This is a genomic window from Hoyosella sp. YIM 151337 (assembly GCF_026041215.1).
GTDB lineage: Bacteria > Actinomycetota > Actinomycetes > Mycobacteriales > Mycobacteriaceae > Hoyosella.
The window spans coordinates 1-114,403 of record NZ_JAPEIQ010000033.1; the positions used below are offsets into that span (position 1 = coordinate 1).

A 114,403-nucleotide genomic window follows, 5' to 3' on the forward strand; every position below is an offset into this window, starting at 1 on the left:
GCAAGATCATCAAAAACCGCGGTCAGTTCCCCAACGACCACGCTGTGATTAAACTTCTCTGGCTGGCGATCTGCAACATCGAGGACAAACGAGCACGTGACCGCGCCAAAGAACGTGGCCTCGGCCGCGGAGCGAAACGCAAAGCCGAAGGACGCCTCGTCGAAGGACAAGTCGTCACCAACTGGAAACAAGCCCTCGAACAACTCGCTCTGGCGTACCCCGAGCGAATCAACCCCCACCTATAAACGACCGGTCCTTACACAGGAAACTTGACAGGCTCGCTCGCCGGGGTCGATGGCAACGTCTCCAACCTCGCCGTCGCCTCCATCAACGCAACCGGTGACGCACCGGTCCTGGTCACCTCACACGTCCGCGCAACACCCGAGCAGCTGGCTGCCACCGTACGAGAGGCGAAGAAGAACCGGGCGCCGATGCGGGCGCTGGACCGGTCCCGCCGGGCCACGAATACCCGCCAATACGCACTGTCGAAGAAGCAGCAGGTGCGTGCCATTCGCCGCTCCGCCGCAGGACTACCAGCCAAAACAGTCAGCGTTGCGGGTGGTGCGCGGGTGTCGAACGCTGCCGGTGTCCCGAAACAAGCGTACCGGCGTGACACCCTCTCGCACGCCTACCGCAACACGCGTGCAGATCACGCGGCAGCCGCGTCGTCGACCGCCCACCGTAAGGCGGCCTTCGCCCGCCACACCGCCCAGACCATCGTTGCGGTGCATGGCCCGAACATAGTTGTTGAGGACTGCGACATCCGCACCTGGCAACGCCGCTGGGGTGCCGGTATCGCCGCCTTCACCCCCGGCCGTATGCTCGCCGCGCTCGGTCACGAATGCACCGCGGCCGGAGGTGCACTGGTGAAGGCGTCCACGTTCACCACCGCGCTGTCGCAGCACTGCACCTGCGGCGCCCGCGCCAAAAAGAACCTGTCCCAACGGTGGCATGCCTGCGGATGCGGGATCGAAGGTGACCGTGATTTGATGAGCGCCGCGCTTGCCACCGCTGTCACGCTCACCGACACCGATGACCCGCGCGCCGCCACGATCGACCCCGTCCTACGGTCGCGCCTGCATGCGGCCGTGCTCGCCGGTCGCACCCAAAACTTCCCCGTCACCGGGAACAGTTCAACGGCCCAGCAAGAGGGGCCGATCCGGTCAACCATCCACCACAACCCGGAGTGTTCGGGCACTGGTGAGGATGGCAGCCAGAAGAATCTGGCCTCTGCCGGACACGGGGAACGCCCCGCCCAATCCCGCCACAGACCCCACGGCTACACCTGGGGACGTCGACGGAGCAGACGGAAAAGCAACACCCCAACGATTCAACATCGGCATAACCGACTTACGAATCAATCTTAGGCGAACAGGCCCATCGCGGTGCGTACGGTGAGTTCGATCGCTATCGCGGCGGCCACCACAAACACGAGATAGGCGAACCAGCGCTGCAGTTTGTCACCGCTCACGCGGGCGCTCAGGCGACCGGCGGCAAACGAGCCAATGATCGCGGCTGCGGCGAAGAGTGCCGTGAGTGTGAGGTCAAGGCTGACTGTGCCGATGTATCCGATGAGGCCCGCGCTCGCGTTCGCTGCGATAACCACGAGCGACGTGCCCACCGCGACCGGCATCGTGATGCCGAGAAGCAGTACGAGTGCGGGGATGACGACGAATCCGCCTCCCACTCCGAATAATCCCGTCACGAAACCGACACCGAGGCCGGCGGGAATGGAACGGCTCGTGCACCTGCGCCAATTCACTTTCGGGACGCCCGTGCCCGGATCGACGGTCGTGCACGCGGTGCCGACGTGGGCGGGTTTGCGCACCATCCGGATCCCGGCCGCAATCATGAGGATGGCGAATCCGGCAAGCAGGACGTCTTGCGGAACGTTGCGGCCTACCACCGTGCCAAGCGCAGCGGCCGGCATACCTGCGGCGGCGAATATCGCAGCCAGGCGCCAATTGATCAGTCGCTCGCGCACGCGGGTGTAGGCGCCGGAGAGAGCTGCGGCAGCGACGACAATGAGCGACATCGGGATCGCCTGGGTGACCGGCAATCCGATTAAGTACACCAGGGCTGGCACGGCAAGGATCGCCCCACCGCCACCGAGAAGTCCCAGAAGGACGCCGATGATCAGGCCGACCACAGTTATGGTGACGGCAGCTGCCATGTGTGCCTCCTCGCCGTCGTTACCGAACCAGTCCGACCGTGTTCAATATACCGGTTGGGGTATTTAGGTGTGCTTAGTTGCGCAGTCCGCTCTCATAGGCGATGACCACGAGCTGTGCCCGGTCGCGGGCGTGCAGCTTCGTCAGCAACCGGCTCACGTAGGTTCGCACCGTCGCGGGCGAAACAAACAGCCGGGCCGCGATTTCCTCGTTGCTCCGGCCCGCACCAACCTCCGCGAGAACATCCTTCTCACGCTCGGTCAGACTGGCGAGCGCGTCGCGGTTCAGTGGCCGCGACGGTGCCTGCGCGAGCTGTCGCAGCACAGTCGCGGTGACCGCGGGGGAGAGCAGCGCATTGCCAGCCGCGACTGTGCGCACCGCGCTGCGCAGTTCTTCGGGCGAAATGTCTTTGAGCAAGAAACCAGCTGCGCCAGCCCGGATCGCTTCCAGGATGAGGTCCTCGTCATCGAACGTGGTCAGCGCCACGACTCGGCACGAGGTCAGTGTGGGGTCTGCGGTGATAGCGCGTGTGGCGGCGACACCGTCGAGTTGCGGCATCCGAAGATCCATCAGCACCACATCCGGCCGGTGGGCTTTCACTGCCGCCACCCCCGAGTGCCCATTCGATGCCTCTTCGGTGATCGCGATGTCACCGTCCCGTTCAAGCAGCGCTCGTAAGCCGGTTCGCACGAGTTCCTGATCGTCAACAAGCACAACGCGAATCATGAGCCCCCCTGCACCGGAAATGTAGCCTCTACGACGAAACCTGAGCCGACGGATTCCGCGTTTCCGCTGCGGGCAGCGAACGATCCGCCGGCGCTTTCCGCCCGCTCCCGCATACCGGTCAAACCGTATCCGAACCGCACCTCGCCGCCACGACCATTGTCAGTGACGCGGAGAGTCAGTTTTCCGTCCCCATTGCGTATCGCGATGTCGACGTGGCTCGCAGAGGAGTGTCGTATCGCATTCGTCAGCGCCTCCTGCACAATGCGGTAGGCGGCGAGCTCAACTGCGCTGGTGGCCTCCGGCCCTTCGCGAGCCAGGGTCACGCTGATGCCGGAGCGCCGTACCGCATCGGCAAGTGCTTCCAGGGATAGCGCGGTTTTGCTGTCCTCACGTTCGCGGAGTACCTTGACGGCGGAGCGCAACTCTTTCATCGTGCGGCCCGCCGCAGCGCGGATGTGCTGCAATGACTCGGCGACCCGCTCGTCGTTACGCCCCAGGGCCTCACGCGCGACGTCGCTTTGCAAAGAAATGACCGCCACCGTGTGTCCGACGGCATCGTGGAGTTCGCGTGCGATCCGCAGCCGCTCCTGCTGAACGCGGAACGCCGCCTCCTGTTCGCGCTCGTGCTCAGCGAAAAGGTCGAGCTGCGTCTGGCGCTGTCTTAACAGCCGCCCGGTTCGCACGCTCCAGCCCAGCGCGACAGCCGCCGCCATGAGCCCGGCGGAGGAGGCGAGTTCGTATCCGAAGAGGTACGCGGGACTAGCGCCGTCGATGAGGCGAAAATAGGAGGATACCGCGAGGAGTGCGATACCAGTTCCGATAGCCCAGCGGAGCCTGCCTGCGTCTGCTGCCGCGTAAAGCGCGGCGGCCACGGGGACCGCCAAGCCGATTGGGGGAAACTCCAGCATGTAATACACGCAAATCCCCAGCGCGGTCGTCACAAGCACGACGATCGGATGACGGCGCCGAATCAGCATCAGCGCCCCGAAGCCTAGCGCGAAGATATATGCCAGCGCATTCGGGCCCCGTTCACCGCCGAGGTCCATTGAGATCGCAAGTACCACAACCAAGGTCACCGCGATACCAAGAAGCGCATCCGTTGTGAACGCCGCGCGCGGTGTCCTCAGCGCGGCAACCAGACCCGGAGACATGCCACCGATTGTGTCAGGGTAAGCAAGGGTGCGGCATACGTTCGATGTTGACAATCCGTACGTGCAGAGTTGACACAAAAAGGCCAACACGCAGCGGATTTTCTGTGATGCCACAGTTCGTAGCGTTGCTGGCATGACCTATTCAACCCCAGACGCGGTGCAGCGCCGCGCACACCCGCGCCTCGCCTGGCCGTTCATTGCCGGCCTTGGCGCACTTGCCCTTGTCGAGCCTGCGGTGCATGCCCTGGGACTCTTCGAATCCGTGCATCCAGCTGCCCGCCACTTCGCGGTTCTCGCGGCGGTATCGGGCGTCTGGCTTGCGCTCATCGCGTACGTTCGCCCGCCCCGTCCCTTCGTCACCGTCGTGCTTGCGGGGGTGTGCTACGTCGTGGTGCTCGCCACCGTGGGACTCGTGGTGGGGCCGGTACTCGGAATCAGTGACGGCTCGCCAGGACTCTGGGTCCTGCCCATTGCCATCGTGTCGATGGCCTCCACTCACATGCTGTGGTTTGTGCTCGTTGGCGCACTCGCACACGTGCTTGTCCCCGGGAGGGCCCGGTGAGCGCATCGGTCCTTAGGAAGGCGCTGATATGCTCAGCCGTCCTCGCATTGCTCGCCGTTCTCAGTAGCTGCGGAGTGTTCACGGGAATCGATTACACGGGGCGTGTGACGTTTGACCGCGCGCTCCCGATTCCGCCGGTGCAGGATGGCGTGATTGATGAAGAAGGCCGCCGAGTGTTCTCGCTGACCGCGCAGGAGGGCGCGGCGGAACTCCGGTCGGGCTTCCAGACACAAACGTGGGGATTCAACGGTGATCATCTCGGCCCTACCTTGCGTGCGCAACCGGGCGATCATGTCCGCGTGAACGTCACCAACCGACTCGGTGAAGCGACTTCCGTGCACTGGCATGGAATGCGTCTGCCTGCGGAAATGGACGGTGGTCCGCATCAGGAGGTGCAGCCGGGCGGTAGTTGGCACCCCGAATGGGTGATCGACCAGCCGGCAGCCACGCTCTGGTATCACCCACATCCGCACGGCGCCACCGAGAAGCACGTGTACCGCGGGCTTGCTGGGCTGTTTCTCGTCGACGAAGCCGTGCCAGGCCTGCCCAGCGAATACGGCGTCGATGACGTGCCCCTCATCGTGCAAGACAAACAGCTCGATGGCTCCGGCCAGCTAGCCACCAGTGGGTCGGCCCCCGTGGGAACGCTGGGCGAGACAATCCTGACGAACGGTGTGGAGGGAGCGTTTTTCGATGCAACAACCGAGAAGGTCCGGTTGCGGTTGCTCAACGGTTCGACCGCGCGGATACTGACTTTCGCTTTTGACGACGAGCGCGAGTTCGCCCACATAGCGACCGACGGTGGCCTGCTGGAAGCGCCCCGTGTGACCGGCCAATTGACGCTGTCGCCGGGGGAGCGTGCTGAGGTCGTCGTCCAGCTTGCTCCCGGGGAAGACGTGATGCTCCAATCGCACCCCACACCGGGCTTTTGGCTGGGTGCGCCATCGGGGCTTTCGGACCGTTTCGACATTATGCAGATCAGGGCTGCTCCAGAGTTGCAGCCCGCTGATGATCTGCCCGATGAGCTGGCCCGCATTGACTGGCTGCGTGCGGATGACGCCGTGACGACGCGGCCGATGCGGCTGTCGAACCGGTCAATTAACGGCAAAGAGATGGATATGAACCGGATCGACGACGTGATTCTGGCCGGGTCGACAGAGATATGGACGGTGTCTGCAGCCGACGGCTTCCCACATAACTTCCACATCCACGACGTCCAGTTCCAGGTGCTGGATGTCGACGGCGCGCCACCGGCGCCCCATCTGCGCGGATGGAAGGACACGATCCTTCTCGAACCGCAGAAGGAGCATCGCCTGATCATGCGGTTCGGCCGCCACACCAACCCCGATGTGCCGTACATGTACCACTGTCATCTGCTGCGGCACGAGGACGAGGGGATGATGGGCCAGTTTGTCGTCGTCGCGCCCGGACAAGGTGCGGGTCACATTGATGGCCACCACCATTGACGGTTAGCGGAACGCGTTCTCCCCGGTCAGTGCCTGCCCCACCACAAGCTGGTGGATTTCGGACGTGCCTTCATACGTGAGCACCGTTTCCAGGTTCGAGGCGTGCCGCATCACCGGGTATTCCAGAGTGATTCCGTTGGCACCCAAGATGGTTCGGCAGGTGCGCGCGATCTGCAGTGCCTCTCGCACATTGTTGAGCTTGCCTGTGCTGACCTGTTCGGAGGTGATCCGTCCGGCGTCTTTGAGCCGGCCGAGGTGAAGCGCCAGCAGCATGCCCTTGCCGTACTCCAGCGCACAATCCGCGAGTTTCGCTTGCGTGAGCTGATAGCCGGCTAGCGGTTTGTCGAAAACCTCACGGGACTGGGAATATGAGATCGCCGTATCGAGACACTCCCGGGCGGCCCCCATCGCGCCGAAAATGATGCCAAATCTCGCCTCGGTGAGACAGCCGAGCGGAGATTTGAGACCCTTCGATTCCGGCAGTAGCGCGTCGGCTGGCAGGCGGACGTCGTCAAACGAAAGTTCTGCTGTCACCGACGCACGCATCGACAGCTTGTGCTTCATTTCCCAGGCCATGAAACCCTTCGTGCCCTGTGGCACGAGAAAGCCGCGAATCCCCTCTTCGGTGCGCGCCCACACGACCGCGACGTCAGAGATGGTTCCGTTGGTGATCCACATCTTCGAGCCGCTGAGAATCCAGTCGTCACCATCACGGCGAGCCCGGGTGCGCATGCCCGCTGGGTTTGATCCGAAATCTGGCTCGGTGAGGCCGAAACACCCGAGTTTCTCGCCGCGTGCCATCGCGGGGAGCCACTGCTGTTTCTGCTCCTCGGAGCCGTAGGCGTAGATGGCGTACATGGCGAGAGAGCCCTGCACGGACATCAGGCTGCGCAAACCAGCGTCGGCGGCCTCGATCTCGTGACACACGAGCCCGTACGCCGTCGCTGTAGCACCCGCGCACCCGTAGCCCTGCAAGTGCATTCCGAGCATGCCCACTTTGCCGAACTCGCGCGCGATCTCCCGTGCTGGTATCGCACCGCTTTCGTACCACTCCGCGATGTGGGGACGCAGCTGCCGGTCCGCGAACTCGCGAGCGGCCTGGCGAAAGTCCCGCTCATCGTCGGTGATAAGGGTATCGAGGGCGAACAACTCAGGTAGCGACGTCATCTTCTATGTCTACACCGTCGCCGTCTCGCCCTCCTCCAAATTTAACTGCGCAGGTCAACCAAAACCCCGGATTTTCGGGGGTTTCAGATGACCTGCGCAGATGAATTCGGTAAAGGGAAGTGGTCAGGCTGGCCGGCGCAACGCCACCGCCACCGCCACGGCTGCGATACCGGCGATCTCTGCCGGGGCGAGGGACTGCTGCAAAACGAGCCAGCCGATAATCGCTGACGAGACGGGCAGCAGCGCAAGCAAAACCGCGAAGTACGCCTGCCCGGCCTTCCGCAGAATGACTTGATCAAGCCCGTACGGGATGACGTTCGCGAACAACCCGAGCACAAGTCCGAGAACCAGCACCGGCAGCAGGGGAGTGTCAGGCTGCCAGGACAGCGGAATTGTCAGCGCAAACGGCGCTGTCACCACCGCGGCGACGGTGAAACCGACCGCAAGGCTGTCCCGCGGCGAACCCGCAGCCGCAACCCGCTTGCCCAGGATGATGTAACCGGCCCAGCACAGCGCCGCCAGCAACGCGAACACGATACCGCCGGGTGATCCGGCAAGATGCACGTCCGCGATCAGGACGATGCCCGCACCAGCGACGATGAGCGCAGCGAAATCCCGGAGCGAACGCGAACCCCACGCCGCCACCAAGATTGGGCCGAGGAATTCGATCGCCACCGCCGTGCCCAGCGGTAAGCGCGCGATCGCTTCATAGAAGCTGATGTTCATCAGCGCCGTTATCGTGCCGAACGCGCCCGCAAGCACCAGCGCATGGCCTGACCAGGCCTGACGGGCCGGACGGACGACTGCGAGAAAGATCAGCGCCGCACCGAGAATCCGCAGCCATGCCACACCAGCCGGAGCGATGTAGCTGAACAAGAACACACCTGCAGCGGCGCCCGCGTACATAGAGGTTCCGCTCACCAGCATGAGTGCGGGTGGAAGCAGCCGCGTGTTCGCGTTTGCGCCGGACGGGGTCACGTGCACACTTTCGCCGACGGCGTGGGGGTAAGCAAATGGGTTAAATACCGCCCAACCCCTTATTCGCCCGAATAGCCCCGGCGCCGCCGGATCGGCACCACCGTGGGGCCGCCCGCATCGACTGTCACACGCACGGAGGCGCCGTAATAGCGGCGCAGATTCGCTTCGGTGAGGATGTCCGCCGGGCGTCCAGCGCCGTGGATACGTCCTTCGAACACGAGCACCATTCGATCGGCGTATTCGCCAGCGATGGACAGATCGTGCATGGTCGAAAGGACGGTCAGACCGCGCGCGGACCGAAGCTCATCAACGAGTTCGAGCACGTCTTGCTGGTGGCCGATGTCGAGCGCGGTGGTCGGCTCATCGAGCAGGAGCAGGGGCGCGTGCTGCGCGAGGGCACGAGCAAGGAACACGCGTTGACGCTCGCCGCCGGAGAGTGACATCAATTCGCGCCGCGCGAATGTTGCCAGTTCCAGCAAGCCAAGCACGTCGCCGACCGCCGCGATGTCGGCAGCGGATTCGCCGCGCAGCGCCGGGATGTAGGGGGTGCGGCCGAGCAGCACATAGTCCTGCACCGTCATGCCCGGCGGCACCGTTGGATTCTGGACGACTGACGCGAGTAAACGAGCGCGCTGTTTGCGGTTCAGCGCAGTGTTGTCGGTGCCCGCGATCCGGATGAGCCCGGTGTAGGGCAGCTGCCGAGTGATGGCCCGAAGCAGCGTGGATTTGCCCGCCCCGTTCGGGCCGATGATTGTCACCCATTCACCTTCTGCAACGAGGAGGTTGACGTCGTCGAGCAGCGCCTTGTGCCGGCGGCGCCCCACCGGCACAGTCACGCGGAGGTTTTCCACCTCGAGCGCGCTCACAGAGCGGCCCTCCGTGTCGCGCGCAGAACGATGACGAAGAATGGTGCACCAAGAAACGCTGTGATCACCCCAATGGGCACTTCGCGCGGGATATCGACGGTGCGTGCGGCAAGGTCGGCGAGGACCAAGAATGCTGCGCCGAGGACTACCGACAGGGGAAGGATCACACGGTAGGACGTCCCGAAGATGAGACGCACAATGTGCGGGACGATGATCCCCACGAAACCGATCAGGCCTGACACCGACACTGCTGCCGCCGTGCCGAGAGAAGCCGCGGCGAGCAGCACAATCCGGATCACCTGCGGGTTGATTCCCAGCCCGGATGCCTCGTGGTCGCCCACGGACATGACGTCGAGTTCACGGCCGAGCAGCACGATGACAACCGCCGACACGACAGCGTAGGGAAGCAGCATTCTCACGTCGCCCCATGTCGCGCCGCCGAGGCGCCCGAGCAGCCACGTGTAGACCTCGCGGATCACCTCGACGTGCCGCTGCAGCAGATATGTCTGCATCGCGGTGAGGAATGCCGCGACGGCCACGCCAGCGAGGATGAGTGTTTCCGGTGCTCGATCACGCCCGCCCGCTGCTCCGAGAAGGTAGGTGACGAGGACCGCTCCGAGCGCTCCGGTGAACGCGGCGACGGGTGTCGTCACCGGAAGCCCGGAGGCGGTGGCGGGCTGCAGTGCGATCACGACCGTCACGCCCAGTCCGGCGCCCGCGGCCACGCCCAGCAGGAATGGCTCCGCCAGCGGATTTCGGAAAACGCCCTGATAGGCACCACCGGCGAGAGCGAGCATCGCACCAACGAGCAGCGCCAGCACGACGCGCGGCAGCCGGATTTCGGTGACGATCGCGGACTGGCGTGCAGTGAGGCCAGACTCGAGCGTGATGCCAGGCACGAGGTTCAGGATTTCAGCAGCAACGCCCGCGAGCGGCAGCTCAGCTGCCCCCAGCGCGACTCCAGCGAGTGTGGCGGCGCCGAGCAGGACGAGACCAAGCGCGAGCCACCACCAGCGCAGTCGCGATGGGGCGGTCACGGGAGGTTCGCGGTCGCGGCGACGACGTGCGCGAGCAGGTCAGGCAAGCGCGGCCCCCAGCGTGATGCCATGTCGGGGTCAAGTTCGACGATGTTGCCCGCGCGGACCGCTGCGATTTCGGCCCATCCTGGCCGTTGCGCAACCGTTTGGGCGGTGACGCCGAAATCGGTATTGATCAGGAAGATGACGTCGGGGTTCGCCTCGATTATCGCTTCGGCCGATAGCTGGGTCGCCGCGGTGCTTTCGTCTTCGGCGATGTTCTCCAGTCCGGCCTGGCGGAACAGTGAGCCGATGATGCTATTGGGTGTGTAGGTCCAGTAGGTGTCGTCAATCTCAATGTAGTAGGTGAGCGGGGTTTCCCGTTCAGGTGCCTCCGCAGTGGTTTTCGCGATCTCGCTGGTCATGCGTTCGACGAGCGCGGGTGCTTCGTCCGTGCGGCCCGTCAGCTCGCCGAGGTCGAGTATCTGCTGGTACACATCGTCGAGGTCAGCGGGGTCATCCGCGGTGATGAACGCGGGAATGCTCAGCGCGTCGAGTTGCGGAACGAGCGAGTCACCGAATGACGAAAGGACGACGAGGTCGGGATCGTATCCGGCGACAGCTTCGATGTTGGGGTTAAAGCCGGAAAGCTCGCTGGTGGGCGCGGTTTCTGGGAAGTTCGAATATTCGTCGACCGCGACGACTTGGTTGCCGGCGCCGATGGCGAAGAGCATCTCAGTGGCGGTGGGTGCAAGAGAGATGATGCGAGCGGGTTCGTCATCGACCGTCACACCGTTGACAGTGACGGGGAAGTGACCGCCGGGAGAGTGCGTCGCAGTGCCGGGAGCAGCATCGTCGGCGGCGGTGCCGCACCCCGCAAGCGTGACGACGGCTGCGGCCGCGGCGGCCGCGACGTTCCTCAGGCGCATTGCTTCCTCACTCCTCATTTCGGCTGCAAGCAGCGTACTACCGTCGCGCTGGCGGTCATTCGGGGTCGGCGAGCGGATCTGGCAGCGCGGGCAGGTGTTGCGGTCCGGGATTGCGCGAGGGGGCCGGATAGGCGCCATCGTTGATCGCTCCGCCCGGATACTGCGGGAAGTTGCCTTGCGACGGTGGTATGGGGTGATAGCAGATCGGGCCGCGAGCGTCGAACAAGCGAGTTTCGTCCTGGTTGGGCAGGTACGCTCCCCTCGGGTTCGCAAGCTCGATCGTCAGATGCAGCCCGGCGCGACCGGTGCCTTCGCCCCAAAACTCATTTATGCGCGGCTCGAGATCGGCGAAGTATCCCAGCGCGCATCCGAAGGAGGGCGAGTAGCGGGCGAGGAGGCCCAGCGTGTCACGGGTGTCGGCGGCGATCCGCACGATACGACCACCGTTCTCATCAAGGAATGCGCGAGTGTCGCTGGCGGCGAAGGTCAGAGATTCGAGCATGCTGTCCACGATCGGCCGCGTCTCGATAAGTGTGCTGTTGGTTGTGCGGTAGGTGTCGAGTGCGTCGATGAGGTCAGGCAGTGCGTCGGTGTATGCCTCGGTGGTGACGCCGAGATCGCCGAGTTGCTGTTCGAGGTGGGGCAATTCCGTGTTGATGCCGTCGGCCATCGGTCCCAGATGGTCGATCATCGCGCCGATTCGGTCACCACGCCCGGCGAGGGCCTGGTTCAGTGCGCCCAGTGTGACCGCGAGATCTTGCGCTGGTACGGCGTCGAGCAGGTCGTAGAGCACGTCGTACATGCGAGTCGCGTCGACAGCGCTGCCATCGCTGTGTTCAAGTAACACGGCCCCCGCTGTGAGGACGCCGACAGGCTGATCGGGCGGGACGATTTCGACGAAACGCTCACCGAAAAGGGTTTTCGGCACGATACGGGCGGTGGCGTTCGCGGGGATATGGCTGACGCGATCTGACCGCAAGGCCAGCTCGATTTCGGCAGCCGTTCCATCGCGGTTAGACCGGACGGCGCGCACTTCTCCCACGAGAACACCGCTCATCGTGACGTCTGCTTCGCGCGCCAGGGCGTTGCCGGCTGTCTCCGCCACGAACGTGACGGTAGTGGTGGCTGTGAACGCTTTCCGGAACGTGAGGATTGAGGTTCCGATCAACGCAACGATGACAAAGATGAAGACGAGTCCAAGAAAGACGTTTTTCCACGAGTAATCGAACTCGTCATCCACGAGAGCCCCTAACTGGTCTGGCGCACCCCTATGTGCGTCAGTGTGTCTCAGGTTTTGGACCGTAACAGGGCGGCGTGTGCGCGTCCGCGCCAAAACGGACAGATCAGGCGTCTGGTGAGCAACGTCGTATATGCCGGTGAACTGTGCTCTGGATCATCTCGTAGTGTGAGGAGATGAATCCGGAACGGCTCGAGGGTGGAGTGGCTGTAATCACCGGCGGCGGCAAAGGAATCGGCGCGGCAATCGCACGGGCGCTGAGCCGGGAAGGATCAAAAGTCGTCATCGCCGACCTGGACGCGGAGGCGGCTGCGCAGGTCGCCGCCGAGTTGCCCCAGAACACGGCAATGGCGGTCGGCGGGGACGCGAGCGACTCCGCGTTTCTCCAGCATCTTCTTGACAGCGCGGAGCGCGAGTTCGGTGCCGTTACGACATTCGTCGCGAACGCCGGGGTGATCGGTGCGGGCGGGCTGGATGCCCCCGAACAGATGTGGGATCTCGCGTTTGACGTCAACGTTCGGGCCCACGTTCGCGCGGCACAGCTTCTCATGCCGCGCTGGGTTGAACGCGGTGAGGGCACTTTCGTGTCGGTCGCCTCCGCCGCGGGGTTGTTGACCCAGTTGGGATCAGCGCCGTATTCGGTGACCAAACATGCTGCGCTGGCGTTCGCCGAGTGGCTCGCGGTGACGTACGGAGCGCGCGGAATTGGCGTGCACTGCGTCTGCCCGATGGGCGTGAACACCGAGCTCCTGCATAATGCGCAATCCGGCGGTGCTGACGGCGAACTCGCATACCGGGCGGTGACCACGGCGGGCGCGGTGCTGGACCCGGCGGAGGTAGCCGATGCGGTGATTCACGGGATCCGCGATGGCCGTTTTCTGATACTGCCGCACCCCGAAGTGCTCGATATGTTCCAGGGCAAAGCGGCCGGTTACGAACGCTGGATCGGCGGCATGCGCTGGTATCAGCAGAAGCTGCAGGGCTGACGCATGGCGGCGCCACACGTACTGCTCGCTGATCTGCAGGCAGCTATCCCGCACGCTCCGGTGCTCACGGACCCGGACGTCACCGAACCGTACCGGCGCGATTGGGCGAAGGACCCGGACGCTGGTGTGCCACTTGCGGTGATTCGGGCGACAAGCACCGAGGACGTCCAGGAGGTCATGCGGTGGGCGTCCAAACACGGGATCGCTGTGGTGCCGCGCGGCGCGGGCTCCGGTTTGTCCGGTGGTTCAACTGCTGTCGAGGGCGGTGTCGTCCTGACGACGGAGCAGATGCGCAGCATCACGGTGGACCCGGTAACGCGGACCGCGGTGGTGCAGCCGGGTCTGCTCAACGCCGAGGTGAAACGCGCCGTCGCGGAACACGGCTTGTGGTACCCGCCGGATCCGTCGTCGTTCGAGATTTGCTCAATCGGTGGCAACGCGGCAACGAACGCTGGTGGCCTCTGTTGCGTCAAATACGGCGTCACCACGGATTATGTGCTGGGTCTGCAGGTCGTGCTCGCCGATGGAACCGCAGTACGACTGGGCGGCCCCCGGCTGAAAGACGTTGCTGGCCTCTCCCTGACGAAGCTGTTCGTGGGCAGCGAAGGAACGCTCGGCGTGATTACCGAAATCACGCTGCGCCTCGTCCCGCCGCAGCCGCCCGCGAGCACTGTCGTAGCGTCGTTTCCGGCGCTGGATGATGCGACGGCCGCGGTCCTCGCGATCACGCGGGTGATGCGCCCCGCGATGCTCGAGTTTATGGATCGCGCGTCGATCAACGCGGTCGAAGACGCACTGAAGATGGGACTCGATCGAGAAGCGCAAGCGATGCTGATCGCACAGTCAGACTCGCCAGGTGCGGATCGCACGCGTGAGTCGGAGTTCATGGCGGACATATTCGCCCAGCACAACGCCACGGAGGTTTTCGCCACCGACGACAAGGACGAGGGTGAGGCGTTCACGGCGGCACGGCGGTTTGCGATTCCAGCGGTCGAGCGGAAAGGTCCGTTGCTGCTCGAGGACGTCGGCGTACCGATTCCCGCGCTGCCGCAGCTGCTGAGCGGCATCGCGAACATCGCGGCGGAGCGTGACGTGCTCGTCGCCGTCATCGCGCATGCCGGCGATGGCAATACGCACCCGCTGATCGTGCACGACCCGGCTGATGCGGACATGACGGCCCGGGCACACCGCGCGTTCGGTGAGATCATGGAACTCGCGGTGTCCCTGGGCGGCACCATCACCGGCGAACACGGAGTTGGCCGCCTGAAGAAGGCGTGGCTTCCAGACCAGCTCGGCGACGATGTGATGGACCTGACGAGGCGCATCAAGAACGCGCTCGATCCGCAGGGGATTCTCAACCCGGGCGCGATCCTGTAGAGAGCGGACCCGCGACAATCGCAGACGCCCGGCGGCTCGCAATGAGAGACTGGATGCATGCAGAAACGGCTCGGCGTGTGCAACCTGTGCGAGGCGATCTGCGGCCTGGAGTTCACTCTCGATGAGGGCGCGATCACGGCTGTTCGCGGGAACCCGCAGGATCCGCTGTCACGCGGGCACATCTGCCCCAAGGCTGTCGCGCTGCAAGACATTCACAACGATGCGGACCGGCTCCGCGCACCCGTTCGCCGTACCGCGGAAGGCGCGTGGGAGCCCATCAGCTGGAATGAGGCGCTTGAGCTTGCAGTGAGCAAGATTGCGGCGATCCAGGACGAGCACGGTAACGACGCCGTCGCGGTATATCTCGGTAACCCGAACGTGCACAGTCTCGGCTCGATGACGCACGGCACGCAACTCGCGAGTACGCTCCGCAGCAAAAACACCTACAGCGCCACTTCGGTTGACCAGTTGCCGCACCAGCTCGTCAGTCACCTCATCTACGGCCACCAGCTGCTAATCCCCGTGCCCGACATCGACCGAACCGAGTATCTGATGGTGTTCGGGGCGAACCCAATGGCGTCGAACGGCAGCCTCATGACGGTGCCGGACTTCCCGAAACGCCTTCGGGAGCTCAAGGCTCGCGGCGGCAAGCTCATCGTCTTCGATCCGCGGCGCACCGAAACGGCGAAGGCAGCCACGGAGCACCACTTCGTTCGTCCAGGCACGGATGCTTACGTGCTGCTCGCGATGCTGAACGTCCTTTTTGCCGAGGACCTCACGGCACCAGCGGCGTACATCGAGGGGGCCGGCACGGTCCGCGATGCTGTCGCCGCCTTTACTCCCGAACGGGCAGAAGCTCACTCCGGTGTGTCAGCTGAGGTCGTACGGCGGATCGCGCGGGAATACGCCGCCTCGGGCGCCGCCGCCGCATACGGACGCATCGGTGTGTCGACCCAGGCTTTTGGCACGGTGTGCGCGTGGGCGGTGCAGTGCCTCAACGCACTCACCGGAAACCTCGACCGGCCGGGCGGCGCGATGCTGACAGAACCCGCGATCGATCTGGTGGGGCGCGGAATACTCTCGCGCGGTCATTTCGGCAAGTGGCGCAGCCGGGTGCGCGGCCTCCCTGAAGCCAATGGGGAGCTTCCGGTCGCGACGCTCGCAGACGAAATCGTGACGCCGGGTCAGGGACAGGTCCGGGCGCTCGTCACCATCGCGGGAAATCCGGTGCTTTCCACACCGGATGGAAAGCGACTTGGTGCGGCGCTCGGCGGGCTCGACTTCATGGTGGCAGTCGACTACTACATCAACGAAACCACTCAGCATGCGGATCTCATCTTGCCGCCGACCGCGGCACTGGAGCGGGACCATTACGACCTGGTCTTCCATATCCTCGCCGTCCGCAATACGGCGCGATTCACTCCCGCGCTGTTTCCGAAACCCGAAGGTGCTCGCCATGATTGGGAGATTTTTCGCGATCTCGCAACAGGCGTCATGGCTCGGCGGAAGCGTCAGCCACCGCTGAAGAAGCGGCTCATGGCGCAGGCACGATTGCGGCTTTCACCCACGCTCACCGTCGCTGCCTTGTTGCGGACGGATAAGCGCAAGCTGACGCTGAAGAAGCTGAAGGCGGCACCGCAGGGGCTCGATTTGGGACCGCTGCGGCCGACGTTGCCGGGCCGTCTGCAGACAAAAGACAAGCGGGTGCATCTGGCGCCGCGCGTCGTCCTTGACGACGTGCACCGGCTCGATGCTGTTCCGCTTCCCAGCGCAGACGCACTTGTTCTCATCGGCCGCCGGCATCAGCGCGACAACAACTCGTGGATGCACAACACGGAGCGGCTGACGAAAGGAAAACCACGCCACCAGCTGCTGATGAACCCGGACGATATGGCGGCGCGCGGGCTCACCGATGGGGAGCCGGTGACCGTCACATCCAGGGTGGGGACTGTGACGGTCGAAGCGCTCGCCACCGGTGACATGATGCCGGGCGTGGTGTCGCTGCCACACGGATACGGGCACGCCAGCAAAGGTGTTTCTCACTTGAACAACGCCGAGAAGCTGCCGGGGGTGTCGATCAACGATCTCACCGATCCGGAACTTCTCGACGTCAGCGGCAACGCTGCGTTCAGCGGTGTGCCAGTAGAGGTCGCATCCGCTATGCCGTGAGGTTCCGCTGCACCTCAGCGAGCAGGGCTGACCAAGACTGCTCGAACTTCTCGACAGCCTGCTCCTCGAGCAGCGTGAACACCTCTGCAAAATCGACGCCGGCAGCGGTGATCGCTTCGATATCCGCAGCGGCGCTGTCACAATTCGGCGTGACGGTGTCTCCGGTAACGACGCCTTGCTGCTGAACTACGTCGATCGTGGCCAGCGGCGCAGTGTTCACCGTGCCCGGTGCGACAAGTTCGGTCACATAGCGGGTGGGATCGTAGGCGGGGTTCTTGACGCCAGTCGACGCCCACAGCGGCCGCTGCTTGTGTGCGCCCGCCGCGGCCAGCGCAGCCCAGCGTTCACCCGCGAAGGTTCCCTCGTACAGCCGGTAGGCGAGCCGTGCGTTCGCGATGGCCGCACGGCCCAGCAGTGCCGCGGCGTCATCGGTGCCGATACGCTCCAGCCGCTGATCGACTTCGGTGTCGACGCGTGAAATGAAAAACGACGCCACCGAACGGATGGTGGATACGTCAATTCCCCGCGCCTGCGCCAGTTCGAGTCCCGCGAGGTAAGCATCGATGACTTGGGCGTAGCGCTCGGGCGAGAAAATCAGCGTGACGTTCACGCTGATTCCCGCCCCAATGACCGCGGTGATTGCGGGCAGACCCGCCAGTGTGGCAGGGATCTTGATCATCACATTGGGGCGGTCAACGAGTCGGGCGAGTTCGTGCGCTTGCGCGATCGTCGCGTCCGTGTCGTGGGCGAGCCGGGGGTCGACTTCTAGGGAGATCCGGCCATCCTCGCCCTTGGTCGATTCGTAGATCGGCGCGAGGATGTCGGCGGCAGCCCGGACGTCGTCGGTGGTGATGTCGCGGACGGCGTCGTCAGCACTGGCACCGGACGCGGCGAGCGCTGCGAGCTGGTCACGGTAGGCGGCGCCGTCTGCGAGTGCGCCCTGAAAGATTGTGGGGTTCGTCGTAACACCAACGATGTTCCGGCTCGCGATGAGGTCGGCAAGTCTGCCTGAGCGGATGAGATCGCGCGAGAGATCATCAAGCCACAGCGAGACGCCATGTGCGGAGAGCTGCGAGAGGGTGTCAGACGCGGGCAGGACTGAGGTCATGAGTCGGGGATTCCTTTTCAGTGTGCTTGTACGGTTGCGAGAGCGTCTTTGGCGGCGGCCACGGCCGCGCCGGCAGTGATGCCGAACTCGCGGTAGAGGGTGGTGAAGTCAGCGGAGGCGCCGTAGTGCTCGAGGGAGATGGCGCGGCCGCGGCGACCGATGAACCGCCACCAGGGCTGGGCGATACCAGCTTCAACTGAGACGCGAGCGTCGACGTGGGAGGGCAGTACAGACTCGATGTAGTCCGCGCTTTGCTCCTCGAACCACTCGACGCATGGCATCGACACAACACGCGCGCCGATCCCGTCTTGCCACAGTGCTTCCCGGGCGGCGAGCGCAATCTGAACCTCGCTGCCGGTGGCGATCAGAATGACGTCAGGCTTGCCGTCGGTGTCAGCGAGGACGTATCCGCCACGGCGAATGCCTTCGTAATGGGTGCCTTCGAGAATCGGCACCGCCTGTCGAGTCAGGCACAACCCCACCGGACCGGAGTGCCAATCCTGCTGGCGCTCAAGAATTGCCTGCCAGGCGAACGCGGTCTCGTTCGCGTCGGCCGGCCGCACTACGGAGAGATCCGGGATGGCCCGCAGCGCGGCGAGGTGTTCGACGGGCTGATGCGTGGGGCCGTCTTCCCCGAGACCGATCGAATCGTGCGTCCACACGTACGTAACCGGAGCCTTCATGACCGCGGCGAGTCGTACCGCGCCGCGCATGTAATCAGAGAATGTGAGGAACGTGCCACCATACGGCCTGGTCGGTCCATGCAGGGCGATGCCGCTGAGTATCGCGCCCATGGCGTGTTCACGCACACCGAAATGCAGTGTGCGGCCGTACGGCTGGGCGCGCCAATGGCGGGTGGCTGCGTCGGCGGGTCCGAACGAATCAGCGCCCGCGATCGTCGTGTTGTTCGATTCAGCGAGGTCCGCGGAGCCGCCCCACAGTTCCGGCAGCACCGGGCCCACCGCGTTGAGGACCTTTCCTGAGGCCGCCCGGGTAGCTATCCCTTTCGCGTCCGGTTCCCACACGGGCAGTTGATCCGCCCAGCCGGCGGGCAGTTCACGCGCCTGCAGACGATCGAACAGCGCCTTCTGTTCTGGATTCGCCGCAGCCCACGCGTCGAACTGGTGCTGCCACACGGCTTTCGCTTTCATGCCGCGCCCGACGGCTTCCCGAGTGTGGGTGATGACGTCGGTGTCGACCTGGAAGCTTTGCCCGGGATCAAATCCGAGAACCTCTTTGACAGCGGCTACCTCCCCGGCGCCAAGTGCGGCGCCATGCGCCTTGCCGGTGTTCATCAGTGTCGGTGCCGGGTAACCGATGATGGTGCGCAGCTGGATGAACGACGGGCGCGACGTTTGCGCTTGTGCGGCGGTGATGGCGTCGAGGATGCCGGTGACGTTTTCACCTCCGGTGACCTTCTGGACGTGCCAGCCGTACGCTTCGTAGCGCGCTGCTACGTCCTCGTTGAACGCGATGTTCGTGTCGTCCTCGATGGAAATCTGGTTGTCGTCGTGGAAGACGATGAGGTTGCCGAGCTGCTGCCGCCCCGCGAGTGAGGATGCTTCCGCGGTCACACCTTCTTCGATGTCCCCGTCTGACGCGATGACGTAAATGAAGTGGTCAAAGGGTGATTCTCCATGCGGCGCAGCGGGGTCGAACAAGCCGCGCTCGCGCCGGGCGGCCATGGCCATTCCGACAGCTGATGCGAGGCCCTGCCCGAGTGGCCCGGTGGTGATTTCCACACCGGGCGTGTGGTGAAACTCGGGGTGGCCTGGAGTGCGGGATCCCCAGGTGCGCAGCGCTTTCAGATCGTCGAGCTCGAGCCCGAAACCGGCGAGATACAGCTGGATGTACAGGGTGAGCGAGGAGTGGCCGCAGGACAGCACGAACCGATCACGCCCACTCCACTGCGGCTCTGTCGGATCGTGGCGCAGCACGCGCTGAAACAGCGCGTACGCAAGGGGTGCGAGCGACATGGCGGTGCCGGGGTGACCGTTGCCTGCGTTCTGCACTGCGTCCGCGGCGAGCACGCGAGCGGTGTCGACGGCGCGGGCGTCGAGGGCGGTCCAATCGGTGGGGACGGAGCGGTGAGTCAGCGCCGGGATGTCGGCGGAGGACGTCATTGAAGGGCCTTTCGCGGTGGCTAGGTTGCGCTCCCAGTGTGGACGGGTGGTAACAGATGTGCAATAGCTGTGCTCATATGAGCACAGCTACGATAGGCATCTGATCGTCATGGTGAGGAGCAGGGATGCCACCAGGGATGGGGCCGGACGAACAAGTCCGGCTCGCGCACATTGCCCGCGAGCACTTTGTGGTGGGGAAGACGCGAATCGAGATTGCTGACGAACTAGGCCTCAGCCGCTTCAAAGTGGGGCGTCTGCTTGACGACGCCATCAAGTCGGGGATCGTCAGATTCGAGATTTCCGTTCCTGGCCCCATCGATGATGAGAGGTCCGCGGCACTGCAGCGCAAGTTCGCTCTGAAACGAGCTGTGGTCGTCCGCACCCCAGCTGAACTGTCCGACGCTGTGCAGGAGCAACTCGGTCGCGTCGGCGCGGAACTGCTGCAAGAGATCGCCAGCCCGGACGACATCATCGGCATGACCGCGGGGCGCACCCTGAACCAGCTCGGGCAAGCGCTCGACACATTCGAGACCGGCGAGGTTGTCCAGCTTGCGGGGGTTGCGGGACCGGTGCAAGCAACCGGTGTCGAAGTGATCAGACGGGTCAGCAGCGTCGCGCACGCGCGTGCCTGGATGCTGTACGCCCCGCTGATCGCATCGGACGTTGCTGCTGCGGAAGCGATTCGGCGTCAGCACGATGTGGCACAGACGCTGCGTCAGTTCGCGCGAGTCACGTTGGCCTTCGTCGCGATAGGCAGCTGGGCGCCGCCGGACTCACAGTTCTATGACAATCTCGGAATCACGCCGGACCGCCGCCGCGCGCTCGAACGCAAAGGCGTGGTAGCCGATATTGGCGCGATCCTGATCGACAGTTCCGGCGTGGTCATCGACGACGTGCAACAGCAGTGCATTTCCATCGACCAGGCCGGGCTGCGGCGGATTCCCGAGGTTGTGGGCATCGCGGGCGGAGCGCGGAAGACCGATGCGGTCCGCGCCGCGCTCGCCTCTGGCCTGATCAATTCGCTCGTCACGGACTCCGCGCTCGCGGCCCGGCTACTCGGTGACCGTTAGCGCTTCCAGTCTCCGAACCGTTCGTCGCGTTCCCGCACCGCCTGCCGGAAGCCCTCCGTCATCGAGCGCATCTGGAACTCGTACCCCTCGCGGGTGTGGCGGGAAATACCGTCGAACACGGTGCTCACCATCGTGGAATTGGCGGCTCCCTGCGCGATCAGCGCGCTGTTGAGCGCGAGCTTCGCCATGATGAGCTGATTGATCGGCATCATCGCGATTCGCTGCAGCAGCTGGTCGGTGCGGTCGTCGAGTTCGTCTGCGGGACACGACTCCACCGCAAGGCCCCATTCCTCGGCTTGCTTGCCGGTGAGGCAATCGCCGGTGAGAAGGAGTCGCTTGGCGCGCTGGTCACCGAGACGATGGGCCCACATGCCTGCGGCGGGAATGCCCCACACGCGCGTCGGCGGGTAGCCGATCTTTGTGTCGTCAGCGCACACGATCTGGTCGGCATAGAGTGCGATGTCGGTGCCGCCCGCCACACAGAAGCCATGCAGCTTCGCCACGACCGGCTTGTTCGCGTGCAGGAGGCTCGAGAAGCCACGGTTGAAGCGGCTCATCATCGCGTAGTCCACCATCGGGTCCCACACGGTGCCTGGAGTATGGTTGCGCGCCTGTACGACGGGATCGAGAACGGTGCCGGCAGTGTCCGGCCGCCCGGATTCATCGTGGAAACCCGACTCAGCGAACACACCGAGGTCGTAGCCCCCACAGAAGCCTTTGCCGCGGCCTGACACGACCATCACGTGCACGCGAGGATCGAGGTCCGCTCGTTCGACGGCATGCGCAAGGTCCAGCGGAGTGTCCGGAGTGATCGCGTTGCCGCGTTCGGGCCGGTTAAAGGTAATCCTGGCGATCCGCTCGTCGCGCTCGTAGGTGAGGGTAGGGTACGTCGCGGTATCGGCGGGCTCTGGCTGACCTTCGTAGAGGTCGTTGTTCGGTTCACGCCATCCTGCTGCTCTGGTGCCGAACACGTGGCCGGTGGTGTCGTCACTGCTCACGCGCGCCATCCTTGCTGTCAGCGAACTCACCGTGGCGGCCGGCCCCGCCGGCGAAGCGGCTTGCTCCTGCGAAGGTGTCCGCTGCGAGTGAGATCATCCCGCGCTGCCACTCGTTCACCAGAGCCTGCTGCAGGTTCATGTCGTGCTGCTCGTAGCTCGACAGCCGGTCCTGACGCATGCATGTCTGCGGGAACGACGAAAGGTGTTCGGCGAGGCTGATCGCGGCGTCGCGTGCGCCCCCGGGTTCACTGATGCGATTCACGAGTCCCATGTGCCGGGCTTCTTCGGCGTCCACGGGCCGTCCCGTGAGGATCATGTCGAGCGCGTGTGAGTGTCCGATCAAGCGGGGCAAGCGAATCGTCCCGCCGTCTATCAGGGGCACACCCCACCGTCGGCAGAACACTCCGAACACCGCGGACGGGTCAGCGACGCGCAGATCAGCCCATACCGCTAGCTCCAGGCCACCCGCGACGGCGTAACCTTCCACCGCCGCGATGACGGGTTTGCTCAGCAACAACCTGGTGGGCCCCATGCCTGCGGCCCCCTGCTCGTGCGGCTGCGCGACCTGCACGTCGCCGCGGGCGACTGCTTTGAGATCTGCACCGGCACAGAAGTTTCCGCCCGCACCGTAGAGCACGGCAACCGAGGCGCTCTCATCCCGGTCGAACTGCTCGAACGCGTCTGTCAGCGCCCGCGCGTGGTGGTGATCGATGGCATTGCGCACCTCGGCGCGATCGATGGTGATGACCGTGACGGCCCCGCGGGCTTCGACAGTGATACTCACGAAGCCACCTTGGGGGTCGCGCGATCGATAATGGTGCCGGTATCGACACCTACCGGGAGCGTGCCGAACACGTCACCGTGCTCCGCGCCGATCCGGCTGCGCACATAGGCTTCCGCCACAGCGGGATTGCCGTACCGGACCAGCAGGGACGCCTGCAGCAACTGGGCCATCTGGCCGACGACGTAGCGCGCGCGGTACTGCAGCGAGTCGAAATCGGTGAACTGGTCTTTCAGGCTGGTGAGGCTCCCTGCGAGTGTCCGGTCGTGCGCCGCTGACTGCTCGATCTCGTCGAAGAAAACCCCGAGTGCCGCAGGTTGTTTCGCGAGCGCACGCAGCAAGTCGAGTGCGGCCACATTGCCGGATCCTTCCCAGATCGAGAGCAGCGGCGCCTCCCGATATAGGCGCGGCATCCGGGAATTCTCGACGTAACCATTGCCGCCGAGGCATTCGAGTGCTTCCGCCGCGTGCATGGGACCGCGTTTGCACACGTAATACTTACTGACGGCGAGTCCCACCCGCCGCAGTGCCTGCGCCTGGTCATCGCCCCGGTCGACGAGCGACGCTAGCCACAGGCCGACGAGGGTGGCGCCCTCTGCCTCGATCGCGAGATCCGCCAGCACGTTCTGCATCAGCGGCTGGTCCGTGAGGTACGCGCCGAACGCTTTGCGGTGCGCGGCGTGGTGGGCGGCCTGCTGAACACCAACGCGCATCAGCGTGCCGGTAGCCAAGGTGCAGTCAAGGCGGGTCATATTGACCATCTCGATGATGGTCGGCACACCACGGCCCTCTTCTCCGACGAGGTAACCCACCGTGTTGTCGTATTCCACTTCGCTGGACGCATTCGACCGGTTGCCCAGCTTGTCTTTCAGGCGCTGGAGGAAGAACGGGTTGCGCGTGCCATCCGGCAGAACCCGGGGGACCAGAAAACAGGTGACGCCCGCATCAGTGTTAGCCAGCGTGAGGAAAAGGTCGGACATCGGGGCTGACGTGAACCATTTGTGGCCCGTTATCGAGTACGTACCGTCGGGCTGCTGCACCGCGCGTGTCGTGTTGGCCCGGACGTCGGAGCCGCCCTGCTTCTCGGTCATCGACATGCCCGCGATGAGCGCTCTCTTGGTGTGCGGTGCACGCAGGCCGAAGTCGTACTCTCGCGCGGCGAGGCCGGGTTCGAACTGTTTCGCGAGTTCTGGATTGGCCCGCAACGCGGGCACCACGGCGTACGTCATCGAGATCGGGCAGAGGTGTCCTGGATCCGCCTGACCCCACAGATGCATTTTGACGGCGCGAACCAGGTGCGCGTGCGGCCGCTGATCTTCCCACGGAGTGCCGTGGAGGCCAAAGCTCGTTGCATGACGCATCAGTTCGTGATAACTGGGATCGTAAGCGACTTCGTCGATCCGATTTCCGTAGCGGTCATGCGTCGTGAGTACGGGGGGATGTGCCTCGGCCAGGTCGCCGAGTTCGATGACCTCTGCGCTGCCTGCCATCGCGCCCACTTCATGCACTTCAGGAAAGGCATCGGTTGCTCCGGCCTGCACCAGCGCGTCAGCAATAACCGGATAATCGGCGGGATTGTAGCCATCAAGCGGGGGGACCTGGTTGAAAACGGTGTGGGTTGCCATCGGTGGTGTCCTCCAATGCGGAGTGTTCAGGGGTGGGTGACGCCAAGCGCACGGCGGATAAACGCGAGTACGTCCGGTATCACGTCGGGTGCGGGGGAGCTGTGGCCGAGCGGGTAGACGAGGGCTTCACCGATCGCGCCGACGATCGCTGCTCCGGTCAGCCGTGGATTTTGCGGGGGAAGCTGACCGATCGCGACACCGGCGCGGACGACCGTAGCGAACAGGTCGGAATAGGACGAGCGGAAGCTGAGGCGTTCGGCCTCGACGAGTGGATCAACCGGTTCCGCGAGCAGTGCGTAAGCCATGCGGGGCGCACGAAGGGCGCGGGTGCAGAAGGTCTCGGCCGCAGTCAGGATCGCGACTTCGTAATTCTGTGACTCGGTGTGCTGGGCTGCGGCGTACGTTGCGGCTGCGACTTCTTTCGCGCAGGCCATCCGGAATACTTCAGCGAACAGTTCACCTTTGCTGGGGAAAAAGCGATACAGCGTGCCGGTGGCCACACCAGCGCGGTCAGCGACGGCAGTCATGGTGCATCCCGCGTAGCCAGCGTCGTGAACGAGAGTGCTCGCGGCGGCAATGATGTCCTGCCGTGTCTGCGCCAGCCGCGCTTTGACGGCGTCTGTCTGCCGGTAAGCCATACAAGGAGTGAACCCTAGTTCACAACTTGAGTCAAGATGCGAACGCAGATTCATTCTTTGCGTTGGATGTGGCGGAAACGGCATGAAAACGCGGCAAATGCCGCACCGTGCCCACTGTGGCCCGGCGCGGCATCGGCGAGGGTGTATCAGCCGGTGGCTGCCCATTACCCTGTAGGACATGAGTGTGCAGCGAGGTGGCGCCGAGCAAGGGCAGACAGCAGGTTTTTCGACGGTTGCGATCCATGCGGGGTTCGATCCTGACCCGCAGACCGGGGTTGTGAACGTCCCCATCTACGCGAGTTCGACGTTCGCACAAGACGGCGTCGGCGGGCTGCGCGGCGGTTTCGAGTACGCGCGCACCGGTAACCCGACGCGGAAGGCACTCGAAGACAATATCGCCGCGATCGAGGCGGGCACTTACGGCCGGGCATTCGCCTCGGGTATGTCCGCCACCGACGCACTCCTGCGCGCCACATTGCGTCCGGGTGATCACCTCGTCATCCCAAATGACGCGTACGGCGGCACCTTCCGCTTGATCGACAAAGTGTTCACGCTGTGGGGTATCAGCTACACTCCGGTGCCGATCACGGATCTCGATGCGGTGCGTGCGGCGATCCGGCCCGAAACGAAGCTCGTGTGGATCGAGACCCCCACCAACCCGCTGCTCAACGTGGGTGACATAGCGGCGATCGCGCAGGTCGCGCACGAGCACAACACCAAGCTTGTCGTCGACAACACTTTCGCGTCGCCGTATCTCCAGCAGCCGCTCACGCTGGGGGCAGACGTCGTACTCCATTCGACAACGAAATACCTCGGTGGCCACTCCGATGTGGTCGGCGGCGCGCTCGTGACTGACGATCAGGAACTCGATTTGGCGGTCGCGTTTCTCCAGAACGGTGCGGGCGCGGTGCCTGGTCCGTTCGATGTCTTCCTCACGATGCGCGGCATCAAGACGCTCGCAGTGCGCATGGATCGCCACAGCGACAACGCTGAAAAGATCGTCGACTTCCTGCAGGGCCACTCCGCCGTGACGTCGATCCTGTACCCGGGCCTGCCGGGCCACGCGGGGCACGAGGTCGCCGAGAAACAAATGCGGCGGTACGGCGGTATGGTGTCGATCCGCCTGCGCGGTGGCCGCGCCGCGGCGATGGACCTTTGCTCGCGTACCAAGGTCTTCACGCTGGCCGAGTCTCTCGGTGGCGTCGAATCGCTTATTGAGCATCCCGGCGCGATGACGCACGCGTCGACCGCGGGTTCATTGCTGGAGGTTCCGGACGACCTGGTGCGGCTCTCCGTCGGCATCGAAGACGCCGAGGACCTGATTGCTGACCTCGACCAGGCGCTCGCTTAACCGGCGACTAGGGTCGGGGAGTATGACAGGCGACGTACTCTTCGTAATCGGCAGTGTTCGGCCCGTTCGTGTTGGTGACCAGCTAGGCGCGGAAATCATCAGACTTTTCACTGAGGCGGGCGATACGCAGATCGACGTGGTCGATCTGCGTGAACTTGCCCTCCCGCTGCTCGATGAACCGAAGATGCCGGCGCTGGGCGAATACCAGCACGACCACACCAAACGCTGGTCGGCGCGGGTCGAGCAGGCCGCTGGCGTGGTGATTCTGACGCCCGAATACAACTGGGGCTATCCGTCGTCCGTCAAAAACGCGGTCGACTACCTGTACAAGGAGTGGAAGAACAAACCCGCACTGCTTATCAGCTACGGCGGTGGCGGTGGCAAACGCTCGTATGAGCAGCTGCATCAGGTCCTCGGCCGCGTCGGAATGACACTGGCCGAAACACGCGTCAATATCGCGCTGCGCGACGAGTATGGAGACGACGATCGGCTGCGCGATCCCGCTGCCATTATCGACCGCGAATCGGACGTGCTACTCAAGGCGTGGCAGGAACTGCAGGGCCTCATCGCAGACAGCGATGACTAACTGCTGATACGCGAACGGCCCCGGCCTAATTCGGCTGGGGCCGTCCGAAGCAGGACTCGGTGTGTCACCCGTTGTAGGGCTCTGCGCTCACGAGCGTGACGGTCATCTTGCCGCCGTTGGGAAGCTTGTACTCGCGCGTATCGCCTACCTTGGCGTCGAGAAGTGCAGAGCCAAGTGGGGAACTGGGGGAGTACGTTTCGAGGTCCTCGCTCGATGTGCTCTCTTCGCGAGTCGCGAGCAGGAATGTCTCGCTATCGGATTCGTCCCCGTCGTAGTACACCTTGACGACGGAGCCGGGAAGTGCGACACCTGACTCCTTGGGCGCCTCGCCGACCTTCGCGTTGTTCAGAAGCTCCTGCAGCTGGCGGATGCGCGCCTCCTGCTGCCCCTGCTCTTCACGCGCTGCGTGGTAACCACCGTTTTCCCGGAGGTCGCCTTCTTCGCGCCGCGCGTTGATCTCCGCTGCGATCTTAGGCCTGTTGGCGATGAGCGTCTGGAGTTCGCGATCGAGCCTGTCGTAAGACTCCTGGGTCAGCCAGGTCACCTTGGTGTCGGTCATTGGTCGGTCACTCCTTAAACTGCGGCTGATGCCTGAACGAACAGCCTGAGCCGGGCGGAACAGACATCTCTCTGCCCGCCATGCCGTATGAGCTAATGTGCCCACATATGCGCGTACACGGCCCCATGTGGAGCCGTGTATGAGCCAGGATACACGTCGCGGCGGTAGCGAGCGCGGTAATAGCCCGCTAACGCCCGGTTAACGCCTGCAAGCAGTGGGCCTAAGAAGGTTCAGTGCGCGTCAGGTAGTCGGGAACATCAGCGCTGCAACCGTAGACGTCTCCCATCCCCGGCGGCTGCGACGTCTTGATCGTTGTTGTCACTTCCACCGCAGCGCTAGCAGAAGGCGGCACGTAGATTTCCCGGCGGCCAGTCTCGGACCCGTCGCGCGAACGCGCGCGCACAACGCAGACGACCTCCTCGGACGGGTCGTCCCGCAAGACCTTGAATCGGATCTCGAGCGTCGACTCGTCGAGAATGTCGTAAGCCAGCCGCTCCGCCGTGATCGGTGACGTTGTCAGCGGCCGATACCCCAGATACACCACCACACCCAGCACTGTGACGAACACCGCACCAAGCGCTACAACAGCCCATCGCGGTACCCGCCGGCCCGTGCGGGCGGATGGGTAGCGGCCTGACGGCATGTGTCGCGAGGTTGTCATGACATCCGTTCTGGGTGTGTCGTGTAGCGGGCCGCGCGACGCGTGCGGTCACCGCATAGTCTGTAGTCACGATAGCGTTGCCGCTCGCTGCGACGCACAAGACGTGAGTATCGCCGCAATTGCGCGGAGGGCGCCGTCTGCGGTGTCGATCAACTGCCGTAACGTGGTAGAACGGCAGGGCGGTGTGTGATGCCGTGCGCGCCGGTGCGTGGCGACGGCCGGAGCTCGTAGTGACGGGGAAGGGTAAAGGAGAGAACGTGGGCGGATTTCGGCTCATGGCGGTTCATGCTCACCCCGATGACGAGTCGAGCAAGGGTGCGGCAACCATGGCCCGCTACGCCAAAGAGGGCCACGACGTGATGGTCGTTTCGCTCACTGGGGGTGAGCGGGGAGACATTCTCAACCCAGCCATGGATACGCCAGGTGTGCACGAACGCATCACGGATGTTCGCAAGGAAGAGATGGCCCGCGCCGCCGAGATCCTCGGCGTGCAGCACCGCTGGCTCGGATTTGTCGACTCAGGCTTGCCTGAAGGGGACCCGTTGCCGCCGCTGCCGGACGACGCATTTGCTCTGGTCCCGCTAGATGTCGCCACCGAGGCGCTCGTCAAGGTAGTGCGCGAGTTCCGGCCGCACGTCATGATCACGTACGACGAAAACGGCGGATATCCCCACCCCGATCACATCATGTGCCACAAGGTCTCGATGGAGGCATGGGAAGCGGCAGGCGATCCCGCGCAGTTCCCCGACGCTGGCACGCCGTGGGCCCCACAGAAGATCTATTACGTGCACGGCTTCCTGCGCGACCGCATCCTCCTCTTCAATGAGGACTTCGAATCACGCGGAGAGCTGAGCCCATTCGCAGAATGGCTGCAACACTGGAAGCCCCGCCAGGGTGACATTATGGGACGCGTGACGACGCAGATCACCTGCGGTGAGTTCTTCCCCGTCCGGGACGAGGCACTGCGCGCGCACGCCACTCAAGTCGACCCGAACGGTCCTTTCTTCCTCGCGCCGCTAGAGATGCAGCAACGCCTCTGGCCAACCGAAGAATTCGAACTCGCAGCCACGCGGGTAAAGACGGCCATCCCGGAAACAGACCTGTTTGCCGGGCTCGCGCTCGATGGCGAGCACACTGCTAAGGAGAACGAGCGACCGTGACCACGCAGCTTTCCGGTCTCCTCACCCTCAGCGCGACGGACTTGGTCCTCGCGCAAGACGCGGTGGTCCCGACAGGACCGGAGTTCGGTAAAGCCTCACCAGTGGCGGCCGTGATCGTCCTCGCGCTCATGATCGCGCTCTTCCTGCTCATTCGCTCAATGAACAAGCACCTGCGCAAACTCCCTGAAACGTTCGAGCCGGAGCACCCCGAACCCGATCAGGCCGCCGATGAAGGTACCGACCGCGGGGCGGTTCAGGCCGACCAGTCCGGGCAAAGTTCGTAGCTCAGGGGAGTGCCTTGCTCACGGTGCTGGCAGTGGGCAGTCGGCCGGGTCAGGGCCATCGACCGGCACAGTCAGGGGACCTTCTTCGGGTGCGCCGAGGAACGTGGCGATCACGACGGTCTCCGAATCACTGCTCGGGTTATAGGCAGAATGCACATTCTCGCCGCCAATGTCTACAAGCGCCTGGCCTGACGTGTACGTACGGTCGACACAGTCCTCGGCCAGCCGATAGACGAAGTCTCCCTCAGCGATAGTGATGAAAACGGGGCCGGGGTGGGTGTGCCAAGGGAACACAGCGCCCGGCTGAATAGTGATTTCCGCGACCGCGATGTGGGAGGCATCTGCCAAGTCGGCCTCGACCGTGTCTAAGCCCTCGAAGCCCAGGCGAATCTGCGCGGCCACCTCATCGGTGAACGCCGCGCGCGGAGTGAGCAACTCCATCGAGATCGGGTCGCCAGCGTTGTGCGCCTCGTGATCGTTCTCCTGCGGGGCGGCAGCCGCGTCGTTCGCGGCCGTTCCGCACGCCACGAGTGTTGCGCCTATCAAGGGCAGCGCCGCGACTGCGGCCAATGGCCGAAGGATGCTGCTGCCCGGGTGAATGCGGTGTGAGAACGGCATGGTACGACTCCTCGTCTTGTGAATGGTTGTGGCTGTCAGGGGGTTCAGTCGCGTGATTGCCACACAACATGTGGCCCGCCGACAGTAATGACAGTGTTCAGCCGAGGTCGTTCGCGCAGCGTTCGGCGGCTTGTCAGCCGCGATCAACGCGCGGGCGGAATGTTCGGGTTGATGTGAAAGAAGTTGTCGGGGTCGTACATCGCCTTCACATCGGCCAAACGTGCGAAATGAGCACCGTATGTGGCGCGCACCCGGTCGTGCCCTTCGTCCATCATGAAGTTCACATACGCGCCACCTGCCGATGTGGGATGCAGCGCTTCCCAGTAGCGAATTGCCCACTCACGGATAAGGTCGGCATTCGCAGGTGCGGGATCAACTCCGGCGATCACGCCATTCCAGTTTGCATGCCGGTAAGCGAAAGCGGTGTCGTCCGCGGCGACGTCGTGGACGGCGCCATCAACCGGGTAGAGGTGCATCGTGGAGTGCAGTGTGGGAACTTCCGCGTACTGTTCGTGCGCGGCAATCGCATCGTCGGTGATCTGTGTGAAGAAGTCGCCCCGCCAATACCATTGCAGGCCAGGAGGGTACAGGCCATCGAAGGCCGATTGCAGCGCTGGGAAAGGCAGTTCCCCGATACCGTCAAGAAGTGGTGCGCCGAGCTGTCGCACCGGTGCGAGTATGTCCTCCGCGCGACTGGTTTCACCGGTGTAGATCCACAGCGCACCGCAGACCCGGTGACCGTGCAACTGGGCGGGGAACTGCTCTGCTGGCGGCACTGCCCCCACGAGGAAGAACCCGTTCAGTTCACGCGGGGCGTACGGCAAGAACTCGCGGTACCAGCGCAGGACTTCGCCTGTCCGAGATACATCGTAGAAGACGGGGCCCGCGATCACATTGCGGACGGGATGGCAACGGAAGCGGAACGACGTGACGACTCCGAAGTTTCCGCAGCCGCCGCGCAATGCCCAGAAGAGGTCCGGGTGGGTTTCCGCGTCCGCGGTGACGAACGTGCCGTCCGCGAGCACCACGTCCGCAGCTTCGAGATTGTCGATGGTGAGGCCGTATGCACGACTCAGGTGACCGCTTCCGCCGCCGAGCGCCAGTCCGCCAACCCCGGTGGTCGAGACGATTCCCGAAGGAACCGCGAGTCCGAATTCGTGGGTGGCGTGGTCCACCGCGCCCCACGTGCAGCCACCTTCGACCTGGGCCGTGCCGGCCGAAGGGTCGACTCGCACGCCCCGCATCAGACTCAGATCGATGACGAGGCCGCCGTCGCAGGTACCGAGGCCAGCCCCGCTGTGGCCGCCGCATCGGATAGCGGTGCGAACATCGTGCTCGTGGGCAACGCGGACACACGTCACGACGTCAGCAATGTCCACACATTTCGCGATGGCGCCGGGGTATCGGTCTATTCCTCCGTTGTGAACCGCGCGTGCGACGTCATAACTCGAAGTACCTGGCGTGATCAACGCACCTCGCAGCGCCGAACCCAGCGCTTTGAGGGCATGGGCTGGCAGCACTGTTCCCGTCTGCATGTGTCCGCTCCTTCTCTGCTAGGGCCGCACTGTGAGCCTGCGGCGCCAGGCGTTCGGTGAGCGTTCGGGATGACCGCGCAGATATCGTGGCAGGCATGTCGGTCAGCCCAGCGTGGTGAGGACAGCATCCGCAGCAGTCAGGTCCTCGCGATTGCAGCCCGCAGCCGCGGGCGCGGACGGTCCTTAGCATTCCGCGAGCGTTGTCCTGTCGGCTCGTGCCGATCCACCGAACAGCGAGGTCTGTGGCCGCGCGCAGTTCGAGCGAGACAGCCCCCTGTTTGCGGGCAATGGCGCATGCACGTTCAAGCAGGCGCATGGCGGCATCGTGATCGCGGGTAGCGGCAGTCAGTCGGCACACCTCGGCAAGCCACCAAAGGTCCCCGTGCTCCACTGCTAGCTCGTACGCTTCGGTGAGCACTCGCGACGCTTCTTGAGCCCGCCCGCTTGCAACGAGTACCTCGCTCAACAGCGTCAGCCAGAAAGGCATGCGTGTTCCCGCGCGAGCCGAGTTGAGCCGGTCGAGGCCCTCCCGGATGAGGGATTCGCCTGCTGCGCCTCCAGCCGCGCGCCCCTCGAGAATCCGCCCCCACTCCCCGTAGTAGGCGAAGTCGTAGCGAGCGCACAGCTGCCGCACTGCCGCAGCGCCCCGGACGGCACCGGCGACGTCACCCAGCAGCTGACTCGTGATGGCAGCATATGCGTGCGCAATAGTGCGGCTGAAGGGGTGATCGAATGCCTCGGCTAAATCGAGAGCAACCATCGCGCTCGATTTCGCACGGGCGGCGTATCCAGCCAGCCACAGCGCATGCGCTTTGAACGCAGTGCCCATGACGCGAACGGGAAAGCCGAGCGGACTCAGTTCGGTGACGTCGGCCTGCTCCTCGATGTGCTCGAAATGCTCAAGCGCACGCGGGATCTCACCGAGACTGGTGAGTGCCCACGTCCTCGCCAGCGACACCTGACCCATGTGCTCGGGATGCCCGGCGACGCGCTCGGCGACTTCACTCGTGAGGGCAGCGCATTGATAAATGTTGCCACGTACAAACAAGTACGCGCCCAGGGCCGATTGACTGCGAACCATAGCGCCGTCATCGCCGAGGCCCCTGGATATCTCAACCATCCGCGCGAGCGAACCGCCAAGCTGGCGCGCTGCATATCCTTTCAGCGCAATCAAGGATGGCAACATGCCATCGCGAAGGTCCAGCTCGAGGCGATCGCGAGCAGCTCCAGGTGGAATGTCCACTAGCAGAGCCAGTGCACGCTCGTAGTGGGCCACGGCATCGTCGTGTGCGAAAACCGCGCTTGCGGCGCGCGCGGCGCGAGCGTGGTAGTCGACAGCACGCCCCGCTTGGCCGCCGCGTTCGTACTGATCAGCGATCCAAGCCGCCGTGCGATCGAGGTCATTGCGATAGAGCCTTTCCATCGCAGCAGCGATCCGCCGGTGAATGAGGCGCTTGTGCGGGGCGGTGAGCTGGCTGTAGGCGGCGTCCCGCAGCAGGTCATGCGAGAAGTCGTACGTGTTGGACGAGTGCTCCCGTAAGAGGCGTCGTCGCCACATTTGGTCGACGGCAGCGACAACGACGTTGTCGTCAACACCCGCCGCTGCACCAAGGAGTTCGAGTGAGAAGTTCCGGCCCACCGCGGCGGCGAGCCCCACAAGTTCGTCCGCCGGCGGCGTGAGTTGTGCAAGCCTCCCGGCGAGGATCGCGTCAATTCGCGACCAGCCAGTTGAGCCGCCACGCAACGACTCGACCACGAACAACGGGAATCCGCCCGTTTGGCTGTGCAAGCGGTGCCCCAAGCGTTCATCCTGTGCGCCTGCACCGAGCGCAACTGCGAGCTCGCGGACCTCCTCGGCAGTGAGCGGAGCCAGTTCGAGGTCGTGCAGCAAACCAGCTGCACGAAGACGCCTGCAGCACATCGCTGCTGCGACGTTGTGGTCGAGTTCCTCACTGCGCAACGTCGCGACCACCAGCAGTGGCGCCTGTGGGTCAAGGTGCAGCAGTAGCTCCAGCCAATCCAGCGTCTGCGCGTCGCACCAGTGCACATCGTCGAGGACCAGCAGCACAGGGCTGTGAGACGCGAGGACCGCCCGAGCGAGACCTTCGAGAAAATGGCCGCGCTGCCAAGGGTAAGCAGCGGGGAGGGCATGCGACCCTGCTTCGTCCGGAAGTAGTTCGGGGGCAAGGCGCGCCACCTCGTTGCGCCACACCAGGTCGAGCCCATTGATCGCAGGCCGAAGCGCCGGAGCGCGCAGCCACTCGGCAACGGGCGCCAGCGCCAGGCTCGCCCGTGACGCGAAGCAGCGCGCTTTTGCGACAATTGCACCGCCACGTTCGAGAGTGTCCGCGAACTCCGCTGCTACCCGGGTTTTGCCGACTCCCGCCTCACCCGCGACCACAACGATCCGCGGTCCGGAAGCTGCACGGCCCCATTGTGAGTGCAGGACTTTCAGTGCGTCGCCTCTGCCCACAAGAGGTGCGGGTTGCCGAAGCGCCGAGCCAGCGTCAGTCAGCTTCACCTGGTGCGGTCGTAGATCCTCATACATTCGCAGCGTCGCGTCGCTGGGCTCAACTCCAAGTTCACGCTCCAGCAAGGAAGTACACACGTGGAACGTGTGCAGAGCCGCAGCGCGATTTCCAAGACGTGCATGCAGCCGCATGAGGGTGCGGTACCCAGATTCTTCCAGCGGTTCGAGCTCGATTCGCCGCTGAGCATGATGCATCGCTGTGGGTACGTCATCCTGCTTTTCAGCTGAAACGATGAGCTGATCAACTAGCGTCACGCAGGACCGGCGCAGTCGCTCACGCTGCTCAAGCACCCAGTTGTCGTAGAAGCCGGGCAGCAGCTCGCCGCGGTAGGTGCGCACAGCTCGCTCCGCGGCCGTTGTGAACGCGCTGTCGTTTCCGCGACGGGCTGCCTCCTCTGCGGACAACATCGCGTGCTGAAAGTCCAGGACATCCGCCACACAGGGAGCGTCGTCGCGCCATGTGACCGTGTTGTCGTCAAGTTCGAGGCAACCGTCGGCGCCAGGAATGGCGGCTCGAAGCTGGTGGATTTCGCGGCGCAAGTTGGTGCGAGCCTGCGCTTCCGTGGAGTTCGGCCAAAACACGCCTGCCATGTGCCGCCGAAGTTGCGGCGCCCCGGCATGCAAGATCAAGTATGAGAGGATGCCGAGGGCGCGTGTAGAGCGACCCAGCTCGAGCGTCTTGCCGTCAGCCGTAACGCGCTGTTCGCCGAGGAGCTGAACAACCAGCATCATCGCCTCCGGAGCGCGACCAGATTGCCGAACGCGTGGGGCCGCCGGCACATCCTTCGCGTGCCAGTTTAGTCCCAATGGCAGGGGCTTTTGCGGGGCGCGAACGATCGGAAGCGTTTGCCCCGCGAGGCTGTTGTTACCCCGCACAGCTTCGCCGGCAACACGGCAACTGGGGCCCAAGAACATCGACCTGCCCGCCACCGCCGCGATCAACCTGCCAAGACAGGCGAGCAGGGGACCGAAACGCAAGCCGCTGAACACCCGCTGGACTCAAACACCTTGACAAGTTCCGGACCGGTACCGCGGACTCCAGGTCCGCCCGCTACCGCCGATGGGAGCGGCAGGCCCGCGCCGTTGACCCCCGGGTGGCGGACCCAGCGTCACGCTGCACGAGTACGAGCTTTCTCAGCGCAACACCGCAGGGGCGGCCGGGCTGGCGGCGACGCAGATTCTCATGTGGGTGCCGATGGTCTATCTCGGCGGTGCCTCGCTCGTTCTGCTCGACCCCGGCGCCGACCCTCACCACCTCGCCTTTGCGAGGTTCTCCCTGGTCGCGGCAGCAGTGCTGATCGGCAGCTCGATACCCCACATGTTCATCGCGTGGAGCCGCCCCGACCCCGACGGCTAGCAACCCGAGTTGACGAGTGTGTTGTACGCGCGTTCATAGTTGCTCGCGGCCTGCCGAGTGAGGACGTCATTAGGCCCGTACTTGTCGTAAGTCGTGACGAACGTTTTCGCCGTGTAGTCGTAGTCGCTCCACACCTTGGCGCAGTACCTGGCGTGGTCACGTTCCATGGGCGCCGCTTGCGCCGCCCCAGCGCCGAGGCCAGCGAGTGCGCCCGCCAGCGCGATGGCTGTAATGGTCTTGCTGATTGAGGACCGAACCTTCATCTGTGTTCCTTTCGGAGGAGTGAGCGTGATTGTTCCCACTTGCCTCATACAGACGACGGCGCGAAAAAAGGACGCACCCGTACGCGCGAAGGTGATTGTCGAATGAACCACGTGGGGCGAAGTGGAGATCGTCGACGCCGGAAAGGCCGAATTGGCCATCGACCATTTACGGCGCCCTTCGACCTACCCGCGCGGTCCGACGATTCGATCGAGGATCTATGGAGACACGTTGTGACGTCCGGTGACTGCTACCGAGTTCCCCTGTAAGCACGCTGTATCTCGGTAAGTCCATCGGGCTTTTCAGCTTCGAAGTGCGGTTTTCGATCTTTGACTGCGCGGCAGATGCAGCGGACCCTTGGGGTAAGGGTCTGCTGTCGAGAGGTGAAGACGATGCCTGACCTCTTCATCGAAGAATGGGGCGAGGGTGTACCGGTGGTGCTGGTCCACGGTTCGCTGGCGACGGGGAGGGATGAATGGCAGGCGCAGCAAACGCTCGCGGACGAGGGGTATCGCCTTCTGGTCCTCGATCGTCGTGGCTATGGAAACAGCCCGGCGGCCGTTGGCGAGGACTTTGTGCGTGACGCTGAGGATATCGCGGATGTGCTCGGTGACGGCGCACATGTGGTGGCCCATTCTTATGGTGGACTCGGTGCCATGTTCGCGGCGGCGCAGCGGCAAGAAGCCATCCTGTCACTCGCCCTCCTTGAGCCTCCTGCGTTCACGATGACCGCCGACAACGATGCCGCTCGTCTTGTGGAGCGTGTTCGCAGCATCTGGGAGGACGATGTCAGCGACATCGTGTGGCTAGAGCGGTTTCTGGAGTCGGTGGGTACTGAACCTGAGGACTTGCCCCCGCATGTCCTCACGGAGACAGCACGGATGGTGCCGCTAGCTCGTAACTGCCGCCCCCCGTGGGACCGCGAGCCGCCCGTTGCGGAACTGGCCGATGCACCCTTTCCCAGACTCGTGGTATCGGGTGGACACAGTCGGGGATTCGACGCGATTTGTGATGAGCTAGCCGACAAGATCAAGGCGAGAAGGGCGGTCGTCGCAGGCGCGGGGCACGAGATCCAGTTCGCAGGGGCGCCGATTAATGCTGAGCTGCTGAATCTCTGGGAAAGCGCGGAGCATTGAGGGTGGGGGTGCTGAAGACCAGCCTGTTAGTCGGCGGGTAGCCCCCGTGCCTGCAGGGGATGTCGACTGTCGCGGAACGGTTCGTGCCGACAAGATCAGCCGTCAGCGATCGCTTCTCACCCCGGATGGTCGTAGATGAGTGTGTACCGCCAGAACAGGCACCGCCGGATCGTTGCCGTGGGCAGTTCACGCCGGGCTACAGTTCGAATCGTGGCCAAAGTGTCGCGCGGCTCAACGGCGTGCGCGTTCATGTGGTCCGGGACGGATTTCGCTGGCCGGGGATGCTTGATGAGGCCGATTACCGGATTAGCCAGAGAGGAGAGGACGCTGACAAGGGCATCGACCGGTGTCGAGTCTTGGTAGCACCCGACGATGATGAGTCTCCCTCCCGGGGCGAGGCTCTCTCGCAATTCCCGCAATGCCCACTCCAGCGGCATGTGATGCAGGACTGCAACCGCCGTGATTGCGGGCCACTTATGGGACTGCCGTCCAGCGAAACGAGTATCAAGAATCGTCACCGAAGGGTCCGATTTGAAGCGGGCCTTCGCGATCTGCCCGGATCGCCGGTCCGGCTCCATCCCTACAGTGCGCTCAACGCAAAACCGGAGATGCGACAGCAAGTTTCCAGTCCAGCAGCCGATATCGAGAACCTCCCGTGCGCGGATCTCTGCGACTCTTGCACCTACCCACCGGATGTGACGGTCATTATGGCTCCAGGGGTGGCGTCTGTTGAATCGGTCGAGAGCCGCCGCGATCAAAACCTTGGTAGCGCGCCGGACCTCCGGTTTTAGCTGTGGGGGTGAGTGCATCATCTCGCTCTTGTCGGACCCTGATGGTAGGACTTGTGTCGTGTTTACTGGCCGCAAATGCCGCCTGGACCTGACCCCGGAGCAGCTCGCTCGGTGTGAGGAGTTCGGGCGTGGGTGCGCTGCGGTGTGGAACACCGGCCTGGAGCAGCGCCGCGCGTACCGGCACCGTGGTGCGTGGATTAACTACCACGAGCAGGCGGCGCAGCTGGCCGGGGCGAAGGCTGAGCATCTGTGGCTGAAGGCAGTGCCCGGTCACATTTTGCAGCAGACGTTGATGGATTTGGATAAGGCGTGCCGCACGCATGGGACGTGGCGGGTGAACTGGCGTGCGCAGCGTAGGTGGGTGCCGTCGTTCCGGTTTCCCGAGGGCGCGAAAATGAAGGTCGAGCAGTTGAATGGCCGCCATGCGCGGGTGAAGCTGCCGAAGCTGGGGTGGGTGCGGTTCCGGTTATCGCGTCCGCTTGGCGGTTCTATCCGGTCGGCCACTGTCTCGCGTGACGGGAACCGGTGGATGATCTCGTTCCTGATCAACGACGGCCAGACCACACCCGAACATCATGTGCGGCCAAACACTGCGGTGGGGCTTGACCGCGGGGTGGTAGCGGCGGTCGCATGCTCAGACGGGGTGGTGATCGACCGGGCCTGCACCACCAGAGGTGAGCGGCAGCGCTATCGCCGGTTGCAGCAGCAGCTGGCACGGCAACGCAGAGGCTCGAACAGCCGGCGCAAAACCATCACGTCTATGCGGGCGCTTATGCAGCGTGAGCGGGATCGCCGCCGGGACTTTTGCGCGCAAACCGCGAACTATCTCGCCACCGAGAATTCGGTCGTGGTGATGGAGGACCTTAAGACCCGCAACATGACCCGGTCCGCGAAGGGCACGGTCGAACAGCCCGGCCGGAACGTTCGGCAGAAGGCCGGGCTCAATAAGGCAATTCTCGCCAAAGGGTGGGGCCAGCTGCTGCTGGCGCTGGAAAGCAAGGCCCGCTACACCGGGTCGACGATTGTGAAGGTCCCGGCGGCGTACACGTCGCAAAAGTGTTCAGCGTGTGGGGAGGTGGACCCGGCATCGCGTGAGAGCCAAGCACGATTCCGGTGCCGCCACTGCCCTGCGCCAGCGTTGAACGCTGATGTGAACGCCGCACGAAAGATTCTGGCCGCCGGACTGGCGGTCACAGCCTGTGGAGACCTCGACATCAGTCGGTCTGTGAAGCAGGAACCAGCAGGAAACCGTGAGGAATTACTGCTCCAACCCGTCTAAGCCAGACCGGGCTGGAATCCCCTGCCTACAGGCACGGGGAGGACCGTCAATGGGTGTTCAACAGTTCGGTTTCGGTCAGCGAAACCGGATCACTCAAACTATCTTGAGGTTGCCGCCCACCTTGGAGTGGCACCAGCGCACTGCATCGTCGTGGACGACAGCACAGTGAACGTAGCGGCAGCCGACGCTTTGGGGATGCGGACGCACCAATACATCAGCCCAGCGGCACTGAGAACCTTTCTTGCCGCTTGACCTAGGAGAAACGCATTTGACGGGTTACAGTACGCCGCCGGCCGATGAACAGATCGTCGAGGCTTTCAAGGTGAACGCGAACGATCGTGACGCGTCCGCATGACCCGCCCACGAGCGTCCACCCAATGGTCCGACGGCGTCTGGACCCACCCACCCGTCGCGGCCAGGGAGCGAGGGACCGATCTCCAGGTCACTGCGGTCGAGGGCAGCGACGCCTGGCGCACCACGTCCTACGGTTTCGTCCATGAGAGCGAGCATGCACTGCTGGCCCCATTCGAGCAGGACAGTGCCGTCGAAGTCGAGTTCACAGCCGCGTTCTCCCAGCAGTTCGACCAGGCGGGTGTCTTCGTCCGTGTCGACGCGGCGCGCTGGGTGAAAGCCGGGGTCGAGTTCGCCGACGGACTCCCACAGCTCGGGGCAGTCGTCACCGACGGCGCGTCCGACTGGTCTGTTGCCCCGGTGCCCGACTGGCTCGGACGCAGGGTGCTGATCCGCGTCAGCCGCTCCGGCGACGCGCTCACTGTCCGCGCGTCCGTCGACGGCGGCGAGCTCCAGCTGGTCCGCCTCGTCCCCTTTGCACCCGGCCTCGTCGCTCACGCGGGGCCGTTCGTCTGCGCCCCTACCCGCTCTGGGCTGACGGTCGCTTTCCACGCCTGGAGGACCGGCCCGGCCGACGCCGCGCTGCACTGATGCGCGGACGCGCTGGCCGGGGGCGGTGCTCGCGTGCTGACTCATCAGGCTGTAGATCGCTTGGCGGGCATTCGCGTGCCGCGTTCGATGCGATCGATCCGCCGGTCCGGGCAACGGTCGCTGATGTCGCCGTTTTGATGGGGCTGGTGTGGCACTCGTCGTGACGGCCTTATGGGGCGTCGAGCATCGCGATGTCAGCCGCGTATCAGCTCGATGAGCATGCCGGTACTTTGTCTCGCAGAATCGCGGCGAACTGATGGGGAGCTGCGAACTCGACCAAGTGCCCCGCGCCGGGAACAGGCACAAGGTCGACGCTGGGGGCATCGAGCGCCGGAAGTAGCGCCTCGACAGCGCTTAAGGGATTGACGAGGTCGCTACGGCCATGAACGAGCAAGACCGGCAAATCGAACGGCCCCGACAGGTCCGGGTCGAGTAGCTCCGCGTACAGCGTCTCGCGGGCAGCAGCCATACTCGTCCCGATCGCGCGGATATCGCTCATCGTGTAGTCGGGGGTGTACATGAGCGCGGGCAGCATCAGGTCGTGCACCATGTCAGGCACATCGGGGGTGGCGGCGATGGCAAGCTTGCTGACCTGTTCCGCTTGTTTAGCGGTCCACTCGGCGGGGTCGGGGCCAAGCGCATCCAGCGCCGCGATCTGTCGACTCTTCCCTTGCTCTTCGAACGCAGCGCGGACCTGACGCCAGGATGCAGCCCTGCTGCCGAGTCCCACCTGATTCGCACCGACGTAGTGTTCGAACCGTCGCGGTGCCGAACGCGCCATCCGCATCGCTATCACTGTTCCCACCGAACTGCCCATCAGGATGATCGGGCGCTCGAACTGGCCTGCCAGCCAATCAGCTAGCTCGAGCCCGTCGTTCGCCAACCGGTCGACGGACAAGTAGGGGTCACCGCCGTTGCGAACGAAGGTCTGCCCGGCGCCGCGCTGGTCCCATTGCACGACGGTGACGATCTGTTCCCATTGCGACAGGATTGGATTGAACGGTACGTAGGGGGAGGCCGGGCCTCCGTGTATGACGAGAAGCAGTGGGTTACCGCGGTGGTGGCCACGGATCGTGACGAACTGCTCGACCCCGCCGAGTCGCACCCATTCACGCCTGTTCACACCGCCATCCGGGATCGATGCGAGCGCGTGTGCATTCCTGCGCCTTTGAGCGGGACGGCGCAGCATCGCGACCATTGGGCCGAACAACCGGGTCATGGTGGTACTCATCGTCGATCTCCATCCGTCGACCAGCAGGACAGGTGCTGCTGAAGCGGTGCTGCGGTGTGCTGTGCGTTCACCCGAGGTAGTGCTTTCCTGGGCGATGTGCGACTCGGGAACGCCTTCGCGATCGACCCTAGACTTGATCGTGGGATACCGGCATCACCCGTGAGGGTGAGAACGAAGACACCTGTGGGGGATGTTGATTGCCCAGGAAACGCTGACGATTGGTCTATGCCGAAATCGTTGCATCTGACCCTGCCCGTGTTGGCCGGTCTCGCCTTGGCTGTCTCAGCTATTGGTGCGGAGTTGTCCGGTAATCCAAATCCCCTGGCCAACGAGGCCGACACGTTCGGCCGTTCGATGCTGCCGATGCCCGGTGTTGTGGTGACGATTTGGTGCATCATCGCTGCACTGGGGCTTCTCGTGGGGGCATTCGCGATGGTCGGGCGGCCGCGCAGGAACGTGCGCGTTATTTGCGCCGCAGCGTTTGTCACTGCGGCGCTGCTGCTTGACCACAGCATTTTGATCGTTCTCGGGTACCTGCCGTACGCGGTGGTTCTCGCCGTAAGGGGAGAAGTCCACGAGCTTGAGATACTGCTGTCGTTCTCACTGTTGCTGCAGATCCTGATCGTGGCTGGATGCATCGGATTGCTCCTTGCATTGCGTACGTACGGGCTTCGTCGTCTCGAGGCGCCGCGCGACACCCAGCATGAGAGACAGCTAGCAGCGAGTCGCGCGCGTCGCTACGCGCTCATCGCGATTGCGGCGCCATTGGCGTATGCCGCTACTCGAGTTCTCATGGCCGTCGGGGCGCCCGGATTCCGGCATCCCGAGTTCACCGCAGAAGTCACCTCGGCTGGTGTCGGGCTGGCTGGCGCGTCGATTATTGGGGCGGTACTCACACTCGGTTTGTTTCAGCACTGGGGCGAGCGCTTTCCGCGCTGGGTTCCACGGATCGGCGGGAGGAGTGTCCCGATCAATTTGGCCGTCATCCCCGCGCTCGTCGTTGCTGGGCTGGTGATGGCCGCGTCTCGGACCATCCTCCTGCAGATTCTTTTCGATGAAAGCAACGCGATCGCCGATGTTTCCGCGGTCCCCCTTGTTGGGCTGCCGCATCTTTTGTGGCCGGTGTGGTCGATAGCCCTAGCGATCGCGGCGCTGGCTTACCGTCGCAGGCGTCTGGCCGGTGGTTTATGGTGCGGACACCGCGACGGGATAGCCGATCCAGAGCCGGTAGCAGCCGGACACGGCGATCAATCCCAATCTCGCGAGTGAAGTAGGGCAATGGACCAGGTGTCGCCTCCGTGGTTCCGCGTCTCCACCGCCGCCCAGAGACACCGCCCTCAACGGACTACCGTGGAGCCATGGTCAATCGTCTCGGGGAATCGCAATCACCGTACCTGCGCCAGCACGCCGACAATCCTGTGCACTGGCAGGAGTGGGGAGAAGAGGCGCTCAGCGAGGCTCGGGAGCGGGACGTTCCTATCCTGCTGTCTGTGGGTTATGCGGCGTGTCATTGGTGCCACGTGATGGCGCACGAGTCGTTTGAGGACGCCGAGACCGCGGAGATCATGAACCGCGAGTTTGTGTGTATCAAGGTCGATCGGGAGGAACGGCCCGACATCGATTCGGTGTACATGGCGGCGACGATGGCGATGACGGGGCATGGCGGCTGGCCGATGACGTGTTTCCTCGCACCTGATGGCCGCCCGTTTTACTGTGGCACCTACTACCCGAAGCGTGCGCGCGGTGGTATGCCGTCGTTTACGCAGGTTCTGCACGCTATCGCCGACACGTGGCGGACGCGGCGCGCGGAAGTGGACCAGGCCGCGGCGTCCGTGCAGGAGGCGTTGCAGCAGAACGCCGGGGCGCTTCCGTCAGCGGACGTCGAGCTCACGGCTGGGGTGCTCGACAAGGTTGCGGACGCGATCGTCAGCGATGAGGACACGGAGCACGGCGGCTTCGGCGGGGCGCCGAAGTTCCCGCCGTCCGCGTTACTGGAAGGGCTGCTGCGCCACTACGAGCGCAGCGGCCGTCACCTGTCGACGATCGAGCGCACCGCCTCCGCGATGGCGCGGGGCGGTATTTACGATCAGCTCGGTGGTGGGTTCGCGCGGTACTCGGTGGACGCTGAATGGGTGGTACCGCATTTCGAGAAGATGCTGTACGACAATGCCCTGCTGTTGCGGTTTTACGCGCATCTCGCGCGGCGCACCAATTCGCCGCTGGCTGTCCGTGTCGCGGAGGAAACCGCGGAGTTTCTGCTCAGCGATTTGCGCACTGCCGAGGGAGGATTCGCGTCGGCGTTTGACGCGGATACCGAGGGCGTCGAGGGGTTGACGTATGTGTGGACGTCGCAGGAAATTATCGATGTGCTCGGCCTCGAGGATGGGTTGTGGGCGGCTGCCGTATTCAACGTGGGGTCGACGGGCACGTTCGAAGGCGCGCAGTCGGTGCTGCAGTTGCTGCAAGACCCTGACGATCCGGACAGGTTCGCTCGGGTGCGGGCCACGCTGCGGGAGGCGCGCTCGCGGCGTCCGCAGCCGGAGCGGGACGACAAGGTCGTGACGGTATGGAACGGTTTCGCGATCTCAGCATTGGCGGAGGGCGGAGCGGCGCTGGGGCGCCGCGAATGGGTTGCGGCGGCGCAACAAGCCGCGCAGCATCTGCTGGATGTGCACATCGTTGACGGGCGGCTGCGCCGGGCGTCACTGGCGGGCCGGGTTGGCCAGCCGGCGGCCGCGCTTGACGATCACGCGGCGTTCGCTCTCGGGTTGCTGTCGCTGTTCCAGGTGACGGGGGAGGAGTCCTGGCGCTCTGCGGCGCTGTCCCTGATCGATACCGCGATTGCGCATTTCGCTGACGACGAGGCGACGGGCGCCTGGTTCGACACGGCTGACGACGCTGAAGAGCTGATCACCCGGCCGCGCGATCCGCTGGACGGCGCCACCCCGTCGGGGGCCTCGCTGCTTGCGGACGCGCTGTTCACGGCAGCCGCGGTGAGCGAGCCAGACGCGTCGGCGCGCTACGCCGAGCTGGCTTCTGCGACGCTGCAGCGTGCCGCGATCGCGCTGGCACGCGCGCCGCGTTCGGCGGGCAACTGGTTCGCGGTCGCGGAAGCTGTTGCGCGGGGGCCGCTGCAGGTTGCGATCGCGCTGCCCGAAGGGGGCGACGAGGGCCTGCTGCGCACTGCACGGTCGCACGCACCCGGCGGTGCGGTTGTCGTGGCGGGGGCTGCCGACTCGACACCGCTGCTCGCTGAGCGCGCCCCCATCGACAACAAACCCGCGGCGTACGTGTGCCGCGGGTTTGTGTGTGACCGTCCCGTTGTCGATGAAGCAGCGCTGGTTGCGGCGCTATCCGCTTAATCCAGCGCGTTGCGCCGCTGCTGAACCGCGGTCGCGAGGGTTTCGAGCACTGCTTCGGTGGTGCCGAAGTCCATGCACGCGTCGGTGACGGACTGACCGTAGACGAGCGGGCCGGGGCCCGGTTCTTGCCGGCCCGCGACGAGGAAGCTCTCGAGCATGACACCGGAGATTTCGCTCGCGCCCGCAGCGACCATGTCGCCGACCTCGCCCGCGACACCGGCCTGGCGGACGTGGTCCTTGCCGGAGTTCGCGTGGCTCGCGTCCACCATAAGCCGCTGCGGAAGACCAACTTTGCCCAGCATCTGCGCAGCTGCGGCGATGTTGTCGGCACCGTAGTTCGGGCCGCCGCGGCCACCGCGCAGGATGAGGTGCGTATCGGGGTTACCGGTTGTCGACACAAGGGCAGCGCGCCCGTCGAAGTCGGAGCCGAAGAAGACCTGGGCCGCGCCGGCCGCGCGGCAGCCGTCGATCGCGACCTGAATGTCGCCGTCGGTGGCGTTCTTGAAACCGATGGGCATCGACAGTCCGGACGCGAGCTGCCGGTGCACCTGGCTTTCAGTGGTCCGCGCGCCGATGGCACCCCACGTCACGGCGTCAGCGATGAACTGGGGGCTCGTGGGCTCCAGGAATTCACATCCCACCGGCAAGCCAGCGTCGAGTACGCCGAGCAGGACTTCCCGCGCTAACCGCAGACCTCGCGGAACGTCGTACGTCTCGTCCATGCCCGGATCATTGATGAGGCCCTTCCAGCCGACCGTGGTGCGCGGTTTCTCAAAGTACACCCGCATCACAACGCACAGTTCCTTCTCGAACTGTGCGGCGAGAGGCGCGAGCTTTGACGCGTAATCGAACGCCGCGGCGGGGTCATGCACCGAACAGGGACCGGTAACAACGAGCAGGCGGTCATCAGTACCGGACACGATTGCCCGGACATCCATCCGGCTGTTCTCGACCAGCTCGGCACGTGTGTCGCCGAGGGGCAGCTCGTCGAGGAGCTCACGGGGTGTGGGCAGTGGGGCGATCGAGCGCACATGCAGATTGCTCGTCGGATGCAGCGAAGGCTGATTGCGGGACGGCGCAGATTGCTGGCTGCGCGCATCGGTGGGGACTGTCACGAGTGGCCTTTCTGGTGATTACATGGCGGCCACGCGCGGAAGTTCATCCCGGTGCCCGCCGAACTAGCGGACTGAGCGAGCGGCTGCGGCCGCTTGCCTGGGCTCCGGATTGGATGGTGATTGTCAGCGCAGACGACCACCAGCTCCACCCGGAGCCGGTGTAAAGCGCCAATACAACCTGGTTGAACTCACGCTTGTGAGGATAACGCAGTGTCCCGGAAACGTCAGCCCCGCAACTGTCCCAAACAGGAGGCAGGCTAAGTGCCGCTGCAGGGCATGCCGCCCGCCCAGACGTTTCGTACGGGTTACGAAAACGCTGGTCGGGCGGTCGCTCACATCGTTAACTACGCATGTCTCGACGGGTGAACCCGACTGCGGCAGCGACAGCCAAAGCCGCGCCGATTGTGATCAGCGACACATTCCATGCGACCGCTGGATAGCTCGCAACGTGGTCGAATACCGACCAGAAGACAGCCCATTCGGGGAGCGACAATGCGGGCCCCAGCACTGTCAGTATCGCGGTAATCGCATACACACCCCAAGCGAGTGCGGCGCCGCGTGAGGTCAGCGCGGCGCCCACTGCCGCGACCCCGCCGAGCACCATCACTGCCGGGAAATGCGCCAGAGAACTGGCACAAATGGCGGTGAGCGCAGACCAATCACCTGTCCCGGCGGCATACGCTGCGCCGAGAGCCAGGCCGCCAGTGGCGAGTAGGAGAAAGCCTGCAGTGAAGCCGGTGAGCACGTAGCTCGCGGCGACTGTCGCGCGACGCTGTGGTGCCGTGACAAGGATGGCGAGCCGTCCGGCTTCTTCATCGGCGTGCAGTCGCAATATCAGAGAGGTCGTGCACCCTGCTGCGATAAGGCCAACGATGACGAGGGAAAAGACGATGAACGCATCGCTCAGCGAGGTGCCGCCAAAGGAGGCGATGAGGTCGGTGGTCGCTTCCGAGCTCGCGGCGAAGTCGTCGGCGGTGGTTGCCATCGCACCGAACGCGCCCGAGAGGATGACGACACCTGCCGTCCAGGCGAGGATGCCGCCGCGCGCCAGACGCACCTGCAGGCCCATCGGCGTCGTTGCCCAGCGCGCGGCCCGCACCCGCCCAGGCCGCCCCGCGATGACGCCCGCACCGAGGTCACGGGTCGCGTTGAGCTGCCACGCCGCACCTGACGTCACGGCCGTGGCGCCGAGTAACAGCGCAATCGGCAGCCAACGGTTCGCGCCGAACGGTTCCGTGGACTGCGCCCAGCCAAGCGGCGAGATCCACGTCAAGATCGCGGCGGATGGCGCGTCGCTGACGTCGCCTATCGCCCGCGCGAGAAAGCTCACGCCCAGAACCGCGAGCGCTAATCCCGAGGCGGTGCGGGCACGTTCACTCAGTTGAGCGGTGCATGCCGCGATCGCGCCAAAGAAGGTGCTCGCAGCGAACAGCGCCGCACCATACGTCACCGCACCGAGGACGGAGGTGCCCGCCAAGACGAGCACTGCCGCGGTCGACACGCCCAGTAGCGCATTGAGACTGACAATCAGGACCGCGACCGCGACCAGTGGCGCACCCGCGCTGACGCGGCCCGCGCGCAGCACCTCCAGAGCACCAGCTTCCTCCTGTCCGCGCGTCAGGCGGACCGTCAGCAGGATGTTCGCCACGCAGGCCGCAAGCATGAGGAGCCAGCCGGTCTCGAAAATGATGATCCCGCCGAGCGTCGTCAATGCTGTAGGGGGTCCGTTGAACGCGATCTGCGCGGGAACGAGGTCCGCGATCGCCGCGTAGGCATCCCAGTCGGTCTGCGTGGGATACAGGCTTTTGATGGACGCGGCGCCCAGGGCGAGCAGTACGGGAATCAGCGACGCCCATAGGACCAGGCGAATACGGGTGCTGTGCAGCAGCAGGGTAGTCAGTGTTCTGGTCCCGGTCATCGGCGTGCGCTCTCTTTCGCGGGGGCTGCGGCCTCGTCCTCGTTCGCGTAATACGTCAAGAAGAGATCCTCCAGCGTGGGTGGCGTGCACACGAGTTCACGCACGCCGGCGCGGCTCAGCGCGGCGGTAATGGCAGGGAGTGCCTCCGGCTCTGCGTCGCAGGTGAGGCGGTACCCGCCGCCTTCAGACACAACGGTGACGTTTGTGACGCCATCTGCGCTGGCCAGCGCGTCGGGCGAGTGGACGGTGCGGGCCGTGACGTGTGTGCGGGCGAGGTGGCGGAGTTCGGCGAGTGTGCCGCTCTGCACGGTTCGGCCTGCCCGGATGATGGTCGTTGCCTCGCAAAGCTGTTCGACCTCGCTCAGGATGTGACTCGACAGCAGGATCGTCGCCCCGCGTCCGGCGGCTGCCCGAACGCACTCCGCGAACACCGCGTACATGAGGGGGTCGAGGCCCGTCGTCGGTTCGTCGAGTATCAGCAAGTCAGCGTCGGCTGCGAACGCGCCGATTAGCGCAACCTTCTGCCGGTTTCCCTTCGAATACGCGGACGTCTTCTTGCTGGGGTCGAGGGCGAAGCGCTCAATAAGCTCGTCGCGCCGCTGCTCATCGAAGCCGCCCCGGATGCGCGCGATGACGTCTAGGGTTTCCCCACCCGTCAGGCCCGGCCAGAACGCGACATCGCCGGGCACGTACGCGGTGCGGCGGTGAATCTCGAGCGCATCGCTGATCGGGTCGCCGCCGAGCACGCGGACGGAGCCGCTGTCTCTGCGGATCAAGCCGAGCAGGATACGGATCGTAGTGGACTTTCCCGCCCCGTTGGGGCCCAGGAATCCGTGCACGGTGCCGGCGGGCACCGAGAGCTCAAGGCCGCGGAGTGCGTGGGTACGTCCCAGAGTCTTGTGCAGTTCGCTGACGCTGACGGCTGGAGGGGAGACGTTCATGTTTCTCCTGAAAGTAACTAGCAAATGACAGTGACTGTCTAAAGTGAGCGTAGACTCGTGAACGTCAAACTGCAAGTGACTTTCAGAATTCGCTAGGATGGCTGTCATGTCGGTAGAGAGCGGCAGGCGGATAGGCCTGCGGCAGCGCAAGAAGCTCGCCGCGATGCATACGATTCAGCGGGTAGCGCTCGACCTCTTTGATCGAGAGGGCTACGGCAACGTGACGATCGAGCGCATTGCGGCGGATGCGGATGTCTCTCCGAGTTCGGTGTACCGCTATTTCGGCACCAAGGAGCGCCTCGTCACCTGGGATGAGTACGATCCCGAGCTCTTTGCTCTCATGCAGTCGGCCGACGGTGATGTCGGCACGGTGTTCGAGGCTCTCCGCGGCGGGATTGCCGAATTAGTCCGGGCCTGGCCAGAGAGCGAAGTCGACAACGTAACGCGGAGGATGCGTTACATCCTTGATGAGCCTGACGTGCACGCCGCGATGTTGCGCGAGCAGCACGAATTCGAAGTCGGGATCCGGCACATGCTGGCGCCGTATATCGGCGCGAAGCCGGAGTCGCTCACTGTGTGTGTGGCTGCAGCGACGACGCTCGCGTGCCTCACCGCGGCGCTGTACCACTGGGCTGACGCTGGATACAAGGATCGCCTCGCCGATGTTCTCGACGAGGCGATGAAGCTGGCGGGGCGCGCGGTCGTGGCTCAGGTCAGCTGAAGGCGACCAGCCAGACGGCGATGTAGTGGCATATTGCTGCGATGACCGTCGCGGCGTGGAAAAACTCGTGGTGGCCAAACGTTGCCGGCCACGGGTTCGGCCACTTGGTGGCGTAAAGGATTGCGCCGGCGCTGTAGAGGACACCGCCGACTGCCAGCAGAATCAGGGGTGCGGCGCCCGTGTTCGCGACGAGGTCTGGGATGACGAAAGCGACCACCCAGCCGAGCAGAATGTACAGCGGAACCCCGAGCCATGACGGCGACGACGGCCACAGCATCTTGAGTGCGACCCCCGCGAAAGCGCCGGCCCAGACGATCGCAAGCACCGTCCGCCCTGTATCCGGGCTCAGTGCGAGCATGCCGAAGGGCGTATAACTCCCCGCGATGAAGAGGAAGATCATGGAGTGGTCGGCACGCTTCATCCACGTGCGGGCACGGGCCGACTTCCAGTGCACCCGGTGGTACAGCGCACTGACCCCAAACACGCCGCACACTGTGACGCTGTAGATTGCGGTCGCGAGTAGTGCGCGCGGACTCGCCAGGGTGCCCACGACAGCGACGAGTGCGGTGCCTGTGATGACGGAGATCGCGAATGCGTAGAGGTGGATCCAGCCGCGCATTCGCGGCTTGACCGGCAGCAGTGCCTCGGTGATCGAAGTCAACGGACACCTCGCTTTCTCGGGTTCTGACGGTTGCCGTCGGCTACCTACGGTAGCGTAAGTTACGCGCGGGTAACCGGCAATGTGCTTCGGCGCACAACCTGATTTTCTCGTAAACCTTCGTGTGACATGTACGCGACTCGCGCTCACTCGGCGTAGGCTCCCAAGGCGTGGTGATCGCATTGGTGATAGTGAAGTGAAGATTCCGCATAATCCCTTGTATCGGCTGTATGAGCAGCGGCTTCTCCATCGCGTCGAGCATATGCAGCGGCCCAAACACATTGCCGTTCTGTGCGACGGCAACCGCCGCTGGGCCCGTGCCGCCGGATTCACCGACGTCAGCCACGGCTATCGGATGGGTGCGCGCAAGATTGCTGAGATGCTCCAGTGGTGCGATGAGGCTGGGATTGAACTCGCCACTATCTATCTGCTCTCCACCGAGAACCTGAGACGGGACCCAGATGAACTCGATGCACTGCTTGAAATCATCACCGACGTCGTCGAGGAGATATCAGGCCCCGACAAAAACTGGAGCGTCAAGATCGTCGGCGCGATGGATCTTCTTCCTGAAGCCGCAGCCAGGCGCCTCACGGAGGCCGCTGACCGTACCCAGGGGCGCGACGGCACCCACGTCAATGTGGCGGTGGGTTACGGGGGCCGGCAAGAAATCAGCGACGCCGTGCGCGGGCTCATCGCGCAGCACATGGCTGAGGGAAAAGCTGGCAACGAGCTCGTTGAATCCATCACCGTAGAGGGCATCGCGGACCACCTCTACACATCGGGCCAGCCCGACCCCGACTTGGTAATCCGCACATCGGGGGAGCAGCGTCTCTCCGGCTTCCTGCTATGGCAGAGCGCCTACTCCGAAATATGGTTCACCGAGGCGTACTGGCCCGAATTCCGGCGCGTCGACTTCCTGCGGGCGCTGCGCGACTACGGGGCACGTCATCGGCGTTTCGGCATGTGACCATCACTCACTCGATAGAGTTCGGGCCGCTTCGGTATCCGAAGATCTCCGGAAGAGCGTCCCCTGGCGCGGCGAACAGCCCACGGCGCGAAGAAGGTCACTACCCAATTCAGCTCAGCCCACGCGGCGCGCAGTCCTGCCGGTGGTGGAAGCAGTGGGTGCAGCGGGAGCGTCCAGCTGTCATCGCTGCCCGGAATGCCCAGTGCATGCGCGACGGCGTCGGCGATGCGTTGATGGCCGAGTGGGCTCGCGTGCAGGCGGTCCGCACACCACAACCGCGGGTCTGTCACGATCTCGTGTTCTGATGTCTCCGCGACGATCACGCCATAGCGGCGGGCTGCCCCGCGGATGTGCTGATTGAGCGCGTGTACGCGGCCGCTCAGTGGCCGCGCCAGCGGCGTGATCCGCGCGACGTCCGGAAATGTCAGTGTCGCCACCACCGCGCCTTGCGCCGTGAGTGCCGCGAACATCGTTGCTAAATGCTCGGCCACCTCGTCGGCATCGAACCGCGGCCGCAAAATGTCATTGACACCGGCCACCACCGTCGCGAGATCTGGCCGCAGCGAGAGTGCGGGGTCGAGCTGCTCGTCACGCACTTGGCTCGCAAGCTTGCCGCGCACAGCGAGGTTCGCGTATTCCAGCTCAGGGTTCCGATTCGCGATCCGCGCCGCCAGCCGGTCGGCCCAGCCGCGCAAACCGGTGAGTTCGTCACCGTCCCCGATACCTTCGGTCTGACTATCACCAAGGGCGACGAAGCGGGAGAAACCCTTCACAGTTTCCGCAGCCGCACCCGGTTCACGCGATGGTTGCTGTCCTTGCGCAGTACCAGCGTCGCGCGCGGGCGCGTCGGAAGGATGTTCTCTACCAAGTTCGGTTTGTTGATCGTGTCCCATATTTCCTTCGCTTTCGCGCGTGCCTCAACGTCATTGAGACTCGCGTAGTGGTGGAAATGTGAGCGCGGATCCGCGAATGCGGTCTTTCGCAGGGTCAAGAAGCGCTGTACGTACCAGTTTTCGATGTCCTCGATCTTGGCGTCCACGTAGATCGAAAAATCGAACAGATCAGAGACCATCAGCGTCGGGCCGGTCTGCAAAACGTTCAGCCCTTCGATGATCAGGATGTCGGGCTGACGGACGACATGCCGTGCGCCAGCCACAATGTCGTACAAGTGGTGCGAATAGACAGGTGCTGACACTTCGGATGCCCCCGACTTGACGTCCGTGACAAAGCGCAGCAGCGCGCGCCGGTCGTAGCTTTCCGGGAAGCCTTTGCGCTGCATAATCCCAAGCCGGTTGAGTTCCTTTGACGGGTAAAGAAAGCCGTCCGTGGTGACCAGGTCGACACGCGGGTGCCGGGTCCATCGGGCCAGAAGCGCCTGCAGCACACGCGCTGTCGTCGATTTGCCGACGGCGACACTGCCCGCAACACCGATCACAAATGGCACCTGCTGCCCAGGGTGTGCCTCGCCGAGGAACGTTGCCGTTGCCGCGAACAAACGCTGGCGAGCGGCCACCTGCAGGTGGATGAGCCGCGACAGCGGCAAATAGACTTCCTCGACCTCAGCGAGATCGATCTGCTCACCGAGACCGCGCAGCCCACGCAGCTCATGCTCGGTGAGGACCATCGGCTGCGACTTGCGCAGCGCACGCCACTGGTCACGCTCGAGCGCGACGTATGGGCTGGGCTCACTCATAGCAGCACGCACGACGCGGAAACTGTGCGATCGTCACACACGGAACCACTGTTCGGACTGATGGCCAGACCCCCTGTGCCGCGGTAGGTATCCTTCGCAACGAATCCTAACCTCAGGGCAGTCGCCCGGTTACGACTAAGGTCGGTTGGCATGGAATCTCGACCGGGTAACCCCTCCGCCATGCATCCAGTGGTGCGTGAATATCTGCTGCTGGGTTTGCGATTTGACCGGATCGAAGAAGGTTTCGTCGACGCTTACACCGGCGATCCCGATCTGCGGCGCATCGTCGCGCAGGAACCCCCGCCACAGCCAGCGGACCTCGCGGCTCGCGCGGAGCAGCTCCGCGCGGATGTGCAGGGCAGCGGATTGAGCGCGGCGCGGCAGCGCTTCCTTGACGTGCACCTGCGCGCCCTAGCGTGCTCCGCCCGCAAGTTCGCGGGGGAGGACGTTCGATTCATCGACGAAGTCAACGAATACTTCGATGTGCCGATCAGCCTTGGCAACGAAGACGACTACCGCGGCGCACACCGCGCGCTCGACGACGTACTGCCCGGCTCCGGGGACTTGCGCGAGCGGATGCGCACGTACCGGTCCGGGGAGGAAATCCCGCCTGAGCGGCTCAGCGAATGCGTGGACGCTTTCGCCAGCGCGCTTCGCGACCGCGTCCGGACGCGATTCGGACTTCCGGACAGAGAACGGATCGACTTCGAGATCGTCACCGATAAGCCCTGGTCAGGATTCAATTACTACCTCGGTGATTTCCGGTCGAGGGTGGCGATCAATGCCGACCTCAAACAACACTTGTCAGGGCTGCCACATCTGATCGCGCATGAGGCATATCCAGGGCACCACACCGAGCATTGCCACAAGGAAGCCGGAATTGTGGCACAAGGTGAGCACGAGCAGACGATCTTCCTGGTGAACACGCCCCAGTGCCTGATGGCGGAAGGCCTCGCCGATCACGCGCTCTCCGCTGCGGTTGGCCCCGGGTGGGGCGCCTGGGCCCAGGAGATTTACGCAGATCTCGGACTCCGTTTCGACGGTGAACGCGCCGAACGTGTGTCAGGGGCAATCGCGGGGCTGCTCGGTGTCCGTCAAGATGCGGCGATCCTGCTGCACGATCAGCACCGCCCCCACGACGAGGTCGCCGCGTTCCTGCAGCGCTGGTCGCTCGTAAGCCCCGAACGTGCGCGGCAGACACTGCGGTTCCTGACATCACCGCTGTGGCGCGCCTACATCAGCACCTACGTTGAGGGTTACCGCCTGCTCAGCGCATGGCTGGATTCACGCGATGCCAGCGAGCCGCGGTCGGAACGCTTTCTGCGTTTGCTCGACGAACCGCTGGTCCCGTCTCAGTTGCGCTAAGCCCCAGAGCCGCGAGCCGCCACGTTTTCACCTGCTTGTTTCGCCCAAGTACACTGGTTCAGTCATTCCGGGGACGCCCCCAGACACGTGACCGCACCTTCGCCGGACCGACTATCGGGAGATTGGCTAATGACTGCTGCATCCGTTGCCGCTTCGAGTTTCACCGCACCGCTTGCGGAACTCGACCCTGATGTTGCGGCGGCAATGGCGGGAGAGCTTGCGCGACAGCGGGAGACGCTCGAGATGATCGCGTCGGAGAACTTCGTGCCGCGCGCAGTGCTGCAGGCCCAGGGGTCGGTACTGACGAACAAGTATGCCGAGGGATACCCAGGCCGGCGTTACTACGGTGGCTGCGAACACGTCGACGTGGTCGAAAATCTTGCTCGTGAACGCGCGAAAACCCTTTTCGGTGCGGATTTCGCCAACGTACAGCCGCACGCGGGCGCCCAGGCGAACGCTGCTGTGCTGCATGCGATGATGAAGCCCGAGGAACGTTTGCTCGGCCTCGATCTCGCGCACGGCGGTCACCTCACCCACGGCATGCGGCTGAACTTTTCTGGCCGCTTGTACGAGGTCGGTTTCTACGGTGTTGATCCTCAGACGTTCCGCATCGACATGGACGCCGTGCGTGAAAAGGCGCTGGAGTTCCGCCCGAAGGTGATCGTGGCGGGCTGGTCGGCGTATCCCCGTCAGCAGGACTTCGCTGCTTTCCGCGCGATCGCCGATGAGGTTGGCGCGTACCTCTGGGTTGATATGGCTCATTTCGCGGGTCTTGTCGCCGCCGGGCTGCACCCGTCACCCGTTCCGCACGCTGACGTGGTGTCAACGACTGTTCACAAGACGCTCGGCGGGCCTCGGTCGGGCATGATTCTCGGCAAGCAGGAATGGGCGAAGCCCATCAACTCCGCGGTGTTCCCGGGCCAGCAGGGCGGACCGCTGATGCACGCGATCGCCGCGAAGGCCGTTGCCCTCAAGATCGCCGGAACCGAAGAGTTCCGCGACCGTCAGCAGCGCACCCTCGCCGGAGCGCAGCTCATCGCGCAACGGCTGAGCGCGCAGGACGTCGCCGACAAGGGTGTCACGGTCCTCACTGGTGGCACGGATGTGCACCTTGTGCTCGTTGACCTGCGCAACTCCGAACTCGACGGCAAACAGGCTGAAGACGTCCTGCATGAGGCTGGGATCACTGTCAACCGCAACGCAGTGCCGTTCGACCCGCGCCCGCCGATGGTGACGTCCGGTCTCCGCATCGGCACCGCAGCGCTCGCGACACGCGGATTCGGCGATGCGGAGTTCGAGAAGGTAGCTGACATCATCGCCGCTGCGCTCACCGGCAGCCGGGAACTCTCCACACTGCGCAACGAAGTCTCCGAACTCGCACGCGACTTCCCGTTGTATGAGGGCCTCGAAGACTGGCGCTTGCTGGGCTAGAGCTGCTGTGGAAATCTGCCTCCGGAAAACGGAGGCAGATTTCCACAACCCGCGCTCCAGCGTGACCAGCTGCAAGACACGGTTCACGAAACGTTCACAAACGCCTACCGCAGAATCGTGAATTCCCCCTGTACCGTCGCAAGTGCAGGCAGCTCCCCTTGCTTGCCCGGGAGGTTCTAGTCGTGACTGTGACGATCAGCGCGAGAGGGCCGGCACCCGGTCCTCGCGGGTACACCGCGTAGGACGGACTGGCCGCTCGAGAGATGCTCGCTGGGGTGCCCGGTGGGCCGAGGAGCACACGTGACCGTGAGTGATTCCGCGCGTCCCGCCCGCACATACGTCCTGGACACCTCTGTCCTGCTGTCCGACCCTCGCGCGCTCCTTCGCTTCGATGAGCACAAGGTGGTTCTGCCACTCGTGGTCATCGGCGAACTCGAAGCGAAACGCCACCATCCCGAGTTGGGGTGGTTCGCACGCGAGTCTCTTCGGTTCCTCGAGGACCTGCGGACACACTATGGGCGTCTCGACAACCCAGTGCCAGTCGGCAACAGCGGCGGCACAGTGCGGGTGGAGCTCAACCACACTGACCCCGCCGTCCTTCCCGCCGGTTTCCGGACTGATTCGAACGATTCACGAATTCTGGCGTGTGCGCTGAACTTGGCCGCCGAAGGTGAAGACGTGGTCCTGGTCAGCAAGGATATTCCGCTCCGTGTCAAAGCGGGGGCGGTGGGCCTCAGCGCGGACGAATACCACGCGCATGATGTCGTGATCTCCGGCTGGACCGGAATGACGGAAATCGACGTCGACCGGACGCTGATCGATAACCTCTTCACTGATGGGGAGATTGACCTCGACGAGGCGCGCGACTTGCCCTGCCACACCGGCATACGGCTGCTGTCTCCCACGTCAAGCGCACTGGGCCGCGTGACGGCCGACAAGCGGGTACAGCTGGTGCGAGGTGACCGTGAAGCATTCGGGCTGCATGGCCGATCTGCTGAGCAGCGCGTCGCGCTCGACTTGCTGCTCGACGAGTCAGTGGGAATCGTCTCGCTCGGTGGGCGGGCGGGCACCGGAAAGTCGGCTCTCGCGTTGTGCGCCGGCCTCGAATCAGTGCTTGAGCGCGGCAATCACCGCAAGGTCGTCGTGTTCCGGCCCCTTTACGCGGTCGGCGGCCAGGACCTTGGGTATCTGCCCGGTTCAGAAAACGAAAAAATGGGGCCCTGGGCGCAGGCCGTCTTTGACACGCTCGAAGGACTCGCCAGCCAGAACGTGATCGACGAGGTGCTTTCGCGGGGAATGCTGGAAGTGCTGCCGCTCACGCACATCCGCGGCCGAAGCTTCCACGATTCCTTCGTGATCGTGGATGAGGCACAGTCACTGGAACGGAACGTGCTGCTCACTGTGCTGTCACGTCTCGGAACTGGCTCCCGCGTCGTGCTCACCCACGATGTCGCGCAGCGTGACAACCTGCGCGTCGGCCGTTTCGACGGCGTTGCCGCAGTCATCGAGAAGCTCAAAGGCCATCCACTGTTCGCGCACATCACCCTGACGCGCAGCGAACGGTCACCGGTCGCCGCGCTCGTCACGGAGATGCTTGAACAGTAGGGGGTAAAGCGACCGTGCCCCGGGATGAATACGCTCCCGGGGCACGGTACTAGATCACTCGTCTTCGAGGTCAGGCACTTCCACGTCCTCCGGCGGTTCACCGAAAGACAACGTGTCGAGCTGTTCAAGGCTGCCCGACTCAGAGAATGTGACGAGGAGTGATTCCAGCAAGCCGGTCGTCAACTGGCCGAAGATCTGGCCGAAGAACTCGCTGCCGCCGGGAATCAACTCCAGGAGATCACCGCCGCCGCCGAGGAATCCGCCGATAAGGTCGTCGAGGAAATTCACGCGTTACTCCGTTCCGTAGTCACGTGTGCCGCAGACGATCTGCCTACAGGCCTAGCTATTCGTAACACGGCTCTGCGCGCGGGTTTCGCTCCTCAACCAACCTGCAACGGAGGTGATATCTTCTCCTGCCCTTGCGGTGACGTGCTTGCTACTTGACTTTTGCCATTGCGAGCACGTCGAGGCGCTTGTCGAGTTCTTCCTCGGACAGCTTCTCGGGGACGAGTCCGCGGTCGAGCACCGCCTGACGGATCGTCTTCTTCTCCTTGAGAGCTTCCTTCGCGACCGCTGCCGCCTCTTCGTAGCCGATCGCACTGTTGAGCGGGGTGACGATGGATGGCGACGACTCCGCCAGTTCGCGCAACCGTTCCGCGTTCGCCACCAGCCCGATGATGCACTTGTCGGCGAAGAGGCGGGAAACGTTCGCAAGGAGAGTGAAGGACTCGAGAATGTTGCGCGCCATCATCGGGATGTACACGTTGAGCTCGAAAGCCCCGTTGCCGCCACCCCAGGTGATGGCAGCATCGTTCCCGATCACCTGAGCGGCGACCTGTGTCACGGCTTCCGGCAGCACAGGATTGACCTTGCCGGGCATGATGGACGAACCTGGCTGCAGGTCCGGGAGCTGAATCTCGCCGAGACCCGTGAGCGGTCCGGAGCCCATCCAGCGGATGTCGTTGGCAATCTTGGTGAGTGACACGGCGATCGTCTTGAGCGCACCGGACGCCTCAACAAGACCGTCACGTGCGGCCTGCGCCTCGAAATGGTCGACGGCCTCACTCAGGTCGTCGAGACCCGTCGAGGACCTAAGTTCTTCGACGACCTTGCCGCCGAAGCCATCCGGCGCGTTGAGACCACTCCCGACGGCGGTGCCGCCGATGGGAAGCTCACCGAGCCGCGGCAGCGTTGCCTTGACGCGTTCGATGCCCGCCTCGATCTGGCGCGCGTAGCCACCGAACTCCTGACCGAGCGTCACAGGTACGGCATCCATCAGGTGGGTGCGGCCTGACTTGACGACGTCCTTCCATTCCGTTGCCTTGTCGGCGAGCGCCTTGTGGAGATACTCCAGGGCCGGGATCAGAGTCTTGACAGCCGACTCGGTGGCCGCGAGGTGGGTAGCCGTCGGGAACGTGTCGTTGGACGACTGGGACATGTTGGCGTGGTCGTTCGGGTGCACCTTCACGCCATTGTTCGCGGCGATCGATGCGATGACCTCGTTAGAGTTCATGTTCGAGCTGGTGCCTGAACCCGTCTGGAAGACATCGATCGGGAACTGATCATCGTGCTTGCCCTCAGCGATTTCGTTGGCGGCGGCGATGATCGCGTCCGCCTGTTCGGCTGGCAGCAGACCGAGATCCTTATTGACCTTCGCGCAGGCAGCCTTCAGCAACCCCATCGCGCGGATCTGAGTGCGCTCGAGTGGACGCCCGCTGATCGGGAAGTTCTCCACGGCGCGCTGCGTCTGTGCGCGCCACAGTGCGTCGATGGGTACCCGCACTTCACCCATGGTGTCGTGTTCGATGCGGTACTGCTGTTCAGCCACGGTTCCTCCGGAGGTTTCTTCGCTCGTCGCAGATTGCTCTGCTGTGGGCAACCTTAGTGGCATGCAGTCCGCAACGGTGCGGGACCTGCGGTCAACAGTGCGACGGCGGGTTGTTCGTTACATGTCGGATGTCAAGGCAGGGGAGGGAAGGCGGTGCCGTCACCCTCGAAATCGATGCTCGAGAACTCACGCAACTTGGTGAGCCGGTGGTACGCCTCGATCATCCGGACTGTTCCCGACTTCGAGCGCATCACGATTGACTGAGTCGTGGCGCCACCCGAACGGAACCGGACCCCGCGCAGCAAGTCGCCGTCGGTGATTCCCGTCGCAACAAAGAAGACGTTTTCGCCCGCCACAAGTTCCTCCGTGGAGAGCACGCGGTCGAGATCGTAGCCACGGTCGATGGCCTTCTGGCGCTCCTCATCGTCCTTCGGCGCGAGTTGCCCCTGCAGCCCGCCACCCATGCAGCGCATCGCTGCCGCGGCGATAATTCCTTCAGGCGTGCCACCGATCCCCATAAGCAAATCGGTACCTGAATCCGGCCGCGCCGTTGCGATCGCCCCGGCAACGTCGCCGTCCGAGATGAGGCGGCACCGCGCGCCCGCATCACGGACGTCCTGAATCAGTTGTGTGTGGCGCGGTCGATCGAGCACGCATACGACGACGTCACCGACACTCGTCTTATGAGCTTTGGCGACACGCTGAATGTTCGCCTTCACTGGGATCGTGATATCAATCACATCCGCGGCGTCGGGGCCGGCTGCAATCTTGTTCATATAGAACACCGCGGACGGGTCGAACATCGCGCCGCGCTCCGATACAGCAAGGACCGAAATCGCATTCGGAAGGCCCTTCGCCATCAGCGTCGTGCCATCGATCGGGTCAACCGCGACGTCGGCCTCGGGGCCCTGGCCGTTACCCACGACTTCGCCGTTGTACAGCATGGGCGCTTCATCTTTTTCGCCCTCACCGATGACGACCGTGCCCCGCATGGACACCGTGCTGACGAGCTGGCGCATGGCGTCGACCGCCGCGCCATCACCGCTTTCTTTCGCGCCACGGCCCACCCAGCGGCCAGCGGCCATCGCGCCTGCTTCGGTGACGCGAACAAGTTCGAGCGCCAAGTTTCGATCCGGTTTGCTTCGCGCTAAATCCGCCTGTGTACCGGGATCGCCGGAAATCGTCGTCATAGACGAGATGCCTCCTCTGTATGGTGCCGAATGAGTAACGGCTCCGATGGCGTCACGAACTGCCCACTAATTGTTGCAGAGTCCGGCGCGTGATGTTGACCCGGTCACTTTCTCCGCGAGCGCTGTGCGCACGCGATTCGAAGATGGAGCAGGCTAGGGCCTCCGCGGGTCGTCCAGGATCCGCATGGAGCGGCCCGTGCTCACTTCGCGGGCCCGCGCGAATCGGGCGTTTCAGTAGGTTTTTGTCATACTGGGTCGCGTGCCAGCCGACAAACCGAGGATTCTGCAAGACAACCGGGACCTGATTCTCACGATGATCCCGCTCGTGGCGCTCATCCTGATCTTCACCGCACTCGCAGGACAGTGCTCATTCAATCCGGGCGGACCGGAACCGGGCGCCCCACCTCAGTTCAACGCTGAGCTGGCACTCGAGTACGACGCGACAGTTGTGGATTTCCCGATCCGGATCCCGGATGTCAGCGAGGATTGGCAAGCCAATTCCGGTGTGCGTGACGAACCAGCAGACGACAGGACGGGCACCGTCACCTGGGTGGGTTACGTGACGGCGGACAGCCTTTACTTGCGGTTCAGCCAGTCGGATGTGAGCGAAGCCGATCTTGTTGCGTACCACACGGGCGACCCGGAGGCCCAGGAAGGCGCTGCCACAGTTGGTGAAACCAGCTGGACCGTGTACCGGGCTGCCAACGGAGAGCCGATCTGGGTTGCCGACCTTGGCGAGGTACGGGTGGGACTGACGGGCAGCGCTAGCGATGCCCAGTTCCGTGAGCTGGCAGAGAAGGTCGTCGACGCGGAGCCCGTGTCCTGAGACACGGCTGTGCGCGCTACTCGGATCCCTCGCGTTCGTGGCGCGCGATAGCGGACTCAACGCGCTGCCTCGCCCCCGCGAGGTGTTCCTCACACCGGTCAGCGAGAGCTTCGCCACGCTCCCACAATGCGATAGAAGTATCGAGGTCTAGCCCGCCGCGTTCCAGCGTCCGCACGACATCGATCAGTTCGTCCCGCGCCTGTTCGTAGCCAAGTGTCGTCACATCCGGGCGGTCAGCAATCTTCGCGGCAGCGGAGTCTTCGATGTCAGTCATCGGCTGTTCCTTTCGGAGATTTGTGTCCGGTCCCGCGTTCCGCGTCCCCTGCGGTCGCACGGAAGACGCCGTCAGTCACCCGGATGCGCAGGCCGGTTCCAGGAGGAGCGTCCCCGGCAGCAGTCACGACATGTGGGGGGCCACCGTCACGGTGTATCGCTTGCACGACCGCGTAACCCCGTTCGAGAGTGGCGGCCGGCCCGAGCGCTGTAAGTCGCGCGCGGATATGACTGAGATCCGCGGCGGCAGCGTTCAGCACTCGGTCGACTTCCCTGCGTACCTGTGTTCGGCACCGTTCGACGTCCGCGCCGCGTTCCTCAAGACTCCGGATCGGGGCAGCCAGCACTGGCCGCGACCGCAGCTGGGTTACGGCGTGCTCCTCGCGCGTCACCCACGTGCGCAGCGCAGCAACTGAGCGGCTGCGAAGTTCGCGAAGCAGCGCGAGTTCCGCCACAACGTCCGGAACCGCACGCTTAGCCGCGTCCGTCGGCGTCGCCGCGCGTACATCTGCGACATAGTCGCAGAGCGGATTGTCAGGTTCGTGCCCGATAGCGCTGATGATGGGTGTGGTCGCGCCCACGATCGTGCGGCACAGTGCCTCATCCGAGAAGGGGAGGAGATCTTCGACACTACCCCCGCCGCGCGCAAGAATGATGACGTCGACGTCTGGATCGGCGTCAAGCTCGCGCAGTGCGCCAATCACTTGGGCGGCCGCGCCCGGCCCTTGTACGGCGGTATTCCGGACCGCGAATTGGACGTCGGGCCAGCGCCGCTGCGCGACCGACAGCACGTCACGTTCCGCCGCGCTCGCACGTCCCGTGATGAGACCGACGCAGCGCGGCAGATAGGGGAGCGGCCGCTTCAGCCGATCATCGAATAAGCCTTCGGCACGCAGCAGCGCCTTCAGCCGCTCGATACGTGCAAGCAGTTCACCGAGGCCCACGGGCCGTATGTCCGTCACCCGCAGCGAGAAGGAACCACGCCCCGGAAAGAAGGTCGGCTTACCCAGCGCGACGACCCGAGTCCCCTCGGTCAGTTCCACCGGCGAATTCGTCAGCAGCATCGGCGAGCATGTCACCGGCAGTGAAATATCCGCTGAAGGATCCCGCAACACCAAGAACGCAGTACGTGTGCCGGGACGCAGACTGATCTGAGTGATCTGTCCCTCTACCCACACCGCACCGAGACGATCGATCCACTGCGTGATCTTCGACGAGACCACGCGAACTGGCCACGGACTCTCGGGTGACGTACCTGCAGGAGCCGACTGGGCTGCCGAACCGCTGGTGGTTTCAGCTGAACCCACGGGTCACTTCGACACCGTTGCGATGCGGTTGCTCAGCATCGTCAGGAAGGGGGCACGGCTGAAGGTGCTCTCCTCGTAGCGCAGCAGGGCCGTGAGATCGTCCACGGTCAGTTGGCGCAACCGTGCACGCAACTGTGCCAGAGTCAGCGTTCCGTAATCGATACGCTGCGCGACTGCGGGAACGTCGGAGCCGTCAGGTTCTGCCGAAAGCGTGGTATCAGCATTACCGGCGGTGTCGGGCGCACCATTGACCGCACCGCTGTTGGCCGAGGTGACCGGAGCGGAATACAGCGCGAACCTGCCCTGCACGGCCGACTTCCCGGCGCCCGCTGTCACCGCTTTGCGCTCATCAGAGCGACCGGTGGTCTCGACCGGTTCATCATCGAAGACAACCCACTCAGGCTGCTGTTCCGGCGGGTATAGCCACGCGAGTGCCTCATCACCCTTGATGGCCAGCTCCGTCATTTTCTGCTGCACCCGCATCGAAGTTTGCAGCACCTGGCTAACCGCGGTCATAGGGAATGTCGCAGCCGTTGTCGGGAGGCGGCGGGTCTCCTCAACGAACGTGACGGCAAGGCCGGCCATAACCCGCGCGGCGAAAGGTGGGCGAAACATGTCTCCAGCCTGCCCTAATTTGACGCACATCTCTAGCAGATCACTCCCGTCGTGTCGCATTGATGCTGTCGCGACCCGTACTCTGGTGGCATGTCTTCGGCAGTGAACATGGGAATTCCCGGTGCTGTGAACTCGGCCGCCGCTAAACCGCAGGGCAAACGAGTGCTGCTTGCCGAGCCTCGCGGCTACTGCGCTGGCGTCGATCGCGCCGTCGAGACCGTGGAGCGCGCGCTGGAAAAGCATGGCGCCCCCGTTTACGTCCGTAAGGAGATCGTGCACAACCGCCACGTCGTCGAAACGCTGTCCGATCGGGGAGCGGTCTTCGTCGAAGAAGTCGACGAGGTGCCTGAGGGTGCGCTCGTCGTGTTCTCCGCGCATGGTGTGTCACCAGCGGTGCACGATTCGGCCAGCTCACGTCAGCTGCGCACTATTGACGCGACGTGTCCGCTTGTGACGAAGGTTCACCAGGAAGCGAAGCGGTTCGCGCGGGACGACTATGACATTCTGCTCATCGGCCACGAGGGGCATGAGGAAGTTGAAGGCACCGCCGGTGAAGCGCCATCGCATGTTCAGCTCGTTGACGGGCCGGACGCGGTTTCGCGCGTCTCGGTGCGGGATGAGTCCCGTGTTGTTTGGCTCTCGCAAACGACCCTGAGCGTGGACGAAACAATGGAGACGGTGGAGCGGCTCCGCCAGCGGTTCCCGGACCTGCAGGATCCGCCAAGCGATGACATTTGCTACGCGACGCAGAATCGTCAGGTCGCGGTCAAAGCGATGGCGCCCGAGTGTGATCTCGTGATCGTCGTAGGGTCTCGGAACTCCTCGAACTCGATGCGGCTCGTGGAGGTGGCGCTCGATGCGGGCGCGACCGCGAGTTACCTCGTCGATTACGCCAAGGAAATCGACCCGGCCTGGCTCGACGGTGTCACGACGGTCGGAGTGACATCCGGTGCATCGGTGCCGGAAATTCTCGTTGAGGGTGTCCTCGAGTACCTCGCAGGGCGGGGGTTCGGCAGTGTTCAGCCAGTGACCACCGCCAATGAGACCCTAGTCTTTGCGCTGCCCCGCGAGCTGCGGCCGGCCCGCCGGACGTAGTACCAAGGAACCGCAGGCTACGGCTGGTCGGTCCCTGACCCGCCAGGTTGTGGCGGTCGCGGTTCCGTCGGTGCGTCAGTTACACGGCGTCCGCTCGCTGGCACCGCGGAGCCTTCACGCCTCCGGGTGCTGACTGTCCGGCGGCTGTACTGCGACGACGGCGCGGTGCCCACCCGGCCAGCGAAGATGCGGAAACCCGCGATGATGAGCACCACCGCGACGGTGAGGAGCATCAACGGGAAACGGGTCACTAGCGGCAGCACGAGGTCGATAATTCGGGTCCTGAGCCCGCCTGGGCTCTCCGGAACGAGCAGTTGGTACGCCAGCGGAATCCCAGCGAACAGAATCAGAGGCGGCTGCACGGCGGCGGTGAACAGGCTGCGTTGCTGCACTGCGAGTACGGCAGCCACACACCCCGCAAAGTAAAAGATGCTGAAAACGATCGTGAGTTCGTCACCGCGGATAGCGTCGAACGCAAAACCCAGTGCGGAGAAGCCAACAGCGATAACGATGGCCATCCACCAAGCGACGCCAATGCGGCTGGGTGACGCCGAACGCAGCTCGGGCGGGACACTCAGGGATGCGGATCGTCTTTCAGGCACAACCGCACGATACCGGCAGTTGGTCAGCTGGCCTCACTCTCACGGCTTCGAGTCGCATAAATCTCAGTGTGTGCGATGCCGCGGGGCCACAAATCGATCGTCTCGACCGTGGGTGGTTCCGTGTCGAATGCGGGCAGCTCATGGAGCTTGCGGGCAGTGACGAGTACGCGCGCCTCCATCGAGGCCACGGTGGAATTGAACGCTTCGACGCTCTTGCCGAGTTGTGAACCGAGCCGATCCATGTGAGCAGCGAGGACACCGAGCCGGGAGTACAGTTCGGCGCCCAGCTTGTGAATCTTTGCAGCGTCACGCGACAAGGTCTCCTGCCGCCACGTGAGGGCAACCGTGCGGAGCAAGGCAATCAGGCTCGTCGGTGTCGCGAGAACGACGTTCCGCGTGAATGCGTACTCAAGCAGCGCCGGATCGGTCGCGAGTGCCGCATCGAGGAACGGGTCGCCTGGGACGAAGAGCACAACGAACTCGGGTGAAGGACTGAACGCGGTCCAGTAGGCCTTCGCGGATAGCTGGTCGACGTGCGCGCGCAACTGACTTGAATGCCGTTTCAGATGTCGTGCGCGGGCTTCGTCAGAGTCAGCCTCAGTGGCGTCCAGGTAAGCGGAGAAGGGAACCTTCGCGTCGACCACAAGGTTCTTGCCCCCTGCGAGGTGCACCACGAGGTCCGGGCGGACCGCCCGGACACCGTCATCACCGTCGTGGACGGTGTGGGCTTGCGTCGAGAAATCACAGTGCTCACGCATACCGGCTAGTTCGACGACTCGCTCGAGCTGCAGTTCCCCCCAGCGTCCGCGGACCTGCGGTGCACGCAGCGCCTGAACAAGCTGGTTCGTCTGTGTGGAGAGTGCCTGCGACGTTCGGCTCATTCCCGCGACCTGCTCCATCAGCCCGGAGTATGCACTGATGCGGCTGCGTTCGACTTCGCGTACCTGTTCGGCGAGATTGCCGACCGCCTCCCGCAGCGGACTGACGACCGTCGACATCTGTTCGCTCATCGCCCCGGAATACCGTCGCGCAGAATCCTCGTTCGCGGCTGCGAGGGCCTCGCGAAGTAGCCGCTCGGAATCCCGCAGCGCCTGCAGTTGTGCTTCGGCAGCGACAGCGCGAGCATCAGACCGAGCGGCGTGCAGCAGCCAGCCAAGCAGCACACCTGCACCCAAAGCTGCTAGGACGGCAACGAAACTGAGGAGGTTCATGGCCGTTGATAGTGCACCACGAGTCTGACAATTTTTCGCGTGCACCCTGCCCGACGGTTCCGGCCGGGCTGCGTTTCCCCCGCCAACCAAGCCAGGTAACTGAGACACAAGTACCCGAAATGCGTGTCTGAGCAGCAGCTACCGAAAATTGTCAGAGGAATGCTTTACCGTTCGCCGCATGAAGATCTTGCACACGTCGGATTGGCATGTCGGGCGCACGTTTCACGGCGTCGACCTTCTCGAGGATCAGCGTGCCGTCCTGGATGCGATCGCGGCTGTCGTCACTGAGCTGTCGATCGATGTTGTGCTGATCGCTGGAGACGTCTACGACCGTGCGGTGCCCAGTGCGGACGCCGTACAGCTGTGTAACGCTGCCCTCGAAAAGATCCGGGCGGCTGGCGCGATCATTATCGCGACTCCTGGCAATCACGACTCGGCCACGAGACTCGGTGCGGGAGCCGCGTTCACCGGCGCGGGTGGCCTGCATCTGCGGACGTGTGTGGCCGACATCGATGCGCCGGTCGTGCTCAGTGACGAGCACGGGGAGGTTGCGTTTTACGGCGTCCCTTACCTCGAACCGGAAGCGGTGAAAACTGAACTGGGAGCACCGGCTGCGCGATCCCACCAGGAAGTTCTCAGCGCCGCCATGGACAACGTGCGTAAGCACGTGCTGGACAGCGGTGACCGGCGCAGCATCGTACTCGCGCACGCCTTTGTGGTGGGTGGTGTCGCTTCTGAATCGGAGCGTCCCATCACTGTGGGAGGCGTCGAGACGGTCGCTGCGTCAGTGTTCGATGGCGTTGACTATGTTGCGCTGGGGCACTTGCACACTCCACAAGTTGTGAGTGAACGTGTGCGATACTCAGGCAGTCCGCTGCCGTACTCATTCGGGGAGCGAGACCACCGCAAATCGGTGTGGGTAATCGATCTGGGTGCTGACGGGATTGAATCCATCGATCAAGTGCATTTGCCACTTATTCGCGGACTCAGCGAAGTCACCGATACGCTCGAGGGTCTCCTCACTAGCCCCCGGTACGCGGAGTATGAGCAGCACTATGTCTCGGCAGTGCTTACCGATGAGGTGCGTCCTATGGATGCCATGCGCAAACTCCAGGAGCGTTTCCCGCACGCGGTACACCTGCGTTGGGACTGTCCGCGGAAGCTTGCCACTGTGAGCTATTCCGACCGAGTCCGTGGACAAAGTGATTTGGACATCGCGCGCCGTTTCTTCGAGGACGCATGGACTGACCCTGACGAGGAACATTTGCGGCTGGTTGAGCAGGCGCTCGCCGAAAGCCGCCAAGAGGCCGCGAAGTTGCGGGCGTAACCGGCGCTGAAACGGACTTAGGGGGACAGTTGAGGCTGCACAGGCTTCAGATTGAGGCGTTCGGGCCGTTCGCCGGCGTCGAGACCATCGATTTCGACCGAGTGGGGGCAGACGGCCTTTTCCTACTGCATGGGCAGACCGGTGCAGGAAAGACGACGATTCTCGATGCCATTGCCTTCGCCCTGTACGGTGCTGTGCCGGGCGTGCGCACCGAGAGCAAGCGCTATCTGTCTGACCACGCGGCCCACGGCGCGACCCCGAAAGTGACTCTTGAGGCCAGCGTGCAAGGCCGGCGTTTCCGAATCACTAGGACACCCGAGTTTGACCGCCCCAAGAAGAGGGGTGACGGCTCGGTACGTGAAAAAGCCAAAGCAACTCTCACCTGGCTTGGTGCGGGAGACGACTCGGCCCGGAGGGAGAATCTGACACGTATCGATGAGATCGCGGACGTCGTTCGCGAACTAGTCGGTATGTCGAAGGACCAGTTCTTCCAGGTGGTGCTGCTGCCCCAAGGCGACTTTGCCCGCTTCCTCCGAGCGTCAAACGAAGAGCGTGAAAGGTTGCTCGAAAGCCTATTCGACACAAAGCGTTTCGGCTCCGTTGAGTCATGGTTCGCAGACCGGCGCCGCGAAGCTGAGCGCCGTGTCGATGCAGTCCGCCAGCGGTTTGAGCTGATCGTTGCGAAGATCGTGCATTCAAGTGGGTCCGAGGATACCCCGGAAGTCGCGAATCCAGCTTGGCTGGAGGGACTGAAACACGACCTCGCGCAGCGACTCACTGCGGCGAAACACAACGCAGCGGAAACGGCGGAAGCCTTCGATAGGGAGCGGACAGAACTCGACCACGTTCGGTCGCTCGCCGAGCGGCAACACAAGTTGCGCGCTGCGCAAGCTGAGCTGAGCGAACTGGCGCACAGTGACGCCGAACGCACCGAACTCGCGCGGACGCTCGATCGAGCTCGGCGCGCGCGGCCTTTTTCTGCGGCCGAGGACGAACTGCATCGTATTCAGCGTCAGAGCGATCAGGCCGAAAGCGAGCTGAAGCTGGCAGCCGAGTCGCTCTCGCTTATCAGGGGAGGAGAGCAACTTGTGGAGGGGCTCTCGTGGCCGCCTGCCGCAGGTGATGACAGTGTTCTTAGACAGGCGATAGCCGCGTGGACCGAAGAGAGCGGTTCACTGAAGGAGCTTTGTGAGCGTGCCGCAGATAGCGGACGCATCAGTCGCGCCCTGACAGCTGTTGGGCGCGATATGGAGAAAGTCTCCGCGATGCGCGGCGAGGCTGAGGGTGAGCTCGCTTCTCTCCCGGAACGGATTGCAAAGGTCGAGTCCGACGTTGTCGCCGCGACAACTGCGCAAGCCCGCCTCGAACCGTTGCGCACCGCATACGGGGAACTAGAACATGCTCGACGCGCGGCTCAGGAGGCCAGAGACGTACAACAGAGCCTGGAGGCAGCGCGGGCGGATCTCACCGGTGCGCGGGCGACTTATCTCGATTGCCGCGAGAAATGGCTAGAGATGCGTGAACAGCGGATCGCCGGGATGGCAGGTGAGCTGGCGAGCTGGCTGCAGCAGGGTGAGCCCTGTGCGGTCTGCGGTTCGGATGTCCACCCCAACCCTGCGCCGCTCTCAGACTTCGCCGCAACAAGGGAAGAGGAGGAGGCGGCCGCGGCAGCGGAGCAGGAGGCCGCGCGCACGCTCGAGCGCCAGCGTGAAGCCGTGACCGCGCTGGAAAAACGCAGTGAGGCTCTTACGAGTGTGACGCGCGGCCGCGATGAGAACGAACTCGCGCAGCAACTAGTTGCTGCGGGAACATCGCTTTCCGACACCGAGCGCCGAGCGGAGACTCTGGTGGGCTTGCAGGCGCTTCGAAACGAACTCGCGGACGCAGAACAGCGTCTCGAGGATCGTATTTCCGATTGTGCGGCCAGGCTCGCGGCGCTCGCGGAACGGCAACAGGGGCTGCAGCGTCAACTCGATGAACTGAACGCGGCCCTTGATGCGGCTCGTGGACCGGACGCGAGTGTGCAAGCACGAAAGTCCCGGCTTGATGATCTGGCACGCGCCGCCGCCCACTTGCAGTCAGCGAGAAACACCGCCCACACCGCGGCGACGCGGCTCTCCGAACGCGCCGCATACCTGCAAACCCTGGCTGAACAATCGGGCTTCGACTCGCTGGCGGATGCACGGTCAGCCGTTCGGAGTGCCCAGTGGCTGGCTGACACGGAGGCCACGCTCGAGGCGGCTCGCGAGCGTCGCGTCCGCGCACAGGCGGTGCTGGACGACCCAGCCGTGAAGGCGGCGGCCGACCAGGCAGACGCGGACGTGCCCGCCGCCGAAACGAGACTCGCGATCGCCCGCGGCGAGATGGAATCAGCACTCCGCGCCCACGCCGAATCGCAACGCGCGCATGACGCTGTATGCGCGCTGGAACCCGACTTCGGATGCGCGCTCGCCGAGCTGGGGCCGGCGGCTGCGGTACATGCCCGCCTGGCCCTCCTTTCGGAAGTAATCGCAGGGCGCGGCCAAAACACGCGGCGGATGTCACTCCGCTCGTACGTGCTGGCTGCCCGCCTTGAGGAAGTCGCGGTTGCAGCCTCAGGGCGCCTGCGAGTCATGTCCGGGGGCCGTTACGAATTCGTGCACTCTGATGCAGCGGGGCCGCGAGGATTGCGAGGGGGACTCGGCCTCGATATTCGCGATGACTACACAGGGGTCGTACGTTCGGCGAAAACGTTGTCCGGTGGGGAGACCTTCATGGCTTCTCTCGCCCTCGCGCTCGGGCTTGCCGACGTCGTTACCGCCGAGTCGGGAGGCATCATGCTCGACACGCTGTTTATCGATGAAGGCTTCGGAACGCTCGACAGCGACACGCTTGATTCCGTGATGGGCGTACTCGACGAGCTGCGTGCAGGTGGCCGCGTTGTCGGCCTGGTCAGCCACGTTGACGAAATGCGTCAGCGCATCCCAAGTCGGCTGCACGTCGTCAAGGCCCGGTCAGGATCGCACGTCCGTGCCACCGCATCGGGCTAAGGAGCAGAATCTCCACCGACTCGCGCCCCGCTGAGCTCAGCGTCCTCGTCGCCGAGTGATCCGGACGTGCTGTCCACGGCAGATTCCGCAGGGTCCGGTTCGGGAGGTGACTGGTCAGCGTCAGCGTTCTCCTCCGCACAGCGCGTATCGATGACCTCGTCGACGTAACGCACCGCTACGGCGACCACCGCTGCGACAGGCACTGCGAGGAACGCGCCGATAACACCGAAAAGCGAACCGCCAGCCGTCACAGACAGCAGCACAACGACCGGGTGAAGGTTCATGCTTCTGCTCTGAAGCACGGGCTGCAGTATGTTGCTCTCGAGTTGCTGAACCAGAATGATGATGCCCAGCACGATCAGCGCTGTCGTAAACCCATTCGCCACGAGCGCGACGAGGACAGCGAGCGCGCCCGCCACAAAAGCACCCACGATGGGCACAAAGCCGGCGATAAACGTGATAACAGCCAGCGCACCTGCGAGCGGCACGCCGAGAACGACAAGACCGAGGCCGATAAACACGGCGTCAACGAAGCTAACGATCGCTTGAGTCCGGATGAAGCCGCTCAGCGTGCGCCACTGTCGGCGCAGCACCTCCTCGACATGCAACGCACCAGGAGAGCCCGTGGAACGGTGCAGCCACGGCAGGAAATTCGGCCCGTCTTTAATGAAGAAGAACGTGAGAACCAGCGCCAGCGCGAGCGTGATGATGACCGAGGTTGCAGCGCTCACGCCAGTAAATACACCCGAAGCGATAGTTGTTGCACTTTGCTGAATGTGCGTAACGATTGCGTTTGTGTAATCCGCGAACTGTTCCTCAGCAATATTCAGCGGCGGTCCCTGCGCCCACTGCTGCAAAGTGCGGATACCGGCAGTTGCTTGGTTCGCGAGCTCAGGCATTTGCGCCACCACCGACGGAACAATCAGCGCAATCACACCGCCAAAGCCGCCAATCGCCGCCACCAAAGTGAGCAGCGCCGCGAGCGAACCGGGCACCCGCCACGTCCGCAACTGCCGCGTTATCGGCCACAAGACAGTCGAAATGATGATTGCGAGCGCTACGGGCAGCACAATCACCCAGAACTCACCAATAACCCAGCCAATGACCCATGCTGCGGCAGCGATCAGGATGAGCCGCAAGCTCCACGTCGCAAGCCAGGCGCCGCCGCGCCCAATCAGAGTGCCACGGTGCACGGCAGGGCGCCGGTTGCCTGCTGTGGGGTTGCCTGCACCGTCAGCGCCTGGAGTGGGGCTAGGTGCTTCGCTCTGTACAGTCACAATGCTGCTCCGTCATCGAAATTGAAGACCACACCGAATAGTCGCACCAGGCCACGGAAGATGCGCGCAAATGTGAGCAAGGCGTCACCTGCGGAAAGATAATTCCATGTTGTTATTTAGGAAGAAGTCGCCGAGAAACCATCGCTTTGCCGTGAATGTCTGGCTAGGCTCAATCGTGGGCAGGCAGTGAAGTGGAGCACACATTGGGAGTGATGAACATGCGACGTCTTGCCGGAATCAGCGCGATTGTTCTTGCCAGTGCATTGGTGGTGAGCTGTGGCGACGACACAACAGATTTGGATCCCACTGAAGACACCCCCGCGGTCGAAATACCGGAACCAATGCCGCAAGACCCACAATTGACCGAAACCGTCGCGCCTGACGAAGACGACGATGAAGCTGACGATGTCGCCGCATCGGTGCGCGTGGAGAACTTTGCGTTCGACCCGCCATCGATCACTGTGAGCGTGGGCGACACCGTTGAATGGGTATTCGCAGACGGGCCGGTGGACCACGACGTAACAGGACAGAACGGCGCGCCGGAAGACTTCCAGAGCCCCGTGCTCTCTGAGGACACGTGGACCTACACGTTCACCGAGGCCGGCGAGTATGACTACATTTGCTCGCTGCATCCCAACATGACCGGAACAGTCGTCGTCGAGGAGTGAACTGAACACACTGTCCGCTCCGGCGCGAAACCCACGGGGACGTGCCGGAGTGGATAGTTGTGTAGGTAAGTCCGTACACTTAGCTACCCGTGAGCCTAACCCTCGGTATTGTCGGTCTGCCGAACGTCGGTAAGTCCACGTTGTTCAACGCATTGACGAAGAACGACGTGGTCGCCGCGAACTATCCCTTCGCCACTATCGAACCCAACGTCGGCGTGGTTGAACTGCCGGATCCGCGGCTCGACAAACTTGCGGAAATCTTCGGCTCGCAGCGCATTCTTCCTGCAACGGTGTCGTTTGTCGACATCGCGGGCATCGTGAAAGGCGCGAGCGAAGGTGCCGGACTGGGCAACAAATTCCTCGCGAACATCCGCGAAGCCGACGCGATCTGCCAGGTCGTACGGGTCTTCACCGACGGTGACGTCGTGCATGTCGACGGGCGTGTCGATCCGATGTCCGACATCGAGGTTATCGAGACCGAGCTGATCCTCGCGGACCTGCAAACCCTGGAGAAAGCCGTACCTCGCCTCGACAAGGAAGCAAAGAACAATAAGGAGAGGCGCCCGCTCGCTGAGGCTGCGAAACAGGCGCAAGAGATTCTCGACAGCGGCAAAACTCTCTTCTCCCAAAATAACCAGATCGACTTCGCGTCACTGAAGGAACTGCACCTTCTCACCACGAAGCCGTTCCTGTATGTCTTCAACTCCGACGAAGGCGTGCTCACCGACGAGGACCGCAAGAACGAGTTGCGCGCCGCGGTTGCTCCCGCCGACGCGGTGTTCCTCGACGCGAAAGTCGAAGCGGACCTGCAGGAACTCGATGACGAATCGGCGCTGGAACTGCTGGAGACGATTGGGCAGACGGAGCCGGGGCTGTACTCCCTTGCGCGGGCCGGTTTCCACACCCTCGGGTTGCAGACGTATCTGACCGCGGGGCCGAAAGAAGCGCGCGCCTGGACGATCAAGAAGGGCGACACCGCACCGAAAGCCGCAGGAGTCATCCACACCGATTTCGAGCGCGGCTTCATCAAGGCGGAAGTCGTGTCATACGACGACCTCGTCGCGGCTGGATCGATGGCTGCAGCCAAGTCAGCCGGAAAGGTCCGCCTCGAGGGCAAGGATTACGTGATGGTTGACGGCGACGTCGTCGAGTTCAAGTTCAACGTTTGACCTCCATCGCGTGCGCCCGGCCCCGTGCCGCCGATACGCTGGGGCCATGCCGCTCTCTCGGGAAGAACGTGAGCATTTTCTTGCGCAGCCGCATGTCGCGGCATTAGCTGTGGAGCGCGGGCCCGATCACGGCCCGCTCGTCGTGCCGATCTGGTACGGCTACGAGCCGGGCGGTGACGTCTGGATCGACACGGAGACGGAGTCGTTGAAGGCGAGGAGGATTCGCGCCGCAGGCCGCTTTTCGCTCATGGTTGATCGGGTGGAACCGACTCCCCGCTACGTTTCGGTGGCGGGCCCCGTAAGCGCTGTTGAGCCGTTGACCAGCGATATGCACCGCGCGATGGCTGCCCGCTATCTCGCCGGCCCCGAACTCGACGCGTACTGCGAATGGTTCGAAGCGTCGCTGGGGGATTCGGTGCGCATCAGTATGCGTCCGGGGTCGTGGTTTTCCGCTGATCTTGGCCTCAGCTGAGCACTCGAGCGGCACACCGATGGCGTCGTGGATCATGCACGTGGATCTTGACCAGTTTCTCGCAGCAGTCGAGAAACGCCGTGATCCTGCACTGCGTGCGATCCCCGTGATCGTTGGCGGGGAAGGTGATCCCAGTCGGCCGCGGCAAGTTGTGGCCTGCGCTTCATACGAAGCTCGCGCTCACGGTGTGCACGCCGGGATGCCACTGCGAACGGCGCAGCGAAAGTGTCCAGAGGCCGTGTTTCTGCCGTCGGACACCGCCACGTACGAGGAAGCGTCAGCGGAAGTGATGAACACGATCCGTGCCCTCGACCTGCCGGTGGAGGTTCTGGGCTGGGACGAGGCGTTCGTCGGTGCAGACACGGAGGATCCGTTCGCGACTGCTGGCCGGGTGCGCGAGGCAATAATGGCGAACACCAGTCTGTCCTCATCGATTGGCATCGGCGACAACAAGTTGCGGGCCAAACTTGCGACCGGCTTCGCGAAGCCAGCAGGGGTCTTCCAATTGACGGCCGAGAACTGGATGCCGGTGATGGGTGACCGCCCGACTGAGGCACTCTGGGGCATCGGACGTAAAACGGCGCAAAAGCTCGCGGACCTCGGGCTCACCACCGTCGGTGCGCTCGCTGCGGCGGACCGGTGGGAACTTGCGGAACGTTTTGGCCCGACCACAGGCCCCTGGCTGGTTGCGCTCGGACGCGGCCTGGGAGGCAGAGAGATCATCACTGTGCCGCCACCGGCTCGTTCACACAGCCAGTCGCGCACCTACCCGCATGACCTGACCGACCTTGCGGATATCGAGTTACGTACCAGCGAACTGGCACGCGGCGCGGCAGCGGAGGCACTCGGCGAGGACCGCGCGATTATCAGAGTGGCGGTGACTGTGCGTACGTCGACCTTCTACACCAGAACACACGCGAGGAAGCTGCCGCAGCCAACACGCGATCCAGCCGAGGTGGAGAGAGCTGCGCTCGAGATTTTGAAACTCTTCCCCCTCGATCGACCCATCCGGTTGCTCGGGGTGCGGGCTGAGATGGAGTGACCTAAGTTCGGGGTCGCTTCCGGGAAGAACCTGATGCGCCGGACTGGTGCCGGTCAGTACCGTCAATGGCAATAAGGGGTTCGCATCCGCGGCCCCGGACGGACGTGGACGACCGAGTCCCACGGGAGGGAGATTTCGATGGCTCAGCTGACTCGAGCTCGGGAAGGCCGCTGGATTGGCGGTGTGTGCGCTGGAATCGCGCGTCACTTCGGGTGGGACCCGAATATTGTGCGGCTGGTTTTTGTGCTCTCGGTTTTGCTGCCGGGGCCGCAGTTCCTGATTTACATCGTGATGTGGATTTTCATTCCCGCTGAGCCAGAGGGGTTTAACCAGTTTGATCAGGGGTGGCGGGCGTAGCGGACGACGGTCGGCCTAGAGTCGGTCGCGTCTGTGAAGTGGCTGAGAAAGCCAGCGAAAGCGAGATCGTTTGCACGGGAATGCGTAATGTCGTGACTGCGCCCCCGTGCAGGCTTTTTTCACTCCTTGGTTCATGCGACACGGGGGCGTCCATAATTTCTAGGTCACGTGCATGTCGGCCAGGCGCGGTAGCGCAGATGCGGCGGGGATTCTGAGGCAGGCGGTGCACTGCGTTGATAGCGGTGTTTCCTCGGTGTTGACTTCGACGATCGGAATGCCTCGGTCCTGTGCGATCCGGGGGAGTCCAGCGGCTGGATACACAAGACTTGACGTGCCCACGACGAGCAGTAGATCGCAGTCTTGAACCGCACGTACCGACGCCTCCCAGGGGGAGTTCGGGAGCATTTCGCCGAACCAGACCACACCTGGCCGCACTGGACCGGCGCACTCGTCGCAGGCAGGTGGTTTCCGTGGTGTGTCGTGTGGCGGGGTGTCATCGACCGGCTGCGTGTAGGGACGGGAGCAGCGCGAACAGCGGAACGCGAACAGGCTTCCGTGCAGATGGTGAACGCGAGAACTTCCTCCGCGTTCATGCAGGTCATCGATGTTCTGTGTGACCACGGTGACACTGGCGGTGGTTTCCCACCCGCCGAGTGCCTTATGGCCCGCATTCGGCTCCGTTTGCCGGACGAGATGGTGGCGCCACATATACCACGACCACACGAGCGCGGGGTCGCGTTCCCACGCCTCTGGGGTGGCGAGGGCTGTCGCGTCGTACCGCGCCCACAGTCCGGTCTGCGCGTCACGAAACGTCGGTACGCCGCTTTCAGCGGACATGCCGGCACCGGTAAGCACGGTGACACGTTGCGCCTCGCTCGCGAGGGTGAGTACCGACGTGGGAATCGCGGGTGTGTTCGTCATCCACTCCTGCCGATCATCGAGCCTGCATCCGGTTTGCGATATAAGCGGCATTTGTTCGCTTCATTAAGTGTGGGCTGCGTGACGTCGCCTACTGCATACTGCCGCGTGATTTGTTTCTCGGCTACCGTGGTCGGACGATGAGGCAGAGCAGTCGGGGTGCTTCAGCATGATGACGAACAGGTAGCGGAGAGTGTCGGAAACCAAAACGCTGTGGCCTCGTGTTCTGCGATGGGCCCCTCTCCTTCTCACAGTCGCGGTGCTTGCCCGTCTCGCATGGACGCTGCTTGTGCCCAATGCCACGAACTTCCTCGACTTACATGTTTACGTCGATGGCGCAGCACAACTCCGGGATGGAGACCTCTATTCCTTCCGGTATTCGGAGAACACCCCAGAGTTCCCGTTGCCATTTACCTATCCGCCCTTTGCCGCCTTAGTGTTTTATCCGCTCAGTCTGCTGTCTTTCGCTGTGCTGGCAATAGTGTGGCAATTGGGTATTGCGGGCGCACTCTACGCTGTCGTGCGTCTCTGCCAGCGCATGATCATTGGGCGAGGGCCGGCCGCGGACTGGGCGCGCGTGCGCGAAGCGATGCTATGGACGGCTGCGGGGCTGTGGACCGAGCCAGTCCGCACGACTCTCGACTATGGCCAGATCAATGTCTACCTCGTGCTATTGATCATGATCGCCGTCACTAATCACCGCTGGTGGGTGAGTGGCGGTCTTGCTGGTATCGCGGCCGGTATCAAACTGACCCCAGCTATCGCTGGACTCTATTTCCTCGCTCGCCGCCGCTACAGCGCTGCCGCGTTTTCCGCGGTGGCGTTTGCCGCGACGCTCGGCGTCAGTTGGCTGCTGATTCGGGAGGAAACGAGGGAGTACTTCGCCTCGTATTTCGGGGACGCAGATCGCATCGGCCCGGTCGCATCGGTGTGGAACCAGTCGCTATTCGGCGCTGTGCACAGGTTTGAGGCCGAGGGTACGGCCGCGACCGTGACGTGGCTCATGCTGGTCGCGCTGTGTTGTGGGCTCGGGGTTGCGGCCTGGCGGCGGCTGGATCGGAGCGACGCGCTCGGCACGCTGATCGCGGTTCAGTTGTTAGGCCTGCTGATATCGCCGGTGTCGTGGTCACACCACTGGGTGTGGGCGCTGCCGCTTGTCATGTGGCTGGTTTATGGTCCTTTCCGGGAGCTGCGAGCCGCAAAGTATCTTGCCGTCTTCTGGAGCGTGGTGACACTTGCTGGTGTGCCCTGGCTGCTGAGTTTCGCGCAGCCGACCATCTGGTCGCGTGTGGAACCGGCCGGATTGGCGTGGGTGGCGCTGGTGTACGTGGCTGGTGCGCTCGCTGTTTACGCTTTGATGATCTGCTGTGGGCGGCGCGTGCATCTACCGCGAGAGAGTAGCCGCGATACGGTTCGGGTGTGACGAACTCGATCGCGCATCCGGAAGTCGGTGCAGAATTCAGGGCCCTGCGGTATGAGCCCGATGTTGTGCATCTTGACTCCGCGGCGGCTGGGCGCGCGAGCCGGAATGTGGTGGCCCGCATGTCGGAGCATCTCGAACGCGAAGCTCGGGTGGGCGGGTATGTCGCGCACGCAGAAGCCGCCGAGACTCTCGAGCGGGGGCGGGCGGCCGCCGCCGGGCTTCTCGGGTTCGCCCCGCACGAGGTTTTCTTCACGGAGAGCGCGCGATCTGCGCTCTTGGCGCTTGTGCATAACATGCCGGTTGAGGCTGGTTCGCCGGTGTGCGTTGCGCCCAGCGAGTTCGGTCCCAATCTCACGGTGTTCGCGTCATTCGGTTTACGGCCGATCCCACTGCCAGTTACCGACCGCGTGGGCCACCTGGATTATGAGGCCAGTGCCGAGGTGATAGCCCGGGAGCGGCCAGCGTTCGTGCACATCTGTGTGCATCCGTCACATCGCGGTCTTGTGCAGGATGTGGCCCGCCTGGGCGCTGTGTGTCGCGCTGCCGGTGTCCCGCTGATCGCGGACGCCGCACAGAGCTTCGCTCATATTCCGCCGGTGCTTGGTGCTGACGCGGTGTACGCGACGAGCCGAAAGTGGTTGTGCGGCCCGCGCGGCGTAGGAGTTGTCGGTGTGCGCAGCGGGCTTCTGCCTGCGAAGGAGCTGCTGCTCGAATCAGTTGAGGCGAACATCGCGGGCCGCGTCGGTTTCGCTGTGGCGCTGGCCGAGCACCTGACGCTCGGCCCGGCCGCCGTTTATGAGCGGCTTGCAGCCATTGGTCAGGTGGCCCGTGCACGTCTCCACGGGGCTGGCGGGTGGTCGGTATCCGAAGAGGTGGAGGAACCGTGCGCGGTCACCACCTTGTTGCCGCCACACGGCTGGAGCGGTCGTGACGTTCAAGGATTCCGTGAGGCGCTCGCGGCGGGGACCGCAGCAAGCGCCCGAATCGTCACGACCTATCTGGGGCCCGAGCGCGCACCCTTGGAAGACGCGCCGGGCGCGCTGCGGATTAGTCCGCACCTCGACGTCACTGAACGCCACCTCGACGTGCTCGTTGCTGCTTTGGATTCTGCATAACATTTGGGGGCGGCACCGTAAGGTACCGCCCCAAATGGGTGCTCAAACTCAGTCGATGTGTTCGTCCGGGTGTTTAGTGTGATGAACCAGGCTGATGATCAGCCCGCCCCAGACGATAGCGAGCGTGATGATCATCATGATGATCGCAGAGGTGCTCATCGATGGCCTCCCGGGTTGACGAATTCGTGATGCTTCGGCGGCGTGAGGTCTGTGCCCTGCCGCCAGGGCAGCAGAGACAGTGCCAGCGCAAGCACGATAAGAGCTATCTGGACTGCCCATCCGAGCCCAGCCACAAAGTCAGTGGGATACCCGCCGTAGCCTTCGTCGACGAGTGTGATCATCTCGCTCACCAGCATGTATCCGAGGACTATCGGTGTCGCAACGCCGATGCAGAGTCGCCAGATGATACCGATGTGGAACGATGACACGGAGTTGAGGTGCTCCACGAACTCAGGCCCGCGGCGCAGGAACCAGATGGTTGCGACGATCGCGGCAAATGCGACCCCGACGATGCCGATGTTGTTGACGAACTTGTCGACGACATCCAGTACGCCCACGCCCGTCGTCGTGGGGAAAAGTGCCATCGACACAATCGTCATCGATCCGCCGACGAGCGCGACGGAAGCGAGTCGGCTTATGCGCATCTTGTCCTGCACCGCCGCGATCACCACTTGCACGATCGAAATGAGCGAGGTGAAGCCCGCGGCGACAAGGCATGCGAAGAACACAAATCCGAAGAGTGGGCCCCCTGGCATAGCGGAGATGATTTGCGGGAATGCGATGAACGCGAGCCCGATACCTCCGCTGACAACCTCGTCGACGGGTACGGCAGCCACCGCAGCCATGTATCCGAGCGCCGCGAACACGCCGATGCCCGCGAGAATCTCGAAGCTGCTGTTCGAAAACGCTACGACAAGTCCGGAACTCGTCATGTTGGTCTTCAGCTTCAGATAAGACGCGTAGGTGATCATGATGCCGAATGCGATCGACAGCGAAAAGAAGATCTGCCCGTAGGCGGCTATCCAGACAGTCGCGTTCGTCAGGATCGACCAGTCAGGCTGGAAGAACGCGGTGAGCCCCTCCGCAGCACCGTCGAGGAAGAGTGAGCGAATAACCAGCGCGAGGAACAACACAACCAGCAGCGGCACGAAAATCTTGGCAGATGCGCCGATGCCGCGCTGAACACCGAATGCGAGGACCACGAGCGTCGCTATCCAGATCAGCAGAAGCGTAATCGCGACACCCGGTACAAGATCAAACCCGACTCTCGCGGTGTCCTCTTGTTGCAGGAAGTTTCCAAAGAGGAATGCTTCCGGATCGTCCCCCCACGCTTCTCCGAGGGAAAAGATGGCGTACCGCGCTGCCCACGCGATAATTACCGCGTAGTACACCGCAATGACGAAACAGATGCCCACCTGCCACCAGCCGAGGCTCTCAGCCCAGCGACTGATGCGGCGGAAGGCGAGCGGCGGCGATCCACGGAATTTGTGTCCGATCGCATAGTCGAAGAAAAGCAGAGGAATGCCCGCGGTGAGCAGCGCTATGAGATACGGGATGATAAAGGCGCCGCCACCATTGGTGTATGCGACGTAGGGGAAGCGCCAGATGTTTCCGAGTCCAACCGCGGATCCGATCGCGGCGAGGATGAAGACAGACCGGGCGCTCCACACTTCACGCTGTGTGTCCATGTCGGCTCTTTCCGTACTGTCCGTTTGGGCGGACAAATGTATATCGAACACGGTAAACGACGCCGCCGATGTGGCACCCCGAAAGCCGCGAATTGTTCGTTGCTCGTTGCGATTCGCGCGTTTACCCGCGTCCAGGGGAACACTCACGCTCACTCAGCGGTGGGGGCGGGTTTTATCGCTGCAGTGGGTGGAAATAAGTGATCTCTGAAGGCATCATTGTGGTATGGATCACGTGACGAGCATCAACGATATCCGCAAGGCCATCCGGGAGTTGCGCGTCCGCGAGACCGAAGCCCGGAAAGAGGGTCGTGAGGCCGACGCCGACGAGATCGCGGAGCGCATCCGCGGTTATCAGGACGAACTGGCCGAGCGGCCTTAGGCGGAGAGGATCGGCATTCACCACCGGTAACCCCGGTGGCGACACCGCATGCGATTCGTGCGCGGATCGCCTGTCCAGAGAGGCCCCAAGTGTGAGGCCCCTGTGGGGCGCGATTGCTCCACAGGGGCCGTCGGGGGCAGCGGGCTGGCCGCTGGGCTCGGGGAGCCGGTCAGTCGATTACGATGAGACCCACCGTTGGAGCGAAACCACAGGTCTTCGTGCCGTTGGGGCCACCGTGATTAAGGGCACCGTGGACCGTCGCGATAACCCGGCCCTTACCTGTGCGATCGATTGCGGTGAGTGTGGCTGGTCCGTCCGGGTTGATTCCGGATGACGCATCGAGTGGCGCCGATCCAGCCCTGTTCGTATCGAGGTTCAGCCACGAGACTGTAAGCGGATCATGGGGCTTGATGTTGCTCGCTCCGCCGGTGCCGAGAGCGGTGAAGACGAACGCAGCCTCGTTGCGCTTGGGGCCGGGCAGTGGCAGCGGTTGCGGGCCCGCCACTGCGAGGGCAGTGGCGATCGAGTGCTGTCCCGGACCCATGCAGTCGAGACCGACCGTGGGGTAAAGGAACTGCGAGATCGGCGGGCCATCAGTGGGTATCGCAGGACTGCCCGGCGCCGAGGGCTCCGGCGCGCTGATGAACGACACGATGCGTTCGGCGCCGATGGCCATCTCTTCCGGAACGCCTGGTTGAGCCAGCAAGGCGCTGAGCGTTCCGAGGAGCTCTTCTCGCGCTTCGGCGCCAGACTTCGGCCCCTGCACCGCGGAGCCGATGATCGCGGGCAGAATCTCGAGGAAATTGAGGTCATTGGGCGGTGGCGGCGGATTCTGGGCCGTGACCGATCCCGGCGTCGCCGCAATTGCGGCAACGGAGAGCGCCAGTGCCGCTATTGTTTTGCGCACCTTGCGGGTTCGAAGCACTGTGGTTCCGTCCTCCAAGTCGGTTGCATCCCGCAGCCGGCATGATCGAACAATTCACCGACGGGTTACGGGTCCCTTTCGTGCTTCATAGTCACAGTCCTCACCGATTGGGCAAGAAGGATTTTCCGGAGCGTTACGAAGTCTTGGCTGGAGGGGAGCCGAATCCTTTCCGATTTGAAATGTAATGAGGGAGAAACGTGGCACTCCCCACATTTCTCCCATTTCGCATCAGTCGGCGCTGAAGTGTGGATCGGTTAGGAAGAAGCCTGTTCTTCGGCAAGCTCATTGATGGTGCGAGCGAGGTCGAGATCAAGTTGCGTGACACCGCCGAGCGCGTGGGTGCTGCACGCGAAGGTCACTTTCCGCCATCGGATATCGATATCTGGATGATGGTTGCGCTGCTCGGCTGTTTCGGCGACGCGATCGACCAGTGCGATCGCGTCCGGAAAACTGCGGAGGGCCAGCGTGCGGATGATGCTGGAACCAGAACGGCTCCACCCGTCCAGGCCCTCGAGTGCATTGTCGATGTCCTTATCGTCAAGTAGCTGTGCCATGGTCCCCTATTGTCCTCCTCGGGCCGGTCCTTTGTGGGGGGTTAGATCACATGCGGCTGATCAGCGGCGTGTAGCGGCTAAAGTCCTACCTGCGGCCCCGCCGTGCCGGCCGCGGGCCCTGAAGCAGAACGGAAGTGGGGATTCATGAGTTCGGTTTGGCGCACGCGAACACGCCGCGCAGCAGGTGTACTGCCGCTCTGCGTCCTTCTGCCGCTGCTGCCAGGCTGCACCCTGGCTGGTGGCGGCGAGGAACCCGATGATGACGTCGTCGTGCTTCTCACGCACGATTCGTTCACGCTGCCGAATGAACTTATGGAGCAATTCACTGCGGACACCGGAATCCGCATCGATCACCGTGCGCAGGCAGACGCTGGCGAACTCGTCACCACGCTGGTGCTCACCAAAGACAATCCGATCGGAGACGTCGCGTTCGGGGTCGACAACACGTTCGCGTCACGTGCTGTGCACGCGGACGTTTTCGCTGACTATGAGGCCAGTGTCACTGTGCCGGACGAGCTGAGGTATCCGGATTCGGCCGCGCTGACACCCATCGACTACGGCGACGTCTGCCTCAATATCGATACCCGCTACTTCGCTGAGCGCGGGCTCGACGAACCCGAGACTTTCGGCGACCTGTTGCGGCCGGAGTACCGGGACCTCACTGTCGTACAGAACCCTGGCACATCCTCGCCAGGTCTTGCGTTCCTGCTCGCGACGATCGACGAGTTCGGTGAAGACGGCTGGCAGGACTACTGGCGCGCCTTGCGTGACAACGGCGTGCACGTGGCCGACGGCTGGTCGCAAGCCTATTACGTAGACTTTTCTGGTTCGGAGGGCGAAGGACCACGGCCCGTGGTGGTGTCGTACGCGTCGTCACCTCCGGCGGAGGCGGGGGCGGACGGGACGCCGCCGCCTACCCGGGCACTGGAGGACACGTGCTTCCGGCAAATCGAGTACGCGGGCGTACTGGAAGGCGCACGAAACCCGAGCGGCGCGCAGCAGGTGATTGAGTTTCTCCTCAGTGACGAGGTGCAGGAGGCATTCCCTGAGAACATGTACGTGTTTCCCGCCGTACCGGGAACTCGGCTGCCTGACGCGTTCGAACAGTACGCGCCGAAGCCTGCAGCACCAAGGCTGCTCGACCCGGAGCTGATCGACGCGAATCGCGACGTGTGGATCACCCAATGGCGTGACATCGTGGTGGGATGACGACGCTGTCGCCGCGGCGGCGAACGGTGCCGCCAGCTCTGCTGATCGGCATCGCTCCGCTCGTCTTTCTGCTCGTCTTCTTCGCGTGGCCGGTCAGCGCCATCGTGTACCGGGGCCTCGCCGACGAGACCGGCCGCTTTGATCCGCTCGGAATGGTCGAACTGCTGTCCCGTCCCTCGGTGTGGAATATCGCCGGTTTCACGGTGGGCCAGGCTGCTGCGTCGACACTGCTGACTGTGGCGGCGGGGTTGCCGGTGGCCTGGTTGCTCGCACGCGTGCAGTTGCCCGGTCGCACTCTGCTGCGCGTGATCGTCACAGTCCCTTTCGTCCTCCCCACAGTGGTGGTCGGGATCGCGTTCCGCGCACTGCTCTCCGAGGGCGGCATGCTCGGTTTCGCGGGCCTTGACGGCACCATATGGGCGATTCTGCTTGCTCATGTCTTCTTCAATGTCGCTGTGGTGGCCCGGACTGTCGGCTCCGTGTGGGCTCACCTCGATCCACGGACGGAGCAGGCGGCCCGCAGCCTTGGCGCCTCCCCGCTGCGAGCTTTTCGTACAGTGACGCTGCCGGCCCTCGCGCCGGCGATCGTGTCGGCCGCAGCGGTTGTGTTCCTCTTCTGTGCGACCAGTTTCGGTGTGGTGCTGGTTCTCGGCGGGACGCGGTACCGCACCCTCGAGACCGAAATCTACTTTCAGACGGTTCAGGTTTTCGATCTGCGGATGGCCGCCGCGCTTTCCCTGCTGCAGATGCTCGCGATCGCGGGGGCGATCACGGTTGCCACGCTGACGCGACGCGGTCGCGAACGGGGCCTTTCCCTGCGGCCGATGGACGCGACGTCGCGCCGCCCGCGCGGCAGGCAATGGTTCAGTGTTGGTGCGGTGCTGATGCTCGTTGGTGTTCTGCTGGTCGTTCCGCCTGTGGCGTTGCTCATCCGGTCGCTGCGGCCGCGCGGTGAGTGGAGCATCGAGGGCTACCGCTTGCTCACACAGACGCGCGCGGGAGTGAGCGGCATCGACGCGGCGCTGCTCTCGCTGCGTACCGCGACGGACGCGGCAATACTCGCACTCGTCGTGGGAGTGCTTGCCGCGATCGCGATCGCGCAGGCCCGGGGCCGTTTCGCATGGATTGCGGACGGTGCGATTCTGATTCCCCTGGGCATCAGCGCGGTCACTGTTGGGTTTGGTTTTCTTATTACGCTGGGGCGGCTGCCGGGAGATCTTCGCAGTTCCGCACTGCTGATTCCGATCGCGCAAGCGCTGGTTGCTGTACCGCTGGTGGTGCGCATCGTGTTGCCTGCCATGCGCACCGTGAGCGCACGGCTGCGAGAGGGCGCAGCTGTCCTCGGTGCGTCACCGGTACGCGTGTGGTTCACGATCGACTTACCGCTCGTCGCCCGCTCGATCGCGGCGGCCGCTGGTTTCGCGTTTGTTGTCACGGTGGGTGAATTCGGGGCAACATCGTTCTTAGCTCGTGCGGGTGACCCGACGCTGCCGGTGCTCATCGGGCGGATGATCGGGCGTCCCGGGGTGGAGAACATGTCGGTAGCGCTGTCGGGTGCTGTGTTGCTGGTGGCGGTGACGGCCGCTGTTGTCGCGCTGATCGAAGTTGTGCGGATCCGCGACGTAGGGGAGTTTTGATGCTGGTTCTGGACTCGGTGACGGTTCGATACGGGGAGCACCTCGCGGTCGATGACGCTAATTTGCGTTTTTCTGCGGGCTCCTCCGTCGTAGCGCTGCTCGGCCCTTCCGGGTCGGGGAAGTCGACCGTACTCCGTGCGATCGCGGGTCTCGAGCCGCTCCTGACGGGGCGAATCACGTTTGCTGGGACGGATATATCTGAAGTCCCGGTGCACCGCCGGAACATCGGACTTGTGTTCCAGGATGGACAGCTGTTTCCGCACCGCACGGTGGCGGGCAATGTCGCCTATGGTCTGACGATCCGGCGCCCTGGGCAAAACTCGGTGCTCCCGCGTGATGCCCGGGACGCGCGGGTAGCCGAGCTCCTGGCGCTCGTCGGGCTGCACGGCTACGAGAACAGGCGGGTTGACCAGCTGTCTGGCGGCGAGGCACAGCGGGTCGCGCTGGCACGGGCGCTGGCTCCGCACCCGCGGCTTCTGCTGCTCGACGAGCCGCTTTCAGCGCTGGACAAGGGGTTGCGGGAACGGCTGGCGATGGACATCCGCCGGATCGTCGCAGACTCTGGAACTCCTGCGCTCGTCGTCACTCACGATCAGTCAGAAGCTGCGTTTCTCGCGGACGAGATAGCAGTCATCATTGACGGGCGGATTCGTCAGATCGCCCCGCCGCGCAAGTTGTGGAGCGCCCCCGCTGACCGTGCGGTGGCCAGCTTCCTCGGTTACACGAGCATCGTCCCGGCAGAGGTCGAGCACGGCGTGGCGCGTAGCGCCCTCGGCGCGACAAGCGTCGACGTTCCGGATGGGCCGGCCGAGCTGGCACTGAGCGCTGACTCGCTGGTGGTTGCCCGGCACGGCCCCATCACGGGGGTGGTCACGTCGCTCGCTGTGCTGCCGGACGGGCTGCGCTTGCGTGTAGTGATCGACGGCCATGGTGAGTTCGCCGCGAGAGGTGCGGTGCACGACGAGGTACTAGTAGGCGGCATTGGTGAAGTTGTACGGCTCGGCCTCGACGGACGCAGGACCGGCGTGATCAGACCTGTCCAGGCGGACAGCCATGTCCGATGAAGTGGCCGCGGGCAGTGCCGCAAGTGACGATCGTCAGGAAGTCACGGCGGCGGCGATCGTGCAAAACGGCACGATTCTTCTCGCGCAGCGGACGTACCCGCCCGATCTCGCGGGGCAATGGGAACTGCCGGGCGGAAAGGTGCACGAGGGCGAGTTGCCTGCCGAGGCGCTGCGGCGTGAGTTAGAGGAAGAACTGGGGGTAACGAGCGCGATTGGCCCGCGGATCGGCGCAGATGTGCTGATCGCCCCGGCCGGAACAGACAATGGTTACGTGCTGCGCGCGTATCTGGTCCAGCTGATCGAGGGTGTCCCTGAACCGCGAGAGCATGCGGATGTGCGCTGGTTCACCGCCGCTGAACTGCGTGAGGCTGATCTCGTCCCCAACGACCGTGTGTGGATCGACGATTTGTGTGAGGCGATGGCGGAGCACTAGGCCGCGCGCGCCTTCTTGAGGCACTTTTTGAGTTCACCGCCCGTGATGCCAGCGGCCTCGTATTTCTTCATTTTGGCGATGACGTAAGGGCAGCGCAGGCAGCGGGTTTTGCTGCGACAGCACTTCTTCTTTGGTTTCAGGCTGCTGACCTTCGAGGCCTTCACCTTGCCCATGCGCGATCTCCCGTGACGAGGGACGGTTGCGAACGTTCTCCAGTCAGGCCAGGGTAGCTTACTTAGTGTAGGGTCCCCTCACTTGAGTGAGCTTGTCGGCGTTCGCCTCCGCACCGATTGAGCGTCACGCGCCAAATCCCGCTATCCTTGCTAGGGCCTGCGGCTGGCCTTTGAACGAAAAACCCCTCGGGCTGTATCGCGCCGCCTCGCGGTTACCCCTTTCATGTACAGGAGCTTGTGTGTCGTCTGTGTCGTCGAGCAGCGCGGATTTCCGCAACACCGCATTCCGCAACATTGCTATCGTCGCGCACGTCGACCACGGTAAGACCACCCTGGTTGATGCGATGCTGCGCCAGTCGGGCGCATTTGCTGAGCGCGCCGAACTCGTCGAGCGGGTGATGGACTCCGGCGATCTCGAGCGTGAAAAAGGCATCACCATTCTGGCTAAGAACACCGCGGTCCGCCGTACCAATCCAGACGGCAGTGAAGTGATCATCAATGTGATCGACACTCCCGGACACGCGGATTTCGGCGGTGAGGTGGAGCGTGGCTTGTCGATGGTCGACGCAGTGGTGCTCCTGGTTGATGCGAGCGAGGGTCCGCTCCCACAAACCCGGTTCGTGCTGCGCAAGGCGCTCGAAGCCGCACTGCCGGTAATTTTGGTGGTCAACAAGACCGACCGGCCAGACGCCCGCATCGCCGAAGTGGTCGACGAGGTGCACGACCTGCTCCTTGACCTCGCGTCGGACCTCGAGGACGAGCAGGCCGCCGCTGCGGCTGAGCATGCTCTTGAATTGCCAGTAGTGTACGCGTGCGCCCGCAGTGGCAAAGCGAGCCTGGCCGCTCCCGCAGATGGCGAAGAGCCTGATTCCCCAGATATTCAGCCGTTGTTCGATCTTCTCGTCGAGTACGTTCCGGCTCCGAAAGCGGATCCGGAAGCGTCCCTGCAGGCACATGTCACCAACCTCGACGCCTCATCGTTCCTGGGCCGGATCGCGCTGGTTCGGATGCACAACGGGCGGCTCCGCAAAGGGCAGACCGTAGCGTGGCTGCGCGGTGACGGCGAGGTCAAGCAGGTCCGCCTCACCGAGCTGCTCCGCACGGAGGGGGTCACCCGTGTTCCCGCCGAGGTCGCTGAGGCCGGTGACATTGTGGCTGTCGCGGGCATCGAGGACATCATGATCGGCGATACTCTCGCGGCACCCGAAAATCCGGTCGCGCTGCCACGTATCACGGTGGATGAACCTGCGATTTCCGTCACCATTGGCACGAATACCTCGCCGCTGTCCGGGCGCAACGGTGGAACGAAGCTGACCGCACGTTTGCTGAAGGCCCGTCTCGATCAGGAGTTGATCGGCAACGTCTCGCTTCGCGTGCTCCCGACCGAACGTCCCGACGCGTGGGAGGTGCAAGGCCGCGGCGAACTTGCACTTGCCATCCTCGTCGAAACGATGCGCCGCGAAGGCTACGAAATGACGGTCGGCAAGCCGCAGGTGGTGACGCGAGTCGTCGATGGCAAGATTCAGGAGCCTTACGAGGCGCTCACCATCGACGCCCCAGAGGAGTTTCTGGGGGCGATCACCCAGCTGATGGCCGCGCGCAAGGGCCGCATGGACCACATGACCAACCACGGCCAAGGTTGGGTACGCATGGAATTCACGGTCCCTGCACGTGGGCTCATCGGATTCCGCACAGCGTTCCTCACCGAGACGCGCGGCACGGGTATCGCCAACAGCCACTCGGCGGGATATGCGCCGTGGGCAGGCGAGATTCGCAGCCGGCACACGGGTTCCCTTGTGTCTGACCGGGCCGGAGCCGTCACGACGTACGCACTGCTTCAGCTTCAGGATCGCGGCAGCTTCTTCGTTGAGCCGGGCGACGCCTGTTACGAAGGCATGGTGATCGGTGAAAACCCGCGTGCCGAGGATCTCGACGTGAACATCACCAAAGAGAAAAAGCTGACGAACATGCGCTCGTCTACTGGAGATGAGCTCGAGCGGCTGCAGCGCGCTGCGCGGCTCGACCTCGAGGGTGCACTCGAATTCTGTTCCGGTGACGAGTGTGTCGAAGTGGGGCCAGACGTCGTGCGTGTCCGTAAAGTTGTGCTCGGTGGCACCGAACGTGCCCGGGAGCGCTCACGGGCGAAAGCGCGGGACAACGCCGCAGTGTCTAGCTGATCCACGGTTCGCTTGCGTCACGGCGCGACCCTGCGAGGGTGCGTGCCACTGTTACGTACCCGTGGCACGATTGCAGAGAAGGTGGGCCAGGCGGCGGAATTCACGGGCAGGGGAGGTTCAGTGCGGAGGTCCCGGGCAGCGCGGTGTGCGCGGCGAAGCCGAATTGCCACCGCATGCACCAGTGGAGCGGCTGCACTAGCGCTCGTACTCACCGGTTGCACGGCGAGCCCGCCGCCCCCGATCGAAAGCACCGGAACAGTGACGCCGACGAGGCAGCCGCCGCCAGTGTCCAACGAAGTCGTCGTCGCTATCGACGACATCGGTCTTGGCTTTAATCCGCATCTGCTGTCTCACCTATCGCCGGTGAGCCGGGCAGTCGCGGATCTGGTCCTGCCGAGTCCCTTCCGCCCGGTACAAGATCCGGATGCTCCTGGGGGATTTGTCTGGGAGGCAGACCCCTCACTCATCGTGTCCGCGGACGTCATCGAAGACGGATCGGGCGAGAACCCGTTCACAGTCGAATACGTGCTGCGGAATGAGGCGCAGTGGTCTGATGCCGCACCGATCGCAGCCGAGGACTTTCAGTACCTGTGGCGGCAGATGACAACGCAGCCAGGTGTGGTTGACCCCGCGGGGTATGACCTCATCGAGTCGATCGCGTCGTCGTCCGGCGGAAAAACTGTGACAGTACGCTTCCGGCAGCCATACCCCGCGTGGCGCGAGCTTTTTACCTACTTGCTGCCAGCGCACCTCATTAAAGACTCGCCAGGCGGTTTTGATGCGGGCCTCACTGAGACGATTCCAGTTTCCGGTTCGCGGTTTCACATCGATCGGGTGGACCGCGGGCGCGACGACATTCGGCTCGAACGCAATGACCGCTTCTGGGACGTGCCGGCGCGGCTAGATCAAATACATCTGCGGAGGGGCGGGACTCCAGCGCAGATCGCGGATACGCTGCGCAGCCAGGACGCCCAGATAGCAGATGTGCATGGCGGAGCGGCTTTGCAAGCTCAGCTTTCCGCGATCGCCGGGCTAGACAGTGCGCGCAATTATCAGACTCGGGCGCTGCAACTCGTGCTGAACACACGTGTAGAACCACTGGATGACCAGAACGTGCGCAACGCACTTATCAGCTTTCTCGACACTGATGTTCTGGCGACAGTCGGAGGTGGTGGTGCCGCGACTGTCGCCCCCGCTCAGGCACAGCTCACCCCGCCTTCATCACCGTCCTATACACCAACAGCCCCGAGCCGGATGCGGTACGAGGAAGCAATAACTGTCCTGGCGGATGCCGGTTACGAACTTGTCGACGGCGTGCTGCGCCGGGATGGCGAACCGACCGGTGCCGCACTCACTGTCGTGCTTGGCGTTCCCGCAGGCGATGAAGCGGCCCGCGCTGTCGCGAACACCGCGGCCGATCAATTGCGGCAAAATGGGGTCCGCCCGCGCGTCACTGAAATGGCTCCCGCACGACTTTACGGGGATGCGCTCACTGGTGGCGAGGTCGACGCTGTCGTCGGTTGGGTTCAGGCGGGGTACGACCCGGCAACAGTACTGGCATCGCGCTGGGCGTGTCCGCCCGTGGACGTTCCCGCCGAGCCCGGACGGGGCGCCGAACCTGATGATCCCACCGCTGAGGACAGCAACTCCGATCAGCCTGACGAGGGTAGAGCGCGAGTGCGTGACGTCGTGCGCGCGCCCAGCAACCTGTCTGGCGCGTGCGAGCCAGCCCTCAGCGATACCGTCGCGGCGGTACTGACGGGCCGCCAGGATCTGCACGGTGTTCTGCCATCCATCGAATCACAGCTCTGGCAGCTCGGGGCGGTGGTGCCGATTTTGCAGGATGCGACACTTCTTGCCGCCACTGATGTGGTCACCGGTGTCGAACTCGACGTTCCTGTCCCGGTCGGAGTGTTCAGCTCGGCCGCCGAGTGGGTGAGGTTGCCCCGATGACTGTCCGGCCGCAGCGGGTGCTGTTCGTGCATGCGCACCCAGATGACGAAACCCTGATCACCGGCGGAACGATCGCTCGTTACCTTCGCGACGGCGCTGAGGTGCGGGTGGTTACCTGCACGCTCGGCGAGGAAGGTGAGGTGATTGGGCAGGAATACGCGCAGCTGTGCGCGGACGCAGCCGATCAGCTTGGGGGTTACCGAATACTCGAACTGACACAGGCGCTTGCTGCGCTGAGCGGGAATCGGCCAGCAATAACTCCGCGCTTCCTTGGCGGTGCGGGCAGGTTCCGTGATTCTGGCATGGCAGATATGCCGTCAAGCCAAAATCCGCGCGCGTTCGTCAACGCGGATCTGTCGCTCGCGGCGGAAGAACTCGCAGCGCTGATCACCGATTTTCAGCCGCACGTTGTTACCACATACGACCCTGACGGTACCTACGGGCACCCGGACCACATGCGGGTGCATGCCGTCACGAACGCCGCGGTCGTCCGGGCTCAAGAACGCGGGTGGGACGTCCCGAAGCTGTATTGGGCTGTGGCGGGCCGGGCATATGCGCAGGCTGCAGCCCGCGCATTGAAGGGCGTTCCCGAGGGCTGGGTGCATGCCCCCGCAGATGGCCTCGGCAGGTTTCCCGACGAGCAGATCACCACGAGGATCGATGTGTCGAGCGTCCTCGCCGCCAAGCGGGCCGCGCTGCGCGCGCACGCGACGCAAGTGACCCTGGCCGCGAATGGGATGGCGTTCGCCCTCTCCAACAAGATTGCGCAACCTGTCCTCGCCGAGGAGCACTTCGTGCTCGTCCGCACGGGCGCTGGGTGCAAAGGCACCCTGCTGGATGGGGTTGTCGATGAAACAGACCTCTTCGCTGGGTTGTGACACGACACCACCCGCTACGCTGTCCAATAAGACCGTGGGAGGTTACGAGATGGACATCATTGCGTGGATCATGGATCCAGTCCGCTACGAGGCGGAGATTTCCGAGGCATACTGGGGCGCCATTTACGCCTGGGTCGATTCGGTGAGCGCCTACCTCACGCAGATGGGTTATCCGCCGGTTGGCTGATGGGACGCAAACGGATGGCCGGCGGCTCAATTTACGCGGAGTAGCTGACGCCGCGCGCTCGGCGCGCCTGCCCTACGGTGATCCAGAAAATCTCACCAGGCTCGACTACATCATCGTTGCGGTGCTGTGCGTCGACGGATTCATCCTCGGCCTCGTGTCGGTGTTTTTTCTGCCCAGTTACGTTGGGGGAGTGCCATTTCCGCTGTCCGTCTTTGTGAGCGCGGTCGGCAATATCGTGCTTGTGGAGGCGGCGCGCAGGCTCGGTTTCGGGCGTGCGATGGCAGCGGTTCCCGTCGCGGCATGGATGATCGCGGTACTGCTCGCCTATGCGGGGGGACCTGGCGGCGACATGGTGATTCCGGCTGCGGACGCGCGGGGGCTGTTCCTCGTCCTCGGTGGCCTGGTGCCGGTTGGGTTCTGGCTATTTCGTGACATGGTTCAGTTCGACCCGGCACACCGCTCCGGCGACCGCGGAAATTGGCTGTCACGCTGAAACGTCCGGCTCATGCCCGGCGTCACGGACTCGATCAGATCCCAGGCATCCACTGCGGGCATGTCTTCCACCGAGTACGCACCCCGGCCGGCTGGGGTCGCCGCTGTCACGGTTGCGAGGCCTGCGCGGCGCTGGAAGAAGGTCTGAGTGATCGTCCACCCGATGATGCCCTGCGCCGCGACACAGTCTCGGGACCGCGTGAGTGAGCCGCTTTGGCAGATGAGCCAGCCAGCCGGTGTCGCGTGCCCTAGCGCACGGTAGCGATCAATACCCAGGAACACCGACAGCGCCACGATAACGGCCGCGAGCACCCACGCCCACCGCGGCAGACCAGCGATCGTGTTCTCCACGACGAGCATCCCGGCTACCGCGAGCAACGGCAGGATCAACGCCCGAAAGAGCCGCCGCTGCAGGGCTTTCGGCCCATGACGGCGCAGTGGGGTGCGGGCGAGTTCACCATCGTGGAGCACGGCGCCAAACACCTCGCGCGCCCGTCGCTGCGGCGCGTCCGGCAGGATCAGCGAGGATTCACCGGAAGCGTCGCGAAGCCCAGTCATGATCGCGCGTGCGCGGGCGCCACCAGCGGCGCGCAGCAGCAGCGGGTTCTCGATTGTGACGCCACGCAAGCGGCGGCGGTCCAGGGTGCTTTCACGTGTATTGAGCAAGCCATGATGCACGCGCAGCGTGCGGCCGTCGTCGTGGAGGGTGAAGCCGGAGTAGGTCAAAAAGTATTGCGCCATGGCGATCAGGCTGGCGACAATCACGAGCCCCGCTATTGCAGCTGTCCCAGCCAGGAAGGGGTTGACGTCGCGCACCGCGTCAGCGCTCTCGGCGATGAACTGCGTATCGAGCAGCCGTTCGTAGACGGCACCCGACTGAAAGAACAGCCCCAGACCGGCGAGGATGATGAACACTCCAGTGAATCCGAAGGGTGCATACCACGTCCACGCGCGCTTCCAGTGCGCGAGCTCGGGCCCGGGCGTGCGCTGTCCGGCAGCACGTTCCGCGGCAGGGCCGATTGAGCTGTCGTCCGCTGCGGTGCCCGGCGCGTCGCTGTCATCAGCTGCGGCCCGGACGCCCGCCAGGAGGACCTCGCGGAGTTCGGGCACATCCTTCGCGGCGATCGCGTCGAGTTCGAAACTGCTGCCAGATAACCCGGCTGAGCGCTGACCGGTTCCGATTCGCAGGACGGCCAGCCCCAGCATGCGGTGCAGTACGGTCGCTCGAACATCAACAGACCGAATCCGTGAGCGGGGGATCGAGAGGACGTTGCGGCTGATCAGCCCCGTTTTGAGCTGCACGTGTTCCGGGCCGACGCGGTACCGCGTCATCAGCCAGTCGATACATGCGACGTACACGAACGCGGCAGCACCCAGGATGATCCACGTGGGGTTACCGGTTTGTGCGCCCACGAATAATGGCACGATGATCGCGGGCAGTGCGCGGAACCCGGCGGTGATGGGCTTGACAAGCAGCATTCGGGGGTTGAGCTGTTTCCATGGCACTGCCTGGTCAGCGGGACTCGTCGTCTCGTCGTCAGGGGCATGCGGTGCGGTGCGGTCCAGTGACGGGGGAGCCCATACATCTGCCGAATCGCTGGGCTCGCCCTGCGGCACGGCAGCCGGTCGATCCGGCTGGTCGCCGGGGGGTGTCGGACCGCTCACGTTGCGTCACCCCGTGTGCGCGCCGCGATGTCCGTGAGTTCGCGCACTGTGCGATCAGCGACGTCTTCGTCGAGCGCGGTGATCGTCACTGCGCCTGCAGAGGAGGCGGTTGTCACAGTGACGGTGGACAGGCCAAGCAGTCGGTCGATCGGGCCGCGTGTGGTATCGACTGTTTGCACGCGGGAGATCGGCGCGATCCGGCGTTCCTGCACGAACCAGCCCTGACGTGTGTACACGGCTTCATCACTGATTTCCCACCGGTGGACGTGGTAGCGCCATAACGGCACGCCGATGATGTGCAGCGGTGCGAGCACGAGAGTCGCGACGAGCGCGGCGATGTGCGGCCAGGTCGCCGGGTCACCCGAGAGCCCAGCCCAGATCATTTGTCCCAGCAGCAGGAAACCCCAGCCGATCGCGGCACTGAACCCCCACAGCAACGGAGCCTTCTTGCTCGGTCGCCAGGCGGGGTCCGCCATCCGGATGCGGTCGGGTTGCTCGACTGACACTCGTCCCCACTTTCTGATGGCCGTTTTCTGGTGGCTTGCAGGTGCCGGATTTGTCCGCAGGGCAGGCGCGTGACGTGGCCAAATCCTCGTGCCTTCACCCCAACTGTACGGGTTCGCGCCTGCCCCACGCTGGTCGCTGCCCGGTCTTTAGAGCATTATCGAGGGGTGACGTTTACCCCGCCGGACTCACCCTCCGCAGGCCCTCCCGCCTCCGCAATTCGCCGTGTGCTGCGGCGCGCCCGCGACGGAGTGACTCTCAACCCGGACGAAGCGGCGGTCGCGCTGCAACTGCGCGGTGACGATCTGACCGAACTGTGCAGCGCGGCGGCGCGTGTGCGCGACGCGGGCCTCGAAGCCGCGTACGGCCCGGCGGTTCCTTTGCCAATCACGTATTCGCGCAAGGTGTTTATCCCGTTGACGAGACTCTGCCGGGACCGCTGCCACTACTGCACGTTCGTGACGGTGCCGGGGAAGCTGAGATCGGCCGGTGAATCCTTGTTCCTCGACCCCGACGAGGTGCTCGACATCGCCCGGCGCGGCGCGCAACTCGGCTGCAAGGAAGCACTGTTCACACTCGGGGACCGCCCGGAGGAGCGGTGGCCGGAGGCGCGCGCCTGGCTTGAGTCTCGCGGGTACGACTCCACCCTTGAATACGTGCGGGCAATGGCGATCCTGGTGCTCGAGGAGACCGGATTGCTGCCACATGCCAACCCTGGAGTGCTCTCGTGGGATGAGATAGCTGCACTGAAACCGGTGTCGCCGTCAATGGGGATGATGCTCGAGACGTCGTCTCGGCGGCTGTTCGACACACCGGGCGAGTGCCACTATGGCAGCCCGGACAAAGATCCTGACGTACGGTTGCGGGTGCTCATGGACGCCGGGCGGCACTCGGTGCCCTTCACCACGGGGATCCTCGTCGGAATTGGCGAGACGCCGATCGAGCGGGCGCAATCCATTTTCGCGATCAGGCACGCGCACAAGCAGTTCGGACACATCCAGGAAGTGATCGTGCAGAACTTCCGGGCGAAGCCGGACACCGCGATGCGTTCAGCACCGGATGCGGAAATCGACGAGTTCATCGCCGCGGTCGCGGTTACGCGGCTGGTACTGGGGCCTTCGATGCGTGTTCAAGCACCGCCGAATCTGGTCTCGCCCGCCGAATGCCGCGCCCTTGTCGCGGCCGGTATTGACGACTGGGGCGGGGTGTCGCCTCTCACCCCGGACCACGTCAATCCGGAGCGTCCCTGGCCAAACATCGATGCGCTTGCGGAACTCACCGCCGCGGCGGGGTACCGGCTTACCGAGCGGCTGACGGTGCACGCTCCCTATGTGCGTTTTGGCAACCCGTGGATCGACCCCCGTGTGCGGCGGCACGTGAGCGCGCTGGCCGACCCGACTTCAGGTTTGGCGGCGCAGGTGACGCCAGCGGGTCAGCCCTGGCAGGAACCAGATCAATCGTGGGAGTCACAGGGACGCACCGATCTTCACGAGCAGATCGACGTGTCCGGCCGGGCAACGGAGCACCGCAGCGATTTGGCCAGCGCCTTCGGCGACTGGGAATCCGTACGTGAACAGGTTCGTGCCGTGCGGGCTCCCGAACGTGTCGACAGCGACGTGGCCGGTGCGCTGCGCCGGGCTGAGAAAGCGCCGGCTGGTCTCTCGGACGACGACTACGTGGCCCTCGCGCTGGCTGACGGTCCCGCGCTAGACGCCCTCGCAGAACTCGCCGACGGATTGCGCCGAGACGTATGCGGCGACGACGTCACCTTCGTCATCAACCGCAACATCAACTTCACCAATATCTGTTACACCGGTTGCCGTTTCTGTGCCTTCGCGCAGCGAAAAGGTGATGCTGACGCCTTCACGCTGTCGACGGCTGACGTCGCGGACCGGGCCTGGGAAGCGCACGTCGCCGGCGCCACCGAGGTGTGCATGCAGGGCGGGATCGACCCCGAACTCCCCGTGACGGGCTACGCAGACTTGGTGCGTGCGGTCAAGGAACGGGTACCGGGCATGCACGTCCATGCTTTCAGCCCGATGGAAGTGGTGAATGGTGCGTCCCGCGGCGGCCAGAGCGTGCGGGAGTGGCTCAGCGCGCTGCGCGAAGCGGGCCTTGACACCATTCCGGGCACTGCTGCGGAAATCCTCGACGATGAGATCAGGTGGATCCTCACGAAGGGAAAACTCCCGGCTAGCACGTGGATCGAAGTGGTGACGACCGCGCATCAGGTCGGTTTGCGGTCGAGTTCGACGATGATGTACGGCCATGTCGATCAGCCCCGTCACTGGGTCGGGCACATGCGGGTTTTGCAGCGAATTCAGGACGAGACCGGCGGATTCACCGAATTCGTTCCGCTGCCGTTTGTGCACCAAAGTGCGCCGTTGTATCTCGCGGGTGCGGCGCGGCCGGGGCCCACGATTCGCGATAACCGCGCGGTGCACGCACTGGCCCGGATCATGCTGCATGGGCGGATCGAAAACATTCAGACCAGTTGGGTCAAACTCGGGGTTACCGGGACGCGGTCAATGCTGCAAGGCGGTGCGAATGACCTTGGCGGGACGCTGATGGAAGAGACGATTTCCCGGATGGCAGGCTCGCAGCACGGATCCGCCAAGACCGTCGCTGAACTACAGGAGATCGCTACTGGGATCGGGCGTCCCGTGCGGCAGCGCACAACGACGTACGAGCCGGTCGGGGCCACCACGATCGTCGTGCGCTGAATACCACGGTCTGTGGGTGCCCAGATTATGGGGCAGGCGAGCACCACCGGTAGGCTTGAGGATGCTTCGGCGGTTACGGGGCACAGATAACACTGTTGCGGGGTAACACGGTTGCGGGACCACTGCGGGGGGCCCGACGAACCGGAGCGCTAGAACCCGCGCGTCGCACAGCCCGCGGCGTGCGTTAGCCGACAGGTGGCCAGAACGAGGGGCCGGTGAGTAGGACAGGAGAGCTGCTGTGACGTATGTCATTGCAGAGCCGTGTGTCGATCTATTGGACAAGGCATGCATTGAAGAGTGCCCTGTCGACTGCATTTACGAAGGGGACCGGATGCTCTACATCCACCCCGACGAGTGCGTGGACTGCGGTGCGTGTGAACCTGTCTGTCCGGTTGAGGCGATCTTCTACGAGGACGATGTGCCGGACGAGTGGGACGACTATGTCCAGGCGAACGTCGACTTCTTCGACGAACTCGGTTCTCCCGGGGGCGCTGCAAAGGTCGGGAAGAAGCCGTTCGACCCGCCGTTCGTCAAGCAGTTGCCGCCCATGAATGAGGAGTGAGGTGCACCGAACTCCGGTAGCGCGCACCCTTCCCGATTTTCCATGGGATTCCCTGGCTGAGGCGAAAGCCCGGGCGCAGGCGTATCCCGATGGGATCGTTGATCTTTCAGTGGGGACTCCGGTAGATCCCGTAGCTTCCCACATTCGGGAAGCGCTTGCGGCGGTAGCCGATCAGCCAGGCTATCCGACGACACACGGCACGCCTGCACTCCGCATCGCAGCTGCCGAGTCGCTGCAGCGCCGGTATGGCATCACGGGTATCGAGCCGAGCGCGGTGCTGCCAGCGATCGGCACGAAGGAGCTGATTGCCTGGCTCCCACGCTTGCTTGCAGTGCAAGGGGGCGATACCGTCGTCATCCCGGAACTCGCGTACCCCACGTACGAGGTTGGTGCGCTTCTCGCCGGAGCTGACGTTGTCCGTGCGGATGGAGTCTTTGCGCTCGGGCCGCAGCGGGTACGCATGATTTACCTCAACTCGCCGTCGAATCCGACAGGGCGAGTTTTGGGTGTGGAACATTTGCGCAAGGTAGTCGCGTGGGCGCGGGAACGCGGTGTCATCGTCGTTTCCGACGAGTGTTATCTGGGCCTCGGCTGGGATGCTGAGCCGGTGTCCTTGCTGGATCCTCGAGTGTGCGACGGGGTTTTCGACGGTCTGCTGGCGGTACATTCGCTGTCCAAGACGTCCAATCTCGCAAGCTACCGCGCCGGTTTTGTGACGGGCGATCCGGAACTCGTCAGCGACCTGCTCGAAGTGCGAAAGCACGCGGGGATGATGGTCCCGCTCCCTATCCAAGCGGCCGCCACTGCGGCGCTCTCTGTCGACGAGCATGAGGCTGAGCAAAAAGAACGCTACCGCGAGCGGCGTGACATCCTGAGCGCCGCGGTGGTCGAAGCGGGTTTCCGCATCGACCACTCTGAGGCAGGTTTGTATCTGTGGGCGACTCGGGGTGAGCCGGCTGCGAACACCATCGCGTGGCTCGCGGAGCGAGGTATCCTTGCCGCTCCAGGCCATTTCTATGGGCCGCAGGGGAGTGAGCATGTGCGCATCGCGCTGACAGCTACGGACGAGCGCATTAGCGCTGCAGCGCGTAGGCTCGCGTCGTAGACTCTGGCGGTATTTTGACCGATTCGGTCCAGTCCATGCGCAGGGTGAGCGGCCGCGGGCCTCGGGGTGCCGTGCTGTTGCCGAGAGGAGGGCGAGATGGCTCTGCCACTAATTCCTATTGCCATCGGGGTGGGCGTCGCAGCTTTCGGGGCTGGACGCAAACTGCTCAAGAATCTGGAGACAACCCGTCAAGCGGACGACGCGAAGGCGAAAGCGCGCAGCGCATACCTGCAGCTCGCCTTCGCCGTTGACACTATTCATGCAGAAGACGATGACGTGGCACACCAACATCTCCGCAGGGCGAAAGACCTGTTAGATCGTGCACGCGTGATGCTTGACGTGGCGGCTACTCCGGAAGCGGCTGACGCCGCTGGAGCCGTGATTTTGGAAGGGTTCGAGCAGGTCGAGATGGCGTGCGCGGCACTGGGAATCGAGCCTCCCAAGCGGGCCAGCGAGCTGTGACGACTATGCTGGCACCGTGCTTCTGACTTCACTGCACGATGCGGCAATCCGGGACAGTGACACGAGCGTGGTCACGATCGATGGTGAGACGCTTTCCCGGGAGGCGCTTCTCGGTGCGGCAACCGCAGCGGCCGCCCGCGTGCAAGGCGCCCGGGTGGTCGCCGTTCTCGCGGCACCGTCAGCGCGCACGATCGTAGCGGTGACCGGAGCGCTGCTCGCCGGTATCCCAGTGGTTCCGGTGCCACCGGATGCGGGTCCCGCGGAAGTGTCCCACATCCTCCGTGATTCCCGTGCACAGGTGTGGCTTGGGCCCGTGCCCGCGGTTGCAGAGGCGCCGGACGTGCCGCAACTCCCTGCGATACCGGTGCGGGTGCACGCCCGTGACTGGCACCGGTTGCCGGAGCCTTCCGCCGACACACCGGCATTCATCATGTACACATCCGGGACGACTGGACCTCCGAAGGGTGCCGTGCTGAGCAGGCGGGCTATCGAGACTGGGCTAGACGCGCTTGCGGAGGCATGGCAGTGGACGCCGGATGATCGGCTTGTCCACGGTTTGCCGCTCTTCCACGTGCACGGACTGGTTCTGGGAGTGCTCGGCGCGCTGCGGGTGGGCTCCCCGCTCGTTCACACGGGCCGGCCGAGCCCAGGTGCCTACGCGGCTGCCGGGGGCACCCTGTACTTCGGCGTCCCGACAGTGTGGTCCCGGGTTGCGGGGGACGCGTCCGCCGCCCGGGCGCTTTCGGCGGCACGACTGCTCGTGTCGGGCAGCGCGGCGCTGCCGGTGCCAGTGTTCGAGCAGCTAGCGTCGCTCACGGGGCACCGCCTGGTTGAGCGATATGGCATGACAGAGACGCTGATCACCGTGAGCGCGCGGGCGGACGAAGAACGCCGTGCGGGATGGGTGGGTCTGCCGGTGCGCGGCGCGGAAACTCGCATCGTTTCTGAAGGCGGCGCGGTGCCGCACGACGGGGAGTCCATTGGCCAGTTACAAGTACGTGGCCCTATGTTGTTCAGCGGTTATGCGGGCCGTCCCGAAGCGACAGCTGCTTGCTTCACGGACGATGGCTGGTTCCGGACGGGGGATATCGCGACGATCGACGGCGGCGGGTCACACCGTATAGTCGGCCGGGAGTCGACCGATTTGATCAAGTCGGGCGGCTACCGCATCGGGGCGGGTGAGGTCGAGGCGGCACTGCTAGCCCACCCCGGAATCCAGGAAGCCGCGGTTGTTGGTGTTCCAGATGCCGACCTGGGGCAGCGCATCGTCGCGTACGTCGTGGGCGAGCTTGACAACGAGGGCGCGGCGATTGATTTCGTGGCTGAGTACCTTTCGGCGCATAAGAGGCCGCGGGAGGTCCGCTTCGTCGAGGCATTGCCGCGAAACGCCATGGGCAAGGTGCAGAAGACCAAGTTGCTCGAAGGCTGAACTCGAGTCAGCCGTCACATGGCCACAGGCTCAGCAGAAACGGGACAGGTTCACGACAAAAAGTCGTGAACCTGTCCCGTTTCGGGTGCGTTTGCCGCCGTACTTAGGATGGCGCCGAAACCAGGCTCTCCTCCGCACGTTTGCGCCGCTCGTTCCACAGCCCGAGGGCGGTGAGAATCAGGCACAGCACGGCTGTCGAGATCAGCTGTTCGCGTGCGGCCGCGTCGGTAAGCATCAGCACGATGAGGCCAGCGAGCAGGGCCAGCGTGAACCAGGTCAGGTACGGGAACAGCCACATGCGCAGGTGCAGTTTTCCCTCCCGCTCGAGCTGTGGCCGCAGGCGCAGTTGCGCTACCGCGATGAAAATCCAGATCACGAGCAGCGCCGCGCCCACAGCATTGAGCAGTGTGTACAGCAGATTCTCGGCACGCCACCAGATCAGCACGACGGTGACGAAGCTGAAGAAAATCGAGAGCAGGACACCGTACACCGGCACGTTGTTCGCTGACAGTTTCGTCAGGAGACGAGGGCCATCCCCACGGCTCGAGAGGGAGAACGCCATGCGTGACGTGGCGTAGATTTGCGCGTTGTACGCGGAGAGCAGCGCAACAACGACAACGAACTCCATGAAACCGGCGACGGCTGGAATGTTCGCGAGGTTGAGCACGGAGACGAACGGGCTCTGGGCCAGGCTTTCGGAGTTCCAGGGCAACAGGAAAACCATCACGGCCACGGAACCGATGTAGAAGATGCTGATTCGCCAGATCACGCTGCGCACTGCGATGCCGATGCTGCGTTCCGGGTCGCGTGATTCCGCGGCCGCGATCGTAACGATCTCGATGCCACCGAATGCGAACGCGACGATCAGAAGCCCAGCCGCGATGCCTGCGATGCCGTTCGGCAAGAAGCCGCCATGGCCCACAACATTGGTGAAGCCGACGGGGTCAGTGCCGGGCAGCAGGCCGAAGACGAGCAGCCCACCGATCGCGAGAAAACCAACGATCACGGCTACCTTGACGAGTGCAAACCAGAATTCGAACTCACCGAAATTCGCAACGCGGGCAAGGTTGACGAGTGCGAAGAACACGACGATGCCGAGCGCGATCGCCCACTGGGGGATGTTGGGCCACCAGTGGTGCATGAGTGCCGAAGCGCCGGTGATTTCGGCGCCGATAACCATGATGAGCAGTCCCCAGTAGAGCCAGCCCATGACGAACCCGGCCCACGGGCCGATACCAATACGAGCGTAGTGGGAGAACGAGCCGCTCGCGGGTATGGCCGAACCCATTTCACCGAGCATGCGCATCACCAGGATGACGATGAATCCGGCGATGCAGTACGAAATCAGGATTGCGGGTCCCGCTGTGGCGATTCCCGCTCCGGTGCCGAGGAATAGCCCGGCTCCGATGGCAGATCCGAGACCCATCATGGTGAGATGGCGGACCTTGAGGCCGTGCCCGAGGTGTGCGGGCTGCGGCGCTTTAGTTGTGGTTGTCAATTGGTGTGTGTCCCTTGAATGGGCGCTTGGGTGTGCGCTGGTCAGTCGTTGGCGTGTAATGCCGCGTTGAGTTCGATGCCGCTGCCCTGCCGGGAAACGACCTCAACAGCTCCGGTTACGGAGTTGCGACGATAGAGCAGTCCGTTCGCGCCGCTGAGTTCACGGGCTTTTACGGATGTACTCCCGCTGCCAGACACGACAGTGACCTTCGTGCCTGCAGTGACGTACAGCCCGGCTTCGACAACGCAATCGTCCCCGAGAGATATTCCCACACCGGCATTGGCGCCGAGAAGGCATCGTTCGCCGAGCGAGATGATTTCCTTTCCGCCACCGGAAAGGGTGCCCATGATGGAGGCGCCGCCGCCCACGTCCGTCCCATCACCGATCACCACGCCTGCGGAGATGCGGCCTTCGACCATCGACGCGCCGAGCGTCCCCGCGTTGAAGTTGACGAACCCTTCGTGCATGACTGTGGTTCCGGACGCGAGATGCGCGCCGAGGCGAACCCGGTCCGCGTCGGCGATGCGCACACCCGATGGGATGACGTAATCGACGAGACGCGGGAACTTGTCAATGCTGTACACGGTGACTGGGCCGTGGCGGCGCAGCATTGCCCGGACCTTTTCGAACCCCTCTACGGCGCACGGGCCGTAGTTGGTCCACACGACGTTCGTCAGCTTTCCGAAGACACCGTCGAGGTTGAGCCCATGCGGGCGGACCAGCCGGTGTGAGATCAGATGCAAGCGGAGGTATGCATCGTGCGCATCGGCGGGGGGTTCATCCAGCGCGGCGATAGTGGTCCGGACGGCAACCTTTTGTACACCCCGGTCATCGTCAGTGCCGAGAAGGCTGACCAACTCCGGAGGAGTGGCTGCCATGTTGAGGACCTCAGTGCCGGCCGGGCCGAAATCACCCAACTCCGGAGCTGGGTACCACGTGTCTAGGACAACGCCGTCATTGGTGATGTTCGCGATGCCGACCGCTTGTGCGCCCGTTGCTGCAGTACTGTTTGTGCTCACGGGCAGACAGGTTACCGCTTGCGACCGACATCTGGTGTTCTGCCTCCGTATGGCGCCGCACAAGGAAGCGGCTGCGGGCGATAGCCTGGATTGCGTGACTCTTGATCTTCGCTCAGACCCGATCAGCCTGACCGCTGCGCTCGTTGATATCCCCAGCGTCTCGCACGACGAAGCGTTCATCGCCAACGAGGTCGAGACAGCGCTGCGCACGCAGACGGCCGGGTACGAGATCACCCGGAGCGGCAACGCGGTGCTCGCGCGTACGAACCGGGGCCTGGGCAGGCGAGTCATTCTGGCCGGTCATCTCGACACGGTGCCGATCGCTGAGAACGTACCGTCCCGCCGCACGGGCGACATTCTGCACGGCTGCGGAACAGTGGATATGAAATCTGGCGACGCGGTCTTCCTGCACCTTGCTGCGACGCTGCGCAATCCCCGGTTCGACCTGACGCTGATCTTTTATGACTGCGAGGAGATCGCCGCCGCGTACAACGGGCTGGGGCGGATCGAGCGGGAAATGCCTGAATGGCTGGTTGCTGATGTCGCAATTCTTGGTGAGCCCACCGCGGGCGTGATCGAAGCAGGCTGCCAGGGCACGTTGCGCGCCAGGCTCAGCACGAGCGGCATCCGCTCACACTCCGCCCGCGCCTGGATGGGCGACAACGCCATCCACAAACTCGCGCTCATCCTTGAGCGGCTATCGCGGTACGAAGCGCGGTCTGTGGATATCGATGGGTGCGTTTATCGTGAGGGCCTGTCCGCGGTGGGGATCAGTGGTGGCGTCGCCGGGAACGTGGTGCCCGACGAGGCGTGGGTAGACGTCAACTTTCGTTTCGCACCAGACCGCAGTGTCGAGGCCGCCGTGTCACATGTTCGCGATGTGTTCGCGGGTATCGAGTTCGGACTTGAGCTCACGGACAGTTCGCCGGGCGCCCTGCCTGGCCTCGCTAACCCGGCAGCGGCCGAACTGGTCACCGCTGCGGGCGAGGTGCGCGCCAAGTACGGCTGGACTGATGTATCGCGATTCGCGGCGCGGGGTGTGCCCGCGGTCAACCTCGGCCCGGGAGATCCCAATCTTGCGCATCGGCGCGACGAGCATGTACCCGTCGCACAGATCACCGCGGTGACGGAACTGCTGCGGGCGTATCTGGAAGGCTGATGTTCTCGTGCTCGTGCCGCAGCCGGCTCGGCCACCAGATCGCCGGCCCAGCTTGTCTGACGACGGCCGGAACGATCAGTGACCGCATGATGAGCGCATCGAGCAGAACGCCAAACGCAACGATGAACGCGATCTGCACCATGAAAATCAGCGGTATCACGGCGAGCGCCGCGAACGTCGCAGCGAGCACGATCCCAGCGGAAGTGATCACGCCGCCCGTTACGACAAGTGAGCGCAGCACGCCAGCACGGGTGCCTATCCGCAAGGTCTCTTCACGGGCCCGCGTCATCAAAAAGATGTTGTAGTCGATACCAAGAGCCACCAGGAATACGAACGCGAACAGCGGGATCACCGGGTCCGCGCCAGGGAAACCCAGCACGTGGTTGAAAATTAGCGCGCTCACGCCAAGTGTCGCGGCGAATGAGACAACAACTGTCGCGATCAGGAACAACGGGGCGAGCAGTGCCCGCAGCAGCAGCGCGAGAATCGCGAAGACAACGAGCAGGACGAGCGGCATGATCAACGCACGATCGCGCTTGGACGTGTCATCGGTGTCAATTTGGATCGCGGTTGGGCCACCGACCTTGGCATCTCCCCCATCAACGGCAGCGAGGGTGCTGCGCAACTCCCGCACGGTCTGTTCGGCGTCTTCGGAATCGGCGGGTGCCGAGAGCGTCGCTTCTAGCTGCACGAGCCCGTCACGCACGAGCGGTCCGCCGTCTTCGCCGGGAATGAACTCGGCGCGCGATATGCCTTCTGTCCGCGCCGCAGCTGCGCGCACCGACTCTGCTGCGCTGGCGTTCGCGATCACAATGGCAGGGGATCCGCTGCCTGCGTCAAAGTGACGTTCGAGTGCCTGCTGGCCTTCCTGCGACTCGACCTGCGTCAGGAAGATCTCGCTCTGCGCGACCCCGTCGGCGCGCAACTGCGGCAGAAAGGCAGCGAATGCGAGAACGATGATGAGGGGTACGGTCCAATAGCGGCGCGGATGTGCTTCGATTTGCCTGGCTAGCGCCGCCCAGAATCGGTAATTGCGGTCAGGAGTGGTTTCTTCGGCGCTGTAGCGGGGCCGGGCAGGCCAGTAGGCGCTGCGGCCGAGCAACGCGAGCACAGCTGCCAGAAATGTCATGGTCGCGACGAAGGATGCGGCGATGCCGATGGCAGCGACCGGTCCGAGACCGCGATTGGAGTTGAGGTCTGACAGCAACAAGCACAGCACGCCCGCGATGACGGTGCCCGCGGAGGCGGCGATGGGCGGCAGGGCGGCACGCCAGGCGCGCCACATGGCGCCGAGCCGGTCTGTACCCACCCGCAGTTCTTCGCGAAAACGCGCGACGAGCAGGAGTGCGTAGTCTGTCGCCGCACCGAACACGAGGATAAAGAGAATGCCCTGGCTTTGTCCGTTCAGCGTCACGATGCCGGCGTCCGCGAGAAAGTAGACCGCCATGCTTGCCAGCGCGAGAGCAAGGATCGCGCTTGTCACGACGATCAACGGCAAGAACGGGCTGCGGTAGACGATGACCAGGATGACGATCACAACCGCGGCCGCAACGATCAGCAGCAGCCCGTCGATACCCGCGAAGGCCGCACCAAGGTCGGCGCTGGATCCAGCTGGCCCAGTGACGAATACGCTCAGGCCGTCGGGTGCGTCCGCCAGCGCTTCTCGCAATTCATCGACGGCGTCGGAGACCGAGCCGTTCGCATCCACCGGAATGATCACCTGGACCGCATCACCATCTTCGGATGGGATCGGTGGCGATGACGGACCGGCGAGGCCGGGCTGACCCTGGATGCCGGTGAGTGCCCCTTCCAGAAAATCCGCATCCTGCGGCTGCACCCCGCCCGAGCGTTCGGCGATTACGATCGCAGGGACGGCGGTGGTGTCTGTGAAGAGGCGCTGCAGTTCCTGTACCTCGGTGGATTCGGCTGATTGCGGCAGGAAGGCGGCGGCGTCGTTGACCTGAACTTCGCCGAGTTTCCCGGCGAAGGGCCCGGCAACGCCGCCGAGGCCGAGCCAGGCGACGAGCAGCAATCCGGGAAGCAGCCAGCGGAGTTGCCGGGCTGCAGATCGGGGTGGGGCGGCGGTCATGCCAGCCATTATTCAGCAAGCTGAACAATTTGCAACTGGGTGAGGTTAATGACTGATGAGATCGATCCATTATCAGCCTGGCCGACTGGCCGTCTGCTGTCAGCGGCGGCGCGGAGACTCGAGCACGCTTGGGAAGCGATCCTCAGTGAGCGAGGGCTGACGCATGCGGGCCTAGCCGTGCTGCACTGTGTCGCGCAACGTTCGCGCTACCAGCGCGAGGTGGCCCGGCAGTGCCGTGTCACCGACCAGACGATCAGCCGGACGATCGAGCGGCTAGTGCACCAGGGCTATGTCACTCGCGCGCGCGACGAGAACGATGCTCGCCGCACCACGGTGGCAATCACGGACCGCGGCTATCGGATCTATCACGAACTCCACGCCCTGGAGCGCGACGATCCGCGCCTCGTCTCAGGCATGCCCGAGCACTCCGAGTTGCGGCGATTACTTGTGCGGTTGATCGCACATCTCGAAACGCCGCAGACGGACAGCACAGAACACCCCCACGTTGGTTAGTCTTCGCGCATGGCGCCAACGAAGCTCCCATCGCCGAGTCCGGACGATCCCCTGAACGCGGCGTGGGAACAGTATTGTGGCCCGGTGCTTCAGCGCTGCCCGCCTGGGGTTACTCCGGTAACGATGGACCAGCGGCTTCTCGACAGCCGCGGGCCAAGCGACTGGGTGCACACCGACCCCTGGCGGGTATTGCGCATCCAGGCTGAGTTCGTCGAGGGTTTTGGCGCCCTCGCTGAGGTTCCGCGCGCGGTAACGGTGTTTGGCTCGGCGCGTACTGAGCCTGGTTCCGGCGACTACGAGGCAGCACGCGAAATCGGCACGGCGCTGGCGCGCGCGGGCTACGCGGTGATCACTGGAGGCGGCCCCGGTGCAATGGAAGCAGCGAACCGTGGAGCGCGGGAAGCGGGCGGGTACTCGATCGGTCTTGGGATCGAGCTGCCATTCGAACAGGCACTCAATGACTGGCTCGACCTTGGCATCAACTTCCGTTACTTCTTCGTGCGCAAGACCATGTTCGTCAAGTATTCGCAGGCGTTCGTGTGCGTCCCTGGCGGGTTCGGCACGCTCGACGAACTCTTCGAGGCGCTCACCCTTGTTCAGACGAACAAGATCACGCGATTTCCGGTGATACTTTTTGGAACGGACTTCTGGGGCGGCCTGGTCGACTGGATTCGCGACCAGCTGGGGGACACCGGCAAGATTGGCGCCGCGGACGCGGACCTCATCCATGTCACGGATAGCGCGGAAACGGTTGTGGAAATCATTGACGCGGCGCAACAGACGATCCACACGAAGTCAATTGCGGGCGGCACCCCATGAAGCACCAGGGCTCACACCGCCACATGATTGCCGTGTACTGCGCCTCGGGGCCGGTGCCCGCCGAGTATCTGCAACTCGCCGCAGACGTCGGTGACGCGATCGCCCGCCGTGGCTGGGGCGTCGTTTCAGGCGGCGGGCACATTTCGATGATGGGCGCCGTCGCGACCGCTGCCCGCGCGGCCGGCGGCTGGACTGTCGGGGTTATCCCTAAAGCGCTGGTGCACCGTGAGGTCGCCGACACTGCGTCGGATGAACTGATCGTCACCGACACCATGCGGCAGCGGAAGAAGCAGATGGAAGAGCGCGCGCACGCCTTTTTGACGCTGCCCGGCGGGATCGGCACGCTCGAAGAATTCACTGAAGCATGGACCGCTGGATATCTGGGAATGCACGACAAACCGCTGGTCGTGCTCGATCCCATGGGTCACTTCGCGGGTTTTTTCGACTGGCTGCATTCGATGGTGCCTACAGGCTTCGTGAGTCAGCGCTCGCTCGCTCGGGTCCACATCGTGAAGAGCCTCGATGAGGCGCTGGAGCGGTGTGCGCCCGGAGCCGCGGGCGTTTAGCGGCTACTCCTAGGGATAGGACTCGCAGGTGGACTGGATTATCACTGCGCTGGGGGCTGCGCTCGTCGTCGTGGTGCTGTGGGATATTTTCCACACGCTGTGGCATACGAGCGGTCAGGGGAGGATCGCACATTTCGTTCTCATGTGTGTGTGGCGGCTGACCGCACTGATTGGACGGCGCGGACGCAGGCTGAGTGGACCGCTCGCGATGGTCGGTGTAATCGGCACGTGGGGCGGGCTGATTGTGCTGGGGTGGACGCTGATCTACTACCCCCACATGCCGGAAGACGTGAGCTATGAAGTGGGGCTAGACCCCTTCCGTGCTGGACAGGTCATCGATGCGTTGTACATGTCCCTTGTGACTCTGGCGACGCTTGGCTACGGCGACATAGTGCCGACCGCCCCCTGGCTGCGGGTGGTGTCGCCTGTTCAGGCGCTGATCGGATTTGGTCTGCTGACGGCTGCAGTTTCTTGGGTCCTGCAGGTCTATCCAGCGCTCTCGCGACGCCGCGTGCTGGCACTGCGGATCGATATGATCGAGCGCAACGGTTTCAGTGATCTCCTCGGCGAGTTGCGCGTCGACACTGTGACGAGAACGCTCGATGAAATCGCGACTGGTCTCGCACAGGTGCGTATTGACTTGGACCAGTACGCCGAAACGTACTATTTTCGGGATGGCGGCCAGCACTCGACGCTGGCGGCCAAGCTTGGCCATGTGTTGTCGCTGTCCGAGCGGGCAAGCCTGGCAGACTCTGCCGACATCCAGTATTCAGCGAGCGTGCTGGACGACGCTGTGCACAAGCTCGCGGAACTGCTCGACCGGCGGTTTCTCAAGACCGGAGGCAGCGTGGACGTTGTGCTGAACGCCTATGCGGAGCAGCAACAAACCTGATTGAGAAACGTGACACGATGGACGCCATGTGCCCAGACGACTCTTCGCGCGGCGTGACGATCGCACCGACACTGTGCGGGCGTTCGGTCCCCACTGATCGCGCGCTCGTGATGGCGATCGTCAACCGCACCCCTGACTCCTTCTATGACCGCGGCGCAACGTTCACTGATGCGGCCGCGATGCGGGCGGTGGAGCGGGCAGTCGCCGAGGGCGCCGACGTAATCGACATTGGCGGTGTGAAAGCGGGTCCGGGCGCGCTGGTCGATGAGCAGGAGGAGATTCGCCGTGTTGTGCCTTTCGCGGCGGCGGTACGGCAGGAGTTCCCAGACGTCTTGATCAGTGTGGATACCTGGCGAGCGGAAGTGGCCAGCGAAGCGTGTGTGGCCGGCGCGGACCTCATCAACGACACCTGGGCCGGCGCGGATCCCGATTTAGTGCACGTCGCGGCGTCACTCGGCGCGGGCATCGTCTGCTCGCACACTGGCGGCGCCGCGCCACGGACTAGACCGCATCGCGTGCGCTACGCCGACGTCACGGCGACCGTCGCGGACGATCTGACGCGCGCGGCACAGCGTGCGCTGGCTGCTGGGGTGCGACGGGACGGTATTCTCATCGACCCGACACATGATTTCGGGAAGAACACCTTTCACGGCCTTGAATTGTTGCGGCGGTTGGACGTTCTTGTGAATTCCGGATGGCCTGTCTTGATGGCGCTGAGCAATAAGGATTTCATCGGGGAGACTCTAAACGTGGGTCTGACCGAAAGATTGGAGGGCACCTTGGCAGCGACTGCTGTAGCCGCGTGGTGTGGCGCGCGTATGTTCCGCGTTCACGAGGTTGCCCAAACGCGGCGTGTTCTTGAGATGGTGGCGGCGATCGCCGGAACACGACCACCCGCGCGAACAGTAAGGGGTCTCGCATGACGATTACACCGCTGCGCCAAGATTGGATGCAGACCAATAGCTGGACAGAGCCCGAGTGGAGGGTGGCTGAACTCGTAGCTGCGAAGCGCGGACGGACGGTGTCTGTTGTATTGCCGGCCCTGAACGAGGAAGAATCCGTGGCAGGCGTGCTCGACACCATACGGCCGCTCACCGACGGACTGGTTGATGAGCTGATCGTGCTGGACTCGGGCTCGACTGATAGCACCGCTGCCGTGGCACGCGCTGCCGGTGCCACCGTCTACTCGCGGGAGGAGGCGCTGCCGGGTGTCGTGCCAGTGCGCGGCAAAGGTGAGGCGCTGTGGCGAGGTGTTGCGGCGAGTACCGGCGATTTCATTGTCTTCATCGACTCGGATTTGATCGATCCCGACCCGATGTTCGTCCCGCGACTGCTTGGCCCGTTGCTGATGACTCGCGGGATCCACCTGGTCAAAGGCTTCTACCGGCGCCCGCTCGTCGATGGGGGTGCCGAGCATTTTCATGGGGGAGGCCGCGTGACAGAACTCGTGGCACGACCCCTCTTGACCGCCCTGAGACCGGAACTCTCCGCGGTTTTTCAGCCGCTCGGCGGCGAATACGCCGGTTCACGTGAATTACTCGAGTCGGTGCCATTCGCGCCTGGGTACGGAGTAGAAATCGGGCTGCTGCTCGATACCTATCACCGATGGGGAATCGACGCGATCGCCCAGGTGAACCTTGGCGTCCGGAAGCATCGAAACCGCCCGCTGACCGATCTTGGGTTCATGAGCAGGCAAATCATGGCAACTCTGCTCGAACGCGTGGGTGTCGGCGACTCCGGTGTCGGGCTCACGCAGTACCTGCCGTCGGGCGAGTCGTTCGAGGCCGTAACGTCACAGGTCGACCTCGAGGATCGCCCGCCGCTGTCGCGACTTGTGCAAGAAATTCATGATCACGGCAAAATGAGAGCGTGACCACCGCGCTACTCTACGTCCTCGTTGTTGCTGGTGTCGCGGGGGTGCTGTACGCCCTCGCCGCGCTCGTCTTCGGGCGCGGCGAAGCCTTGCCTCCGCTGCCCCCGCATACCAGCCCGACGGCGCTGCCCGTCGAGCGAGTAAGCGGTGATGACGTGCGGGCCCTCAAATTCCAGCAGGCGCTGCGCGGCTACAAGGCGGCTGAGGTCGATTGGGCACTAGACCGGCTGGCCGCAGAAATCGACGTGTTGCGCGCCGAGTTGGCGGCTGAGCGGGCGCAGCAGTGACGGATGACCTGTCGCAGCTCCGTTGCCCATGGGCAGAAGGCGATCCACTCTACGAGAAGTACCACGACGAAGAGTGGGGCAGACCGGTGCACGGGCGCGATGCGCTATTCGAGCGGTTGTGTCTCGAGGCCTTCCAGTCGGGCCTGTCGTGGCTGACGATTTTGCGTAAGCGTGACGCTTTTCGGAGGGCGTTCGCGCAGTTTCGTGTGGAGGTCGTGGCCCAATTCGGCAGTGGCGATGTCGAACGGCTGCTGCTCGATTCATCGATCGTCCGGAACAGGCGAAAAATTGAAGCCTGCGTGAATAACGCGCGCCGGGTTCTAGAACTCGATTGCGAGCTCGGTGAGTTGTTGTGGTCTTTCGCCCCACCGCCGCGGCCGCAGCGATTCCGCGTGATCGGGGATATTCCTGCAGTAACCCCCGAATCAGCCGCAATGGCGAAAGAACTGCGCCGCCGGGGCTTCACATTCATCGGCCCTACAACGGCATATGCACTCATGCAAGCGACGGGAATGGTCGACGACCATCTGCGTAATTGCCCGGTAAGAGTGAAAAGCCCCGTCTCGAGTCTGTGAAAAGACTCAGAGGAGTGGTGTTGCACTGCACAGTGCGGGCGTAAACAAGAGAGAATGAGGAGCGTACAGGACCTGCGCTGCGGCAGGGCAGGTTTCTGAGCCGTGTTGCGGCACGACTAGACTAATGGTCTGACATCCGCCATTCCGCCGAAGCGGAATGTGCACGGGATTTGTGGAGGGAGCAGAGATGGCGGCGATGAAGCCCCGTACTGGCGATGGTCCGCTGGAGGCGACCAAGGAGGGGCGCGGGATCGTGATGCGTGTGCCACTCGAGGGCGGTGGACGACTGGTCGTCGAACTAACACCGGACGAGGCCGCCAATCTGGGAGAAGCTCTCAAGACAGTGACCAGCTGACAAGGCTGCTTGCTGACCGTGTGGTTCTGGGCCCTGTCTTCCGATGCGGAAGCACAGGGCTCCGGCATGTGAGGTGACATGAACGTGCAACCCGAAATCCCGACGCTGGTAACTACGGTGACATGGGAAACCGCCCGCCCCGACGAAGCCGGCAACAGCAGTGTCGAAGTGGAGCTGTGCGCCCCGGATTCGCTCCGCCCCGTGGTCGAGATACCGGGCGACTCACACCTGCCGTGGCGGGTGCAGCTCGATCCGCGCAACGCAGCAGTCAGTATCGGAGATGGCGTTCCGGATCCGTACAGGCCGTGGCGCGCGGCAGGCGCGGATATGATCCGTGCTGCGCGGCAGTACGCATCTGGTCCTGCGAAGAACGGTGTTACCGTGCGTATCCCGGCGGAGACGAGCGATGCTGAGATCGAGGCGTTCACCGTGGGAATCGTCGCCGGATCGCATGAGATGCGAGTGTCCGGCACTGCACCGAACCGGGTTCCGCACGTCACGCTGTCCGGTTCGCGCGACGCGCGGAATGCGGTGCGCCGCGGGGGGGCACTGGGCCGCGCGACGGCGCTGGCGCGTGATCTCGCTAATTTGCCCTCTAACCTGAAGACGCCAGCGACCCTCGCGGGTTTTGCGCTTTCCGCAGTCGGTGCGAAGGCCGGTGTCGAAGTGACCGTCTTTGACGAGAACTGGCTGGCAGAAACGGGTTTCGGAGGTCTGCTTGCGGTTGGCGGCGGCTCGGCCGCACCGCCACGGCTGATTGAGGTGCGCTGGCATCCGCCACAGGATTCACGTGAACCATCCAGCGGGGGAGCCGATGTCCCGCATGTCGTCCTCGTCGGTAAGGGCATCACTTTCGACACGGGCGGGATCTCGGTCAAGCCTGCCGAGAACATGCATCTCATGAAGACTGATATGGCCGGTGGCGCAGCCGTGCTCGGTGCGATGTGCGCGATCGCCGATCTTGGCCTGAACGCCCGCGTGACCGCATTGGTGCCGTGTGCCGAAAACATGCTGTCAGGCAGTGCGTATCGCCCAGGTGACGTCGTGACCCACTATGGGGGGCTTACCACTGAGGTAACCAATACTGACGCTGAAGGGCGAATGGTCCTGGCTGACGCACTTGCGTACGCGGCGGCGAATCTCGAACCGGACGTGCTCGTCGATATCGCCACGCTGACGGGAGCGATGAAGGTCGCTCTGGGCATGCGGACGGGTGCTGTGTTCACCGACGACCAGGAACTCGCGACGGCCCTGTGTCGCAGCGGTTCTGACGTAGGCGAGCGATGGTGGCGCCTGCCGCTTTCCCCCGAGTACGCCGACGCTGTCCGGTCCGCTATCGCGGATCTGAAACAGGCGCCGGGCGGCCCCGGCGCGATCACTGCCGCGTTATTCCTTAAGGAGTTCGCCGGCAGCACCCGCTGGGCACACCTCGACATCGCGGGTCCCGCACGCGCCGAAGATACCTACGACGAGGTCAATCCGGTTGCCAGCGGTTTTGGGGCACGGACACTGACGAGGCTGGTAGAGCAGATTGCTGCGCGGGGGCCCGCACAGCCTGAGCGGCCATGCGACGGGCAGCAGGGCTGATCGGGTGCTCGGCGTGGCCGTCGATGC

At 63.9% G+C, this 114,403-nt stretch carries 110 protein-coding genes and 1 pseudogene (1 of these 111 cut by a window edge); 62 read left to right on the forward strand and 49 right to left on the reverse strand.

Going from position 1 to position 114,403, the window contains the following annotated elements:
- Window positions 1–245: pseudogene (locus ONR57_RS17030) on the forward strand (IS256 family transposase); the annotation flags it as partial.
- A gap of 24 nt (window positions 246–269) precedes the next feature.
- Window positions 270–1,367: a hypothetical protein gene (locus ONR57_RS17035; protein WP_265124723.1), complete on the forward strand. Its 1,098-nt coding sequence runs from the start codon at window positions 270–272 to the stop codon at window positions 1,365–1,367.
- On the opposite strand, the gene ONR57_RS17040 is transcribed toward ONR57_RS17035, so the two are convergent.
- The 3 genes from ONR57_RS17040 to ONR57_RS17050 all read right to left on the reverse strand — a co-directional run bounded on the left by ONR57_RS17040 (window position 1,364) and on the right by ONR57_RS17050 (window position 4,048).
- Entirely contained in the window at window positions 1,364–2,173 is an 810-nt protein-coding gene (locus ONR57_RS17040; protein WP_265124724.1) for a sulfite exporter TauE/SafE family protein, read from the reverse strand. The genes ONR57_RS17035 and ONR57_RS17040 overlap by 4 nt on opposite strands.
- A 73-nt stretch (window positions 2,174–2,246) precedes the next feature.
- Window positions 2,247–2,897 (reverse strand): response regulator transcription factor, encoded by a 651-nt coding sequence (locus tag ONR57_RS17045; RefSeq protein WP_265124725.1) that lies wholly within the window; start codon window positions 2,895–2,897, stop codon window positions 2,247–2,249.
- Window positions 2,894–4,048, reverse strand: coding sequence for a sensor histidine kinase (locus tag ONR57_RS17050; protein WP_265124726.1), 1,155 nt, complete (start codon window positions 4,046–4,048; stop codon window positions 2,894–2,896). Before ONR57_RS17050 ends, ONR57_RS17045 begins: the two co-directional genes overlap by 4 nt.
- Window positions 4,049–4,181: 133 nt before the next feature.
- On the opposite strand from ONR57_RS17050, the gene ONR57_RS17055 reads away from it, so the two are divergent.
- Window positions 4,182–4,610: a hypothetical protein gene (locus ONR57_RS17055; protein ID WP_265124727.1), complete on the forward strand. Its 429-nt coding sequence runs from the start codon at window positions 4,182–4,184 to the stop codon at window positions 4,608–4,610.
- A gap of 104 nt (window positions 4,611–4,714) precedes the next feature.
- Window positions 4,715–6,076 carry a multicopper oxidase family protein gene (locus ONR57_RS17060; protein ID WP_265124728.1) on the forward strand — a complete coding sequence of 454 codons (1,362 nt, stop codon included), beginning with the start codon at window positions 4,715–4,717 and terminating at the stop codon, window positions 6,074–6,076.
- 3 nt (window positions 6,077–6,079) lie between these two features.
- On the opposite strand, the gene ONR57_RS17065 is transcribed toward ONR57_RS17060, so the two are convergent.
- The 6 genes from ONR57_RS17065 to ONR57_RS17090 all read right to left on the reverse strand — a co-directional run bounded on the left by ONR57_RS17065 (window position 6,080) and on the right by ONR57_RS17090 (window position 12,272).
- Window positions 6,080–7,243, reverse strand: coding sequence for an acyl-CoA dehydrogenase family protein (locus ONR57_RS17065; protein WP_265124729.1), 1,164 nt, complete (start codon window positions 7,241–7,243; stop codon window positions 6,080–6,082).
- Between the two features lie 123 nt (window positions 7,244–7,366).
- On the reverse strand, window positions 7,367–8,170 hold the full coding sequence (locus ONR57_RS17070; protein ID WP_265124885.1) for a DMT family transporter: 804 nt from the start codon (window positions 8,168–8,170) through the stop codon (window positions 7,367–7,369).
- A gap of 110 nt (window positions 8,171–8,280) precedes the next feature.
- Window positions 8,281–9,087 (reverse strand): ABC transporter ATP-binding protein, encoded by an 807-nt coding sequence (locus ONR57_RS17075; protein ID WP_265124730.1) that lies wholly within the window; start codon window positions 9,085–9,087, stop codon window positions 8,281–8,283.
- On the reverse strand, window positions 9,084–10,124 hold the full coding sequence (locus ONR57_RS17080) for an iron ABC transporter permease (protein ID WP_265124731.1): 1,041 nt from the start codon (window positions 10,122–10,124) through the stop codon (window positions 9,084–9,086). The genes ONR57_RS17075 and ONR57_RS17080 overlap by 4 nt, the downstream gene beginning before the upstream one ends.
- Window positions 10,121–11,032 (reverse strand): ABC transporter substrate-binding protein, encoded by a 912-nt coding sequence (locus ONR57_RS17085; protein WP_265124732.1) that lies wholly within the window; start codon window positions 11,030–11,032, stop codon window positions 10,121–10,123. The genes ONR57_RS17080 and ONR57_RS17085 overlap by 4 nt, the downstream gene beginning before the upstream one ends.
- 55 nt (window positions 11,033–11,087) lie before the next feature.
- Window positions 11,088–12,272, reverse strand: a complete 1,185-nt coding sequence (locus ONR57_RS17090; RefSeq protein ID WP_265124733.1) for an MCE family protein — start codon at window positions 12,270–12,272, stop codon at window positions 11,088–11,090.
- 173 nt (window positions 12,273–12,445) lie between these two features.
- Between ONR57_RS17090 and ONR57_RS17095 the strand changes: the two genes are divergently transcribed.
- The 3 genes from ONR57_RS17095 to ONR57_RS17105 are packed head-to-tail and all read left to right on the forward strand — an operon-like array spanning window position 12,446 to window position 16,801.
- Complete coding sequence (locus tag ONR57_RS17095) at window positions 12,446–13,255, forward strand: SDR family oxidoreductase (protein WP_265124734.1); 810 nt, start codon at window positions 12,446–12,448, stop codon at window positions 13,253–13,255.
- Between the two features lie 3 nt (window positions 13,256–13,258).
- Window positions 13,259–14,632, forward strand: a complete 1,374-nt coding sequence (locus ONR57_RS17100; RefSeq protein ID WP_265124735.1) for an FAD-binding oxidoreductase — start codon at window positions 13,259–13,261, stop codon at window positions 14,630–14,632.
- Window positions 14,633–14,689: 57 nt separating this feature from the next.
- Window positions 14,690–16,801, forward strand: a complete 2,112-nt coding sequence (locus tag ONR57_RS17105; protein WP_265124736.1) for a molybdopterin-dependent oxidoreductase — start codon at window positions 14,690–14,692, stop codon at window positions 16,799–16,801.
- Here ONR57_RS17105 and tal read toward each other — a convergent pair.
- Window positions 16,791–17,909 carry a transaldolase gene (tal, locus tag ONR57_RS17110; protein ID WP_265124737.1) on the reverse strand — a complete coding sequence of 373 codons (1,119 nt, stop codon included), beginning with the start codon at window positions 17,907–17,909 and terminating at the stop codon, window positions 16,791–16,793. The genes ONR57_RS17105 and tal overlap by 11 nt on opposite strands.
- 17 nt (window positions 17,910–17,926) lie before the next feature.
- The gene (gene tkt / locus ONR57_RS17115; RefSeq protein WP_265124738.1) at window positions 17,927–20,032 is read right to left on the reverse strand and encodes a transketolase; all 2,106 of its coding nucleotides are present in this window, start codon (window positions 20,030–20,032) and stop codon (window positions 17,927–17,929) included.
- Window positions 20,033–20,157: 125 nt separating this feature from the next.
- On the opposite strand from tkt, the gene ONR57_RS17120 reads away from it, so the two are divergent.
- Entirely contained in the window at window positions 20,158–21,102 is a 945-nt protein-coding gene (locus ONR57_RS17120) for a sugar-binding transcriptional regulator (protein WP_265124739.1), read from the forward strand.
- On the opposite strand, the gene ONR57_RS17125 is transcribed toward ONR57_RS17120, so the two are convergent.
- From ONR57_RS17125 to ONR57_RS17140, 4 genes are read right to left on the reverse strand one after another with little or no spacing between them, the layout of a single operon-like run.
- On the reverse strand, window positions 21,099–22,100 hold the full coding sequence (locus tag ONR57_RS17125; RefSeq protein WP_374116475.1) for a crotonase/enoyl-CoA hydratase family protein: 1,002 nt from the start codon (window positions 22,098–22,100) through the stop codon (window positions 21,099–21,101). The two genes, ONR57_RS17120 and ONR57_RS17125, sit on opposite strands and share 4 nt — an antisense overlap.
- The gene (locus tag ONR57_RS17130) at window positions 22,090–22,884 is read right to left on the reverse strand and encodes a crotonase/enoyl-CoA hydratase family protein (RefSeq protein ID WP_265124740.1); all 795 of its coding nucleotides are present in this window, start codon (window positions 22,882–22,884) and stop codon (window positions 22,090–22,092) included. Before ONR57_RS17130 ends, ONR57_RS17125 begins: the two co-directional genes overlap by 11 nt.
- The gene (locus ONR57_RS17135; RefSeq protein WP_265124741.1) at window positions 22,881–24,506 is read right to left on the reverse strand and encodes an acyl-CoA dehydrogenase family protein; all 1,626 of its coding nucleotides are present in this window, start codon (window positions 24,504–24,506) and stop codon (window positions 22,881–22,883) included. The genes ONR57_RS17130 and ONR57_RS17135 overlap by 4 nt, the downstream gene beginning before the upstream one ends.
- Window positions 24,507–24,532: 26 nt before the next feature.
- Window positions 24,533–25,144: a TetR/AcrR family transcriptional regulator gene (locus ONR57_RS17140; protein WP_265124742.1), complete on the reverse strand. Its 612-nt coding sequence runs from the start codon at window positions 25,142–25,144 to the stop codon at window positions 24,533–24,535.
- 178 nt (window positions 25,145–25,322) lie between these two features.
- On the opposite strand from ONR57_RS17140, the gene ONR57_RS17145 reads away from it, so the two are divergent.
- Entirely contained in the window at window positions 25,323–26,495 is a 1,173-nt protein-coding gene (locus tag ONR57_RS17145) for a cystathionine gamma-synthase (protein WP_265124743.1), read from the forward strand.
- A 22-nt stretch (window positions 26,496–26,517) separates the two neighbouring features.
- The gene (locus ONR57_RS17150) at window positions 26,518–27,081 is read left to right on the forward strand and encodes an NADPH-dependent FMN reductase (protein ID WP_265124744.1); all 564 of its coding nucleotides are present in this window, start codon (window positions 26,518–26,520) and stop codon (window positions 27,079–27,081) included.
- 64 nt (window positions 27,082–27,145) lie between these two features.
- Here ONR57_RS17150 and greA read toward each other — a convergent pair whose 3' ends face one another.
- Entirely contained in the window at window positions 27,146–27,640 is a 495-nt protein-coding gene (gene greA, locus ONR57_RS17155; RefSeq protein ID WP_265124745.1) for a transcription elongation factor GreA, read from the reverse strand.
- A 220-nt stretch (window positions 27,641–27,860) separates the two neighbouring features.
- Window positions 27,861–28,301 carry a DUF4307 domain-containing protein gene (locus ONR57_RS17160; RefSeq protein WP_265124746.1) on the reverse strand — a complete coding sequence of 147 codons (441 nt, stop codon included), beginning with the start codon at window positions 28,299–28,301 and terminating at the stop codon, window positions 27,861–27,863.
- A 257-nt stretch (window positions 28,302–28,558) separates the two neighbouring features.
- Between ONR57_RS17160 and mca the strand changes: the two genes are divergently transcribed.
- Together mca and ONR57_RS17170 are read left to right on the forward strand one after the other, a co-directional pair.
- Window positions 28,559–29,461 (forward strand): mycothiol conjugate amidase Mca, encoded by a 903-nt coding sequence (gene mca, locus ONR57_RS17165; RefSeq protein ID WP_265124747.1) that lies wholly within the window; start codon window positions 28,559–28,561, stop codon window positions 29,459–29,461.
- The gene (locus tag ONR57_RS17170) at window positions 29,458–29,745 is read left to right on the forward strand and encodes a hypothetical protein (protein WP_265124748.1); all 288 of its coding nucleotides are present in this window, start codon (window positions 29,458–29,460) and stop codon (window positions 29,743–29,745) included. Before mca ends, ONR57_RS17170 begins: the two co-directional genes overlap by 4 nt.
- 18 nt (window positions 29,746–29,763) lie before the next feature.
- On the opposite strand, the gene ONR57_RS17175 is transcribed toward ONR57_RS17170, so the two are convergent.
- From ONR57_RS17175 to ONR57_RS17185, 3 genes are all read right to left on the reverse strand, one after another.
- Entirely contained in the window at window positions 29,764–30,363 is a 600-nt protein-coding gene (locus ONR57_RS17175; RefSeq protein ID WP_265124749.1) for a hypothetical protein, read from the reverse strand.
- Between the two features lie 143 nt (window positions 30,364–30,506).
- The gene (locus ONR57_RS17180; protein ID WP_265124750.1) at window positions 30,507–31,898 is read right to left on the reverse strand and encodes an FAD-binding oxidoreductase; all 1,392 of its coding nucleotides are present in this window, start codon (window positions 31,896–31,898) and stop codon (window positions 30,507–30,509) included.
- The gene (locus ONR57_RS17185; protein WP_265124751.1) at window positions 31,804–35,160 is read right to left on the reverse strand and encodes an AAA family ATPase; all 3,357 of its coding nucleotides are present in this window, start codon (window positions 35,158–35,160) and stop codon (window positions 31,804–31,806) included. The genes ONR57_RS17180 and ONR57_RS17185 overlap by 95 nt, the downstream gene beginning before the upstream one ends.
- 457 nt (window positions 35,161–35,617) lie before the next feature.
- Here ONR57_RS17185 and ONR57_RS17190 point away from each other — a divergent pair, with 457 nt between their 5' ends.
- On the forward strand, window positions 35,618–35,785 hold the full coding sequence (locus ONR57_RS17190) for a hypothetical protein (RefSeq protein WP_265124752.1): 168 nt from the start codon (window positions 35,618–35,620) through the stop codon (window positions 35,783–35,785).
- Here the strand turns inward: ONR57_RS17190 and ONR57_RS17195 are convergent.
- Complete coding sequence (locus tag ONR57_RS17195; RefSeq protein ID WP_265124753.1) at window positions 35,782–36,048, reverse strand: hypothetical protein; 267 nt, start codon at window positions 36,046–36,048, stop codon at window positions 35,782–35,784. The two genes, ONR57_RS17190 and ONR57_RS17195, sit on opposite strands and share 4 nt — an antisense overlap.
- Before the next feature lie 390 nt (window positions 36,049–36,438).
- Here ONR57_RS17195 and ONR57_RS17200 point away from each other — a divergent pair, with 390 nt between their 5' ends.
- The gene (locus tag ONR57_RS17200) at window positions 36,439–37,182 is read left to right on the forward strand and encodes an alpha/beta fold hydrolase (RefSeq protein ID WP_265124754.1); all 744 of its coding nucleotides are present in this window, start codon (window positions 36,439–36,441) and stop codon (window positions 37,180–37,182) included.
- A gap of 116 nt (window positions 37,183–37,298) precedes the next feature.
- Here the strand turns inward: ONR57_RS17200 and ONR57_RS17205 are convergent, their stop codons facing one another.
- Window positions 37,299–37,994, reverse strand: coding sequence for a class I SAM-dependent methyltransferase (locus ONR57_RS17205; protein ID WP_308198705.1), 696 nt, complete (start codon window positions 37,992–37,994; stop codon window positions 37,299–37,301).
- Between the two features lie 37 nt (window positions 37,995–38,031).
- Here ONR57_RS17205 and ONR57_RS17210 point away from each other — a divergent pair, with 37 nt between their 5' ends.
- From ONR57_RS17210 to ONR57_RS17215, 3 genes are all read left to right on the forward strand, one after another.
- On the forward strand, window positions 38,032–39,252 hold the full coding sequence (locus tag ONR57_RS17210) for a transposase (protein ID WP_265124755.1): 1,221 nt from the start codon (window positions 38,032–38,034) through the stop codon (window positions 39,250–39,252).
- Between the two features lie 21 nt (window positions 39,253–39,273).
- Entirely contained in the window at window positions 39,274–39,504 is a 231-nt protein-coding gene (locus ONR57_RS23530) for an HAD-IA family hydrolase (RefSeq protein WP_374116481.1), read from the forward strand.
- Between the two features lie 99 nt (window positions 39,505–39,603).
- On the forward strand, window positions 39,604–40,194 hold the full coding sequence (locus tag ONR57_RS17215) for a DUF1349 domain-containing protein (RefSeq protein ID WP_265124756.1): 591 nt from the start codon (window positions 39,604–39,606) through the stop codon (window positions 40,192–40,194).
- A gap of 205 nt (window positions 40,195–40,399) precedes the next feature.
- On the opposite strand, the gene ONR57_RS17220 is transcribed toward ONR57_RS17215, so the two are convergent.
- Window positions 40,400–41,425 (reverse strand): alpha/beta fold hydrolase, encoded by a 1,026-nt coding sequence (locus ONR57_RS17220; RefSeq protein WP_265124757.1) that lies wholly within the window; start codon window positions 41,423–41,425, stop codon window positions 40,400–40,402.
- Between the two features lie 225 nt (window positions 41,426–41,650).
- Here ONR57_RS17220 and ONR57_RS17225 point away from each other — a divergent pair, with 225 nt between their 5' ends.
- On the forward strand, window positions 41,651–42,694 hold the full coding sequence (locus tag ONR57_RS17225; RefSeq protein WP_265124758.1) for a hypothetical protein: 1,044 nt from the start codon (window positions 41,651–41,653) through the stop codon (window positions 42,692–42,694).
- Between the two features lie 89 nt (window positions 42,695–42,783).
- Window positions 42,784–44,787, forward strand: a complete 2,004-nt coding sequence (locus ONR57_RS17230; protein WP_265124759.1) for a thioredoxin domain-containing protein — start codon at window positions 42,784–42,786, stop codon at window positions 44,785–44,787.
- On the opposite strand, the gene ONR57_RS17235 is transcribed toward ONR57_RS17230, so the two are convergent.
- From ONR57_RS17235 to ONR57_RS17245, 3 genes are all read right to left on the reverse strand, one after another.
- The gene (locus tag ONR57_RS17235) at window positions 44,784–45,842 is read right to left on the reverse strand and encodes a 3-deoxy-7-phosphoheptulonate synthase (RefSeq protein ID WP_265124888.1); all 1,059 of its coding nucleotides are present in this window, start codon (window positions 45,840–45,842) and stop codon (window positions 44,784–44,786) included. The two genes, ONR57_RS17230 and ONR57_RS17235, sit on opposite strands and share 4 nt — an antisense overlap.
- Window positions 45,843–46,242: 400 nt before the next feature.
- Window positions 46,243–47,820 (reverse strand): ABC transporter permease, encoded by a 1,578-nt coding sequence (locus ONR57_RS17240; RefSeq protein ID WP_265124760.1) that lies wholly within the window; start codon window positions 47,818–47,820, stop codon window positions 46,243–46,245.
- Window positions 47,817–48,761, reverse strand: coding sequence for an ABC transporter ATP-binding protein (locus ONR57_RS17245; protein ID WP_265124761.1), 945 nt, complete (start codon window positions 48,759–48,761; stop codon window positions 47,817–47,819). The genes ONR57_RS17240 and ONR57_RS17245 overlap by 4 nt, the downstream gene beginning before the upstream one ends.
- A gap of 106 nt (window positions 48,762–48,867) precedes the next feature.
- Here ONR57_RS17245 and ONR57_RS17250 point away from each other — a divergent pair, with 106 nt between their 5' ends.
- The gene (locus ONR57_RS17250; RefSeq protein WP_265124762.1) at window positions 48,868–49,482 is read left to right on the forward strand and encodes a TetR/AcrR family transcriptional regulator; all 615 of its coding nucleotides are present in this window, start codon (window positions 48,868–48,870) and stop codon (window positions 49,480–49,482) included.
- Here the strand turns inward: ONR57_RS17250 and ONR57_RS17255 are convergent.
- Window positions 49,475–50,101 (reverse strand): hemolysin III family protein, encoded by a 627-nt coding sequence (locus ONR57_RS17255; RefSeq protein WP_265124889.1) that lies wholly within the window; start codon window positions 50,099–50,101, stop codon window positions 49,475–49,477. The genes ONR57_RS17250 and ONR57_RS17255 overlap by 8 nt on opposite strands.
- A gap of 235 nt (window positions 50,102–50,336) precedes the next feature.
- Here ONR57_RS17255 and ONR57_RS17260 point away from each other — a divergent pair, with 235 nt between their 5' ends.
- A complete protein-coding gene (locus tag ONR57_RS17260) occupies window positions 50,337–51,107 on the forward strand; it encodes an isoprenyl transferase (RefSeq protein WP_308198706.1) in 771 nt (256 codons plus the stop codon).
- Here the strand turns inward: ONR57_RS17260 and ONR57_RS17265 are convergent.
- On the reverse strand, window positions 51,086–51,880 hold the full coding sequence (locus ONR57_RS17265; protein ID WP_265124763.1) for an SGNH/GDSL hydrolase family protein: 795 nt from the start codon (window positions 51,878–51,880) through the stop codon (window positions 51,086–51,088). The two genes, ONR57_RS17260 and ONR57_RS17265, sit on opposite strands and share 22 nt — an antisense overlap.
- A complete protein-coding gene (gene coaA / locus ONR57_RS17270; protein ID WP_265124764.1) occupies window positions 51,877–52,800 on the reverse strand; it encodes a type I pantothenate kinase in 924 nt (307 codons plus the stop codon). Before coaA ends, ONR57_RS17265 begins: the two co-directional genes overlap by 4 nt.
- 150 nt (window positions 52,801–52,950) lie before the next feature.
- Here coaA and ONR57_RS17275 point away from each other — a divergent pair, with 150 nt between their 5' ends.
- From ONR57_RS17275 to ONR57_RS17285, 3 genes are all read left to right on the forward strand, one after another.
- A complete protein-coding gene (locus tag ONR57_RS17275; RefSeq protein WP_374116476.1) occupies window positions 52,951–54,165 on the forward strand; it encodes a DUF885 domain-containing protein in 1,215 nt (404 codons plus the stop codon).
- A gap of 129 nt (window positions 54,166–54,294) precedes the next feature.
- Window positions 54,295–55,596: a serine hydroxymethyltransferase gene (gene glyA, locus ONR57_RS17280; protein ID WP_265124765.1), complete on the forward strand. Its 1,302-nt coding sequence runs from the start codon at window positions 54,295–54,297 to the stop codon at window positions 55,594–55,596.
- A 300-nt stretch (window positions 55,597–55,896) separates the two neighbouring features.
- Window positions 55,897–57,201 carry a PhoH family protein gene (locus ONR57_RS17285; protein WP_265124766.1) on the forward strand — a complete coding sequence of 435 codons (1,305 nt, stop codon included), beginning with the start codon at window positions 55,897–55,899 and terminating at the stop codon, window positions 57,199–57,201.
- A 54-nt stretch (window positions 57,202–57,255) separates the two neighbouring features.
- On the opposite strand, the gene ONR57_RS17290 is transcribed toward ONR57_RS17285, so the two are convergent.
- The 3 genes from ONR57_RS17290 to glpX all read right to left on the reverse strand — a co-directional run bounded on the left by ONR57_RS17290 (window position 57,256) and on the right by glpX (window position 60,219).
- Window positions 57,256–57,489, reverse strand: a complete 234-nt coding sequence (locus ONR57_RS17290) for a hypothetical protein (RefSeq protein ID WP_265124767.1) — start codon at window positions 57,487–57,489, stop codon at window positions 57,256–57,258.
- A gap of 148 nt (window positions 57,490–57,637) precedes the next feature.
- Entirely contained in the window at window positions 57,638–59,029 is a 1,392-nt protein-coding gene (locus ONR57_RS17295; protein WP_265124768.1) for a class II fumarate hydratase, read from the reverse strand.
- A 131-nt stretch (window positions 59,030–59,160) separates the two neighbouring features.
- A complete protein-coding gene (glpX, locus tag ONR57_RS17300; RefSeq protein ID WP_265124769.1) occupies window positions 59,161–60,219 on the reverse strand; it encodes a class II fructose-bisphosphatase in 1,059 nt (352 codons plus the stop codon).
- 259 nt (window positions 60,220–60,478) lie between these two features.
- On the opposite strand from glpX, the gene ONR57_RS17305 reads away from it, so the two are divergent.
- Complete coding sequence (locus ONR57_RS17305) at window positions 60,479–61,045, forward strand: DUF4245 domain-containing protein (RefSeq protein ID WP_265124770.1); 567 nt, start codon at window positions 60,479–60,481, stop codon at window positions 61,043–61,045.
- Between the two features lie 16 nt (window positions 61,046–61,061).
- On the opposite strand, the gene ONR57_RS17310 is transcribed toward ONR57_RS17305, so the two are convergent.
- The 3 genes from ONR57_RS17310 to ONR57_RS17320 are packed head-to-tail and all read right to left on the reverse strand — an operon-like array spanning window position 61,062 to window position 63,240.
- A complete protein-coding gene (locus ONR57_RS17310; RefSeq protein WP_265124771.1) occupies window positions 61,062–61,319 on the reverse strand; it encodes an exodeoxyribonuclease VII small subunit in 258 nt (85 codons plus the stop codon).
- Window positions 61,312–62,625, reverse strand: a complete 1,314-nt coding sequence (gene xseA, locus ONR57_RS17315) for an exodeoxyribonuclease VII large subunit (RefSeq protein WP_374116477.1) — start codon at window positions 62,623–62,625, stop codon at window positions 61,312–61,314. The genes ONR57_RS17310 and xseA overlap by 8 nt, the downstream gene beginning before the upstream one ends.
- Window positions 62,626–62,628: 3 nt before the next feature.
- Window positions 62,629–63,240 (reverse strand): lipid droplet-associated protein, encoded by a 612-nt coding sequence (locus tag ONR57_RS17320; RefSeq protein WP_265124772.1) that lies wholly within the window; start codon window positions 63,238–63,240, stop codon window positions 62,629–62,631.
- Window positions 63,241–63,330: 90 nt separating this feature from the next.
- On the opposite strand from ONR57_RS17320, the gene ONR57_RS17325 reads away from it, so the two are divergent.
- Window positions 63,331–64,335: a 4-hydroxy-3-methylbut-2-enyl diphosphate reductase gene (locus tag ONR57_RS17325; RefSeq protein WP_265124773.1), complete on the forward strand. Its 1,005-nt coding sequence runs from the start codon at window positions 63,331–63,333 to the stop codon at window positions 64,333–64,335.
- Between the two features lie 17 nt (window positions 64,336–64,352).
- On the opposite strand, the gene ONR57_RS17330 is transcribed toward ONR57_RS17325, so the two are convergent.
- Window positions 64,353–64,937, reverse strand: coding sequence for a DUF6542 domain-containing protein (locus ONR57_RS17330; RefSeq protein ID WP_265124774.1), 585 nt, complete (start codon window positions 64,935–64,937; stop codon window positions 64,353–64,355).
- Between the two features lie 23 nt (window positions 64,938–64,960).
- Window positions 64,961–66,148 carry a DNA recombination protein RmuC gene (gene rmuC, locus ONR57_RS17335; RefSeq protein ID WP_265124775.1) on the reverse strand — a complete coding sequence of 396 codons (1,188 nt, stop codon included), beginning with the start codon at window positions 66,146–66,148 and terminating at the stop codon, window positions 64,961–64,963.
- Between the two features lie 178 nt (window positions 66,149–66,326).
- On the opposite strand from rmuC, the gene ONR57_RS17340 reads away from it, so the two are divergent.
- The gene (locus tag ONR57_RS17340) at window positions 66,327–67,475 is read left to right on the forward strand and encodes an exonuclease SbcCD subunit D (protein WP_265124776.1); all 1,149 of its coding nucleotides are present in this window, start codon (window positions 66,327–66,329) and stop codon (window positions 67,473–67,475) included.
- 29 nt (window positions 67,476–67,504) lie between these two features.
- A complete protein-coding gene (locus ONR57_RS17345; RefSeq protein WP_265124777.1) occupies window positions 67,505–70,504 on the forward strand; it encodes an SMC family ATPase in 3,000 nt (999 codons plus the stop codon).
- On the opposite strand, the gene ONR57_RS17350 is transcribed toward ONR57_RS17345, so the two are convergent.
- Window positions 70,501–71,781, reverse strand: coding sequence for an AI-2E family transporter (locus tag ONR57_RS17350; protein WP_374116478.1), 1,281 nt, complete (start codon window positions 71,779–71,781; stop codon window positions 70,501–70,503). The two genes, ONR57_RS17345 and ONR57_RS17350, sit on opposite strands and share 4 nt — an antisense overlap.
- Window positions 71,782–71,993: 212 nt before the next feature.
- Here ONR57_RS17350 and ONR57_RS17355 point away from each other — a divergent pair, with 212 nt between their 5' ends.
- The 5 genes from ONR57_RS17355 to ONR57_RS17375 all read left to right on the forward strand — a co-directional run bounded on the left by ONR57_RS17355 (window position 71,994) and on the right by ONR57_RS17375 (window position 75,489).
- Window positions 71,994–72,449, forward strand: a complete 456-nt coding sequence (locus ONR57_RS17355; protein WP_265124778.1) for a plastocyanin/azurin family copper-binding protein — start codon at window positions 71,994–71,996, stop codon at window positions 72,447–72,449.
- Between the two features lie 89 nt (window positions 72,450–72,538).
- Window positions 72,539–73,618: a redox-regulated ATPase YchF gene (gene ychF, locus ONR57_RS17360; protein ID WP_265124779.1), complete on the forward strand. Its 1,080-nt coding sequence runs from the start codon at window positions 72,539–72,541 to the stop codon at window positions 73,616–73,618.
- A gap of 46 nt (window positions 73,619–73,664) precedes the next feature.
- Window positions 73,665–74,090, forward strand: coding sequence for a pyridoxamine 5'-phosphate oxidase family protein (locus ONR57_RS17365; protein WP_265124780.1), 426 nt, complete (start codon window positions 73,665–73,667; stop codon window positions 74,088–74,090).
- A gap of 19 nt (window positions 74,091–74,109) precedes the next feature.
- Entirely contained in the window at window positions 74,110–75,132 is a 1,023-nt protein-coding gene (locus ONR57_RS17370; RefSeq protein ID WP_265124781.1) for a DNA polymerase IV, read from the forward strand.
- Between the two features lie 138 nt (window positions 75,133–75,270).
- Window positions 75,271–75,489, forward strand: a complete 219-nt coding sequence (locus ONR57_RS17375) for a PspC domain-containing protein (RefSeq protein WP_265124782.1) — start codon at window positions 75,271–75,273, stop codon at window positions 75,487–75,489.
- 159 nt (window positions 75,490–75,648) lie between these two features.
- Here ONR57_RS17375 and ONR57_RS17380 read toward each other — a convergent pair whose 3' ends face one another.
- Window positions 75,649–76,410, reverse strand: coding sequence for an NAD-dependent deacylase (locus ONR57_RS17380; RefSeq protein ID WP_265124783.1), 762 nt, complete (start codon window positions 76,408–76,410; stop codon window positions 75,649–75,651).
- A gap of 190 nt (window positions 76,411–76,600) precedes the next feature.
- Between ONR57_RS17380 and ONR57_RS17385 the strand changes: the two genes are divergently transcribed.
- Both ONR57_RS17385 and ONR57_RS17390 read left to right on the forward strand, forming a co-directional pair.
- Entirely contained in the window at window positions 76,601–77,830 is a 1,230-nt protein-coding gene (locus ONR57_RS17385) for a mannosyltransferase (RefSeq protein ID WP_265124784.1), read from the forward strand.
- Window positions 77,827–78,945 carry an aminotransferase class V-fold PLP-dependent enzyme gene (locus ONR57_RS17390; protein ID WP_265124785.1) on the forward strand — a complete coding sequence of 373 codons (1,119 nt, stop codon included), beginning with the start codon at window positions 77,827–77,829 and terminating at the stop codon, window positions 78,943–78,945. The genes ONR57_RS17385 and ONR57_RS17390 overlap by 4 nt, the downstream gene beginning before the upstream one ends.
- Window positions 78,946–78,993: 48 nt before the next feature.
- Here ONR57_RS17390 and ONR57_RS17395 read toward each other — a convergent pair whose 3' ends face one another.
- Together ONR57_RS17395 and ONR57_RS17400 are read right to left on the reverse strand one after the other, a co-directional pair.
- Complete coding sequence (locus ONR57_RS17395) at window positions 78,994–79,104, reverse strand: methionine/alanine import family NSS transporter small subunit (protein WP_265124786.1); 111 nt, start codon at window positions 79,102–79,104, stop codon at window positions 78,994–78,996.
- A complete protein-coding gene (locus ONR57_RS17400) occupies window positions 79,101–80,633 on the reverse strand; it encodes a sodium-dependent transporter (protein ID WP_265124787.1) in 1,533 nt (510 codons plus the stop codon). Before ONR57_RS17400 ends, ONR57_RS17395 begins: the two co-directional genes overlap by 4 nt.
- Before the next feature lie 223 nt (window positions 80,634–80,856).
- Here ONR57_RS17400 and ONR57_RS17405 point away from each other — a divergent pair, with 223 nt between their 5' ends.
- Window positions 80,857–81,012 (forward strand): hypothetical protein, encoded by a 156-nt coding sequence (locus ONR57_RS17405; protein ID WP_265124788.1) that lies wholly within the window; start codon window positions 80,857–80,859, stop codon window positions 81,010–81,012.
- Window positions 81,013–81,181: 169 nt separating this feature from the next.
- On the opposite strand, the gene ONR57_RS17410 is transcribed toward ONR57_RS17405, so the two are convergent.
- Window positions 81,182–81,937, reverse strand: a complete 756-nt coding sequence (locus ONR57_RS17410; protein ID WP_265124789.1) for a hypothetical protein — start codon at window positions 81,935–81,937, stop codon at window positions 81,182–81,184.
- 254 nt (window positions 81,938–82,191) lie between these two features.
- Window positions 82,192–82,491, reverse strand: a complete 300-nt coding sequence (locus ONR57_RS17415) for a 4a-hydroxytetrahydrobiopterin dehydratase (RefSeq protein WP_265124790.1) — start codon at window positions 82,489–82,491, stop codon at window positions 82,192–82,194.
- A gap of 144 nt (window positions 82,492–82,635) precedes the next feature.
- Here ONR57_RS17415 and ONR57_RS17420 point away from each other — a divergent pair, with 144 nt between their 5' ends.
- The 4 genes from ONR57_RS17420 to ONR57_RS17435 are packed head-to-tail and all read left to right on the forward strand — an operon-like array spanning window position 82,636 to window position 86,834.
- Entirely contained in the window at window positions 82,636–83,700 is a 1,065-nt protein-coding gene (locus ONR57_RS17420) for a thiamine ABC transporter substrate binding subunit (RefSeq protein WP_265124791.1), read from the forward strand.
- Window positions 83,697–85,337 (forward strand): iron ABC transporter permease, encoded by a 1,641-nt coding sequence (locus ONR57_RS17425; protein WP_265124792.1) that lies wholly within the window; start codon window positions 83,697–83,699, stop codon window positions 85,335–85,337. The genes ONR57_RS17420 and ONR57_RS17425 overlap by 4 nt, the downstream gene beginning before the upstream one ends.
- Window positions 85,337–86,401 carry an ABC transporter ATP-binding protein gene (locus tag ONR57_RS17430; protein ID WP_265124793.1) on the forward strand — a complete coding sequence of 355 codons (1,065 nt, stop codon included), beginning with the start codon at window positions 85,337–85,339 and terminating at the stop codon, window positions 86,399–86,401. Before ONR57_RS17425 ends, ONR57_RS17430 begins: the two co-directional genes overlap by 1 nt.
- Window positions 86,391–86,834, forward strand: coding sequence for an NUDIX domain-containing protein (locus tag ONR57_RS17435; protein ID WP_265124794.1), 444 nt, complete (start codon window positions 86,391–86,393; stop codon window positions 86,832–86,834). The genes ONR57_RS17430 and ONR57_RS17435 overlap by 11 nt, the downstream gene beginning before the upstream one ends.
- Here ONR57_RS17435 and ONR57_RS17440 read toward each other — a convergent pair.
- Window positions 86,831–87,007, reverse strand: coding sequence for a hypothetical protein (locus ONR57_RS17440; RefSeq protein WP_265124795.1), 177 nt, complete (start codon window positions 87,005–87,007; stop codon window positions 86,831–86,833). The two genes, ONR57_RS17435 and ONR57_RS17440, sit on opposite strands and share 4 nt — an antisense overlap.
- A 248-nt stretch (window positions 87,008–87,255) precedes the next feature.
- On the opposite strand from ONR57_RS17440, the gene typA reads away from it, so the two are divergent.
- The 5 genes from typA (at window position 87,256) to ONR57_RS17465 (ending at window position 92,695) form a co-directional block, all read left to right on the forward strand.
- Entirely contained in the window at window positions 87,256–89,184 is a 1,929-nt protein-coding gene (gene typA / locus ONR57_RS17445) for a translational GTPase TypA (protein ID WP_265124894.1), read from the forward strand.
- A 162-nt stretch (window positions 89,185–89,346) separates the two neighbouring features.
- Complete coding sequence (locus tag ONR57_RS17450; protein WP_374116482.1) at window positions 89,347–91,137, forward strand: ABC transporter family substrate-binding protein; 1,791 nt, start codon at window positions 89,347–89,349, stop codon at window positions 91,135–91,137.
- Window positions 91,134–92,015: an N-acetyl-1-D-myo-inositol-2-amino-2-deoxy-alpha-D-glucopyranoside deacetylase gene (gene mshB / locus ONR57_RS17455; protein WP_265124797.1), complete on the forward strand. Its 882-nt coding sequence runs from the start codon at window positions 91,134–91,136 to the stop codon at window positions 92,013–92,015. The genes ONR57_RS17450 and mshB overlap by 4 nt, the downstream gene beginning before the upstream one ends.
- Window positions 92,016–92,049: 34 nt before the next feature.
- Window positions 92,050–92,202, forward strand: coding sequence for a hypothetical protein (locus tag ONR57_RS17460; RefSeq protein WP_265124798.1), 153 nt, complete (start codon window positions 92,050–92,052; stop codon window positions 92,200–92,202).
- Window positions 92,195–92,695 carry a hypothetical protein gene (locus ONR57_RS17465; protein ID WP_265124799.1) on the forward strand — a complete coding sequence of 167 codons (501 nt, stop codon included), beginning with the start codon at window positions 92,195–92,197 and terminating at the stop codon, window positions 92,693–92,695. Before ONR57_RS17460 ends, ONR57_RS17465 begins: the two co-directional genes overlap by 8 nt.
- Here ONR57_RS17465 and ONR57_RS17470 read toward each other — a convergent pair.
- On the reverse strand, window positions 92,641–94,359 hold the full coding sequence (locus ONR57_RS17470) for a PH domain-containing protein (protein ID WP_265124800.1): 1,719 nt from the start codon (window positions 94,357–94,359) through the stop codon (window positions 92,641–92,643). The genes ONR57_RS17465 and ONR57_RS17470 overlap by 55 nt on opposite strands.
- Window positions 94,356–94,835: a PH domain-containing protein gene (locus ONR57_RS17475; protein WP_265124895.1), complete on the reverse strand. Its 480-nt coding sequence runs from the start codon at window positions 94,833–94,835 to the stop codon at window positions 94,356–94,358. Before ONR57_RS17475 ends, ONR57_RS17470 begins: the two co-directional genes overlap by 4 nt.
- A gap of 195 nt (window positions 94,836–95,030) precedes the next feature.
- Between ONR57_RS17475 and ONR57_RS17480 the strand changes: the two genes are divergently transcribed.
- From ONR57_RS17480 to ONR57_RS17500, 5 genes are all read left to right on the forward strand, one after another.
- Window positions 95,031–97,586: a bifunctional FO biosynthesis protein CofGH gene (locus ONR57_RS17480; RefSeq protein ID WP_265124801.1), complete on the forward strand. Its 2,556-nt coding sequence runs from the start codon at window positions 95,031–95,033 to the stop codon at window positions 97,584–97,586.
- Between the two features lie 238 nt (window positions 97,587–97,824).
- Window positions 97,825–98,148, forward strand: a complete 324-nt coding sequence (gene fdxA, locus ONR57_RS17485) for a ferredoxin (protein WP_265124802.1) — start codon at window positions 97,825–97,827, stop codon at window positions 98,146–98,148.
- A gap of 1 nt (window position 98,149) precedes the next feature.
- Window positions 98,150–99,253 carry a succinyldiaminopimelate transaminase gene (dapC, locus tag ONR57_RS17490; RefSeq protein WP_308198707.1) on the forward strand — a complete coding sequence of 368 codons (1,104 nt, stop codon included), beginning with the start codon at window positions 98,150–98,152 and terminating at the stop codon, window positions 99,251–99,253.
- Window positions 99,254–99,349: 96 nt separating this feature from the next.
- A complete protein-coding gene (locus ONR57_RS17495; RefSeq protein WP_265124804.1) occupies window positions 99,350–99,715 on the forward strand; it encodes a hypothetical protein in 366 nt (121 codons plus the stop codon).
- Between the two features lie 16 nt (window positions 99,716–99,731).
- Window positions 99,732–101,144, forward strand: a complete 1,413-nt coding sequence (locus ONR57_RS17500; RefSeq protein WP_265124805.1) for an acyl-CoA synthetase — start codon at window positions 99,732–99,734, stop codon at window positions 101,142–101,144.
- A gap of 103 nt (window positions 101,145–101,247) precedes the next feature.
- On the opposite strand, the gene ONR57_RS17505 is transcribed toward ONR57_RS17500, so the two are convergent.
- Window positions 101,248–102,573 (reverse strand): amino acid permease, encoded by a 1,326-nt coding sequence (locus ONR57_RS17505; RefSeq protein ID WP_374116483.1) that lies wholly within the window; start codon window positions 102,571–102,573, stop codon window positions 101,248–101,250.
- Window positions 102,574–102,683: 110 nt separating this feature from the next.
- On the reverse strand, window positions 102,684–103,661 hold the full coding sequence (gene dapD / locus ONR57_RS17510) for a 2,3,4,5-tetrahydropyridine-2,6-dicarboxylate N-succinyltransferase (protein WP_265124807.1): 978 nt from the start codon (window positions 103,659–103,661) through the stop codon (window positions 102,684–102,686).
- A 94-nt stretch (window positions 103,662–103,755) separates the two neighbouring features.
- Between dapD and dapE the strand changes: the two genes are divergently transcribed.
- On the forward strand, window positions 103,756–104,820 hold the full coding sequence (dapE, locus tag ONR57_RS17515; RefSeq protein WP_265124808.1) for a succinyl-diaminopimelate desuccinylase: 1,065 nt from the start codon (window positions 103,756–103,758) through the stop codon (window positions 104,818–104,820).
- On the opposite strand, the gene ONR57_RS17520 is transcribed toward dapE, so the two are convergent.
- Complete coding sequence (locus ONR57_RS17520; RefSeq protein WP_265124809.1) at window positions 104,777–106,909, reverse strand: MMPL family transporter; 2,133 nt, start codon at window positions 106,907–106,909, stop codon at window positions 104,777–104,779. The two genes, dapE and ONR57_RS17520, sit on opposite strands and share 44 nt — an antisense overlap.
- A gap of 48 nt (window positions 106,910–106,957) precedes the next feature.
- Between ONR57_RS17520 and ONR57_RS17525 the strand changes: the two genes are divergently transcribed.
- From ONR57_RS17525 to ONR57_RS17575, 11 genes are all read left to right on the forward strand, one after another.
- Window positions 106,958–107,422, forward strand: coding sequence for a MarR family winged helix-turn-helix transcriptional regulator (locus tag ONR57_RS17525; RefSeq protein WP_265124810.1), 465 nt, complete (start codon window positions 106,958–106,960; stop codon window positions 107,420–107,422).
- 9 nt (window positions 107,423–107,431) lie between these two features.
- Window positions 107,432–108,241 carry a TIGR00730 family Rossman fold protein gene (locus tag ONR57_RS17530; RefSeq protein WP_374116479.1) on the forward strand — a complete coding sequence of 270 codons (810 nt, stop codon included), beginning with the start codon at window positions 107,432–107,434 and terminating at the stop codon, window positions 108,239–108,241.
- Complete coding sequence (locus ONR57_RS17535) at window positions 108,238–108,807, forward strand: TIGR00730 family Rossman fold protein (RefSeq protein ID WP_265124811.1); 570 nt, start codon at window positions 108,238–108,240, stop codon at window positions 108,805–108,807. The genes ONR57_RS17530 and ONR57_RS17535 overlap by 4 nt, the downstream gene beginning before the upstream one ends.
- A gap of 28 nt (window positions 108,808–108,835) precedes the next feature.
- Window positions 108,836–109,699: a potassium channel family protein gene (locus ONR57_RS17540; protein ID WP_265124812.1), complete on the forward strand. Its 864-nt coding sequence runs from the start codon at window positions 108,836–108,838 to the stop codon at window positions 109,697–109,699.
- A 26-nt stretch (window positions 109,700–109,725) separates the two neighbouring features.
- On the forward strand, window positions 109,726–110,622 hold the full coding sequence (folP, locus tag ONR57_RS17545; RefSeq protein WP_265124813.1) for a dihydropteroate synthase: 897 nt from the start codon (window positions 109,726–109,728) through the stop codon (window positions 110,620–110,622).
- Complete coding sequence (locus ONR57_RS17550) at window positions 110,619–111,572, forward strand: glucosyl-3-phosphoglycerate synthase (RefSeq protein ID WP_265124814.1); 954 nt, start codon at window positions 110,619–110,621, stop codon at window positions 111,570–111,572. Before folP ends, ONR57_RS17550 begins: the two co-directional genes overlap by 4 nt.
- The gene (locus ONR57_RS17555) at window positions 111,569–111,859 is read left to right on the forward strand and encodes a DivIVA domain-containing protein (RefSeq protein WP_265124815.1); all 291 of its coding nucleotides are present in this window, start codon (window positions 111,569–111,571) and stop codon (window positions 111,857–111,859) included. Before ONR57_RS17550 ends, ONR57_RS17555 begins: the two co-directional genes overlap by 4 nt.
- The gene (locus ONR57_RS17560) at window positions 111,856–112,434 is read left to right on the forward strand and encodes a DNA-3-methyladenine glycosylase I (protein WP_265124816.1); all 579 of its coding nucleotides are present in this window, start codon (window positions 111,856–111,858) and stop codon (window positions 112,432–112,434) included. Before ONR57_RS17555 ends, ONR57_RS17560 begins: the two co-directional genes overlap by 4 nt.
- A 187-nt stretch (window positions 112,435–112,621) precedes the next feature.
- On the forward strand, window positions 112,622–112,789 hold the full coding sequence (locus tag ONR57_RS17565) for a DUF3117 domain-containing protein (protein WP_013808139.1): 168 nt from the start codon (window positions 112,622–112,624) through the stop codon (window positions 112,787–112,789).
- A gap of 78 nt (window positions 112,790–112,867) precedes the next feature.
- Complete coding sequence (locus ONR57_RS17570; RefSeq protein ID WP_265124817.1) at window positions 112,868–114,376, forward strand: M17 family metallopeptidase; 1,509 nt, start codon at window positions 112,868–112,870, stop codon at window positions 114,374–114,376.
- Window positions 114,377–114,389: 13 nt separating this feature from the next.
- Window positions 114,390–114,403, forward strand: partial view of a putative RNA methyltransferase gene (locus ONR57_RS17575; RefSeq protein ID WP_265124818.1) — the 5' end (the start) only. 832 nt of this gene lie beyond the right edge of the window; 14 of the gene's 846 nt are visible here — the first part of the coding sequence; its start codon is at window positions 114,390–114,392; the stop codon falls past the right edge of the window.

Excerpts from the sequence above, each read along its gene's own strand:
- ONR57_RS17040 (WP_265124724.1), bottom strand. The coding sequence starts at position 2,173 with ATGGCAGCTGCCGTCACCATAACTGTGGTCGGCCTGATCATCGGCGTC.
- ONR57_RS17045 (WP_265124725.1), bottom strand. The coding sequence starts at position 2,897 with ATGATTCGCGTTGTGCTTGTTGACGATCAGGAACTCGTGCGAACCGGC.
- ONR57_RS17050 (WP_265124726.1), bottom strand. The coding sequence starts at position 4,048 with ATGTCTCCGGGTCTGGTTGCCGCGCTGAGGACACCGCGCGCGGCGTTC.
- ONR57_RS17055 (WP_265124727.1), top strand. The coding sequence starts at position 4,182 with ATGACCTATTCAACCCCAGACGCGGTGCAGCGCCGCGCACACCCGCGC.
- ONR57_RS17065 (WP_265124729.1), bottom strand. The coding sequence starts at position 7,243 with ATGACGTCGCTACCTGAGTTGTTCGCCCTCGATACCCTTATCACCGAC.
- ONR57_RS17070 (WP_265124885.1), bottom strand. The coding sequence starts at position 8,170 with ATGCTGGTGAGCGGAACCTCTATGTACGCGGGCGCCGCTGCAGGTGTG.
- ONR57_RS17085 (WP_265124732.1), bottom strand. The coding sequence starts at position 11,032 with ATGCGCCTGAGGAACGTCGCGGCCGCCGCGGCCGCAGCCGTCGTCACG.
- ONR57_RS17095 (WP_265124734.1), top strand. The coding sequence starts at position 12,446 with ATGAATCCGGAACGGCTCGAGGGTGGAGTGGCTGTAATCACCGGCGGC.
- ONR57_RS17100 (WP_265124735.1), top strand. The coding sequence starts at position 13,259 with ATGGCGGCGCCACACGTACTGCTCGCTGATCTGCAGGCAGCTATCCCG.
- ONR57_RS17105 (WP_265124736.1), top strand. The coding sequence starts at position 14,690 with ATGCAGAAACGGCTCGGCGTGTGCAACCTGTGCGAGGCGATCTGCGGC.
- tal (WP_265124737.1), bottom strand. The coding sequence starts at position 17,909 with ATGACCTCAGTCCTGCCCGCGTCTGACACCCTCTCGCAGCTCTCCGCA.
- tkt (WP_265124738.1), bottom strand. The coding sequence starts at position 20,032 with ATGACGTCCTCCGCCGACATCCCGGCGCTGACTCACCGCTCCGTCCCC.
- ONR57_RS17120 (WP_265124739.1), top strand. The coding sequence starts at position 20,158 with ATGCCACCAGGGATGGGGCCGGACGAACAAGTCCGGCTCGCGCACATT.
- ONR57_RS17135 (WP_265124741.1), bottom strand. The coding sequence starts at position 24,506 with ATGGCAACCCACACCGTTTTCAACCAGGTCCCCCCGCTTGATGGCTAC.
- ONR57_RS17140 (WP_265124742.1), bottom strand. The coding sequence starts at position 25,144 with ATGGCTTACCGGCAGACAGACGCCGTCAAAGCGCGGCTGGCGCAGACA.
- ONR57_RS17145 (WP_265124743.1), top strand. The coding sequence starts at position 25,323 with ATGAGTGTGCAGCGAGGTGGCGCCGAGCAAGGGCAGACAGCAGGTTTT.
- ONR57_RS17150 (WP_265124744.1), top strand. The coding sequence starts at position 26,518 with ATGACAGGCGACGTACTCTTCGTAATCGGCAGTGTTCGGCCCGTTCGT.
- greA (WP_265124745.1), bottom strand. The coding sequence starts at position 27,640 with ATGACCGACACCAAGGTGACCTGGCTGACCCAGGAGTCTTACGACAGG.
- ONR57_RS17160 (WP_265124746.1), bottom strand. The coding sequence starts at position 28,301 with ATGACAACCTCGCGACACATGCCGTCAGGCCGCTACCCATCCGCCCGC.
- ONR57_RS17175 (WP_265124749.1), bottom strand. The coding sequence starts at position 30,363 with ATGCCGTTCTCACACCGCATTCACCCGGGCAGCAGCATCCTTCGGCCA.
- ONR57_RS17180 (WP_265124750.1), bottom strand. The coding sequence starts at position 31,898 with ATGCAGACGGGAACAGTGCTGCCAGCCCATGCCCTCAAAGCGCTGGGT.
- ONR57_RS17185 (WP_265124751.1), bottom strand. The coding sequence starts at position 35,160 with ATGATGCTGGTTGTTCAGCTCCTCGGCGAACAGCGCGTTACGGCTGAC.
- ONR57_RS17195 (WP_265124753.1), bottom strand. The coding sequence starts at position 36,048 with ATGAAGGTTCGGTCCTCAATCAGCAAGACCATTACAGCCATCGCGCTG.
- ONR57_RS17200 (WP_265124754.1), top strand. The coding sequence starts at position 36,439 with ATGCCTGACCTCTTCATCGAAGAATGGGGCGAGGGTGTACCGGTGGTG.
- ONR57_RS17205 (WP_308198705.1), bottom strand. The coding sequence starts at position 37,994 with ATGATGCACTCACCCCCACAGCTAAAACCGGAGGTCCGGCGCGCTACC.
- ONR57_RS17215 (WP_265124756.1), top strand. The coding sequence starts at position 39,604 with ATGACCCGCCCACGAGCGTCCACCCAATGGTCCGACGGCGTCTGGACC.
- ONR57_RS17220 (WP_265124757.1), bottom strand. The coding sequence starts at position 41,425 with ATGAGTACCACCATGACCCGGTTGTTCGGCCCAATGGTCGCGATGCTG.
- ONR57_RS17225 (WP_265124758.1), top strand. The coding sequence starts at position 41,651 with ATGCCGAAATCGTTGCATCTGACCCTGCCCGTGTTGGCCGGTCTCGCC.
- ONR57_RS17230 (WP_265124759.1), top strand. The coding sequence starts at position 42,784 with ATGGTCAATCGTCTCGGGGAATCGCAATCACCGTACCTGCGCCAGCAC.
- ONR57_RS17240 (WP_265124760.1), bottom strand. The coding sequence starts at position 47,820 with ATGACCGGGACCAGAACACTGACTACCCTGCTGCTGCACAGCACCCGT.
- ONR57_RS17245 (WP_265124761.1), bottom strand. The coding sequence starts at position 48,761 with ATGAACGTCTCCCCTCCAGCCGTCAGCGTCAGCGAACTGCACAAGACT.
- ONR57_RS17250 (WP_265124762.1), top strand. The coding sequence starts at position 48,868 with ATGTCGGTAGAGAGCGGCAGGCGGATAGGCCTGCGGCAGCGCAAGAAG.
- ONR57_RS17255 (WP_265124889.1), bottom strand. The coding sequence starts at position 50,101 with ATGCGCGGCTGGATCCACCTCTACGCATTCGCGATCTCCGTCATCACA.
- coaA (WP_265124764.1), bottom strand. The coding sequence starts at position 52,800 with ATGAGTGAGCCCAGCCCATACGTCGCGCTCGAGCGTGACCAGTGGCGT.
- ONR57_RS17275 (WP_374116476.1), top strand. The coding sequence starts at position 52,951 with ATGGAATCTCGACCGGGTAACCCCTCCGCCATGCATCCAGTGGTGCGT.
- glyA (WP_265124765.1), top strand. The coding sequence starts at position 54,295 with ATGACTGCTGCATCCGTTGCCGCTTCGAGTTTCACCGCACCGCTTGCG.
- glpX (WP_265124769.1), bottom strand. The coding sequence starts at position 60,219 with ATGACGACGATTTCCGGCGATCCCGGTACACAGGCGGATTTAGCGCGA.
- ONR57_RS17310 (WP_265124771.1), bottom strand. The coding sequence starts at position 61,319 with ATGACTGACATCGAAGACTCCGCTGCCGCGAAGATTGCTGACCGCCCG.
- ONR57_RS17320 (WP_265124772.1), bottom strand. The coding sequence starts at position 63,240 with ATGTTTCGCCCACCTTTCGCCGCGCGGGTTATGGCCGGCCTTGCCGTC.
- ONR57_RS17325 (WP_265124773.1), top strand. The coding sequence starts at position 63,331 with ATGTCTTCGGCAGTGAACATGGGAATTCCCGGTGCTGTGAACTCGGCC.
- rmuC (WP_265124775.1), bottom strand. The coding sequence starts at position 66,148 with ATGAACCTCCTCAGTTTCGTTGCCGTCCTAGCAGCTTTGGGTGCAGGT.
- ONR57_RS17340 (WP_265124776.1), top strand. The coding sequence starts at position 66,327 with ATGAAGATCTTGCACACGTCGGATTGGCATGTCGGGCGCACGTTTCAC.
- ONR57_RS17355 (WP_265124778.1), top strand. The coding sequence starts at position 71,994 with ATGAACATGCGACGTCTTGCCGGAATCAGCGCGATTGTTCTTGCCAGT.
- ONR57_RS17365 (WP_265124780.1), top strand. The coding sequence starts at position 73,665 with ATGCCGCTCTCTCGGGAAGAACGTGAGCATTTTCTTGCGCAGCCGCAT.
- ONR57_RS17370 (WP_265124781.1), top strand. The coding sequence starts at position 74,110 with ATGGCGTCGTGGATCATGCACGTGGATCTTGACCAGTTTCTCGCAGCA.
- ONR57_RS17375 (WP_265124782.1), top strand. The coding sequence starts at position 75,271 with ATGGCTCAGCTGACTCGAGCTCGGGAAGGCCGCTGGATTGGCGGTGTG.
- ONR57_RS17380 (WP_265124783.1), bottom strand. The coding sequence starts at position 76,410 with ATGACGAACACACCCGCGATTCCCACGTCGGTACTCACCCTCGCGAGC.
- ONR57_RS17395 (WP_265124786.1), bottom strand. The coding sequence starts at position 79,104 with ATGAGCACCTCTGCGATCATCATGATGATCATCACGCTCGCTATCGTC.
- ONR57_RS17400 (WP_265124787.1), bottom strand. The coding sequence starts at position 80,633 with ATGGACACACAGCGTGAAGTGTGGAGCGCCCGGTCTGTCTTCATCCTC.
- ONR57_RS17405 (WP_265124788.1), top strand. The coding sequence starts at position 80,857 with ATGGATCACGTGACGAGCATCAACGATATCCGCAAGGCCATCCGGGAG.
- ONR57_RS17415 (WP_265124790.1), bottom strand. The coding sequence starts at position 82,491 with ATGGCACAGCTACTTGACGATAAGGACATCGACAATGCACTCGAGGGC.
- ONR57_RS17420 (WP_265124791.1), top strand. The coding sequence starts at position 82,636 with ATGAGTTCGGTTTGGCGCACGCGAACACGCCGCGCAGCAGGTGTACTG.
- ONR57_RS17425 (WP_265124792.1), top strand. The coding sequence starts at position 83,697 with ATGACGACGCTGTCGCCGCGGCGGCGAACGGTGCCGCCAGCTCTGCTG.
- ONR57_RS17430 (WP_265124793.1), top strand. The coding sequence starts at position 85,337 with ATGCTGGTTCTGGACTCGGTGACGGTTCGATACGGGGAGCACCTCGCG.
- ONR57_RS17435 (WP_265124794.1), top strand. The coding sequence starts at position 86,391 with ATGTCCGATGAAGTGGCCGCGGGCAGTGCCGCAAGTGACGATCGTCAG.
- ONR57_RS17440 (WP_265124795.1), bottom strand. The coding sequence starts at position 87,007 with ATGGGCAAGGTGAAGGCCTCGAAGGTCAGCAGCCTGAAACCAAAGAAG.
- mshB (WP_265124797.1), top strand. The coding sequence starts at position 91,134 with ATGACTGTCCGGCCGCAGCGGGTGCTGTTCGTGCATGCGCACCCAGAT.
- ONR57_RS17475 (WP_265124895.1), bottom strand. The coding sequence starts at position 94,835 with ATGGCGGACCCCGCCTGGCGACCGAGCAAGAAGGCTCCGTTGCTGTGG.
- ONR57_RS17495 (WP_265124804.1), top strand. The coding sequence starts at position 99,350 with ATGGCTCTGCCACTAATTCCTATTGCCATCGGGGTGGGCGTCGCAGCT.
- ONR57_RS17505 (WP_374116483.1), bottom strand. The coding sequence starts at position 102,573 with ATGATGGGTCTCGGATCTGCCATCGGAGCCGGGCTATTCCTCGGCACC.
- ONR57_RS17520 (WP_265124809.1), bottom strand. The coding sequence starts at position 106,909 with ATGACCGCCGCCCCACCCCGATCTGCAGCCCGGCAACTCCGCTGGCTG.
- ONR57_RS17525 (WP_265124810.1), top strand. The coding sequence starts at position 106,958 with ATGACTGATGAGATCGATCCATTATCAGCCTGGCCGACTGGCCGTCTG.
- ONR57_RS17530 (WP_374116479.1), top strand. The coding sequence starts at position 107,432 with ATGGCGCCAACGAAGCTCCCATCGCCGAGTCCGGACGATCCCCTGAAC.
- ONR57_RS17535 (WP_265124811.1), top strand. The coding sequence starts at position 108,238 with ATGAAGCACCAGGGCTCACACCGCCACATGATTGCCGTGTACTGCGCC.
- folP (WP_265124813.1), top strand. The coding sequence starts at position 109,726 with ATGTGCCCAGACGACTCTTCGCGCGGCGTGACGATCGCACCGACACTG.
- ONR57_RS17550 (WP_265124814.1), top strand. The coding sequence starts at position 110,619 with ATGACGATTACACCGCTGCGCCAAGATTGGATGCAGACCAATAGCTGG.
- ONR57_RS17565 (WP_013808139.1), top strand. The coding sequence starts at position 112,622 with ATGGCGGCGATGAAGCCCCGTACTGGCGATGGTCCGCTGGAGGCGACC.
- ONR57_RS17570 (WP_265124817.1), top strand. The coding sequence starts at position 112,868 with ATGAACGTGCAACCCGAAATCCCGACGCTGGTAACTACGGTGACATGG.